This window comes from Nakamurella sp. A5-74 (assembly GCF_040438885.1).
GTDB lineage: Bacteria > Actinomycetota > Actinomycetes > Mycobacteriales > Nakamurellaceae > Nakamurella.
The window spans coordinates 4,636,972-4,748,569 of record NZ_CP159218.1 but is presented as its reverse complement, the minus strand read 5'-3'; the positions used below and the strand labels follow the sequence as shown (position 1 = coordinate 4,748,569).

The 111,598-nt window shown below is 68.9% G+C and carries 98 protein-coding genes and 1 pseudogene (1 of these 99 cut by a window edge); 47 read left to right on the top strand and 52 right to left on the bottom strand.

The window, feature by feature from the left end; genetic code table 11:
• The first annotated feature begins 696 nt into the window (after positions 1-696).
• From rpmH to rsmG, 6 genes are all read left to right on the top strand, one after another.
• Positions 697-834, top strand: a complete 138-nt coding sequence (gene rpmH / locus ABLG96_RS21805; RefSeq protein WP_353649396.1) for a 50S ribosomal protein L34 — start codon at positions 697-699, stop codon at positions 832-834.
• Between the two features lie 26 nt (positions 835-860).
• On the top strand, positions 861-1,250 hold the full coding sequence (gene rnpA / locus ABLG96_RS21800; RefSeq protein ID WP_353649395.1) for a ribonuclease P protein component: 390 nt from the start codon (positions 861-863) through the stop codon (positions 1,248-1,250).
• Positions 1,247-1,636 (top strand): membrane protein insertion efficiency factor YidD, encoded by a 390-nt coding sequence (gene yidD, locus ABLG96_RS21795; protein WP_353649394.1) that lies wholly within the window; start codon positions 1,247-1,249, stop codon positions 1,634-1,636. Before rnpA ends, yidD begins: the two co-directional genes overlap by 4 nt.
• Positions 1,633-2,742, top strand: a complete 1,110-nt coding sequence (yidC, locus tag ABLG96_RS21790) for a membrane protein insertase YidC (protein ID WP_353649393.1) — start codon at positions 1,633-1,635, stop codon at positions 2,740-2,742. Before yidD ends, yidC begins: the two co-directional genes overlap by 4 nt.
• Positions 2,743-2,854: 112 nt before the next feature.
• Positions 2,855-3,445: a R3H domain-containing nucleic acid-binding protein gene (locus ABLG96_RS21785; RefSeq protein ID WP_353649392.1), complete on the top strand. Its 591-nt coding sequence runs from the start codon at positions 2,855-2,857 to the stop codon at positions 3,443-3,445.
• A gap of 17 nt (positions 3,446-3,462) precedes the next feature.
• A complete protein-coding gene (gene rsmG / locus ABLG96_RS21780; RefSeq protein ID WP_353649391.1) occupies positions 3,463-4,215 on the top strand; it encodes a 16S rRNA (guanine(527)-N(7))-methyltransferase RsmG in 753 nt (250 codons plus the stop codon).
• Positions 4,216-4,281: 66 nt separating this feature from the next.
• On the opposite strand, the gene ABLG96_RS21775 is transcribed toward rsmG, so the two are convergent.
• Entirely contained in the window at positions 4,282-5,271 is a 990-nt protein-coding gene (locus ABLG96_RS21775) for an LLM class flavin-dependent oxidoreductase (RefSeq protein WP_353649390.1), read from the bottom strand.
• A 1,098-nt stretch (positions 5,272-6,369) separates the two neighbouring features.
• On the opposite strand from ABLG96_RS21775, the gene ABLG96_RS21770 reads away from it, so the two are divergent.
• A complete protein-coding gene (locus tag ABLG96_RS21770) occupies positions 6,370-7,320 on the top strand; it encodes a ParA family protein (protein ID WP_353651620.1) in 951 nt (316 codons plus the stop codon).
• A complete protein-coding gene (locus tag ABLG96_RS21765) occupies positions 7,317-8,300 on the top strand; it encodes a ParB/RepB/Spo0J family partition protein (RefSeq protein ID WP_353649389.1) in 984 nt (327 codons plus the stop codon). Before ABLG96_RS21770 ends, ABLG96_RS21765 begins: the two co-directional genes overlap by 4 nt.
• Positions 8,301-8,632: 332 nt before the next feature.
• Here ABLG96_RS21765 and ABLG96_RS21760 read toward each other — a convergent pair whose 3' ends face one another.
• Complete coding sequence (locus ABLG96_RS21760; RefSeq protein ID WP_353649388.1) at positions 8,633-9,598, bottom strand: D-alanine--D-alanine ligase; 966 nt, start codon at positions 9,596-9,598, stop codon at positions 8,633-8,635.
• Positions 9,599-9,648: 50 nt separating this feature from the next.
• On the bottom strand, positions 9,649-10,950 hold the full coding sequence (locus ABLG96_RS21755; protein ID WP_353649387.1) for a PLP-dependent aminotransferase family protein: 1,302 nt from the start codon (positions 10,948-10,950) through the stop codon (positions 9,649-9,651).
• Between the two features lie 409 nt (positions 10,951-11,359).
• On the opposite strand from ABLG96_RS21755, the gene ABLG96_RS21750 reads away from it, so the two are divergent.
• Positions 11,360-12,388: an NADPH:quinone reductase gene (locus ABLG96_RS21750; RefSeq protein ID WP_353649386.1), complete on the top strand. Its 1,029-nt coding sequence runs from the start codon at positions 11,360-11,362 to the stop codon at positions 12,386-12,388.
• A 94-nt stretch (positions 12,389-12,482) separates the two neighbouring features.
• On the opposite strand, the gene ABLG96_RS21745 is transcribed toward ABLG96_RS21750, so the two are convergent.
• Both ABLG96_RS21745 and ABLG96_RS21740 read right to left on the bottom strand, forming a co-directional pair.
• Complete coding sequence (locus ABLG96_RS21745) at positions 12,483-13,283, bottom strand: hypothetical protein (protein WP_353649385.1); 801 nt, start codon at positions 13,281-13,283, stop codon at positions 12,483-12,485.
• A 558-nt stretch (positions 13,284-13,841) separates the two neighbouring features.
• The gene (locus ABLG96_RS21740; RefSeq protein ID WP_353649384.1) at positions 13,842-15,263 is read right to left on the bottom strand and encodes a Fis family transcriptional regulator; all 1,422 of its coding nucleotides are present in this window, start codon (positions 15,261-15,263) and stop codon (positions 13,842-13,844) included.
• 178 nt (positions 15,264-15,441) lie between these two features.
• On the opposite strand from ABLG96_RS21740, the gene ABLG96_RS21735 reads away from it, so the two are divergent.
• Genes ABLG96_RS21735 through ABLG96_RS21720 form a run of 4 tightly spaced genes read left to right on the top strand, consistent with a single transcriptional unit; the run spans position 15,442 to position 21,594 of the window.
• On the top strand, positions 15,442-17,688 hold the full coding sequence (locus ABLG96_RS21735) for a hypothetical protein (protein WP_353649383.1): 2,247 nt from the start codon (positions 15,442-15,444) through the stop codon (positions 17,686-17,688).
• A gap of 1 nt (position 17,689) precedes the next feature.
• On the top strand, positions 17,690-19,306 hold the full coding sequence (locus ABLG96_RS21730; protein WP_353649382.1) for a class I SAM-dependent DNA methyltransferase: 1,617 nt from the start codon (positions 17,690-17,692) through the stop codon (positions 19,304-19,306).
• Positions 19,303-20,502, top strand: a complete 1,200-nt coding sequence (locus ABLG96_RS21725; RefSeq protein WP_353649381.1) for a restriction endonuclease subunit S — start codon at positions 19,303-19,305, stop codon at positions 20,500-20,502. The genes ABLG96_RS21730 and ABLG96_RS21725 overlap by 4 nt, the downstream gene beginning before the upstream one ends.
• Entirely contained in the window at positions 20,503-21,594 is a 1,092-nt protein-coding gene (locus ABLG96_RS21720; RefSeq protein ID WP_353649380.1) for a PDDEXK nuclease domain-containing protein, read from the top strand. It begins immediately after the preceding gene.
• A 193-nt stretch (positions 21,595-21,787) separates the two neighbouring features.
• Here ABLG96_RS21720 and ABLG96_RS21715 read toward each other — a convergent pair whose 3' ends face one another.
• Positions 21,788-22,096 (bottom strand): CopG family transcriptional regulator, encoded by a 309-nt coding sequence (locus ABLG96_RS21715; RefSeq protein ID WP_353649379.1) that lies wholly within the window; start codon positions 22,094-22,096, stop codon positions 21,788-21,790.
• Between the two features lie 13 nt (positions 22,097-22,109).
• A complete protein-coding gene (locus ABLG96_RS21710) occupies positions 22,110-22,331 on the bottom strand; it encodes a hypothetical protein (protein ID WP_353649378.1) in 222 nt (73 codons plus the stop codon).
• 296 nt (positions 22,332-22,627) lie between these two features.
• On the opposite strand from ABLG96_RS21710, the gene ABLG96_RS21705 reads away from it, so the two are divergent.
• Complete coding sequence (locus tag ABLG96_RS21705) at positions 22,628-25,804, top strand: type I restriction endonuclease subunit R (RefSeq protein WP_353651619.1); 3,177 nt, start codon at positions 22,628-22,630, stop codon at positions 25,802-25,804.
• A gap of 122 nt (positions 25,805-25,926) precedes the next feature.
• Here the strand turns inward: ABLG96_RS21705 and ABLG96_RS21700 are convergent, their stop codons facing one another.
• From ABLG96_RS21700 to ABLG96_RS21685, 4 genes are all read right to left on the bottom strand, one after another.
• Positions 25,927-26,124 (bottom strand): hypothetical protein, encoded by a 198-nt coding sequence (locus tag ABLG96_RS21700; protein WP_353649377.1) that lies wholly within the window; start codon positions 26,122-26,124, stop codon positions 25,927-25,929.
• A 112-nt stretch (positions 26,125-26,236) separates the two neighbouring features.
• A complete protein-coding gene (locus ABLG96_RS21695) occupies positions 26,237-27,061 on the bottom strand; it encodes a hypothetical protein (RefSeq protein ID WP_353649376.1) in 825 nt (274 codons plus the stop codon).
• 28 nt (positions 27,062-27,089) lie between these two features.
• Positions 27,090-27,962: a type IV toxin-antitoxin system AbiEi family antitoxin gene (locus tag ABLG96_RS21690; RefSeq protein ID WP_353649375.1), complete on the bottom strand. Its 873-nt coding sequence runs from the start codon at positions 27,960-27,962 to the stop codon at positions 27,090-27,092.
• 302 nt (positions 27,963-28,264) lie between these two features.
• Positions 28,265-29,308 (bottom strand): DUF2332 domain-containing protein, encoded by a 1,044-nt coding sequence (locus tag ABLG96_RS21685; RefSeq protein WP_353649374.1) that lies wholly within the window; start codon positions 29,306-29,308, stop codon positions 28,265-28,267.
• Between the two features lie 67 nt (positions 29,309-29,375).
• Here ABLG96_RS21685 and ABLG96_RS21680 point away from each other — a divergent pair, with 67 nt between their 5' ends.
• The 5 genes from ABLG96_RS21680 to ABLG96_RS21660 all read left to right on the top strand — a co-directional run bounded on the left by ABLG96_RS21680 (position 29,376) and on the right by ABLG96_RS21660 (position 33,368).
• A complete protein-coding gene (locus ABLG96_RS21680) occupies positions 29,376-29,774 on the top strand; it encodes a metalloregulator ArsR/SmtB family transcription factor (RefSeq protein WP_353649373.1) in 399 nt (132 codons plus the stop codon).
• The gene (locus ABLG96_RS21675; protein ID WP_353649372.1) at positions 29,771-30,256 is read left to right on the top strand and encodes an SRPBCC domain-containing protein; all 486 of its coding nucleotides are present in this window, start codon (positions 29,771-29,773) and stop codon (positions 30,254-30,256) included. Before ABLG96_RS21680 ends, ABLG96_RS21675 begins: the two co-directional genes overlap by 4 nt.
• A 206-nt stretch (positions 30,257-30,462) precedes the next feature.
• The gene (locus tag ABLG96_RS21670; protein WP_353649371.1) at positions 30,463-31,422 is read left to right on the top strand and encodes a patatin family protein; all 960 of its coding nucleotides are present in this window, start codon (positions 30,463-30,465) and stop codon (positions 31,420-31,422) included.
• A gap of 82 nt (positions 31,423-31,504) precedes the next feature.
• On the top strand, positions 31,505-32,146 hold the full coding sequence (locus ABLG96_RS21665; protein ID WP_353649370.1) for a GNAT family N-acetyltransferase: 642 nt from the start codon (positions 31,505-31,507) through the stop codon (positions 32,144-32,146).
• A 256-nt stretch (positions 32,147-32,402) separates the two neighbouring features.
• Positions 32,403-33,368 (top strand): sensor domain-containing diguanylate cyclase, encoded by a 966-nt coding sequence (locus tag ABLG96_RS21660; protein WP_353649369.1) that lies wholly within the window; start codon positions 32,403-32,405, stop codon positions 33,366-33,368.
• A 192-nt stretch (positions 33,369-33,560) separates the two neighbouring features.
• On the opposite strand, the gene ABLG96_RS21655 is transcribed toward ABLG96_RS21660, so the two are convergent.
• From ABLG96_RS21655 to trxB, 12 genes and pseudogenes are all read right to left on the bottom strand, one after another.
• Complete coding sequence (locus tag ABLG96_RS21655; RefSeq protein WP_353649368.1) at positions 33,561-35,693, bottom strand: alpha-galactosidase; 2,133 nt, start codon at positions 35,691-35,693, stop codon at positions 33,561-33,563.
• A gap of 105 nt (positions 35,694-35,798) precedes the next feature.
• Positions 35,799-36,602, bottom strand: a complete 804-nt coding sequence (locus tag ABLG96_RS21650; protein WP_353649367.1) for a DeoR/GlpR family DNA-binding transcription regulator — start codon at positions 36,600-36,602, stop codon at positions 35,799-35,801.
• Positions 36,599-37,537 (bottom strand): carbohydrate ABC transporter permease, encoded by a 939-nt coding sequence (locus ABLG96_RS21645; RefSeq protein ID WP_353649366.1) that lies wholly within the window; start codon positions 37,535-37,537, stop codon positions 36,599-36,601. Before ABLG96_RS21645 ends, ABLG96_RS21650 begins: the two co-directional genes overlap by 4 nt.
• Complete coding sequence (locus ABLG96_RS21640; RefSeq protein WP_353649365.1) at positions 37,534-38,358, bottom strand: sugar ABC transporter permease; 825 nt, start codon at positions 38,356-38,358, stop codon at positions 37,534-37,536. The genes ABLG96_RS21645 and ABLG96_RS21640 overlap by 4 nt, the downstream gene beginning before the upstream one ends.
• Positions 38,359-38,462: 104 nt before the next feature.
• Positions 38,463-39,881, bottom strand: coding sequence for a carbohydrate ABC transporter substrate-binding protein (locus tag ABLG96_RS21635; RefSeq protein ID WP_353649364.1), 1,419 nt, complete (start codon positions 39,879-39,881; stop codon positions 38,463-38,465).
• Between the two features lie 294 nt (positions 39,882-40,175).
• Positions 40,176-41,123, bottom strand: a complete 948-nt coding sequence (locus ABLG96_RS21630) for an ABC transporter ATP-binding protein (RefSeq protein WP_353649363.1) — start codon at positions 41,121-41,123, stop codon at positions 40,176-40,178.
• The gene (locus tag ABLG96_RS21625; protein ID WP_353649362.1) at positions 41,120-42,187 is read right to left on the bottom strand and encodes an iron ABC transporter permease; all 1,068 of its coding nucleotides are present in this window, start codon (positions 42,185-42,187) and stop codon (positions 41,120-41,122) included. Before ABLG96_RS21625 ends, ABLG96_RS21630 begins: the two co-directional genes overlap by 4 nt.
• Complete coding sequence (locus ABLG96_RS21620; RefSeq protein ID WP_353649361.1) at positions 42,184-43,266, bottom strand: iron ABC transporter permease; 1,083 nt, start codon at positions 43,264-43,266, stop codon at positions 42,184-42,186. The genes ABLG96_RS21625 and ABLG96_RS21620 overlap by 4 nt, the downstream gene beginning before the upstream one ends.
• A gap of 46 nt (positions 43,267-43,312) precedes the next feature.
• Complete coding sequence (locus tag ABLG96_RS21615) at positions 43,313-44,455, bottom strand: ABC transporter substrate-binding protein (RefSeq protein WP_353649360.1); 1,143 nt, start codon at positions 44,453-44,455, stop codon at positions 43,313-43,315.
• A gap of 295 nt (positions 44,456-44,750) precedes the next feature.
• Entirely contained in the window at positions 44,751-45,956 is a 1,206-nt protein-coding gene (locus ABLG96_RS21610) for an N-acetylmuramoyl-L-alanine amidase (RefSeq protein WP_353649359.1), read from the bottom strand.
• Positions 45,957-46,087: 131 nt separating this feature from the next.
• Positions 46,088-46,420 (bottom strand): annotated as a pseudogene (gene trxA / locus ABLG96_RS21605) (thioredoxin); the annotation flags it as partial.
• A 156-nt stretch (positions 46,421-46,576) separates the two neighbouring features.
• Complete coding sequence (gene trxB / locus ABLG96_RS21600; protein ID WP_353649358.1) at positions 46,577-47,638, bottom strand: thioredoxin-disulfide reductase; 1,062 nt, start codon at positions 47,636-47,638, stop codon at positions 46,577-46,579.
• A 161-nt stretch (positions 47,639-47,799) separates the two neighbouring features.
• Here trxB and ABLG96_RS21595 point away from each other — a divergent pair, with 161 nt between their 5' ends.
• Entirely contained in the window at positions 47,800-49,791 is a 1,992-nt protein-coding gene (locus ABLG96_RS21595) for an RNA polymerase sigma factor (protein WP_353649357.1), read from the top strand.
• 236 nt (positions 49,792-50,027) lie between these two features.
• Here ABLG96_RS21595 and ABLG96_RS21590 read toward each other — a convergent pair whose 3' ends face one another.
• The 6 genes from ABLG96_RS21590 to ABLG96_RS21565 form a co-directional block, all read right to left on the bottom strand.
• A complete protein-coding gene (locus ABLG96_RS21590; RefSeq protein WP_353649356.1) occupies positions 50,028-51,131 on the bottom strand; it encodes a hypothetical protein in 1,104 nt (367 codons plus the stop codon).
• A gap of 87 nt (positions 51,132-51,218) precedes the next feature.
• A complete protein-coding gene (sigM, locus tag ABLG96_RS21585; protein WP_353651618.1) occupies positions 51,219-51,854 on the bottom strand; it encodes an RNA polymerase sigma factor SigM in 636 nt (211 codons plus the stop codon).
• Between the two features lie 65 nt (positions 51,855-51,919).
• The gene (locus ABLG96_RS21580; protein ID WP_353649355.1) at positions 51,920-53,686 is read right to left on the bottom strand and encodes a protein kinase family protein; all 1,767 of its coding nucleotides are present in this window, start codon (positions 53,684-53,686) and stop codon (positions 51,920-51,922) included.
• Positions 53,683-56,457, bottom strand: coding sequence for a murein biosynthesis integral membrane protein MurJ (gene murJ / locus ABLG96_RS21575; protein WP_353649354.1), 2,775 nt, complete (start codon positions 56,455-56,457; stop codon positions 53,683-53,685). The genes ABLG96_RS21580 and murJ overlap by 4 nt, the downstream gene beginning before the upstream one ends.
• On the bottom strand, positions 56,454-58,961 hold the full coding sequence (locus ABLG96_RS21570; RefSeq protein ID WP_353649353.1) for a hypothetical protein: 2,508 nt from the start codon (positions 58,959-58,961) through the stop codon (positions 56,454-56,456). The genes murJ and ABLG96_RS21570 overlap by 4 nt, the downstream gene beginning before the upstream one ends.
• Positions 58,958-59,422: an NUDIX hydrolase gene (locus ABLG96_RS21565; protein ID WP_353649352.1), complete on the bottom strand. Its 465-nt coding sequence runs from the start codon at positions 59,420-59,422 to the stop codon at positions 58,958-58,960. The genes ABLG96_RS21570 and ABLG96_RS21565 overlap by 4 nt, the downstream gene beginning before the upstream one ends.
• 206 nt (positions 59,423-59,628) lie before the next feature.
• Between ABLG96_RS21565 and ABLG96_RS21560 the strand changes: the two genes are divergently transcribed.
• From ABLG96_RS21560 to ABLG96_RS21550, 3 genes are all read left to right on the top strand, one after another.
• Positions 59,629-60,099, top strand: a complete 471-nt coding sequence (locus tag ABLG96_RS21560; RefSeq protein WP_353649351.1) for a hypothetical protein — start codon at positions 59,629-59,631, stop codon at positions 60,097-60,099.
• Between the two features lie 167 nt (positions 60,100-60,266).
• A complete protein-coding gene (locus ABLG96_RS21555; RefSeq protein ID WP_353649350.1) occupies positions 60,267-60,689 on the top strand; it encodes a RidA family protein in 423 nt (140 codons plus the stop codon).
• Positions 60,690-60,761: 72 nt separating this feature from the next.
• The gene (locus ABLG96_RS21550) at positions 60,762-61,058 is read left to right on the top strand and encodes a hypothetical protein (protein ID WP_353649349.1); all 297 of its coding nucleotides are present in this window, start codon (positions 60,762-60,764) and stop codon (positions 61,056-61,058) included.
• A 28-nt stretch (positions 61,059-61,086) separates the two neighbouring features.
• Here ABLG96_RS21550 and ABLG96_RS21545 read toward each other — a convergent pair whose 3' ends face one another.
• The 3 genes from ABLG96_RS21545 to ABLG96_RS21535 all read right to left on the bottom strand — a co-directional run bounded on the left by ABLG96_RS21545 (position 61,087) and on the right by ABLG96_RS21535 (position 64,178).
• Positions 61,087-61,659, bottom strand: a complete 573-nt coding sequence (locus ABLG96_RS21545; protein WP_353649348.1) for a 1-acyl-sn-glycerol-3-phosphate acyltransferase — start codon at positions 61,657-61,659, stop codon at positions 61,087-61,089.
• A gap of 127 nt (positions 61,660-61,786) precedes the next feature.
• Complete coding sequence (locus tag ABLG96_RS21540) at positions 61,787-62,944, bottom strand: acyl-CoA dehydrogenase family protein (protein ID WP_353649347.1); 1,158 nt, start codon at positions 62,942-62,944, stop codon at positions 61,787-61,789.
• Between the two features lie 52 nt (positions 62,945-62,996).
• The gene (locus ABLG96_RS21535) at positions 62,997-64,178 is read right to left on the bottom strand and encodes a thiolase family protein (protein ID WP_353649346.1); all 1,182 of its coding nucleotides are present in this window, start codon (positions 64,176-64,178) and stop codon (positions 62,997-62,999) included.
• A 140-nt stretch (positions 64,179-64,318) separates the two neighbouring features.
• On the opposite strand from ABLG96_RS21535, the gene ABLG96_RS21530 reads away from it, so the two are divergent.
• Positions 64,319-65,128 carry an enoyl-CoA hydratase-related protein gene (locus ABLG96_RS21530; protein WP_353649345.1) on the top strand — a complete coding sequence of 270 codons (810 nt, stop codon included), beginning with the start codon at positions 64,319-64,321 and terminating at the stop codon, positions 65,126-65,128.
• 137 nt (positions 65,129-65,265) lie between these two features.
• Here the strand turns inward: ABLG96_RS21530 and ABLG96_RS21525 are convergent, their stop codons facing one another.
• Complete coding sequence (locus ABLG96_RS21525; protein ID WP_353649344.1) at positions 65,266-65,583, bottom strand: hypothetical protein; 318 nt, start codon at positions 65,581-65,583, stop codon at positions 65,266-65,268.
• A gap of 135 nt (positions 65,584-65,718) precedes the next feature.
• Between ABLG96_RS21525 and ABLG96_RS21520 the strand changes: the two genes are divergently transcribed.
• Positions 65,719-66,798, top strand: a complete 1,080-nt coding sequence (locus ABLG96_RS21520) for a LuxR C-terminal-related transcriptional regulator (RefSeq protein ID WP_353649343.1) — start codon at positions 65,719-65,721, stop codon at positions 66,796-66,798.
• A 251-nt stretch (positions 66,799-67,049) separates the two neighbouring features.
• Here the strand turns inward: ABLG96_RS21520 and pyrH are convergent, their stop codons facing one another.
• Together pyrH and ABLG96_RS21510 are read right to left on the bottom strand one after the other, a co-directional pair.
• On the bottom strand, positions 67,050-67,769 hold the full coding sequence (pyrH, locus tag ABLG96_RS21515; RefSeq protein WP_353649342.1) for a UMP kinase: 720 nt from the start codon (positions 67,767-67,769) through the stop codon (positions 67,050-67,052).
• A 103-nt stretch (positions 67,770-67,872) separates the two neighbouring features.
• Positions 67,873-68,748 carry a LysR family transcriptional regulator gene (locus tag ABLG96_RS21510; RefSeq protein WP_353649341.1) on the bottom strand — a complete coding sequence of 292 codons (876 nt, stop codon included), beginning with the start codon at positions 68,746-68,748 and terminating at the stop codon, positions 67,873-67,875.
• A gap of 79 nt (positions 68,749-68,827) precedes the next feature.
• Here ABLG96_RS21510 and ABLG96_RS21505 point away from each other — a divergent pair, with 79 nt between their 5' ends.
• Positions 68,828-69,430, top strand: a complete 603-nt coding sequence (locus ABLG96_RS21505) for a LysE family translocator (RefSeq protein WP_353649340.1) — start codon at positions 68,828-68,830, stop codon at positions 69,428-69,430.
• An 18-nt stretch (positions 69,431-69,448) separates the two neighbouring features.
• Here ABLG96_RS21505 and ABLG96_RS21500 read toward each other — a convergent pair whose 3' ends face one another.
• Positions 69,449-71,011 (bottom strand): fatty acyl-CoA synthetase, encoded by a 1,563-nt coding sequence (locus ABLG96_RS21500; RefSeq protein ID WP_353649339.1) that lies wholly within the window; start codon positions 71,009-71,011, stop codon positions 69,449-69,451.
• A 336-nt stretch (positions 71,012-71,347) separates the two neighbouring features.
• Between ABLG96_RS21500 and ABLG96_RS21495 the strand changes: the two genes are divergently transcribed.
• On the top strand, positions 71,348-72,778 hold the full coding sequence (locus tag ABLG96_RS21495; RefSeq protein WP_353651617.1) for a CCA tRNA nucleotidyltransferase: 1,431 nt from the start codon (positions 71,348-71,350) through the stop codon (positions 72,776-72,778).
• A gap of 414 nt (positions 72,779-73,192) precedes the next feature.
• Here the strand turns inward: ABLG96_RS21495 and ABLG96_RS21490 are convergent, their stop codons facing one another.
• Complete coding sequence (locus ABLG96_RS21490; protein ID WP_353649338.1) at positions 73,193-74,047, bottom strand: MOSC N-terminal beta barrel domain-containing protein; 855 nt, start codon at positions 74,045-74,047, stop codon at positions 73,193-73,195.
• 111 nt (positions 74,048-74,158) lie between these two features.
• Between ABLG96_RS21490 and ABLG96_RS21485 the strand changes: the two genes are divergently transcribed.
• The 5 genes from ABLG96_RS21485 (at position 74,159) to ABLG96_RS21465 (ending at position 81,111) form a co-directional block, all read left to right on the top strand.
• On the top strand, positions 74,159-75,133 hold the full coding sequence (locus ABLG96_RS21485; protein ID WP_353649337.1) for a siderophore-interacting protein: 975 nt from the start codon (positions 74,159-74,161) through the stop codon (positions 75,131-75,133).
• Between the two features lie 124 nt (positions 75,134-75,257).
• Entirely contained in the window at positions 75,258-75,716 is a 459-nt protein-coding gene (locus ABLG96_RS21480; RefSeq protein WP_353649336.1) for a dihydrofolate reductase family protein, read from the top strand.
• A gap of 228 nt (positions 75,717-75,944) precedes the next feature.
• Positions 75,945-76,955: an ABC transporter ATP-binding protein gene (locus tag ABLG96_RS21475; protein WP_353649335.1), complete on the top strand. Its 1,011-nt coding sequence runs from the start codon at positions 75,945-75,947 to the stop codon at positions 76,953-76,955.
• Between the two features lie 38 nt (positions 76,956-76,993).
• The gene (locus ABLG96_RS21470; RefSeq protein WP_353651616.1) at positions 76,994-78,331 is read left to right on the top strand and encodes an ABC transporter permease; all 1,338 of its coding nucleotides are present in this window, start codon (positions 76,994-76,996) and stop codon (positions 78,329-78,331) included.
• A gap of 5 nt (positions 78,332-78,336) precedes the next feature.
• Complete coding sequence (locus ABLG96_RS21465; protein ID WP_353649334.1) at positions 78,337-81,111, top strand: bifunctional YncE family protein/alkaline phosphatase family protein; 2,775 nt, start codon at positions 78,337-78,339, stop codon at positions 81,109-81,111.
• Between the two features lie 91 nt (positions 81,112-81,202).
• On the opposite strand, the gene ABLG96_RS21460 is transcribed toward ABLG96_RS21465, so the two are convergent.
• Positions 81,203-82,399 carry a VOC family protein gene (locus ABLG96_RS21460; protein WP_353649333.1) on the bottom strand — a complete coding sequence of 399 codons (1,197 nt, stop codon included), beginning with the start codon at positions 82,397-82,399 and terminating at the stop codon, positions 81,203-81,205.
• A gap of 738 nt (positions 82,400-83,137) precedes the next feature.
• Here ABLG96_RS21460 and ABLG96_RS21455 point away from each other — a divergent pair.
• The gene (locus ABLG96_RS21455; protein ID WP_353649332.1) at positions 83,138-84,448 is read left to right on the top strand and encodes a multidrug effflux MFS transporter; all 1,311 of its coding nucleotides are present in this window, start codon (positions 83,138-83,140) and stop codon (positions 84,446-84,448) included.
• Positions 84,449-84,454: 6 nt separating this feature from the next.
• Here ABLG96_RS21455 and ABLG96_RS21450 read toward each other — a convergent pair whose 3' ends face one another.
• On the bottom strand, positions 84,455-85,858 hold the full coding sequence (locus tag ABLG96_RS21450; RefSeq protein ID WP_353649331.1) for an MFS transporter: 1,404 nt from the start codon (positions 85,856-85,858) through the stop codon (positions 84,455-84,457).
• A 109-nt stretch (positions 85,859-85,967) separates the two neighbouring features.
• Between ABLG96_RS21450 and ABLG96_RS21445 the strand changes: the two genes are divergently transcribed.
• On the top strand, positions 85,968-86,564 hold the full coding sequence (locus ABLG96_RS21445) for a YqgE/AlgH family protein (RefSeq protein ID WP_353649330.1): 597 nt from the start codon (positions 85,968-85,970) through the stop codon (positions 86,562-86,564).
• Positions 86,565-86,644: 80 nt separating this feature from the next.
• Here ABLG96_RS21445 and ABLG96_RS21440 read toward each other — a convergent pair whose 3' ends face one another.
• From ABLG96_RS21440 to ABLG96_RS21415, 6 genes are all read right to left on the bottom strand, one after another.
• Positions 86,645-86,788 (bottom strand): hypothetical protein, encoded by a 144-nt coding sequence (locus ABLG96_RS21440; RefSeq protein WP_353649329.1) that lies wholly within the window; start codon positions 86,786-86,788, stop codon positions 86,645-86,647.
• Between the two features lie 160 nt (positions 86,789-86,948).
• Positions 86,949-87,695: a hypothetical protein gene (locus ABLG96_RS21435; protein WP_353649328.1), complete on the bottom strand. Its 747-nt coding sequence runs from the start codon at positions 87,693-87,695 to the stop codon at positions 86,949-86,951.
• Between the two features lie 64 nt (positions 87,696-87,759).
• The gene (locus ABLG96_RS21430) at positions 87,760-88,296 is read right to left on the bottom strand and encodes a hypothetical protein (protein ID WP_353649327.1); all 537 of its coding nucleotides are present in this window, start codon (positions 88,294-88,296) and stop codon (positions 87,760-87,762) included.
• Positions 88,297-88,525: 229 nt separating this feature from the next.
• A complete protein-coding gene (locus ABLG96_RS21425) occupies positions 88,526-89,170 on the bottom strand; it encodes a CDP-alcohol phosphatidyltransferase family protein (protein ID WP_353649326.1) in 645 nt (214 codons plus the stop codon).
• Between the two features lie 3 nt (positions 89,171-89,173).
• A complete protein-coding gene (locus ABLG96_RS21420) occupies positions 89,174-90,622 on the bottom strand; it encodes a radical SAM protein (RefSeq protein ID WP_353649325.1) in 1,449 nt (482 codons plus the stop codon).
• Between the two features lie 27 nt (positions 90,623-90,649).
• On the bottom strand, positions 90,650-91,264 hold the full coding sequence (locus tag ABLG96_RS21415; RefSeq protein ID WP_353649324.1) for a methyltransferase domain-containing protein: 615 nt from the start codon (positions 91,262-91,264) through the stop codon (positions 90,650-90,652).
• Positions 91,265-91,362: 98 nt separating this feature from the next.
• Here ABLG96_RS21415 and ABLG96_RS21410 point away from each other — a divergent pair, with 98 nt between their 5' ends.
• Positions 91,363-92,775, top strand: coding sequence for an FAD-dependent oxidoreductase (locus ABLG96_RS21410; protein WP_353649323.1), 1,413 nt, complete (start codon positions 91,363-91,365; stop codon positions 92,773-92,775).
• Between the two features lie 52 nt (positions 92,776-92,827).
• Here the strand turns inward: ABLG96_RS21410 and ABLG96_RS21405 are convergent, their stop codons facing one another.
• Positions 92,828-93,706 (bottom strand): NAD(P)-dependent oxidoreductase, encoded by an 879-nt coding sequence (locus ABLG96_RS21405; protein WP_353649322.1) that lies wholly within the window; start codon positions 93,704-93,706, stop codon positions 92,828-92,830.
• A 301-nt stretch (positions 93,707-94,007) separates the two neighbouring features.
• Between ABLG96_RS21405 and ABLG96_RS21400 the strand changes: the two genes are divergently transcribed.
• From ABLG96_RS21400 to ABLG96_RS21380, 5 genes are all read left to right on the top strand, one after another.
• A complete protein-coding gene (locus ABLG96_RS21400; protein WP_353649321.1) occupies positions 94,008-95,132 on the top strand; it encodes a DNA polymerase IV in 1,125 nt (374 codons plus the stop codon).
• A gap of 265 nt (positions 95,133-95,397) precedes the next feature.
• The gene (locus tag ABLG96_RS21395; RefSeq protein ID WP_353649320.1) at positions 95,398-95,811 is read left to right on the top strand and encodes a GNAT family N-acetyltransferase; all 414 of its coding nucleotides are present in this window, start codon (positions 95,398-95,400) and stop codon (positions 95,809-95,811) included.
• Positions 95,812-95,854: 43 nt separating this feature from the next.
• The gene (locus ABLG96_RS21390; RefSeq protein ID WP_353649319.1) at positions 95,855-96,769 is read left to right on the top strand and encodes an arginase family protein; all 915 of its coding nucleotides are present in this window, start codon (positions 95,855-95,857) and stop codon (positions 96,767-96,769) included.
• Between the two features lie 66 nt (positions 96,770-96,835).
• A complete protein-coding gene (locus tag ABLG96_RS21385) occupies positions 96,836-97,036 on the top strand; it encodes a hypothetical protein (RefSeq protein ID WP_353649318.1) in 201 nt (66 codons plus the stop codon).
• 42 nt (positions 97,037-97,078) lie between these two features.
• Positions 97,079-97,693 carry an alpha/beta family hydrolase gene (locus ABLG96_RS21380; RefSeq protein WP_353649317.1) on the top strand — a complete coding sequence of 205 codons (615 nt, stop codon included), beginning with the start codon at positions 97,079-97,081 and terminating at the stop codon, positions 97,691-97,693.
• 131 nt (positions 97,694-97,824) lie between these two features.
• Here ABLG96_RS21380 and ABLG96_RS21375 read toward each other — a convergent pair whose 3' ends face one another.
• From ABLG96_RS21375 to ABLG96_RS21360, 4 genes are all read right to left on the bottom strand, one after another.
• On the bottom strand, positions 97,825-98,733 hold the full coding sequence (locus tag ABLG96_RS21375; RefSeq protein ID WP_353649316.1) for a hypothetical protein: 909 nt from the start codon (positions 98,731-98,733) through the stop codon (positions 97,825-97,827).
• Entirely contained in the window at positions 98,733-99,785 is a 1,053-nt protein-coding gene (locus ABLG96_RS21370) for a hypothetical protein (protein WP_353649315.1), read from the bottom strand. The genes ABLG96_RS21375 and ABLG96_RS21370 overlap by 1 nt, the downstream gene beginning before the upstream one ends.
• A complete protein-coding gene (locus ABLG96_RS21365; RefSeq protein WP_353649314.1) occupies positions 99,782-100,636 on the bottom strand; it encodes an ABC transporter ATP-binding protein in 855 nt (284 codons plus the stop codon). The genes ABLG96_RS21370 and ABLG96_RS21365 overlap by 4 nt, the downstream gene beginning before the upstream one ends.
• Before the next feature lie 119 nt (positions 100,637-100,755).
• Complete coding sequence (locus tag ABLG96_RS21360) at positions 100,756-101,148, bottom strand: GntR family transcriptional regulator (protein ID WP_353649313.1); 393 nt, start codon at positions 101,146-101,148, stop codon at positions 100,756-100,758.
• 177 nt (positions 101,149-101,325) lie between these two features.
• Here ABLG96_RS21360 and ABLG96_RS21355 point away from each other — a divergent pair, with 177 nt between their 5' ends.
• The 3 genes from ABLG96_RS21355 to ABLG96_RS21345 all read left to right on the top strand — a co-directional run bounded on the left by ABLG96_RS21355 (position 101,326) and on the right by ABLG96_RS21345 (position 105,571).
• Positions 101,326-101,793, top strand: a complete 468-nt coding sequence (locus ABLG96_RS21355; RefSeq protein WP_353649312.1) for a hemerythrin domain-containing protein — start codon at positions 101,326-101,328, stop codon at positions 101,791-101,793.
• Between the two features lie 92 nt (positions 101,794-101,885).
• Entirely contained in the window at positions 101,886-104,021 is a 2,136-nt protein-coding gene (locus ABLG96_RS21350) for a DEAD/DEAH box helicase (RefSeq protein WP_353649311.1), read from the top strand.
• Between the two features lie 107 nt (positions 104,022-104,128).
• Positions 104,129-105,571, top strand: a complete 1,443-nt coding sequence (locus ABLG96_RS21345) for a PQQ-binding-like beta-propeller repeat protein (protein ID WP_353649310.1) — start codon at positions 104,129-104,131, stop codon at positions 105,569-105,571.
• 57 nt (positions 105,572-105,628) lie between these two features.
• Here the strand turns inward: ABLG96_RS21345 and ABLG96_RS21340 are convergent, their stop codons facing one another.
• Entirely contained in the window at positions 105,629-106,216 is a 588-nt protein-coding gene (locus ABLG96_RS21340; protein WP_353649309.1) for a TetR/AcrR family transcriptional regulator, read from the bottom strand.
• Between the two features lie 53 nt (positions 106,217-106,269).
• Here ABLG96_RS21340 and ABLG96_RS21335 point away from each other — a divergent pair, with 53 nt between their 5' ends.
• The 3 genes from ABLG96_RS21335 to ABLG96_RS21325 all read left to right on the top strand — a co-directional run bounded on the left by ABLG96_RS21335 (position 106,270) and on the right by ABLG96_RS21325 (position 108,448).
• Positions 106,270-106,773, top strand: coding sequence for a DUF2867 domain-containing protein (locus tag ABLG96_RS21335; protein WP_353649308.1), 504 nt, complete (start codon positions 106,270-106,272; stop codon positions 106,771-106,773).
• 190 nt (positions 106,774-106,963) lie between these two features.
• Complete coding sequence (locus ABLG96_RS21330; RefSeq protein ID WP_353649307.1) at positions 106,964-107,251, top strand: hypothetical protein; 288 nt, start codon at positions 106,964-106,966, stop codon at positions 107,249-107,251.
• Between the two features lie 87 nt (positions 107,252-107,338).
• On the top strand, positions 107,339-108,448 hold the full coding sequence (locus ABLG96_RS21325) for a substrate-binding domain-containing protein (protein WP_353649306.1): 1,110 nt from the start codon (positions 107,339-107,341) through the stop codon (positions 108,446-108,448).
• A gap of 264 nt (positions 108,449-108,712) precedes the next feature.
• Here ABLG96_RS21325 and ABLG96_RS21320 read toward each other — a convergent pair whose 3' ends face one another.
• Positions 108,713-109,480, bottom strand: coding sequence for an SGNH/GDSL hydrolase family protein (locus tag ABLG96_RS21320; RefSeq protein ID WP_353649305.1), 768 nt, complete (start codon positions 109,478-109,480; stop codon positions 108,713-108,715).
• A 380-nt stretch (positions 109,481-109,860) separates the two neighbouring features.
• Between ABLG96_RS21320 and leuS the strand changes: the two genes are divergently transcribed.
• Positions 109,861-111,598 carry the 5' portion of a leucine--tRNA ligase gene (leuS, locus tag ABLG96_RS21315; RefSeq protein ID WP_353649304.1) on the top strand. Its footprint extends 1,163 nt past the window's final position, so the window shows 1,738 of its 2,901 coding nt (coding positions 1-1,738); its start codon is at positions 109,861-109,863; its stop codon lies off the right edge, out of view.

Sequence of the window (111,598 nt, the reverse complement as noted above, 5' to 3'; positions counted from 1 at the left end):
ACAGTAGTTGTCCACAGAAGTGGACAAGTAGAGGGGTCTACACGTCCTGTCCGTGCGGTGTGTCCCGATCGGGCGGGATCAACCGGACAGCGGGAGGCGGGGACGGGCCGTTCGGGGTGCGCGGGGGACGCTAACAACCATCGAGCCTCCTGCACAAGGTGAGGCTTGAGGCAAGCGTTCGGTGCGGCGTGTCGGAATGCGGTGAAATCCGCATCCGAGCGCCGTGCTGACGAGCGGATGCCCCCGTCTGTCGTAATCACACGTCGGTGATCCGCTCGGTGCGGGGGCGCGCCGATCACACAGGGCAAGGCTCGGGTGGGGGTGAATCATCAATGGAGTGGTCCGGAGCCCCGGCGCGACACCTCGGGTTGCCCGGCGGGCGGACCTCGTCCGCTCGGGTCCTGCCCGGAGACCGCGACCGCACCAACGCCTCGTGACCTGCGTGGGTTTGACCGTTCCCCTGATCCGTCCGTACCCTGAGATCAGTGCCTGGGATCTCCGGGCGGCTGTCTGCTGTCCCCAGTTCGTATCGTGGCGCGATCTTCACTGATCTTCTCCAGAGCCCGGTTCGGACGGCGGGACGGACGGGCACCGGTGTGGCGGCGTCCCTCGTTCGCGTCACCACCTGCAGTGCATGCCAGGAACACGAACTGTCGCTCGCGCGAGTGACAGCCTCAAGTTGAAAGAGAAACGACAGTGAGCAAGCGGACTTTCCAGCCGAACAACCGCCGCCGGGCCAAGACGCACGGCTTCCGTCTGCGGATGCGTACCCGCGCCGGCCGTTCGATCCTCGCGGCGCGTCGTCGCAAGGGCCGCGAAGAACTGTCGGCCTGAGCGCTCCTGCGCTCGCCAGCCCACTCGTGTCTGCGGCCACCTCCCGCCTGCGTCGATCCCAGGACTTCTCCCGGGTGATGCGGACGGGTCGGCGTGCCGGAACGACTTCTCTGGTCGTTCACCTCGCAACCGGTTCCGGTGAGGATGTACCCCGACCTCCCCGGGCCGGTTTCGTCGTGTCCGGGAAGATCGGCAACTCGGTGGTGCGGCACCGGATCACCCGCCGACTTCGTCCGCTCGTCCGGTCCCGGCTGACTGCGCTACCCACCGGGACGGATGTGGTGGTGCGGGCCCTGGCGCCGGCGTCGACCGCGAGCAGCACCGAGTTGGCCGCCGATCTGGACATCGGTCTGCGGGTGGCCGCCAAACGCGCCGGCCTGGTGTTCCGCTGGGAAAACGAGCAGGCCGAACGATGAGCGGCCGGATCGCCCGGATGTTGATCGCCCCCATCCGCTTCTACCAGCGGCAGATCTCGCCGTCGCTCCCCGCCACCTGCCGGTACCACCCGACCTGCAGTGCCTACGCGGTCGAGGCGCTGCAGGTGCACGGAGCCCTGCGAGGTACGTGGCTCACCGTGCGACGCATCGGCCGTTGCCAGCCATACAGTCGACGCGGTCCGATCGATCCGGTGCCCCCATCCCGCCGGGAACCTGAACGGCAGTCGGACAGTTCATCCTCTGGGGTGATCGTGGAGAGTGACAGCAGTCGTCGCCGAGCCGATCGACCTGTACGAGCAGAGTTCAAGAAATTTGCCATCCCCGGCGTCGCCGTCGGAACACCCGGAGAGAGACCGTCCTCGTGACATTCGATTTCTTCAGCCTCGACTACCTGTACTACCCGGTCTCCGGGATCATGTGGGTCTGGCACAAGGTCTGGGGTGCCCTGCTGGGCCCGACCAACGGCTGGGGCTGGGTACTCTCCGTCGTGTTCCTGGTCTTCACCCTGCGACTGCTGCTGTTCAAGCCGTTCATGAAGCAGATGGACAGCCAGCTCAAGATGCAGGCGATCCAACCGCAGATGAAGAAGCTGCGGGAGAAGTACGCCGGCGACCGACAGCGTCTCGCCGAAGAGATGATGAAGCTCAACAAGGAGAACGGCGTCAGCGCGGTGGGCGGCTGTCTGCCCGCGCTGATCCAGGCTCCGGTGTTCATCGGTCTGTTCCACGTGCTGCGGATGTTCCAACCCCAGCAGGACAAGTTGCCCGGTGGTGGCCTCGGACAGCTCTACTTCAAGGGCCAGGTCTACTTCTTCGGGGCGCAGGACGTCCAACACTTCGGTCAAGCGACCCTGTTCGGTGGTGCGCCCCTCGGTGGTTCGATGTCGATGAAGGGCGAGCAGCTCGCCTTCATGGGCGGTGACCACACCACGATCATCTGGGTGGGCGTGCCGCTGACCATCCTCGCCGGCATCATGACTCACCTGACGTCGCGTCGTTCGGTCGCCCGCCAGGCATCGCTCAATCCGGAGGCGGCCGCCAACCCGCAGTCCGCGATCATGAACAAGCTGATGCTGTACGTGTTCCCGGCCTTCGTCGTCATCGGTGGGCCGTTCTTCCCGCTGGCGATCCTGTTCTACTGGCTGGCCAACAACTCGTGGACCTTCGGGCAGCTGTGGTTCGCACACCGTGTCCAGGACAAGCGCAAGGCGCTGCAGGCTGCCGTGGTCGTCGAGGAGAAGCAGGCATTGCGGTTCACCAAGCCGGCGCCGGGAGCCCGCCCCACCACCGTGGTGGTCGACTCCGACGTGAACCTGAGCAAGGGGTCCCAGGTATCGGATGATCCACCGGGGACTGCGAAGCCTGCGACCCGACCCTCGCCGGGAGCGAGGCCGAGCGGCGCGGGTGGTCAGCGGCCCAATCGCCCCGGCAACCGTCCGTCGAGCAACTCCAAGAAGAAGCGCAAACGCTGACGCTGCACCCAGGTGTGTGTCGATCCGCGCGGCGGATGTCCGACCCACCTCCCCGATGCGTTGCGGCACAGGACTTCCCGGCTCGCCGGGCCACACTGAGACAAGGATGATGATGACCGAGAACAGCACGTTGAGCGACGTCCCCGAAGCACCTACGGAAGCAGATGCACTCAACCAGTCAGCGGTCGAATCAGTGGAATCGCTGGAGACCGCCCCGAGGCGCAAGGGACCGGTGCACGAGGAACTGGTGGCCGAGGGCGACGCCGCAGGTGACTATCTGGAGCGACTGCTCGACATCCTCGACTACGACGGCGACATCGATCTGGACGTCGAAGGTGAGCGTGCCGTGGTGTCCGTGATCGGCGACAGCGACGACATCCGCAAGCTGGTCGGCGACCGGGGAGAGGTACTGGATGCGCTGCAGGAGCTCACCCGGCTGGCTGCCACGGCAGAGACCGGTCAGCGTTCGCGGCTGATGCTGGACGTCGGTGGATACCGCGCCGAACGCCGTACTGAGCTGACCGAGCTCGGACGCAGCATCGCCGGCGAGGTCGTGTCCTCGGGTGAGCCGGTGCGACTGGATCCGATGAACCCCTTCGAGCGGAAGATCGTGCACGATGCGGTTGCTCTGGTCGATGGTGCCGAGTCCTCCAGCGAGGGTGAGGAGCCGCGTCGGCGCGTGGTCATCTCCCCCGCCGCCTGATCTTTCTCCGATCGATCATGTCGGACGAATCGGACAGTGCGCCACCCTCGTCGTCTGACGACGACCGGGTGGATGCCTGCCCGCCTGCGGGTGCCGCACTGTTCGGCGACCGGTGGCCACTTGCTCAGCAGTACGTGTCGTCGCTGGCCTCCGACGGGGTCGAGCGCGGACTGATCGGTCCGCGCGAGACACCCCGTCTGTGGTCGAGGCATGTGCTGAACTCGGCAGTGGTCGCCGAGCTGCTGCCACCCGGCGCGACAGTGGTCGACGTCGGATCGGGTGCCGGACTGCCCGGCATCCCGCTGGCGATCGCCCGGCCTGACTGCACCCTCTATCTGGTCGAACCATTGCTGCGCCGCACGCTGTACCTCGCGGAGATCGTGGCGGCCTGGGACCTGGACAACGTGCGGGTGCTGCGCGGGCGGGCCGAGGACGTCGCTGACGACCTGGCGGCAGCCACCGGGGGCGGCGCCGAAGTCGTGACGTCCCGTGCGGTGGCTCCGTTGGCGAAGCTGGCCAGGTGGTCGGTACCGCTGTTGCGGATCGGCGGGATCTTCCTGCCACTCAAGGGGTCGTCAGCCGGCGAGGAGATCGAGCGGGATGCCGCCGAGCTCGAGAAGTGGGGTCTCGGACCGGCCACGGTGATCGAGGTGGGAGCCGGCGTGGTCGACCCGGTCACCTCACTGGTCCATGCCGAGCTGGTTCGTCCGCCACCCAAGGCTGTGCCGTCCTCCGGCCAGCGGTCTCGGCCACGGAAACGGCGCGGCTGACCGACGCGCAGCCCGACCGCGGTGTCGGCCGAGGCTTTGCATGCTGGTGGGACGGTCGGGCGCTGCTCAGCCGCTCGAGGCCACCTGCGCGATCTGTTGGATCTGGCGTCGGCCGGTCGCGGGATCGTCGTCGAGGAAGAACGCCGCGGAACGCAGACCCGCGTCGGCCAGCGAACGGATGTGCTGTGCGGCATCGTCGAGAGTGCCGACGGCTCCCATCGCAGTCCAGTACTCCTGCGGCAGGTCGATCAAGGCCTGCACTCCCCCGGCCTCGGCTGCAGTGACGAGCGCATCGGAGAACGGGAGCGCGCTGATCATCGGCAACCGGTGTATGACGGCGTCCAGCAGACCATCGGCCATGGCCGCCCGTGCATCCCGCGGGTCGCCAGCGACCGACCACCAGGACAACGCGCGGAACTGGAACTCCGGCCCGGCAGCGCACAGCGTACGAGCCTGATCGAGGTAGTAGGGCGAAGTCGGCGCGTCGAGCAGCACACCGTCGCAGACCTGGCCCGCCAGTTGCAGCGACTTGGCCCCACGTACGCCGGCGATGACCGGTGGCGGTGTGGCGGGCGGGAAAACCAGTCCGACGTCCCGGACGGTGACCACTCGACCCGCCTCGTCGAGATGTTCGCCCTGCAGAAGTGAACGCACCGCGCTGAGGGTCTCCCCCAGTGCGGTGAGCGGTGAGGCCGGCTTGACGCCCATCTGCTGCATCCAACTCTGGACACCGTGACCGATACCGGCGACCACCCGGCCGGGACCGATCTGCTCCAGGGTGCTGATCTCCATGGCAGTCACCGCCGCGGTGCGGACGACCGCCGGCAGGATTCCGAGCCCGACGCTGATGTGCTCGGTAGCGGCGAGAGCGACGGCGGCGAGTGGCGGAGCCGTGCTGTAGAAGCAGTCTTCGACGAACCAGATCTCGTCCAGGCCGGCAGCTTCCGTGGCCCTCGCGAACTCAGCAGCAAGGGACGGTGAATAGCTCCGCGGGAAGCCCACCCCGATCGACATACGTTGGCGACTCGAACCGGCGGCGACGGACGTCTGTGTCATGCGTCGAAGGTACGTGGCCGCCCCGACACCTGCTGATCCATGTGCGCCTCCGTTCCACGTGAAACAGGAGATTGGTGACTGGCACTGTTCGCGCCCCGGGGTGGTGTCCGACCGGCCTCCCACCCCTCCGTTCGTTCCTCTCTCCGGGGGGCCAGACCCAACCAACGCCGGCCAGACACCACCCCGGGGAACGCTCCTGAATCGAGCCGCCATGTCCGACCTCCCCACCCAAGACCGCACTCGTCATGAGACACCGTCGGTACTCGGAGGAGCGGGTCGAGATCCAGCTGTCCACACAAGCCTCCAACTCTCCCAATCAGAGAGCCGCGGTCGTGGAACGTGCGACGAAGGATTGAGTGAGACTCCGACCTGCGCTGCTGGACCCTCGCCTGCTTCCCTGGAGCGTCGAGGTTGGCCGTACGGCCCCCGTGCACTCCCCGATCAGAAGCTGCGGTGGTCGAGCGAGCGACGGAGGAGCGAGTCGAGACCCCATCCGAGATTCGCGGCTGCTTGTGTTTCACGTGAATCGACGAGGCAAGGCTTCTGGTAGATGAAGGACCCGAGGCTGTGAGCGATCATGCTTCGAACCTTGCCGTCCATCACGGGACGTGTGCCGGAGGGAGTAGAGCAAGATGAAACCGATGGGCTGACGCAGCCGGTGTCCGGCACTGGCTCCACGGCGGGGCCGCCACTCCTCCATCACTGGATCTCCCAGCCGCTCCGTTTGTTGCTCGATATCAGATGAGACCCAGGGCGGCGGCATTCAAGCCGGGCATGACGGAGCGGCTACCGCAACGCTCTCCATCGCCGGCCTGTCTCGTCACGAGAAGAGCGAGAGGCCCACAGGGGGTTTCACGTGAAACACCGCGCATGGCTCAGTGTGAGCTCCCGCTGTCTCAGATCCACCCCAGCAGGTGACGTAGGGTCGAGCACGACTTCGTTGTGCAGGTGATCGAGAGGATTGGTGTGTCCGAGAACGCAGCTCCAGGATCGTTCAAGGACGATGTTCCACGTGAAACCGGCGAGATCGATCCAGCCGTTCCACGTGAAACACGCCCATCAATCTCGGCCTTCAACAGCCGTGACGTCGATGACGAACTGCCCGCACCCAGTACCCCCGGGGCTTCCGATGCGTTCGTCGATCCCTTCCTGGAGGACACCCCCATCGCCGCCGCCGCCCGACGGGCGATCGAAGTACAGCAGGGCGACCTGTCCCTCCCCCGGCCACGTGAACGTCGGGTGTTCGCGGTCGCCAACCAGAAGGGTGGCGTCGGGAAGACCACGACGACTGTCAACATCGGGGTCGCCCTGGCGCTCGCCGGACTGCATGTGCTCGTCATCGACCTCGACCCGCAGGGCAATACCAGCACTGCTCTCGGCGCCGTCCGGACGCTGGGAACGCCATCGGTGTACGAGGTGTTGCTCGGTGAGATCGAGGCGGCCGAGGCGATCCAGACCTGCCCGGACGCACCCCGACTGGGCGTCATCCCCGCCACCATCGACCTCGCCGGCGCCGAGATCGAGCTCGTGACCATGGTGGCTCGGGAGGGTCGGCTGAAGAAGGCGATCGAAGCGATTCGCGGCGAGTACGACTACGTCTTCATCGACTGCCCGCCCTCGCTGGGACTGCTCACCGTCAACGCAATGGTGGCCACCCAGGAAGTTCTGATCCCGATCCAGTGCGAGTACTACGCACTCGAGGGCCTGGGTCAGCTGATCAACAACATCTCTCTGGTGCAGCAGCACCTGAACCCTTCGTTGGACGTCAGCACGATCCTGCTGACGATGTACGACGGGCGCACCAAACTCGCCGACCAGGTCGCCCAGGAGGTTCGTTCCCACTTCGGGGACAAGGTCCTCACCAGCGTCATCCCGCGTTCGGTGAAGGTATCCGAGGCGCCCGGATACGGGCAGTCGGTGATCACCTACGACCCGGGCTCCCGCGGCGCTCTGAGCTATCTGGATGCCGCCCGGGAGATCGCCCACCGGGGCGCAGCGCCTGCCGTCTCCGCGCACTCTCAGCAGTCGACGACCGAGGAGCGCTCATGAGCAAGCCCAAGGGGGGGCTCGGACGCGGGATCGCGTCCCTGATCCCCACCGGCCCCACCACGTCGACGGTGTCGGATGTCTTCATGGGAGGTCGACCGACGCCTCCGGCCGCGCCCATCGACGCCGACGCACCGCGGTACGAAGAGGTAGATCCGGCGTCGATCCGGCCGAACCCGAAGAACCCCCGCACCGTCTTCGACCAGGATGCGCTCGCAGAACTCGAGCACTCACTGCGTGAATTCGGCATGCTTCAACCGGTCGTGGTCCGTTCCCTGGACCGGCCGGAGGGCGACATCAGGTTCGAACTGGTGATGGGTGAGCGCCGCTGGAGGGCCTCCCAACAAGCTGGTCTGCCGAAGATCCCGGTGATCGTCCGCAAGACCGAAGACGCGGCTCTGCTGCGGGACGCGCTGCTGGAGAACATCCACCGGGCCAATCTGAACCCACTCGAGGAAGCGGCCGCGTACCAGCAGCTGCTGGACGAGTTCGGAGTCACGCACGAGGAGTTGGCCACCCGGTTGGGGCGCAGTCGGCCGGTCATCTCCAACACGATCCGACTGCTCAAGCTGCCGGTTCCGGTGCAGCGTCGAGTCGCTGCCGGTGTGCTGTCGGCCGGTCACGCTCGGGCCCTGCTCGGGCTGGAGGACCCGGAGGCGCAGGAGAATCTCGCGACCCGGATCGTCGCCGAGGGCCTGTCCGTTCGCGGCACCGAGGAGCAGGTGACGTTGTTGGCCGGCGACTCACCCCGCCGACGAGCGCAGCCGCGCAAGAAGATCGTCATGCCGGGACTCGAGAATCTGGCCCGGCTGCTGTCGGACCGCTTCGACACCCGGGCCAAGGTCGACCTCGGACGTCGCAAGGGGAAGATCACCCTCGAGTTCGCGACCGTCGACGACCTCGAGCGGATCGTCCGGATGATGGCCCCCGAGGTCGCCAAGCGCAGTGCCCGGGACGGTGGATTCGGCACCGCCGAGTCCTGATGCCAGATGCTCGCGACGACGCGAGCCCACCGAACTGCTGTCGGATCACCTCGAACCGGGACGCACTGCGCTGAAATCGGTCGCGATCGGGCGGTCGACCGGCCGAGGGTCCCGAGTTCATCTTCGTCCGCGATTTTCCGTGACCGGTCGCCCCGGGCAGTTACGTCACGGTGACGGAAAGCGTCGGAACCTGCCTCGTTGCGTTCGACAGGTCGCCGAAACATACTGCCCTGCAACGGTTCTCGCGGGAAACTCGCGGCTGGGTCCGACCTCGGCTCCCGAGGCACAGCCCCTGGCCGCCACTCCTTCGCGCAGCCGGCTCCAGGTGCCGGTCAGTGACGAATGATTGCCGTTTCGATGAGTCGGGAGTACAGCACGCCGAGATCTTCGCCCGCGGCTTCGGCCGCCATCGGCAGCATCGACGTCTCGGTGAGCCCCGGCGACACGTTGACCTCCAGGAACTGGACCTTGCCGTCGTCGCCGACGACCGCGTCGGTCCGGGACAGGTCCCGGAGACCGAGCGCTCGGTGCGCCGCCACCGCCAGCTCGGCTGCCTGACGGGCCTGTTCGTCGTCGAGCCGCGCGGGGGTGAAGTAGGTCGTCAGGCCGGCGGTGTAGCGGGCTTCGTAGTCGAACACGTCACCCGGGAAGGAGACCTCCACGGCGGGGAGAGCACGTGGCGTCGCGACGCCGTCCACGATGTCTTCGACGACGGTGACGGCGATCTCGGTACCGGTCACGAACTTCTCGACCATCACCACGTCGCCGTAGGCGAAGGACGAGACCAGGGCCGCGGGCAGCTCAGCAGCATCACGGACCGAGTTCGCGCCGAGGGCGGAGCCACCCTGGTGCGGCTTCAGCATGATGGGTATGCCGAGGCTGTCCACCAACAGATCGATCAGGGCATTGGCACCGAGATCACGGAACGTGCTGTGCGAGAGAGTGAACCAATCAGGAGTGTGGAACCCGGCGCGACGCAGGAGGTTTTTTGCGGTCGGCTTGTCCCAGGCGAAGCGGCAGTCGTGGGCGGCGGTGCCGAGGAAGGGTACGCCGGCCATCTCGAGGATTCCCTGGACGGCACCGTTCTCCCCACGTCCGCCGTGCAGCGCGATGACCGCCGCGTCGGGCCGGTGTTCTGCGAGCCAGGGGATGAGGGACAGGTCTGCGTCGCGGATCACCACGTCGTGTCCGGCGCGCCGCAAGGATTCGGCCACCCGTGAGCCGGATCGCAGCGAGACCTCGCGCTCGTGCGTGAGCCCACCGGCCAGCACGAGAACATGACGTTGGTCAGTCGGCACAGTTGAACATCTCCTTGTGCTGCAGGGGTTTCGGGATGACGTGGGCGGGTTCAGGCAGTGTCGGGCGACGGGGACGACGGCGACGGAGCACCGAGTGACCGACGGCGGGTCGAGGACGATCCGAAGGTGCGCATGATGTCCTGCTCGCCATCGAGCACGCCGGCGAGCCGACGGACACCCTCGACGATGCGCTCCGGCGTGGGGTAGCAGTAGGACAGTCGCATCTGTCGGGTTCCGAAACCGTCTGCATAGAAAGCGGTTCCGGGTACGTAGGCGACGCGGGCGGTGACCGCGCGGGGCAGCATGGCCGCCGTGTCGAATCCATCCGGCAGCGTCACCCAGACGTAGAAACCGCCGTCCGGATGCGTCCAGGTGGTGCCCTCCGGCATGTGCGCCTCGAGTGCGCCGAGCATCGCGTCCCGGCGTTCGGCGTACAACTGCCGGTAGGTCTTGATCTGGGACTGCCAGTCGAAGTTCGACAGGTAGCGGGCGATCATCATCTGGTTGAACACGGGTGGGTTCAGCGTCGCGGACTCGTTGGCCAGCACCAACTTCTCGCGCACGGCGTGCGGCGCGAGCACCCAGCCGATGCGCAGACCGGGAGCGAACGTCTTGGAGAAAGAGCCGAGGTAGATGACGTTCTCGGCATCAATCGACCGGATCGCGGGATAGATGGTGTCCGAGAACCCGAGCAGCCCATAAGGATTGTCTTCCAGGACAGTGATCCCGGCGTCCCGACACAGCTCCGCGATCTGCGGACGACGCTCCACGGCAAGCGTGGTCCCGGCCGGGTTGTGGAAGTTGGGGATCGTGTACAGCAACTTGATCCGGCGACCGGAGGCGCGCACCGATTCGATGGCGGCGGCCAGCGCATCGGGCAACAACCCGTCCTCGTCGCTGTCCACGTGCACTACCTGCGCCTGGTACGAGGAGAACGTCCCGAGCGCGCCGACGTAGGAGGGTGCTTCGGCGAGGATGACGTCGCCGGGATCGCAGAAGATCCGGGTCACCAGGTCCAGGGCCATCTGGGAGCCGACGGTCACCACGACGTCATCGGGGTGGGCGGAGATGCCTTCCAGCGCCATGATCTGGCAGATGTGTTCGCGCAGTTCGAGAATGCCCTGACCGGAGCCGTACTGGAGTGCAACCCGTCCGTCCTGGGCGATCATCTGGGCGACGTCCGCAGCCAGCTCTGCCAGCGGCAGCGACTCCAGGTACGGCATCCCGCCGGCGAGCGAGACGACCTCGGGGCGGTTGGCAACCGCGAACAGCGCCCGGATGGCGGAGGCGCGCATCCCGTCCGTCCGGGCGGCATAGCGCGCCAAGTGCGGATCGAGCGAATTTCCGGTCATGCTGCGGTCGCTTTCGGGCTCGGCGGCGTCGACGACGGTGGTTGCGCCGTTCGGGTCATGGTCAGTCTAGAGCGGGGGGTCGGATGGTCGGTTGCCGCCGTCGGTGCAGGTGGGCGAGGGTCGATATCGCCGAAGGTAGGAGGACTCAGCCCGGTCGAGAGGTCGAACACCGACGATGAGGGGTCATCACCAGGCCGACTGAGCGGCCTGAGCACCGTGCTGGAACTGCTCGCGTCCGTATGGGAAGCATTCGGCAGCATGGGGGCGGCGGCGAACCGGTCGAGTTGGGAAACGTCGCGCATGGGCAGTCGGCGCCGGTGGATGGCATCAGCCGGCCGTCACAGCGGCCCGGCCGCCTGGAAGGTCTCGAGCCGGGAATGAGAGGCGCCGCCGCGAGGTTGCCGATTGCATGAAGAGTGTTGTGTACGCCCGGACAGGGGACCCGTCGGTCCTGCAGCTCGTCGACCGTGAGGTCCTCGACCCGGCTCCCGGCGAGGTCCGCGTCCGTGTCGTCGTCTCGGGGGTCAATCCCACCGACTGGAAATCCCGATCCGGTCCCGGTGCGGGTGCGCCGCAGCCTGCTTCGGAGGTGACGCCGAACCAGGACGGGTCCGGTGTGGTGGATGCCGTCGGGGAGGGCGTCGAACACGTCGCGGTCGGCGACCGGGTCTGGCTCTTCCTGGCCCAGCACCAGCGGCCGACCGGTACGGCGCAGGAGTACACCACCGTGCCGGCCGAGCGGGTGGTCAAGCTCCCCGCCGGGGCTGGCTTCGATGTCGGTGCGAGCCTGGGCGTGCCGGCGATGACCGCTCATCGGGCGCTGACCGTCGCCGAGGACGGCCCCGACCGGCTGCAGCCCGGCGCCCTCGACGGCAAGATCGTGCTGGTGTCCGGTGGAGCCGGAGCGGTCGGCCATGCGGCCATCCAGCTCGCGGTCTGGGCCGGCGCCACGGTGATCACCACGATCTCCGGCCCGGAGAAGGCGACACTCGCCCAGGCGGCCGGTGCCCACCACGTCGTCAACTACCGGACCGAGGACGCAGCTGCCGCCATCGCCGCGATCGCTCCCGACGGCGTCGATCTGGTGGTCGAGGTGTCCATCGCGGGCAACGCCGACCTGGACGCGGCGGTGGTCAGGAACCGCGGCTCGGTGGCGATGTACGCCAATGACGGTGGCGACAGTGCGACGCTGCCGATCCTGCCCAACATGGTCAAGAACGTCCGCTACCAGTTCGTCCTGCTCTACACGGTCGGCGGTCCCGCACTGGCGGCTGCGGCCGAGGACATCACCCGCGCGGTCGAGGCCGGCGCGCTGCCGGTCGGCGAGGAGCACGGTCTGCCCCTGCACCGCTACCCGCTCGCGGACACCGCCGCGGCCCACCAGGCCGTCGAGGACGGAGCTGTGGGCAAGGTGCTGATCGACGTCGCATCGGCCTGACCCCGACCGAGCTGGGTTCGGCAACCAGGTCGAAACGGCGATATCCACCCTTCCTCGAACACGAAAGGGTGGATATCGCCGTCTCGAAGGCAGGTCAGCTCACCTTGACCCAATCCGTGCCGCATCGCTTCAACGTCATCGAGTAGGCCTCAGACGGGACGCGTGCGATCGTCGAGAGTCCGTTGTCGATGATCTCGCCGTCCGGGGTGGTGCTCTCCCAGTACGGGTTGTCGCCGTCCGAGCACTGGTAGACACCGGGCGTGATCTGGCTGGGAACCAGGTAGTCGCCGTTGGCGATCGAGGTGGCCGGCGCCCCGTCACTCCCGACGGACACCTTCGCGGTTTCGGTGACCGTCGCCCTGACCACCCTGACCGTTGGGATGGGTGTGCCGTTGGCGTCGCAGGCGGCAGACACGGTGCCCCAGGCAGCGACGAAGTCCTGAGCGGTGCCCTGCAGATTGTCAGTCGGCGCATCGCGAAATGCGACGCCCGCAGTGTTCAGCTCCCGTACCAGAGCGGTCAGACTCGGTCCCTGGGCGGTGATCTCGGAGTAGTCGGAGATGCCGGCGACCAGATCCCCGACCGTCAGATCGTCGGCGCCCCCGGTGAATTTCTGCAGCGGTTCGAGGATGCCCAACGATCCGAGCTCCGCGGCCACCGCAGTGCACGCCTTGCCGTCGGTGGCGTTCGGGCTGCTGGTGACGGTGGCTGTCACGGACGTCGTCACCGTGCTCGTGGTGCTCTTGGTGGTGGTCTTCGTGATCTCGCTGGTGCGGACCACGGTGGTCGGCACCGACTCGGTGACGGTCACTGCCACCGGGGTCTCCGCGGAGCAAGCGGCGCCGAGCAGTGCGACCGCGAGCGCGGCGGCGAGAGTGAGGTGTGTTCTGTTCATGGTGGGTCTCCTTCTGGGGACGGTGATGTGGGCGGGTGACGTGCGTTCAGCGCCGAACGGATCGGGGTGAAGTGGTTCGACGACGGGTCTTGCCGGATGTGAGATGCCAGCCGGGGCACCAGGGGCAGTCGTAGACCTGTCCGTGGGCCTGGCCGGGTCGGCGGCGTCGGCGCCAGGCGGACAGCCCGGCGAGTGCGGCAGTTTCGTTGGGGTAGAACACTTTCGACGAGACGCAGGTGTGTCGATCGACCGGCTCTGGTGGCGGTGTCGGGTGGAGTGGTCGCGGAGGAAATCCGCGGGATCTCGCGTCGACGAGATCGGCAAGCAGTTGGTGGTTGATGGTGCAGCCGCGACACCGGACGAATGGGGATTCGGCCGGTGTGGCCCCGAGGACGAGGACCGCGAAGGCGACCTCGCCGCACCAGCTGCACCGGACGGTCAGCGACCGGACACCGTCGGAAGCACCGCGAACAGCAGGGATGACGCTCATGTCGATCTCCTGGGAGCGGAGAGATTCAGGGCCCCACCGCACCCCTCCCGCGGTGGGACCCTGAAGTCTCAGGCGGCCTGACTGTCCGAGGTCAGTGGGCCGTCGGCGGCACGCGCGAGCGCGGCCTGGGCGTCGGTCAGCCAGCGACGCAGGTCTGTCTCCAGATGGGTCGTCGTGCTGTCGATCGATGCGGCTTTGCGTACGATCTCCGTGGCCGCCTTGCGGACCTCGGAGAACCTGCCGAGCGCAGCGAGCGCGGCGGTGAGCTTCTCGCCTGCTTCGACCACGCCCGCGTTGTCCTGACTGCCGGCGGCGATCGCGGACATCCGCAACAGTTGGATGACGGTGCGCAGCAGTGCGGGATCGTCGGTCTGCGGATCGAAGACCATCACCAGTCGGCGCGGCCCCAGCACCAGGAAGGTGTGACCGTCGAGCGCAGCAGATGACTTCGCCAGCCCCAGTGAGGCAGCGGCCCCCCGGTTGCGCTCGGCCTCGTCGAGGTAGTCGCGCCAGCCGACCCGCACCGCGGTGTCCTTGGCCTCGATCACGATCCGGGCGTCGAATCCCGACACCTCGAACAGCCCGTCGCCCTTCTTGTTGCGCGAGATGAACCCCGTTGTACTGCGGGTGTCGACGTACTCGTCGCCGAGTCCGGCGGCGATCTCGCGCAGCACCACGCCGATCTCGTCCTCGTAGTCGCCGCCCTTCACCGTGGTCCGGCTGCGCAGCGACGCGGTCGCGGCCCGTTCCGCGGTGAAGACCGTGACGGCCGTCGAGAGCGCGCCGACCTGGATGCTGAGCTCGCCGTGCCGCTCGGTGAGCACCTTCTCCAAGCGCTCGTGCTGGGCTACGAGGGTCCGGGCCTGCTGCGCCATCGGCGACGTCGGATCCGCGGTGTCGAACTGCTGCGTGACCTTGGCCAGCAGCTGTTCCGACTGGCTGCGGGCCCGATCGACGAGATCGCCACTGAAACGCGCCAACAACGGCTGCAGACGGGTGGCGAGCTCAGGGTTGTCGCCGCCCAGCAGGCGGTTCAGCTCCTCGGTGAGGGAGGCCCTGGCTGCGTCGACGCCAGTGCGGAAGGCGTCCCGGGTCTGCCGGCTGGACTCATCGATGGCGAGCTTCGCCTGCCGGGTCGCCTCTCCGACGGACTTGGCTGCCTCGGCGGCGGCCGACCCGGTGACTGCGGCAGCGTCGATCCCGGCCTGGGCCGCTCGCGCCTCGACCTCGCTGAGCAGACTCTGCACGTCGACGGCCTGCCGGACGGAGCCGGCGGCACCGATGGCATGTGCGCCGATGGTCAGGGCCTGGGAGACGAACTCGGTGACGTCCGGCGGATCAGCCGATTCGGGCCCGGGGTTCGCCGGGCGTCTGTCGATCCAACGTCGGGCTTCCGCGATCACGGTGCTCTCGGTGACGGTCATCGCGTCGATCACGACTGCCGGCACGGCGGAGTCGAAGCGGGCGGCAGGGGCGGTGGTGCGGGTCATGAGGTCCTCCTGGGTGTGGTGCCGGGACGGGATGCCCTGACACCGAGAACCATGACGCCGCCTTCGGAACAGTGCTTATTCGACTATCTGATAAGTGCGCTTATCAGCATTTTTCACTGCACTCAACGCCTTCTGACGTAGCGTGGCGGCAACACCGGACCACGGGAAGGGGGCACTGATGACCATGACGATGACGAGGTGGGACACGGCTGCGACCCTCTCCCTGGGAGACATCGCACGCCTCGCGGAAGTGCAGCGTCCGGTGGTGAGCATGTGGCGGTCCCGCAGCGCCGGCACTGCTGTCCCCTTCCCCGCACCCTGTGCCGGTTCCGACGTGGCCGGCCCACGCTTCGCGGCTGCTGACGTCGCCGACTGGCTCACCGCCACCGGTCGCGGCAACAACGCCGATGCCGCCCGTGAAGTGTTGCTGCACAGCGACATCCACCTGATCGACGGCCCGGACCGGGAGCCCCTGCAGGCATTGCTGTCGCTGTTGGCGTTGCAGGCCCAGTGTGGTGAGCTCCCCGATGACATCGACGACCTGCTCGATCTGGCCGACCAGTACGACCCGGACGACGATCTGCTCTACTCCGAGCTGACACGCTGCGAAGCTCTGCTGCCGCAACTACTTCCGTTGGCCGGCGCACTGTCGGAGGCGGCATACGGATCCGCGGGCGCAGCCAGGGCCGTGGGGGACCGCCGGGCTCGCACCCTGTCCGCCGCGCGTGAGCCGGCACTGACCGAGACGGGCGCCCGGGTGCTGCGCGCACTGACCGCAGCTCTCGTACGCCGGCGTCCCGGAGCGGTGGTGTGCGACGCCACGGGCGCAGCCTCTGCGTTGCTCCCCGATCTGGACGAGGAGGTGGCGATCGGTGCGATCGGTGGCCCGACCGGCCCGGTGGCGCGAGCTGCCCGACGGGAACTGGTGACTCAAGGAGTCACCTGGCGGAACGACGTGGCACCCACGGTGACCCTCCTGGGCCTGCCGTCCGCCGAGGCTCCGGCCGCGACCTCTGCCGCGCTGCTGCAGGCGATCACGGATCATCGCGCCACGTGCCCGCCGGAGACCGTGACCCTGGTGTGGGGTCCGGCAGCCGCGCTCACCGACAGCATCACCCGGGACGACCGCGGCCGCACCGACGACGACGAGCGGTGCGACGGCCTGCGGCGTCGGTTGCTGAGCTCCGGCAAGGTGCGCGCCATCGTGCGGCTGCCCGCCGGCCTACGACTGCCCAGATCCCGGGAACGGTTGGCGCTGTGGTGTTTCGGTCCCACGGAGGAGGCGAACGAGCCCCGTACGGTGACCGCCGATCTCGCCGATCGAGCGTTCGACGAAGTCGTCCTGAGCGGGTTGGTGTCCGATGTGCTGGCCGGCCTGGACGGATCGCGCGGTCTGCGGGCCCGACAGTTGGAGGTCTGCCAGATCCGGACGAAGTCCTGGCTGGGGGCCGCGAAGAAGTCTCTCGTGCCGCCCGCACGTCGATCGGAGCGGGCGCACCCCACCGTGGTGCTCCTGGACAGGTACGACAAGGCTGTCGCCGCACTGACCGGTTCAGTGGCTGATCCGCCCCTGGTGCCGACGGTTCAGGTGCGCACCACGCCGTATTCCCCGCTGGCCGCGACGATGTCGCAACTGATCAGTGAACGCGCGCTGGGTTACCGTGCTGGTCTGCGGATGACACAGGCGGTGGACACCGATGACGGTGGCGTGCCGGTGCTCGATGCCCGCAGCGGCGCCGAACCGGTCGCGACTCTCGATCGGTTCGACCTGAACCTCACGTATCCGCAGCTGCAGTACACGGACCCGGGCGACGTGGTGTTCTGCACCAGCGGCCGGCCGCGGGCGTTCGTCGATCGGAAGGGGGGCGCTGTGGTGCGTCATCCTTCGCGCGTGCTGCGGAGCACTGACGTGCGGCTGATCCCCGCATCGCTGGCCGCCGCGATCAACGCGCGGGAGCCCGGTGAAACCGCCTGGCGCACCTGGTCGATCCCGCTGATCGATCACCTCACGGCTCCGTCGGTCCGCTCCGGCCTCGCCGCCCTGGACGACGAGCGCCGCCGGCTGGCAGTCCAGCTCGCCGCGGTGGCCGACGCCGAACAAGCCCTCCTCGATCTCGCCGCCGGCGGCGCCGTCGACATCGATTCCCCCGTGCCGGTCGAGCGATCCAGCACTTCGACGGTCGACCGACCTTCAACTAGTCCGATGGTCGAGCGACGAAGGAGTCGAGACCCCGGACCCATCAACCACGCCCGCGACGTCGGCGAGCCCCCCACGGTGGTCGACCGACCTCCCACTTCTTCGCTGGTCGAGCGACCCTCCACGCTGGTCGAGCGACGAAGGAGTCGAGACCCCGATCCCGACAGCCCCGCCCTGCACGACACCGATTGCCCCACACCACCCCGCACCACCTCCGAGGAGATCTGACATGCCACCCCGTGGCCGCACGAAGAGCGACACCCCGACAGCGCCGTCGACGATGAAGGAGCTGAAGGACACGCTCTGGAAGGCGGCCGACAAGCTGCGCGGGTCGATGGACGCCTCGCAGTACAAGGACGTCATCCTCGGGCTGGTGTTCCTCAAGTACGTCTCCGACGCGTTCTCCGAGCGCCGCGCGGCGCTGCAGGAAGAACTCGCGGCCGACGGCCTGAGCGCCGACCAGATCGAGCAGCTCACCGACGACGTCGACGAGTACACCGGCCACGGCGTGTTCTGGATCCCGGCGACCTCCCGTTGGGAGTACCTGGCGCAGCGGGCGAAGGGCGACGACACGACGTCGATCGGACAGCTGATCGACGGGGCGATGGAACACATCGAGGCCAGCAACCCGGCGCTGCGCGCGACGCTGCCGAAGATCTTCAACAAGGACAACGTCGACCAGCGACGCCTGGGTGAGCTGATCGACCTGTTCAACTCGGCTCGTTTCAGCGGGCTCGGTGCCGGACGCGCCCGCGACCTGCTGGGCGAGGTGTACGAGTACTTCCTGGAGAAGTTCGCGGCCGCGGAGGGCAAGCGGGGCGGGGAGTTCTACACGCCGGCGAGCGTGGTGCGAGTGCTTGTCGAGGTGCTGGAGCCGACGAAGGGCCGGATGTACGACCCGTGTTGCGGCAGCGGCGGCATGTTCGTGCAGGCGGAGAAGTTCCTGGAGGCGCACGACCGCGACCGCACCGGCATCTCCGTGTACGGACAGGAGAACAACGAGCGCACCTGGCGGATGGCGAAGATGAACCTCGCCATCCACGGCCTGAATGCCGACCTCGGCCCTGTCTGGGGCGACACCTTCGCCCGCGATCTGCACACCGACCTGGAAAGCCGCGGCGGCGCCGACTATGTGCTGGCCAATCCCCCGTTCAACATCAAGGACTGGGCCCGCAACGAGTCCGACCCGCGCTGGAAGTACGGGGTGCCGCCCGCGAACAACGCCAACTACGCCTGGATCCAGCACATCATCTCGAAGCTGGCGAAGGACGGCAGCGCCGGCGTGGTGATGGCCAACGGCTCGATGTCGACCAACTCCGGTGGCGAGGGTCAGATCCGCGCCAACCTGGTGGAAGCCGACCTGGTCTCGTGCCTGGTGGCGCTACCGACGCAACTGTTCCGCTCCACCGGGATCCCGGTCTGTGTCTGGTTCTTCGCCAAAGACAAGACCGCCGGCAAGCACGGAAGCATCGACCGCTCGGGGCAGGTGCTCTTCATCGACGCCCGCAATCTGGGCTTCATGGTCGACCGCGCCGAGCGCTCGCTGGCCGATACCGACATCGGCCAGATCGCCGGCACCTTCCACGCCTGGCGTGGCAGCGCGTCGGCGGAAGGTGCCGTGTACGAGGATGTTCCGGGTTTTGCCTACTCGTCGACGCTAGCGGAGATCAAGGCGGCGGACTACGTGCTGACTCCGGGCCGCTACGTCGGAGCCGCCGCAGTCGCGGACGACGGCGAGCCGATTGAGGAGAAGGTCGCCCGCCTGCAGACCGAGCTGTTCGCGGCGTTCGATGAGTCGGAGCGGTTGGCGGCGGTCGTGCGGGAGCAGTTGGGGAGGGTGGGATGAGTCAGGTTCTTTTTGGAGATCTCTTGGAGCTGCCTCTGCGCAACGGGATATCCTGCCCATCGAATCGTCGCGGAAGCGGAACGCAGATGATCAACATGCGGGAGATTTTTGCGTACGACCGCATAGCTGAACAGAAGTGTGAACTCGCACCGTTGACCGCTGGAGAGATGGAACACTCCTTGCTCACCGCAGGAGATTTACTGTTTGCTCGTCAGTCGTTGACCTACGAAGGCGCCGGTAAGTGCGCGATCTTCCTTGGCGCGTCCGACACGAGAAGCTGGGAAAGCCACATCATCCGCGCCCGACTCAACAAGAAGGTTGCCAGTCCGGGATTCTATTACTACTATTTTCGATCGCGGGTTGGTCGGTTATCAATCCAGACGATTGTGCAGCAGGTCGCTGCGGCTGGCATCCGCGGGTCAGACCTCAAGCTCCTGCCAGTTCCAAAGCCGCCAATTGCCGAACAGCGGGCGATCGCGGAGGTGCTGGGCGCACTTGACGACAAGATTGCCGCCAATGCATCGACGTCCGCGACGGCCGAAAGCCTGCTGCGTGGACATTTTGATAAGTTGGGGTTAATTGACTTGCTGGGTACTGCTGAAGCCTCACCGCTGTCCGCATTGATCGATTTCAATCCGCCCAATCCGACGGTAACGGGTGAGAACCCCGTCTACCTCGATATGCAAAACCTGCCCACGTCCTCAATGTTGGCGTCCCGTTGGGGCCAACGATCCGCTAGGGGCGGCGCCCGGTTCCAGAACGGCGACACCCTGCTTGCACGCATCACACCCTGTCTGGAGAACCGCAAGACTGGCTTCGTAGATTTCTTGTCCGACGGAGCGGTGGCCATCGGTTCGACTGAGTTCGTGGTAATGCGGACCCGCGTGGGACATCATCCCTCACTGAGTTTTTTTATCGCGACCGACGAAGCATTCCGATCATTCGCTATTCAACAGATGATCGGGACCTCTGGTCGCCAGCGCGTGAGCGCGCGGGATCTCGTCGATTATCCAATTTTTGCGCACGCAGATCTTTCAGCGTTCGACGCGCTCGCGGAAAAGATCGTCCCATTACTGGGGTCTCTCCGTGATGAGTCGAATGTACTTGCCACCCTCCGCGACACCCTCCTCCCCGAGCTGATGTCCGGCCGGCTCCGGGTGAAGGACGCCGAGAAGCAGGTCGAGGACGTGCTGTGAGTGACTGAGCCGCCGGATGCTGAGACGCGGGTGTCCGTGACGACCCCGCTCCCGCTGGGCGCTGCGGTGCCGGAGTGGTACCCGGCGCTGCTGGACAGCGTCAGCGAGCGGGTCGTCCGTGGCCACCGTCGCGCGGTCGCGGCGGCCAACTCCGAACTCATCGCCACCTACTGGTCCATCGGCCGCGACATCCTGGACCGGCAGGCCCAGCAGGGCTGGGGCAGCAAGGTCATCGACCGGCTGTCGGCCGACCTCAAGCACCGCTTCCCGGACGTGCGGGGCTACTCCCCGCGCAACCTCAAATATATGCGCTCCCTGGCCGCGGCCTGGCCCGATTCGGCAATTGTGCAGCGCTGCGCTGCACAATTGCCCTGGCGCCACCACCAGCTGCTGCTCGACAAGCTGGACAGCGCTGACCTGCGGGAATGGTACGCGGCACGAGCTGCCGAGAACGGTTGGAGCCGGGACGTCCTGGCCCTGCAGATCCAATCGCGCTTGCACGATCGCTCCGGGAAGGCTGTCACCAACTTCCAGCAGACCCTGCCCGCCGCCGACTCCGATCTGGCCCAGCAGGCGACCAAGGATCCGTACCTGTTCGACTTTCTGACTACGGGTCAGAAGGTTCGCGAGCGCGACCTCGAGAACGAGCTCGTCGAGCACGTCACCCAGTTCCTGCTGGAGCTCGGACAGGGCTTCGCCTTCGTCGGACGCCAGGTACGGCTAGACATCAACGGGGAAGAGTTCTTCTGCGACCTGCTGTTCTACCACCTCACCCTGCGCCGCTACGTGGTCATCGAGCTCAAGGCGGTGGCGTTCGAACCCGGATTCCTGGGCCAGCTCGGCATGTACATCGCCGCTGTCGACGATCTGCTGGCCACACCCGCGGACGGCCCGACGATTGGTCTGCTGCTGTGCCGCTCCAAAGACAACCTGGTCGCCGAGTACGCCCTCCGCAGCATGGCCGCACCGATCGGGGTGGCGGACTGGCAGGCCGCCATCACCACGTCCTTGCCCGCCGACCTCGCACCTGCGCTGCCCAGCATCGAAGAGCTCGAGGCTGAGCTCGGAACCGTCCCGGGGGACCCTTCATGAGCACGACCGAGAGCGCCTGGCCGCACTTCCCCGCCGACATCCTGGCCGAACTGGGCTGGGAGCCGATGACCGGCGAGCAGATCGCCCCTGGGTCGGGCGAGCGGGAGAACTGGGCCGAGCCCGCATGTGTGCAACGCAGCGTTGCACGATTGCTGTCTGTCACGACAGCGCGGGCAACGAGGGCCGGCCGACGTCAGGCGCTGAGTGAGCGCTCCAGCGCTTCGCGGGCCAACTGCGACAAGGTGATCCCGCGTTCCCGCGCCACCCGGCGGGCAACGTCGTGCAACGCCTCCGGCATCCGGAACGACACCTGCGGCGACTGCTTGCCAGGTTCACCCAGTGCCGGCCTCCCGGCGCCGATCCGCGCCGGCGTCACGCCCACCTGCTCGAGGATCTCGGCACGAACCTCGGGGGTCAGAGTCCGTCCCGAAAGGAGCACGACCTCCTCGTCCTCGACGTCAGGACCGTCAGCCAACGCGTACTTCTTCTGGTGGTTCGTCATCGTCGGTCTCTCCTCACCATTCGAGCGGCATCACGTGGATCACGAGCAGGCAGTCCGGCTTCTCCACCCCGACCACCTCCAGCAACACTCCGCGGTCGTCGCGGCCTTCCCACCGCAGTGCCTGGTCGCCTTCGTTGGCCACCACCGCGATCGGCTCGCAGGAGTTCATCACGTGCAGTGCGTGACCACGCCCGATCCGGTGCTGCCGGGACGAACGGGTGAACCTGACCTGCATTCCACGATTGTGTCCGACACAAAGCAGTGGCGCAAGGTTGGCCTGATCTCTGAACCTTGGTGTTTTGCCACTTCTGCGCTCAACTCGCCAGCAGTGCAGCGCAGCGCTGCACAATTCCGACCGTCACCCGGGTGCACAGCTTCCGGTGCGGCCTTCACCTGGAGATTCTCTTCGATCAACCGTCAATTGCCGAGGTACAACAACATCTTCGGCTCGCCTCCGCGAGTGCGATCCGCACCGCTCCCAGCCAGCACACAGCGTCGAGTCGCCGGCGGAACCGTCCAGGGGGACCCTGCATGAGCACCACCGAGAGTGACTGGTCGCACTTCACCGCCGACATCCTGGCGGAGCTGGGCTGGGAACCGATGAGCGGCGAGCAGATCGCCCCCGGGTCGGGCGAGCGGGAGAACTGGGCCGAGCTCGCGATCCCCGGTCGGCTCGCGGTAGCGCTGCGGGAGCTGAACCCGCAGGTGCCGACCACCCACCTGGACGAGGCTGTCGCCACGGTCCTGGCGGTGAAGTCGAACGACGCGATCACCGAGAACCAGCGCATCCACGACTGGCTGGTCGGCGGCTTCCGGGGCATCACCTATGTCGACGACGACGGGCAGGAGCGGACTCCCACCATCGAGCTGATCAGCTCCGACCCCGATCGCAACCACTGGCTGGTGGCCACGGAGGTGACGATCCGGCGGGCGGAGCACCATCGCCGGTTCGATCTGGTCCTGTACTGCAACGGGCTGCCGGTCTCGATCATCGAGCTGAAGAAGGCCGGCCGCGCCGACGCCGGCCCGGCGGAGGCCCATGCGCAGCTCGTCACGTACCTCGAGGAGTTCCCGACGGCCTTCCGGTTCGCTGTGTTCGACCTGGCCTCGGACGGTCTGGATGCACGGTACGGAACACCTTTCACTCCCTTCCACCACTGGTCTCCGTGGAACGTCGACGACGACGGCGGCGAGGTCGACAGCGCCGCGGTCGACGCCCACGGCGAGACCGTGCTCCCGCTGGAGACTGCGCTGTACGGCCTCTACAACCAGCTCCGATTCCTCCAGCTGCTGCTCTCCTTCACCGCGTTCGACGGCGGCGAGGCGCCGGCCAAACGGATCGCCAAGCCGCACCAGTACTTCGCCGTCACCAAGGCCGTGGCCAGCACCATCCACGCGGTCGAGAGCGACGGCAAGGCCGGCGTCGTCTGGCACACCCAGGGCTCCGGCAAGTCGATGGAGATGGAGCTGTACGCCGCGCGGATCATGCGTCACCCGAAGATGCTCAACCCGACGATCGTGGTGATCACCGACCGCAAGGAACTCGACGGTCAGCTGTACGACGCGTTCCAGCGCAGCCGGCTGCTGCCCGAGCAGCCGGTGAAGATCACGAGCAGAACGCAGCTGCGGCGCGAACTCACCGAGCGGGTGACCGGCGGCATCTTCTTCACCACGCTGCAGAAGTTCGGTCGCAGCACCGCCGAACGTGGCGCGGGTGAGGAACATCCGCTGCTGTCAGACCGACGCAACATCGTGGTGGTGGTCGACGAAGCGCACCGTTCCCACTATGACGACCTCGACGGTTACGCCCGGCATCTCAAGGACGCGCTGCCGCGCGCCACCCTCATCGCCTTCACCGGCACCCCGATCTCGTTCGAGGACCGCAACACCCAGGCGGTGTTCGGGGAGTACATCGACATCTACGACCTCACCCGCGCGGTCGCGGACGGCGCCACCGTGCCGGTGTACTTCGAGCCGCGGCTGATCAAGGTGGCCCTCGCCGAAGGAGTCACCGAGGAGGATCTCGACCGGGCTGCCGATGACGCCACCAGTGCCCTGGACGACGTCGAACGCGCGCAGATCGAGGGCAGCGTTGCCCAGGTGAACGCCGTCTACGGGGCACCGGCCAGGATGGCTGCGCTGGCCGCTGATCTGGTGGCGCACTGGGAATCACGGCGAGCGCTGATGCAGCCGATGATCGAGGCACCGGGCAAGGCGATGATCGTCGGCGCCACCCGGGAGATCTGTGTGCGGCTGTACGACGCGATCGTCGCGCTGCGGCCCGACTGGCACTCCGACGACCTCACCACCGGCAAGATCAAGGTCGTCTTCTCCGGAACCCCCAGCGACCCGCCCCACCTGCGGGCGCACGTACGCCGCGACTCCGAGAACAAGGCGATCAAGGAACGCGTGCGCGATGTCGGCGACGAGCTGGAGCTGGTGATCGTCAAGGACATGATGCTCACCGGTTTCGACTCGCCGCCGCTGCACACGCTCTACCTGGACCGGCCGCTGAAGGGCGCACTGCTGATGCAGACCCTGGCGCGGGTGAACCGGACGTTCCGCGGCAAGGACGCAGGGTTGCTCGTCGGGTATGCGCCGCTGATCGACAACCTGCAGCGAGCGCTGAAGGAGTACTCGCCGCGCGACCAGCAGGAGCGGCCGATCGGGCAGAACATCGAGGAGGCGGCCGCGCTCGCGATGACCCTGATCGGTGAGATCCGCGAGATGCTCAAGGGCGTCGAGTGGCGCAGTCGCGTGATGAACGGCAAGCCGATGACGTTCGCGAAGACCGCGCAGCTCGTCACGAACTACCTGAGGGACCCGCAGACCCCCGGCAACCAGGTCGTCGAGGGTGAGGACCGACTCTCGGACCGGTACCGGACGCGCAGCCGTGCGCTGATGAGCGCCTGGGCACTGGCCTCGGGAAGTGAAGCGCTGCAGGTACTCCGCGGCGAGGTGCAGTTCTATGAAGAGGTCCGGGTTTACATGGCCAAGTACGACGCGGCCGCCGCGCGGGCCGAGGGCCGGCCGGTGCCTGAGGAGATCGAACGGCTGCTGCGGGCGCTGATCGCCGACTCGACCGAGACCGGGGAGGTGATCGACATCTACCAGGCGGCGGGCCTGGAGAAGCCGGCACTCTCGGACCTGACGCCGGCCTATTCCGACAAGGCGCAGCGGGCTGCCAATCCACATCTGGCCATCGAGGCGCTGCGCAAGACGGTGCTGGAGGAGAGCCGCAGTGCGACGCGCTCCAACACGATCCGACAGCGGGCGTTCTCCGAGCGGGTCGCGGAGCTGATGCGCAAGTACACCAACCAGCAACTCACCGCCGCCGAAGTGATCGCCGCGATGATCGAGCTGGCGAAAGAGGTTGCAGCGGAAACCAACCGGGGGAAGAAGTTCGACCCGCCGCTGTCGGAGGACGAGCTCTCCTTCTACGACGCGGTCGCCGAGAACGAGAGCGCAGTGACCGATCTCGGCGGGGATGTGTTGGCCAGGATCGCGCGCGAACTGGTCGCGGTGATGCGCCGCGACGTCCGCACCGACTGGACCGTCCGCGACGACGTACGGGCGAAGCTGCGCTCGTCGATCAAGCGACTGCTGGTGAAGTACGACTACCCCCCCGACAAGCAGCCGGGCGCGACCAGGCTGGTGCTGGAGCAGATGGAACTGATGGCCGGACGCTATGTGGGGGAGCAACGATGATGGCGAAAGCTGAACTCAAGTGAGATCAGCCAGGCCACGGCTCCAGGTCCTGGCGCCCGACGTCCTCGATGTTGTTGGTCCAGGCCCTGGAGTCGCGCGACCACATCGGAGACCTGCATCGATCACCGAAAGCGCTTGTGGTCATCGAGCACAGCGCTGCCGCCTGCCCACCGGGTGCCGCAGGTCGGGCATTCGATGTTCCACTCGTCCGAGCCGGGGATCTCGATCACCCGGCCGACGTTCTCGGTGCTCGATGGGCACCACGCCTTCATGTCCTCCTCCATCTGCAGGAGCGCGGCCTCGAACTGGGGTACGTCCATGGGACCCTCCTGCTTGTCAGTGCTCCTGACCTTACGCACGGACACCGACAGCCTGTCGTCCCGCGACTCTGAAATGGCGGACGGCGTCGAACAGTTCTGAGTCCGCAGCCACTCAGGAATTACCGGGGGCGGCGGCAGGGTCCGGTGGGCCGCTGAACAGTCCGCGCTCGAGTCCGTTCAAGATCTCGCGTCGACGTTCCGGCGAGGAGGTCCAGCTGAGAGCTTGGGGCAGCTTCATCTCCCGCACCAAAGCATCCTGCTGCCGGTCCGGCCACCGTTGCTCGAGTTCAAGCTGTCGTTCGGGTCCGATCACCGTCACCACATCGCTTCCCAGTAGCTGAGCAGATGCGACACCCGGATCCGTCCCGTTGGCGACGAGGATCGAGGCGTCGCGTTCGAAGTCGTAGAGACGCTCGAGCACAGAATCGGACTCCGAGTACCAGCGGAGGACCGCTGCGATGTCCGACGCATCCTTGTACTCGAACCGCGGTACACGGTCGAGCCAAGCGCAGAGCTTGAGTGCGGCATAACCCGGCACGGACGGAAGACGCACGACGATCTCGTCCGTCAGCGGTAGCTCCATGGAGTGCTCGAACACCTCTCGGAACGCCCACACGCTCATGCCCTCGCGCCCTTGGTGTGGCGTCACGACGCCGGCCGGGCTCTCCACGGTCCCGAACGGCACGAGGTCGACCGGTGCTCCGGCGACGTGGAAGCGCATGCCGTCAGTGGTTCCGTCCGTGGGCTTCAGCCTGTTCCTGAGCTCGTGGAAGATCTGCCAATCTGCGAGAGCGAGAGCGACGTCGATGTCCTGCGTCGCTCGAAGGGGCTCTTCGTGACCCAGCGCCGTCTGGAGGAGATCACGACAGCCCGCACCGATGAGCATGACGTCTTGTGCGCGCAGGGTCGGCGCGAGCTCGAGAAGCCGAGTTGTCACACGCCGCATCAGGTCGGTGGGAGCACCTTCACATCTGGTCAGGTCCAACATGACGGTCTCTCCATTCCTGCGCGACCTCGCGTTGTCGAGCATCACCGCTGGACATCAGATCGGCGTACACCAGCGGCCACGGAGCCAGCCGGATCCCGTCGACACGGTGACCGTCGTCGTTGTCGTCTGGAACCGACCAGAACTTCCTGCGGATGAATACGTTCGGCGGTCCATCGGCACGCCATCGGTTGGCGACCGGGAGTGCGGGATCGAGTGACCCCACGTAGAGAGTCGTGGTGACGGGCCTGATCAGCTGCGGAACTGCGGACTCGCCGCTCACCCACAGCTCATTCGCGGCGTCGCCGGTCGGTGGCGCTCCAACTGTGTCGCGGAACGCGGCCAGAGCCAGTCGCGGACCGAGTCCCGTCGGGTAGGCAGCCGTCCAGTTCTCCAGCAGTTCACGAAGCCCGTGCAAGGTTCCGGCATTCTGCAGCAGGTGTCCCGACTCGGTGAGCATGTGCATCGTCTCGTGCGCCTGACCCACGGACACTCCGGCTGCCCGAGCGATCTCCCGCGTGGTCGCCCCGGCAAGCCTTGGCCAGGTCAGCAGTGCCGAGACCACTTGCGCTCTGCGCGGACTGAACGGATTGGTGGCACGCCGGTGCTGCTGTGGCTCGGGTGGGCTGGTCCGTTTGCGTCCTCGCACATCGACCAGAACATCATCGAAGCGGATCGAAGCGTTCCCTGACCGGTCTAGGTACTGGATGCCGGCCGCACGGAGCGAGATCGAGGTCTTCTCCGAGATGTGATCGCTTGCGATCAAGAGCGTCAGCTCCGCGGGGACAGCGACGCCGACGGCCGCTCCGAAGGTCATCCTGGGACCGAATGCCATGAAGTAGGTCTGCTGCATCGATCCTCGACTGAGCTGGATGACGGCACTGCCATGGTCAGTGACCCCGATTCCCTGTACGGGTCCATGTCGTCCCACTGCCTGCTCAACCGCAATCTCGAGGCCGGTGCTTCGGAGCGTCTTTTCGAGGTCGAGCTGGATGCCGTTGTACACCGGTGGTCACCTCCGTTCAGCATTGGGTCATGTTCAGTTTAACTGAACGCAGATCAAAACTGAACAGACAGCACAACTAGGGCCCGCAGGCCCGTCGGACTGGTGAGTGAGCCCTGGCGACGACGCGAACAGCTGAGCCGCAGACACAGTCACTGCCAGTCGACGGGCATCCCGTGTGGACGAGCCCGGGCCAGGAAGCGGGTGTCACCGCCGGGCCACCGGCGCAGCGTCAGCCAGAACTCGTGGTCCTCGCCGGGCGTGCGTCGCCGCGGCTCCAGCGACAGGTGCACGAGCGGCGCGTCGTCGGTGGCGGCGGCACCGAGTGCGTCCAGCCGGGTCAGCACTTCGTGCTGCTCCGACGAGTCCAGGTACTGCCACATCACGCTGTGCCACAGCACCGTCGTCGTTCCGGGGACGAGCACAAGGTTCTCGACGACCTTGCGAGCACTCTGCCGCCGGACGGTGACGGGAGATCCGGCCGCGATCTGCAGGGCACCGCGCAACCGCTCGTGCCGCGCCGTCATGTCCGGCCAGACGTACGCGGTCAGCGTCAGCCGCCCAGCGGTGGTCGCCACGTCCACGGGCAGGACGTCGCTCCCGACCCGCTCGATCACGGTGGGCCACGGGCCGGGCCCCGCCCACGCTCCGGCGAGCTGCACGGGCGAGCCTTCGTCACCGCGCACCCGACCACCGTCGTCGGAGAAGGAGAATCGGTCGGCCAACAGGTTGAGTCCACCCGATGCCCCGATCTCGAAGAGTCGGATCGGCAGGGGTTTCGCACGGCTGACCTCGAGCAGGCCGGCCATCAGGGCGGCGGACCGCCCGACCTCGTTGGTCTGGGGTGGTCGGTCGAGCCATTCGCGCACCGCGTCGGGCTGCTGGATGACCAGCGACCGGAAGGCAGCCCAGCCGCCCTCCGGCTCCCAGCGCCCACCCACGCTGGGGTAGTACGTCGCCAGCAGCCCCGCACGCCGTTCCAGTACCAGTCGGTGCACCGACCCGGCCAGCCGCAGCGCCAGACCTGACGGGCCGGGATCGTTCTCGTGTCCCTGCAGCACCGCTGCGAACGGCGCGGCGTCCTCTCCTCCGGAGGCGAGCGCGTCGGCCACCAGCCCGAGCAGCTCCGCGTACATCGGCGAACCGAGCCCGGCGCAGGCAGCAGCCTGGTGGCGGAACGCGTCGCCGGTGTCCATCGGACCAGCCTGCCAGGATCGGCGACCCCCTTGCGGTTGTCTCCCACTGCGGCTAACGTACAACAACATGGTTGTAAATCAGGCATTCAGTGACGCGGAGGTCGACCGACTCTTCCGCGCCCTCGCCGATGCCACCCGGCGGGACATCCTGCGGGTGGCGATGACCGGCGACCATTCCGTGTCGCAGCTGGCCCAGCGGTACTCGATCTCGTTCGCCGCGGTGCAGAAGCACGTGGCCGTCCTGTCGTCGGTGGGACTGGTCAGCAAGCAGCAGCGCGGCCGGGAACAACTGGTGACCACCGAGATGGCCACGATCCGCGGCGTGCGTGAGCTTCTCGAGCAGTTCGAACAACTCTGGCGGTACCGGATGCATCGCTTCGGCGACGTCCTCGCCGACACCCGCGCAACTCCGATCGAACCTGCCGGAAACGCCGGCAGCGACAGCACCGAAAGGGAAGAACCATGACCGTCATCAGTTGCACACCGAACGAGGAAGAGCTCAGCCTCACTCTGACCGCCGAGTTCCGGGCCTCCGCCCACGACGTCTGGGACCTCTGGAACGACCCCCGCAAGCTGGAGCGCTGGTGGGGACCGCCGACCTACCCGGCGACGTTCACCGAACTCCAGCTGGTCGACGGCGGACGGGCCGCGTACTTCATGACCGGCCCGGACGGCGAGAAGATGGGCGGCCAGTGGGACATCTCCGCCGCCCGGCCCACCTCGACGATCGAGTTCGCGGACTTCTTCGCCGACGAGCAGGGCAACCGCTCGGACTCGATGCCGACCACCCACACCGTGGTGACAATCTCCGAGAACGACGGCGTCACGCAGATGGTGATTCGCGGCCAGTTCGACTCGGTCGACGGCATGCGTCAGCTGATGGAGATGGGCATGGCCCAGGGGCTCTCGATGGCGGTCGAGCAGATCGACGCGATCCTCGCCGAGTGAGCTGAGCCGGGCCTGCATCGATTCGGCAGGATTGCGTGTTTGTGGCGCCCGATCGGCGTAAAAACGCCGAATGGCGCGGGCGGCGGTCCTGGGCCCGCATCGATTCGGCAGGGCGCCCCGGTGGTGATCGCCGCACGCCGCAGCTCGGCCGCAACTGCGTCCGGCAGCGGGGGATCGAGCACCGGCCGGTCAGGCATGCTGGGGTCGTGCCCGCTGTGTCGCAGTCGATCCCGCCCGACCCGTCGCGTGACGACGACGTCATCAGCGCACTGCTGCACCGTCGGGACAGCGGCTCGTGCGAGGACGGCCTGCGGATCGCACTGGTGGTCGGTGGCGGCGGCATGCGCGGCGCGTACAGCGGCGGGATGGCGCACGCACTGGAGCAAGCAGGGCTGGCCCCGACCTTCGACGCGATCTACGGCTCGTCCGCCGGGGCGTTCATCGGCGCCGGACTGCTGATCGGGATGTCCGAGGGATCGTCGCGGATCTTCTTCGAAGACATGGCCGATCCGAAGTTCATCGACCTGCGGCGGCTGCGTACCCGGCGCCCTGTCGTGTCGCTCGACCACCTGCTCGATCACATCCTCGTCCACCCGAAACCCATGCGGTGGACGGAGTTGCACGCCAGTCCGATCCCGCTGCACATCGTGGCCACCGCCGCCGACGACCTCACCGGGCACGTCCTGCGCCCGCAGTCCGTCGACGACTGGAAGCTGGCTTTCCGAGCCACGTCCAGCATTCCGTTCCTCGCCGGTCGACCGGTGGAGCTGCACGGACGGAAATGGATCGACGGCGCCGTCTCCGAGCCGCTCCCGGTCGCCCGGGCCTTCGACGACGGGTCGACCCACGTCCTGGTGCTGGTGAACAGGACGCCCGAGGACCTGCGCGGCGCACCTTCCGAACCGACCCCGTCGCGCTGGGCCCGCGGTGTCGACCGACTCGTCCCGGGCCTCGGGGCGATGGCCGACGAGCGTCGCCGGATGGGACCGGCGTTGGCACTGCTGCGGGACGCCGATCATCCGCGTCGCGGAGGGGCGAAGGTGTTCACCCTCTGGCCCGACACGGATGCCGGGATCAAGGGACTCACCACCCACCGTGCGCGGGTCGAGCGAGCATCGCAGATCGGCTACTCGTCGGTGAACGCGGTGCTGGACCGACACCGCTGAGACGCCCTGGAAGCGGCGTGGATGACGGCACCACAGGACCAGGTCACGCGCACCCGCGGATCGTTTGGAATGCTGGACCCCGATGACACTCGCCCTGATCCCGCTCTCGATGTCCACCATCGGGATGATTCCGTCACCCTGCCGGGGGTGCGTGTTCTGGGAACTCGACTCGGATGCTGCCGACGCAGCCGAGCGTGCCGGACACACCGAGTTCGAGAAGGAAGTGTGGCTCTCGGGCGTCATGCTGACCTGGGGCAGCGCCGGCCTCATCGTGACGGTCGACGACGAACCGGCCGGTTATGCCCTCTTCGCTCCGCCGCCCACCGTTCCCGGCGCGCTGCGCTTTCCCACCGCACCCGTCTCCCCGGACGCCGTGCTGGTGACGACCCTCCGGATCGACGAGAAGTTCGCCGGCCGCGGGATCGGGCGATTCCTGGTGGACGGTGTGGTGAAGGTGCTCACGAAACGCGGGGTGCGGGCGATCGAGGTGTTCGCCCGTGAGGGTCGTCCGCCGCGCTCCTCAGGCACCGGGCGGAAGCACTGCACGGTGCCGGCCGATTTCGCCCGCGCCGTCGGCTTCACCGAGATCCGGCCGCACCGCAGCTATCCGCGCCTGCGCTTCGAGCTGTCCGACGGAGGTCTCCACTGGAAGGCCGAGGTCGAGGCGGCCCTGGAGCACCTGCTCGAGACGATGCCGGCCGGCGCGATGGCCGGCGCACACTGAGGATGCTCGGCCCGTGTCGCAGAGTTGCCCCGCCCTGAGCAACTCCCGCAGGACGTCCTGCGGGCATCTCCGGGGCTGGGCCACTTTCCGTCACTCGCAGACGGTGGGTCGCGCGGGCTCAGCTCCTGCGGTCCCCCACATGCTCGGTTCTGCACGGTGCTCACCAGGGGGTGACCCACTCTCGCCCCTGGTGAGCACCGTCCGGTGTCGAACCGCTGCGGATAAACTGCTGTCTACCTCTCGGAAGGGTGTGCCCGTGCAGTTGCCTGCGATCGCGGCCGGCGGAACCTTCGATGAAGCCTGCGCGAGTGTGCTGTCCTACTTGCAGACCGAGATCCCGATGGGATTCTGGTCCGTCACCCGCCACAGCAACGACCGCCAGCTGTACCTGGCCGTCGACGAGAATGCCTACGGCAGACAGGCGGGCGACGCGCACCGGTGGTCCGACTCCATGTGCCAGTTCATGGTGGCCGGCGAGGGGCCGCAGATCGCACCCGATGTCGAGGCGGTACCTGCGTATGCGACGGCCAGGGTCCGAAACTCGTTGCAGATCGGGGCCTATGTCGGACTGCCGCTGGTGCAGGCGGACGGGGCACTGTTCGGCACCCTGTGCGGGCTGGATCCGGTCGCGCAGCCCGCGGAGCTGGAGCGGCACGCACCGCTGCTGCAGATCCTGGCCCAGCTGCTCTCCAGCGTCCTGCAGGCCGACCTGATGCGGACCGCGGCCGAGCGGTTGGCGGAGCGGTCGGCCGCCGAGGCCGAGACCGATTCCCTCACAGGTCTGTTCAACCGACGCGCCTGGGATCGCTTCCTGGCCGCGGAGGAGGCCAGGTACCGCCGTTTCGGGTATGCCGGTTCCGTGGTGATCCTCGACCTCGACAGCCTCAAGCTGGTGAACGACGAGCACGGCCATGCGGCCGGTGACGAGCACATCCGGCAGGCCGCCCGGACGATCAGGCACGTCACCAAGGGATCGGACGTCGTCGCTCGACTCGGTGGGGACGAGTTCGGGATCCTGGCGGCGGACATGTCTCCCCAGGACGTGGAACAGATGGTCGAGTGGTTGTCCGCGGAGCTCGCCCGGGACGGTACCCCCGGGTCGCTCGGACACGCGTCGTACACCGTCACCGCGGGATTTCCCGGGGCGTGGCGGGATGCCGACGCCGCGATGTACCGGCAGAAACGTGAGCGCAGGAGCGGCGCAGTCCGCCGGCAGATCTGATCGGACGGATGACGCGGATCGGCCCGGCGACGGGCGTGTCCGCACGACGTTCTGCCGGAATGCCGATCGCCGGGCTCCGCTGCGTCACTCGATCCGGACCTCAGCCCTGGCGGGCCTTCAGCCGGGGGGTTCGAGCTGCTGATCAGCGAGAGCCGACCACGGTTGCGGACGAGTGGGGTACCGGGGACGAGCTCAGAGTGCGGTCAGCTCCAGCAGGACGGCCTGCTCGGGGTGCAGCACCGGCAGCGGGAGGCCGAGGGTGCCGAGCACCGTGGCCGGCAGCACGGTCTCGTCGGCGGTCCACCACGGAGGTGGCTGCCGGCCGACCGTCGCGGCGGCGCCGGCCACCTCCAGCCTGCTGATCCGGTAGTGCAGGCCGGGGTCCAGGCCCGGGAACACCAGCGGAGCCGGCGCTTCCCGGATCCCCATGGCGATCTGGTGGTAGGTGAAGACGGCGGATCGTCGGTCCTTCGACACCACACCGACGGCCATCGCTGCCGGATCAGGATGATCGACGTTCACCAGCGATCCGGAGTGCAGCAACGGCCGCAGGCGGCGGTAGAGCGTGATGGCCTCGCGGAGACCGGCCCGGTCTGCGTCGGTCGCGGAGGCGATGTCCCACTCGATCCCGAAGTGCCCGAACAGCGCAGCGGCCACCCGCATCGACAGGTCGTGCGTGCGGTGGCTGGTGTGTGCGGTGGGCGGCCCGACGTGCGCGCCGATCAGCTCCAGGGGGATGAGCTGGGCCGTGCCGCGCTGGATCTGCATCCGTTGCACCGCGTCGTTGCAGTCGCTGGCCCAGACCCGATCGGTGCGCTGCAGGATCCCCAGATCAACCCGGGAGCCGCCACTGGAACAGCTCTCGATCTCGAGTCCTGGGTTCGCGTCCTTCAAGTGGTCGATCAGCCCGTAGACGGCAGTGGTCTGCGCGTGAACACCCGCGCGACCGTGGTGCCGGGCCGCCACCAGATCCCGGTTGTGGTCCCACTTGAGGAACGCGATCCGATACTCCTTGACCAGGGAGTCGATGCAGGAGAACAGGTATGCCGACACTTCGGGTCGAGCGACGTCCAGCACCTGCTGGTGACGCGAGGTGTCCGGAAGTCGGTCGGGATCGGCCAGCACCCAGTCCGGATGGGCCCGGTACAGCTCCGAGTCCTCGTTGATCATCTCCGGCTCGAACCACAGCCCGAACTGCATGCCCAGGTCCTGCACGTGCCGGGCGATCGGACCGAGACCGTCCGGCCAGGCCTCGGTCGAGACCTGCCAGTCACCGAGCGAGGAGAGGTCGTTGCGGCGTCCGCCGAACCAGCCGTCGTCCAGCACGAAGCGCTCGACGCCGAGGTCGGCGGCGACCTCGGCCAGGTGCTGCAGGCGGGCCAGGTCGTGGTCGAAGTACACGGCCTCCCAGGTGTTCAGGACAACGGGTCGCGGTGTCGTCGGATGGTGTGCGCGGGCACGGAGCATGGCGTGCAGCCGGTCGGCGATGCCGTCCGAACCGGCCGCCGAGTGGACGGCGAAAAGTTCGGGTGTCGTGTATTCCTCCCCCGGTGCCAGCACGATCTCGCCGGCCTCCAGCAGTTCGGCGGCGCCGAGCACCCGAGTGCCGTCCGGATGGGATTCGGCCCACACCGACTGGTCGCCGCTCCAGCCGAGGTGTACCGCCCACACCTCGCCGCTGCGGAATCGGAAGCTCTCGGTGCCGACCATTGTCAGTGTGGCGGCGTCGGCACCGGTGCGACCCCGACGGTTCTGGCGGAGCCAGGCTCCCTCACGCAACGGCAGTCGCTGCGGCATCCGCTCGGCGGTCCACCGACCGGTGAAGTCGGCGATCTCGGTGGCGTCCGCCGGGATCGGGACGATCAGCGCCAGCTCGCCGACCTCGAACGCGGTGTCACCCGTGTTGGTCAGGGTGTGGTGCAGATGCAGGACACCGTTGGCGTCCAGCTGCAGGGTGCTGACGACCTGCAGACCGGATCTCTCGTCGACCGCGGTCAGCACGACGGTGTTCGCGTCCGCGGTGAGCTGCGCGGTGCGCAGCAGCGGCGCGAACGCATCTCCCGAGCGATGCCCGACGAGTCCCGGCCGGCCGCGGTATCCCTGGGAGCGCTCGGGGAGCAGCCCGCGGCGGTACGGCCGGTCGAGTGAGTTGTTCGGGACGGATCCCACACTCGCCGTCGCGACCGAGGACAGCTCGGCATCACCGAGCGGGCCCAGATCCGTTCCCCACCAGAGGATCTCGGCCTGACGATCGGTGGGGAGGCGCAACAGCACGCTCACCCCGTCCGCGCGCAGGTGCAGCAGTTCGGGCTGGTCGGTCGGCACGGCTGGAAGCACCTCGGTCTGATCGGGTGACGGTGGGCCGTCTGCGGTGTGCAGCCGACACGGGGACGTGGACGGGTGGGACGGCGGATCAGCGCGCGCTGCGCGTCAGGACAGGACACTCTCCGCGAGGCCACCGGCGCTGGAGACGATGATCAGCTCTCCGACCAGGTCCCCGAGATGCCGTTGTGCCTCGGCAGTCAGCTGGTCGTCGGTGATCAGCACGTCGGCGATCGACAGCGCTCCGAAGTCCGAGAGCCCGACGGTCGCCCACTTCGTGGAGTCCGCGAGCACCACCACCTGCCGGGCGTGCTGGACGAGGACATAGTTCGTCTGTGCCTCGGCCAGGTTCGGGGTGGTGAACCCAGCTCGGGCATCCATCCCGTGGACGCCGAGGAACAAGCGGTCCAGGTGCAGGGAACCGATGGATCGATCGGCGATCGGACCGACCAACGCGGCACTCGGGGTGCGCACCCCACCGGTCAGGATCACGGTCGCCGCGCCACCCCCGGCGGCGGCCATCGGAACGTTGGCGACCGTCGAGGAGTTGGTCACGACGGTCAACGGGCCCGGATGGAACTGCAGGCTGCGCGCCAACATCCAGGTGGTGGTGCCGGCCGAGATACCGATCACCGAGTGCGGCTCGACGAGGGTGGCCGCATGTTCCGCGATGGCGCGCTTGGCCGGTTGCTCGAGCAGGCTCTTGGCCTCGAAGCCCGGTTCGTTGGTGCTGCTCTCGGCCGGGACCGCACCGCCGTGCACCTTGCGCAGCCAGCCGTGCGACTCCAGGATCTCCAGATCCCGCCGGATCGTCATGTCCGAGACACCGAGCTGCTCGGTGAGCTCGCTGACCCGCACCGCTCCGGATTCCAGCGCGGCGAGGATCTGGCGTCGTCGTTCGTGCCCGGTCATCCCTTGTTCGCGCCGAGGGTCAACCCGGCGACGAACTGGCGTTGCAGGACCAGGTAGATGATGAGCACCGGCACGGCCGACAGCAGCGCACCTGCGGAGAGCAGGTTGTAGTTCTGCGCGAACTGCCCGTTGAGGTTGTTCAGACCCGAGGTGATCGGAAGTCGATCTCCCTTCTGCACCAACAACAATGCCCAGAAGAAGTCGTTGTACACCCAGATGAACTCCAGGGTGGCGAGCGCTGCCAGCGGCGGCCGGCACAGCGGCAGGATGATGTTCCAGTACTGCTTCCACAGGCCCGCGCCGTCCACCTGGGCAGCCTCCGTGAGCTCGTGCGGCAACGCCTTCATGTAGTTGCTCATGACGAACGTGCAGAAGCCGAGCTGGAAGGCGACGTTCACGGCGATGACGACGTAGTACGTGTTGATGAACGACCCGGAGTCGCTCACCGACAACGGCAACGGGGTGTGCTTGGCCATCTGGAACAGCGGGGTGGCCAGAACCTGTTGCGGCAGCAGGTTTCCCGCGGTGAACAGGATCAGCAGCGGAATGTTCCACTTCCATGGCACCCTGGACAACTTGAACGCCGCGAGCGAGGAGAGAGCGAGCGTGATGATCACCGCGGGGATGGTGATGATCGCCGAGTTGAGGAAGAACTTGGGCAACTCGGCCTGTTTCCAGGCCTCGCCGTAGTTGTCGAAGTTGTAGGGGCCGCCGATGGAGAAGTAGGAGTGGTCCTTGAAGTAGTCGTAGGGCCGCAGCGACGTGTAGAACGTCCACAGCAACGGGATCATCCAGAGCATCGCAGCGATCACCAGGAAGGTGATGATGGCGATGCGCGACTTCTTCGACCCGCGTCGCAGCGGCGACGGGGTGGCGATCGCTGCCTTCCGGCCGGCCCGGGACGGACGTGCTGGACGGACGTCGGTGGCCGTCATCGGTTCTCCTTGAATGCCTGGGACAGATAGCTGACGATCGGCACGAGCGCGACGACAAGCAGGATCACCGCGAGCGCCGAGGCGTAGCCGACCCGGCCAGCCGCACCGCTGTTGGTGACGATCATCGTGGAGAGCAACTGCAGACCGTTGGTGCCCTTGTTGATGATCCAGACGATGTCGAAGGCCCGCAGTGCCTCGATGACGGTGATCACCACGACGACGACGTTGATGGGCCGCATCGCCGGGAACACCACCCGGAAGAACGTCTGGCTCGCCGTGGCACCGTCCAGGGCGGCGGCCTCGCGGAGCGAGGGATCGACACCCTTCAGGCCGGCCAGGTACAGGATCATGATGTAGCCGATGTGCTTCCAGCTGGCGGCAACCAGTGCAGCCCAGATGTTGATCGACGGATCCCCGAACCAGTCGACGGAGGTCCCGAAGGCGCCGTTGATCAGGCCCTGCTCAGGAGAGAACACCAGCTGCCAGATCACCCCGATGAGGGCGAGGGAGAACATCACCGGCATGAAGAAGATGCTCTGCAGCAACCGACTGCCGGCGAACTCCCGGTCGAGCAGTACTGCGAGCAGGATGCCCAGTGGAGTGGCGATCACCGCCAGGAAGACCAGCCAGATCAGGTTGTGCTGCAGGGCGGGCCAGAAGTTCGGGTCGACCTGGACGACGTTCTCGAAGTTGGTCGCGCCGACCCACTTGATCTTGTCGACCCCGCCGACGCCGTTCCACGACCCGAACGACAGGCCGATCGAGGCGACGGCCGGGAACCAGACCAGTACCAGCTCGATGAGGACCGGGAGGCCGATCATCAGGACCAGGACGAAGCGGTCGGCGGTCGAGTACCGCCGGATCCTGCCCCCGCCGGCGCGGCAGGTGCGACCGGTGCTGCTGTGCTCATGGGAGAGGCGACCCGTCAGCTCGTGAAGATGGTCTTCGCCTGTGATTCCAGGCTGTTCGTCACCTTGTCGACGTCGCCGTCCTTGAGGAACTGCTGGATGGCGGGGATCACGACCGGGCTGGCGAAGTCCGGTCGGGTGTCGCGGTCCAAGAACTGGGAGATGCTCTTGGCGGAGGAGATCAGATCGACCGCCTTCTTCTGCAACGCGGTGTACGTGTCGGTGGAGGCGTTCTTGTTGGCCGCGACCACGCCGGGATCCGACTTCAGGTAGATGAGTTGGGCATCAGCGGAGGCCAGGTACGTCATCAGCGCGCTGCTCTGCTCGTTGAGACCGTTGGTGCTGACCAGGAATCCGTCGATCGGCGCCTCGACCGCGTCGGCGCCGATGGCCTTGTCGATCTCCGGGAACGCGAAGAAGTCCAGGTCGTCGAGATCGGCCGCCGGGAATTGCTGGGACACGAACATCCCCAACAGGTACATGCCCGCTTCCTTCTTGACCAGCGACTGCGCCGCTTCCTGCCAGGTGCGGCCGAGTGCATTGTCCTGGCTCAGGGGCAGCAGGTCGTCCTTCCACGTCTGGAAGACCTTCTTGACCTTGTCGTCGCTCCAGGATGCCTTGTGCGCCATCAGATCCATGTGGAACTGGTAGCCGTTGATGCGCATGTTCAGGTAGTCGAACGTGCCCATGGCGGGCCAGCCGTCCTTGTCGCCGAAGGCCAGCGGCACCAGACCGTCGGTCTTCATCTTGGCGCCGAGGGTCTTGAACTCCTCCCACGTGGTGGGGACGGTGTAGCCCTTGTCCTTGAAGACGCTCTTCCGGTAGAAGACCGCCCACGGGTAGTTGTAGAACGGGATGAAGTACTTCTTGCTGTCGGCACCGGTGGACGACTGTGCGAACGCGTCGGAGTAGTCGGCGGAGAGCTGCGCCCACACGTCGTCGATCGCAGCCACGAGGTTCTGCTCGGCGAAGAACTGCATCCGGTAGCCGGCGAACCAGGTGAATGCCTGGTCGGGGCTGCCCTGCAGGTAGTTGGAGATGTTCTCCTGGAAGCTGTTGTGGTCGACGGTGTTGACGTTGACCGTGGTGCCGGAGACCTTGTTGAAGGCGTCGAAGACCTGCTGGTAGGCCTTCTTCGGGACGGCGTCGGAGGCGTTGGAGCCGAAGGACACCGTGCCGCCGATCTGGGTGGCGGCGGAGGAGGCCGACCCACTGGTAACCGCGGCGCTCGAGGAGCCGCTTGCCGCAGCGCTGGTGGTGGCGCCCGCGCTGGTGGAAGCTCCCGCCGGGGTGGAAGCCGGCGTGCTCGCGGCGCCGGTGCAGGCGGAGAGCAGAGGCAGCGCGGAAACACCCAGCAGGCCGGTCCCCAGCAGACGCAGGGTGTCGCGGCGGGTGAAGCGTGTCGGATCCGGCGTGCCGGTTCCAGGGGTAGTCACCATTGACCTCCGTGTGTGGAGCAGGTCACCACTGACCCGCGAACCAACAGAGTCGGACACGGGTAGTGGTGAAGTCAACAGTTTCTGGTGGTTTTTCTGAAGGTATCGATTCCGCAGGCGCCCGATTGTTCGGCTCCTGTGTGGGATCCAACATGAATCGCCGCAGGCCAGAGGATTTACAACGGTGCACCGTGGGCGGGTCCAGCATCCGATCGGCACGACGTGCTGCCAGCGCCCGTTCGGCGTTCTTACGCCGACGCACGGCTCAGCTGAGGACACCCTGGATCCGATCGGTCAGGCGCCGGGGTGCGACCGCCCCAGCGGGATCACCAGCGGCGTCCCGGCGACCGGATCGGGGATGACGGTGCAGCGCAGGCCGAACACCTCGTACACCAGCTCGGCGGTGACGATCTCGTTCGGCGGCCCGGCGGCGATGATCCGGCCGGCCCGCAACGCCACCAGATGGTCGGCGTACCGGGCGGCCAGGTTCAGGTCGTGCAGCACGATGGCGACCGTCGTGCCGCGGCGGGCGTTCAGTTCGGCGACCGTGTCCAGCACGTCCACCTGGTGGGCGATGTCCAGGAACGTCGTCGGCTCGTCCAGCAGCAGCAGGTCGGTCTGCTGGGCGAGCACCATCGCGATCCAGGCTCGTTGTCGCTGACCGCCGGACAACTCGTCGACCGGGTGATCCGCCAACTCGACACACCCGGTGTGCGCCAGAGCTTCTCGGACGGCGGTGCGATCGGCGTCGGTGAGCCGGCCGAACCATCCCTGATGCGGTGAGCGGCCGCGGCCGACCAGCTCCTCGACGGTGATCCCCTCGGGGGCCAACGGTGCCTGCGGCAGCAGACCGAGCCGTTTCGCCAGTTCCTTCGCGGGCATCCGGTGGATGTCGGTGCCGTCCAACACCACCGAACCGGCAGTCGGTCGCAGCAGCCGCGACAAGCCGCGGAGCAGGGTGGATTTGCCGCAGCCGTTGGCACCGACGATCATCGTCACCTGCCCGGGTGGCAGGGTCAGATCCAGTTCACTGATGACGGGCTTCGCACCGGCGGAGTCGTAGCGAAGACTGATCCCGCGCGCCTCCAGCAGGGCAGGTCTCCGGTGATCGAGCGACGCGGGGGTCGAGATCCCGTCACCCGTGGTCCCGTCACCCGTGGTCCTGTCATCAGAGGTCACCGGCATCGACGCGCTGCGTTCGTTCGCCCGGAGAGCTGGCGAGGGCTTGGGATCCTGCGTCATCGTGAACTCCCTGCTCGGGTCAGCAACACCAACAGCACCGGGGCGCCCAGGATCCCGGTGATCACCCCGGCCGGCATCCGGATGTCGCCGAAAGCCAATGATCCCAACAGTTCTGCCGCGAGTACGAGGACCGCCCCGGACAGGGCGGCCAACGTCGGTGACGGACGGCCGCCTGCCAGGGCCCGGCCGGTCAGACCACCCAGGAAGGCGACGAACACGATCGGGCCGGTGATCGAGGTGGCGGCGGCCGCCAGGCCGGAGGCCACGACGAGTACGAACAGCCGGTTGCGCCGGACGTCGGTACCGAGCGCGGTGGCCAGGTCGTCGCCCAACTCCAGCAGCCGCAGTGATCGGGCGCCGACGGCTCCCAGCGGCAGCAGCACGAGCAGGGCCAGTCCGAGCACCGTCACCCGTTCCCAACTGCTCGCGCTCAACGATCCGGTCAACCACAGCAGCGCATCGGATGCGAGCCGGATGTCGGTGCGGGACAACAGATGATCGACCAACGCTCCGGTCGCGGCGGCGATGGCGATACCGCTGACGATCAACCTGCCGCCGGTGCGCCGTCCAGAGCCGGACAGCAGGAACATCACCACGCCGACGCCGACGGCGCCGGCAAAGGCCAGCAGCGTCATCGACCAACCCTGGGTACCCCAGACGAGCTTGCCGGTGACCGCCGCCGCCGACGCCGCCCCGGTGATCCCGATGACGTCCGGACTGGCCAGCGGATTGCGCAACATGGTCTGGAACAACGACCCCGAGAACCCCAGCGCCGCACCGGCCAGCAGCCCCACCACCGCCCGGGGCAGTCGGTCCTCGAGGATCTGGAACGTCAGTCCCGGAACGCGTTCGCCGGTGAGCACCCGCCAGAACTGCCCGACGGTCGGGACCCGGGTGCCGAAGAAGGCGATCGCCACCACCAGGGCGAGAACCAGCACGGACAACACGAGCACACTGAGCAGCCGGCGTCGACGCCGTTTCGAGCGCCGCGAACGACCGTCCGGCCCGGTCGGTTGCTGCGGAGCGGTGTGGTCGGAGAACGGCAGTGCTGCCGAGGTGCTCACAGCTCCACCTGCCGACCCGTGCGCAGGATGAGAATCAGCAGCGGTGCGCCGATCACCGCCGTCATCACCCCGACCGCCACTTCGGACGGCAGCAGGACGACCCGGCCGATGGTGTCGGCCACCAGCACGATCACCGGCCCGCCCAGCGCCGAGAGCAGCAGGATGCGGTGGTAGTTGCTGCCCACCATGGCCCGGACGGCATGCGGCACCAGCAGTCCGACGAAGGCGATCGGGCCGACGAGCGCTGTCGCCGCCCCGCACAGCAGGACGACGGCGACCGAGGTGACGATCCGGGCGAGCCCGACCGGCAGGCCGAGCGATGCGGCGACGTCATCACCCATCGCGAACAGGTTGAACACCCGGCCGCTGGCCAGCAGCACGACGGCGCCGACCACGATGAACGGCACCACCTGGCCGATCTGGCCGAGGCTCGCCGCCGTGAGGTTGCCGACCTGCCAGTGCCGGAACTCCTCCAGCGTCTGACTCGACAGCAGCAGCAGTCCGCGCATCACTCCGAACAGGGTCACCGACAGCGCGGCCCCGGCGATGGCCAGCTTGACCGGGGTCGCTCCGCCCCGACCGGAGGCGGCGATCGCGTACACGGCGACGGACGCCACCCCGGCGCCGATCAGCGCGCTGACGATCCGGCCACCGGCACCGGAGATGCCGAACACCGCGATGCCCGCGACCACACCGAGCGCAGCACCCGCATTGACGCCGAGGATTCCCGGATCCCCCAACGGGTTCCGAGTGATGCCCTGGATCCCGGCGCCCGCCAATCCGAGTGCGAGGCCGATCAGCAGACCGGTCAGCGTGCGCGGGATGCGGGACTGCACGACGTCGTGGTCGCCGTTGCCCGGCACCGGATGGAACAGGCCGGCCCAGGTGGTTCCCGGGGACAGCGGGCGCGCACCGATCATCAACGACGCAGCCGTCGCGAGCAGCACCAGCAGCGCGAGCAGCAGCACCGCGGCCCACATCGGCAGCCGACCGACGGACCGCCTGGAGTCCCGGGGGTTCCCAGCGGTCCCGGGGAGGGTGTCGTCGACGGCGATTGCCTGGTGGGCACGGGATCTCATGACGTGCGTCGGGCTGCTGTCCGTTGTCCGGAGACGGACGGGCGGCTCAGGAGCCGTCCGCGGTCTCGGCCGCCTTGACGACGAGTGGCACGAACTTCGGCAGCGCCCACTGCAGGCTGAGCGGGCTGGACGCCGAGATCGAAAGCGTCAGTTGTTCGTCGCTGGTGAGCAGCGCTGCGCCGGACTTGATCGCGGGGATCTGGCCGAGCAACTTGTTGTCCTGCAGGACTTTCAAAGTCGTGGTCGCCGCGCCCCAGGAGAAGATGATGTCCGACTTCAGCTCGTTCGCCTTCTCCCCGGAGTACTCGAAGTAGAACGCGCCCGCCTTGGTGTTGGCGGCGACGACCGGGGCCTGGGTGAGGCCCAGTGCGGTGAGGAACCGCGGCCGGGTGTCGCCGGCCGCGTAGATCGAGACGTTCGTCTTGGTCGGATCCAGGCTGGCGGCGATGAAGGTCTTGCCCTTCAGTACCGGGTTGGCGGCTCCGGCGGCGGAGATCTTCCCCTCGACCGTGCTGATCAGTGCCGCTGCCTCGGGTCCCTTGCCGAGCGCGGCGCCGATGACGGTGGTCGCGTCCTGCCAGGAGGTCGTGTAGCCGGCAGCGACCGGCCCGACGACCGGTGCGATCTTGGAGAGCTTGTCGTACTCGTCCTGGGTCAGCCCGGAGTAGGCGGCGAGGATGACGTCCGGCGTCGCGTCGGCGATGGCGTCGAAGTTGATGCCGTTGGCGGCGTCCCACTGCGCCGGCGCCTTGTCGGTGCCGATGGAGGCGCCCAGGCCGGCCAGCGCCTCGTCCTTCCAGTCCGTCGACTTGTCGGCGTTGGCGCCGTAGGCATCGGCGTCCATGCCGACGGGCACGACGCCCAGGGCCAGCGCGATGTCCGGGTTGACCCACGACACAGTGGCCACCCGGGTCGGGGCCTGCTCGATCGTCGTCTCGCCGTAGATGTTCTTGACGGTCACCGGGAACGTGCCCTCGGTGACGCTGCTCGGGGCGGCAACGGAGCTGCCGTCCGCGGAGCTGCCGGCAGCGGAACCGGTCGCGCTCGCGGAGCTGCTCGCGGTGGAAGACGTGGCCACCGGAGCGCTGGAGGAGGGCGAGGTCGCCGTGTCCGAGCCGCAGGCGCTGAGCGCCAGGGCCGAGGCGGTGACGAGGCCGACAGCGGCCAGGATGCGGCGTACTGGATTCATCTGCTTCTCTCGGGTCGAGAGGCGCGCGCGATGCGTCACCTCAGGGCTTCAAGATGAGCCTAGCCTTACCTAACTGGTGTGCCGATCCCCGACGGATGTGACCTTCTGCCCACGGTGATCGGGCAAGCGAGGAACGAGCGTCGAGATCCCGATGTCGCACGCCCGGTGATCGATGATCCGACGGGGTCTCGACTCCTTCGTCCCTCGACCACTGCGGTCCCTCGACCATTGCAGTTGCTCGACCATTGCAGTTGCTCGACCAGTGCAGTTGCTCGACCACCGTCGAGCCGTCGGGTCAGCCGCCGACGGCGCGCTCGTGGTCGAGCAGGTCGCGCATGGTGAAGGTGCCGGTGTGCGGCTCGTCCCGACCGTCCATGTAGAGCCGTTTGACGGCCACGAGCAGTCCCTCGGCGATCCGGTTGCGGAAGTCGGGGTCGATCAGCGCTGCCCGGTCGCTCGGGTTGCTGAGGTACCCGAGCTCGACCTGGATGGCGGGCATCTTCGACATCGTCAGCAGGCCCCAGGCCGCATGGTGGATCCGGCAGTCGGTGAACCGGGTTCTGGCCACCAGCTCACGGTGCACCAGCGCGGCCAGCGTCGCACCGATGGTCGAGGTGCTGCCGGAGTCGGTGCCGAAGTGGAACGTGGCCAGCCCGTTGCCCAGTGGTGAGTCGAGTCCGTCGATGTGCAGGCTCAGCAGCAGATCTGCGCCGACCGCGTTGGCCCGGGCCGCACGCTCCTCGACGCTCGGGTTCTGGTCGGGACCGCGGGTGAGCAGGGTGTCCATCCCGGTCGCCGCCATCCGGCCCTCGAGCCGGCGGGCGATGTCGAAGGCGAGGTCGGCGGCGGAGGTGGTGCTGCCGTCGGGAAGCGTGACGACGGCGCCCTCGTTACCGGCACCGTGGCCGGGATCGATGACGATCCGCTTGCCGCGCAGGCGAGGGCCGGCCGTGCGTACGGCGTCGTGCTCGCGGAGGTAGATCGGCCGACCGCCGCCGGCGCCCATCCGTCGGCTGGTGAGCCGGACGAGTTCGCGGGTGGTCGCCGGGCCGCAGACGCCGTCGGCGGTGATGCCGATGTCGCGCTGGAACTGCCGCACCGCACTGTCGGTGGAGGAGCCGAACAGGCCGTCCGGTCGGCCGGTGTTGTAGCCCAGGCTGGACAGTTTGTGCTGCAGCGCAGCGACGTCGTCGCCGGTGAGCGGGGCCGACAGTGTGTAGGAGAGGGTGCGATCGCCGAGGCGCCAGCGGGCGTTCATCAGCTCGCGGGCCGTTGCCGGCCCCACCATGCCGTCGACGATCAGCTGGCGGCTCTGCTGGAAGGCTCGAACAGCCCGGTCGACGTCGGCGTCGAAGACGGCGTGTGCATCCTCGGCCAGCACCTCGGGGGCCACCAGACCGAGCGAGCCCAGGTCGCGCCGCAGCGCTGCCACCGCCGTCCCCGCGTCACCCAGCCGCACCGCGGTGCCTCCTTCTCCGCCCAGGTCAGGGGCGTTCACCATCCGTCGGAGCGGCGCACGAGGTGCCGCCTTCGATCTGCCTCAGCTGACCAACGGTACGCCCCGACAGCCGGTCTTCGGACACTCCTGACGAGGAGCGCTCGACCGGCCGTCGGTGCGAGGAGTCGGTCAGGTCAGGCCAGGACGTCGCCGAACTCGGCGATCAGCGCAGCCTTCGGCTTCGCTCCGACAACCTGCTTGATGACCTCGCCGTTCTGGAACACGAGCATCGTGGGGATCGAGAGGATCTGGTACTTCGCAGCGATCTGCGGGTTGGAGTCGATGTCGAGCTTCGCGACGGTGACCTTGTCCGCGTTGTTCTCGGCGATCTCCTCGAGCACCGGAGCGATCACCTTGCACGGGGTGCACCATTCGGCCCAGAAATCGACGATCACCGGCTTCTCGGACTGCAGGACGTCGGCGGCAAAGGTGGCATCGCTGGTCTTGATGGTTCCCATGGGGAGTTCCTCTCGTGGTGCTGGGTTTCGGTGGTGCTCTGTGGTGGTGCTCTGTGGTGGTGCTCTGTGGTGGTGCTCTGTGGTGGTGCTCTGTGGTGGTGCTCTGTGGTGGTGCGTTCGGTGATCAGAGGCGCGCGCTGACGCCCGGGATCGGGCGGGAACGGTTCAGACGGATGCGCCGGCTGCCACCGGCGCCGGGGTGGCGTGCTCGTCGATGCTCTTGCCGCCGGGCCCACCCGGATCGGTGACGTCGGCGCCGTGCTCGGCCAACCAGTGCTGGGTGTCCAGCGCGGCGGAGCAACCCGACCCGGCAGCGGTGATCGCCTGCCGGTAGGTGTGGTCGACGAGATCGCCGCAGGCGAAGACGCCGTCGATGCTGGTCGCCGTACCGGCGGCGTCGGCCGCAGCGTCCGAGAGCTCGGAGCCGACCAGCACGTAGCCCTCGTCGTCGACGGTCACCGCGTTGCGGAACAGGTCGGAACGTGGATCGTGACCGATCGCCAGGAACAGGCCGGTGGCCGGCATCGTGCGCTGCTCGCCGGTGATGGTGTCGGTGAGCTGCAGGGCCTCGACCTTGTTCTCGCCCTCGACCCCGGTGATCGCCGCATTGGTCGCCCAGCGGATCTTCGGGTCGTTCTGGGCGCGTTCCAGCATGATCGGCGAGGCGCGGAAATCGTCGCGGCGGTGGACGATGGTCACACTGTCGGCGAACCGGGTGAGGAACGTCGCCTCCTCCATCGCGGAGTCACCGCCGCCGACGACAGCGATGTGCTGGTTCTTGAAGAAGAACCCGTCGCAGGTCGCACACGCGGAGACACCGCGGCCGATGAGCCGCTGCTCGTCGGGCAGGTTGAGGTAGCGCGCCGCCGATCCGGTCGCCAGCACGATCGCGCGGGCCCGGTAGGTGGTGCCGTCGGCGGTGACGCTCTTGATCGGGCCGTCGAGGTCCATCTCCTCGACGTCCTCGGTGAGCAGTTCGGCGCCGAAACGCTCAGCCTGTTCGCGCATCCGCGCCATCAGATCGGGTCCCTGGATGCCCTCGGGGAAGCCGGGGAAGTTCTCCACCTCGGTGGTCGTCATCAGCGCGCCGCCGGAGCTGATGCCCTCGAAGACCAGGGGCCGCAGGTCGGCGCGAGCCAGGTACAGCGCGGCGGTGTAACCGGCGGGACCGGATCCGACGACGATGACGTCGCGGACGGTGGTGTCCTGCTCGGACGGGGTCGTCACGGGTGCCTGCTCCTCGCTGCTGGACCTGCTCCTGGGTGGGCACTTCAAGGCGCGGCCTGTGCTCCCGCGCTTCTGTTCTGCTGAACAACCAGCCTACCCAGCCGCATTCCCCGCTCCCGGGGGCAGGATGGTGGGAGCGGAGACGATCGAGGGGGTCAGGGATGACGCTCGAGCCCCTCATCGTGGCCACCGATGACTTCGCTGCGTTCGTGGAGCCGCACCTGGCAACGCTCAGCTGGCTGGCAGCGCGTCTTGCTCCGGGCGAGCACGAGAGCCTCGTCCAACAGGCCCTGACGCGTGCGTGGTACCAGCGCTCCCGGTTCGACCCGGACGAGAGCACGGAGCGCGCCTGGTTGTGCTCGGTCCTGGCCGACCAGTGCCGCCGGGTGGACGGTCGGGCGCGCTCCGAGCTGCTGACCGCGCTGGCCCCGCAGCAACCCGGCGCTGCTGATCAGACCCCGAATGGTCCCATCGCTGCTGACCCCGCTGACGGTCGGCCCGTCGGTGCCGATCCGCCTGCGGCTGCAGACCCGGTCAAGCTCGCGCGTGCACTCGAACTACTCACCGCACCCCAGCGGCGGGCCGTCGACTGTCATTATCTGGTCGGACTCACCCTGGCCGACACTGGGGCGGTGACGGGCTGCTCCGTCGGTGCGGTCGGATCCGCGCTGTCCGATGCCCGCCTGCGGCTGCATCGTGCACTCACACCCACCTCTGCTCAGAGCGCCGATCCCGATACCGGACCGGACGAGCCGGGACTCGATCCCGTCCGTGATGCCCACCGCTCGATCGACGCGCTGCTCCGGGTGGACGGTGCGCAGTTCCGCGCCGGCATCCCTCCGGCCATGTTCGAGCAGCCGTCATCCCGGATGTCGATGCTGGGGCGACGCGCCAGGCTCTCGCTGATCGGTGGGATCGCGGTTGCCGTCGTCGGCATCGTCGTGGCCGGCGCCGTGATCGTCCGGCAGCCGGCCGCGTCGGTGACCCCGCTGCCTGTGGCCTCCACCAGCGCGGGGGTCCAGTACAGCAAGGGCGCCGATCAGGCGCGGTCGACGACGACCGGGTACTCCCGGAATGCCCTGCCGGTGGACGTCGGTCCGGCCGCGAGCCCGCGCGGGTCGCGGCCGGCGTGGCCCAGCACCGGCCTCATCAGCGCCTTCCCGTCCGCCGCCGGCGCGGCAGGTGGCGTGCGGGTGGCGTGGGAGGTCGCCACCGGCGACCTGCTGGTCGGGATCCCGGAGACGCTGCTCTGCAACGACCGGCAGATCCGGCTGCGGCTGGACAGCACCACAGCGCTGCACCTCGACCTGTACGGCGGGATCGGGCCCGACCAGCGGTGCAAGGGGGATTCGCTGCGGGTGGTCGCCTTCGCGCCGTTGGTCGGACAGAACGATGGTCAGTCGGTGGTCAGGGTCACCGGCAGGTCCGGCACGCTACTGCTGCCCGGTCTCAGTGGCCTGGAGCTGGACCGGTCGGGAACCGGCGCCGGGCTGCCGTCCGTGTCGGGCGTCCGGACCGTCGGGCACTCGCCGGACGTCGACGTGCACTGGCAGCCGGAGACCGGTCGGCTGCTGGTCAGCGCGCGTGGGTGCGGGGCGTTCGCGACCGCTGATCTCGGCAACGGCACTGAGGTGACCGTCGTCATCCGGCCCACCGACGAGCTCTGCCCGGGGTTGCCCGAGACTGCGATCCACGTGATCCAGATCCCGCCGCATCCACCCGGATCGCCGTTCCAGGTGGTGGTGTTCAACAGCACGAGGGATCGATCGGGCACGACGGACGTGTTCACCGTCACGGCGACGAGCTTGAGGCCCAGCCCGACCAGTTCCGTGGAGCCGGCCAAGCTGGTCAGGCTGGAGACCCGCCACCAGAAGCTGCTGGGCATCGATCGGATCGGTCGCTCCGCGGACAACAAGCTGCACCTCGAGGTCTCGCTACCGCCCGGGAACACCGAGGTGCTGGTGCCGTCAGCGACGTTGCTTGCGGACCAGTCGATCGAGATAGCCCAGGACGGCGCAGCGGGATCGTTCGGGAACGACAGTTCCCGGCCCGTCACGATGGTGTACCAGCTGGACATTCCCCCGGTGAGCGACGTGCACCGGCCGCTGCAGATCAGGATCGGAGACGAGGAAATCCTGCTGCCCGCGCTCTGACCGCTGTCCCGGTCTAACATCCCCGCTCGAGCTGGTCAGGGAAGACCCCTGTGCGGCGACCCACCCGGATCGGGCACCCGGGGGGACGCGGGCTGAGGTTTGCGGACCATCAGCACGCGAACTTCGCCGGTAAACGACCGCCAGTACCGCGAACCTGCCCGGTAAACGACCGCCAGTACCGCGAACCTGCCCGGTAAGCGACCGCCAGTACCGCGAACTTGGCTGGTGAACGACCGTCAGCGGGTGACGGTGCGGTCGGCCAGTTGGGCGGTGGCGCCGTCGGTGCCGCAGGTGGTGCCCACGACGACGACCCGCACCTTGCTGCTGTCGGTGGCGTCCTTGACGACGATCGCCACGGCCTGGCCACCGGAGTAGGTGACCTTGGTGGCGCCGGTGACGTCATCGGGGTTGATCGCGTTGAGCTTGAGGCACTCGCCGAACTGGGCGAGTCCGGCCAGGTTGCCGCCGGGGCTCTGGCCCTCGATGGAGGGCAGGGCGGGGGCGAGGTTGTCCAGATCCAGCTGCAGGGCGCCGGATCCGGAGCTGACGTCCCCGGGCACAGTCACGGCAGGGGTGGGGGCGACCGCAGCGGGCGCACCGGCAACCCCGTCGGACGACGAGGGCTGGTTGAGGGCCACCGCGGTGATCACGCCGATCCCGGCGACGGCGGCAGCGGCCAGCACACCGGTGGTCCAGCGGCGACGCTTGCGACGCTGGGCCTCGAGCGAACCGAGCCGGGCGGGACCCGACGGCCCGCTCGCCGCGGGCCGGGATGCGGGGGTGGCAGAGCTGGTGGCGGCCCGCCCCCGTGCCTCGGCCAGGTCGTGGACCGGAGCCGCTGGCGGCGGGGTGGACGGCGGCGGTCCGCCGGGCAGGAAGGCCGGGATCACCGGCTGATGACGGGGTGGCACCGTGGGCGCCTGACGGGTGGCCATCGGCCGCGGAGCCCCGTGCCCGCCGATGGTCTGTGGTCGGGGTGTCGGCAGGTGCGGCACCGGACGCCGCCCGTCCTGGGAGCCGCCTCCGCCGACGCCCGGTGCGAGGAGTGCACCGAGACGCTCGCGGGCGATCGGACGCGTGGCAGCGGCTGTGCGCCGCTCGGCGAACAGGGCGGTCTCCATCCGCAGCACGTACTTCTCGGGCATCAGCAGGGGGGGGAGCAGCGAGAGATCATCGACGGTCGAATCGAGTGCCGTGAGGACGGCCGCGCCGTCCGGATCGGACCGGATCCGGGTGAGGAGGTCGGCCGTCACCTCGGCGGGGAACACGCCGGCATGGACGTCTGCGACGTCGTCGACGTCCCAGGGCGGTCCGTGCGGTGTGCGGAACTCGGTGCTCATCAGTGGTACTCCCTTGCGTGCCCTGCTGGCGGTCCCCCACTCGAACAGGCCCCTGGTCGACCGGCTGTCACCGGTCCACCGACAGGGTCAGGGTGGAGAATCCGCTCTGGCTGATGTGCCTTCGGCTGATCCTCCGACGACGGCGTCCGTCGATCGGTTCCGCAGATGTCCGAGCTGGACGGCAAGTTTCGCGCGGCCACGGGCGCAACGGCTCTTGATGGTTCCCTCGGCGACGCCGAGCATCACCGCTGCGTCCGCCACCGGGTACCCCTCGACGTCCACCAACACGATCGCGGCGCGTTGGTTCTCCGGCAGGGTGCCCATGGCCTCGCCGATGTCCATCCGCAACTCGCGCTCGGCCATGTGGTCGCGTTTGTCGGCAAGCGCCTGCAGGTCGGAGTTGCTGACGTTCTCCCCGCCCTCCTGGGGCATCGCGACCGTCGGTCGAGTCTTGCGGCGACGGATGCGGTCCAGACACGCGTTGACGACGATTCGATGCAGCCACGTGGTGACGGCGGACTCGGCGCGGAAGCGGTCGGCGGCCCTGAACGCGGAGATGAGGGCGTCCTGGACGGCGTCCGCGGCCTCCTCGGGGTCGCGCAGCGTGCGGAGAGCGACCGCCCACATCCGGTCCCGGTGCCGAGCCGTCAGCTCGGCGAACGCCGACGTGTCACCCTGCGCGTGCGCAGCGATCAACTCGGCGTCGGAGCGACCGGAGTCCAGGACAGGCACCGGAGCAGCCTAACCGGGTGAACGGGAGTGGGCTGGGACGCACCGATCGGGCAGCCTCACGAACCCTTCACCACGATCTCGCCGATCCGGCCGCGCCAGGTGCTCTCGGCTCCCGGGATCTGGTTGATGAAGACCAGCAGGTACTGCGACGGCGGCGCACCTGTCACCGGGATCACCACGGGACCACCGGCGACGCCGCCGGTGGCGAGCAGGGTCGTGGAGTCCACCGCACCGAGTTGGAAGCCGACGGCGGTGCGGATCTGCACCGTCATACCGGTGTCGGCGCTGTTGATCTCCACCGACTGCGGGGTGATCGGTCGGTCGAATTGCAGGATGACGCCGACGCCGACCTTGTAGCCGCCGTCGGCCTTGGACCTGAACTGCTGCTTGTAGACCCAGGTCTCCCACTCGGTCTGCGGATCGCCGTCCCACAGTCGGTCGAGGAAGTCGACGTTGTCCTTCTTGCCGGTGCCCTCGGGGTCGAACACCTCGGCCCCGACGATCGTCATCTGCTGCGCGGCCGGCGCGGAGGAGGACGGCGGCGTGGAGCTGGCGGGTGCGGACGTCGAGCTCCCCGAGGTGCTCGGGCGTCCGTTGTTGGCCACCGTCGTCGGTGCGGCGCCGGACGTCGAGGGACGGTCGGCGAGCGGGTCGAGCTGGGTCTGGTTCTGGTCGTTGATGCTGACCAGGGTGTTCCTGGCGAACGTCCCGGCGACGATCAGGATGAGCGCGACGAAGGCCGCGATGAACGCCGACGCGATGCTGACCTTCACCCGACGCTCCTTGCGGAGTCGACGGTCGGCCGGCGACATGGTCGGCGGCGGGACCTCCGGCTCGCTCTGCTCGGGGGCGCGCAGTGATCCGCCACCCGATGCGGACGGGTCCGGCGTCTGCAGGAGCGAGGCGAGGGCGGCGACCGCATGGATCCCGTCGGGATCCTCCGGGTGCAGCGCGCCCGCGGTGAGCTGGGCCAGTGCCTGCGGGATCCCGGGGACAGCGACGTCAGCCAGGAGTTCTCGGCCGCCCCGCTGCGGGGCCGACGGTAGCGAGGTGTCGGTGAGCGGCGCCAGCTGGTCGCTGGCCGGCCAGGTACCCGTGAGCATCAGGTACAGCAGCGCACCGACCGCGCGGATGTCGTCGTCCGGGGTGGCGGTGGCGTGCGCGATGACGTGCGAGAAGCGCGCCTGACCGTCGACGTTGACCCGGACCAGCGACGGATGGATGGACCCGAGGGCCAACCCGTTGCGGTGGGCCTCGGCGACCGCCTCGCTGACCCGACCGGCGATCGCGCTCGCGACGGCAGGCTCCAACGGACCCTTGGCGAGCAGGTCGGTCAGCGTCGCGCCGTCCACCCACTGGCCGACGACGAACGTCTGACCGTTCTCGGAGCCGAGGTCGAGGGTCTGGGGGAGCCCGATGTGCCGCAGCCGGCCGGCGCGCAGGGTGCGGGCGACGGTCGCCGAGGTCCCCGAGGAATCGGGCAGCAGGGTGACCGCCATGTCGCGGGGCAGCACCGTGTCCCTGGCCCGCCAGAACCGGTTGCCGTGCGTGTCGGTGCCGACCAGCGCGGTGAGCCGGTACCGCTCACCGATGGTCGAGCCGGGTGCCAGCTCGGGCGCCGGTGGCTGATCGGCCCCCGACCGGGTCCCTCGTCGGGGGTTCGTCAGGGCGACCGTTTGGTCGGCCGCCGCAGCATCCGGTGCCGCGGGCTGTACCGCAGGCACCATGACCGTCGGCTCGTCGGCCGCCGCAGCATCCGGTGCCGCGGGCTGTACCGCAGGCACCATGACAGTCGGGTCGTCGTCGGCCGAGTGGTCGGTCATGGCTGACGCCTCCGATCCGGTGGGGCCTGGGGTGGCCGTGGTGGTCTGCTGTTCGGGTCGTGCTGCTGTGCGGGCGGTCGTGGTGCAGGGCCTCTCGGCACCGGTGGTGCCTGGCGCGGAACCTGCGGCGGTGTCCTGGGCGGCATCGGTGCCCCCCCGACACCCGGCCCCGGCCGCACGGGCGGCTGCCGGTCCGACGGCCGGAACTGCTGGCCCTGTCCGGCCCCCTGACGTGGATCCATCGCGCCCGGCCGGTGATCGGGAGCCCTGCTCGGCTGTCCCGGTGGTCGTGCACGACCATCCGATGGTGCCAGACTCGCGGGCCGGGCCGCGACCGTCGGGTCGGGCGTTGCCGGCGCGGCGGCCACCGGGACCGGGAATCCGAACAGCGCAGCCAGCTTGCGCCGCGCCGGCTCGAGCTCGGGAAGCCGCAGTGCGAGCAGCAGCGGGACGAGGACCAGCACGCCGGTCAGTGCACCCGCCAGCAGCTGCAGCAGCGAGGCCGGCCAGGTGCGTTCCACCGGGTCGATCAGATCGGCCACCCACCAGGCAGCGCCCGCCGCGACGACGGCCGCGATCAGGGTCTTGCCGCCGGTGACGAGCATCCGTCGACTGCCCATCGAGCCGAACCGGTGGCGGAGCCAGATCTCCCCGACGACAGCGCCGACGACGTAGGAGAGCGTGGTGGCGAGCGCGACACCGAGCACGATCCGGTCGGCCGGCAGCTGGACGCAGAGCAGCACCAGCGGCACTCGGACGCCGACCATGATGAGGTTGATGAAGGTGGGTGTACGGGCGTCGTGCATGGCGTAGAACACGCGCATCTGGATGAGCGTCACTGCCAACGGGACGAGGCCGACCGCCATGGTGGTCAGGGTCAGCCCGATCGAGGTCGCCGCCGCGGGGGTGACGTTCCCGTGCTGGAAGGCCGCCGATGCGATCGGCACGCCGAGGGCCACCATGGCTGCGGCCACCGGCAACAGAGCAATGATTGTCAGGCGTCCGGCCAGGGAGGCGTCGTCCTTGACCGCGGGGAGGTCGCCGTCGGCCGCGTGCCGGCTCATCCGGGGCATGATCGCCGTCAGCAGTGAGACGCCGACGATCCCGTACGGCAGCTGGAACAGCAGCGAGGCGTAGGCGAAGGTACTGATACCGCCGTTGACGTGACCGGTGAGCACTCGGGAGACCACGGCGAACGCGACCGTGGAGCTCAGGGCGTACGCGATCGACCAGACCATCAGCCGGCCCGCCTGCTTCAGCCGTGGATCACCACCCCACCGCCAGCGGAAGCGGAACCCGGACCGCAGCAGGGCCGGGACCATCACGGCGGCCTGGATGACGATGCCGGCGGTAGTGCCGAGCCCCAGCAGCCAGAGTTGGGTGGAGCTGGGCTTCACCATGGCGCCGGCGGGGTTGAAGATGCCACCGGGCAGGCGCGCGATCGTCAGCGCGACGCCGATGACGACCAGGTTGTTGACGACCGGTGCCCAGGCCGGAGCGGCGAACTTCTCCTTCGAGTTGAGGATCGCACCGAACAGCGCGGCCAGCCCGTAGAACAGGATCTGCGGCAACAGCAGCCTCGCGAGATCCGTGGTCAGAGTGGGATCGGCCTTGCTCGAGCGGCCGATGTAGATCGTGGTGAACACCGGGGCAGCCAGCACGGCCAGCACGGTGATCACCAGTAGGCCGACGATGCCGACCGTCATCAGCCGTTGGGTGTACAGCTCTCCGCCGTCGGGGTCCTTGCGGGCCCGCGAGAGCAGCGGGATCGCGATCGACGTCAGCACCCCGCCGATCACCAGCTCGAACACGATGTTGGGCAACGTGTTGGCCACGTTGTAGGAGTCGTTGACGATGTAGATCCCCAGCGCCGCTCCCAGCAGTACCTTCGCGACGAAGCCGGTGAGCCTGCTGACCAGCGTCGCGACCGCGAGCAGGGCACCGGCCTTCGCGATGCCGGCCGCTCGGGCAGTGGGCTGCGCGGCTTCCGGAGTGGCGGTGGCCTCGGTAACCGCGGATTCCGGCGCGAGCCGGATCTTCGGGATCAGCTCGGTGGGCGGGTCGTCCCTGCGGTAGCCCCTCGGTGGCCGCTGCGGAGGGCCGCCGGGCTGCCGGGCGGGTGGTCCGCCGGGCCAGCTCTGACCTGGTTGCCGCCGACCGTCGTGGACGCGCGGTTGGGCATCGCGGCGGGGCGCGATGGGCCGCTCGGCGATCCGCATCGTCTGCTCGACCGCGGGCAGGACGTGCACCTCCGGCGGACCGGCGGCGTCACTGATGCGCTGGATGAGCTGGGTGGCGTCCTCCATGCCGGGATACAGCAGCGGCACCGGCTCGGGTGGCGGCGGCGGGCGCAGTCGGGGGCCGCCGGTGAGTGAGTCGCGCTGCTCCGGGTCGCCGGTCAACGGGCGACGCGCGGGCCAGGCGTCCTGCGGGCGGGGTGGCGGGCGTCGTTCCCAGGGTCCGTCGGCCACCCTGTCCCGGCCACGCGGGTCCGGCGGTGCTGCCCGGCCACGCGGGTCCGGCGGTGCTGCCCGGTCCCGCGGAGCTGCCCGGACCCGCGGTGCCTGCTCGCGTTGTGCCCTCTCCCGCTGTGCGTGCTCACGTTGTGCGTGCTCGCCTTGTGCCTGCTCGCGCTGTGCCTGCTCGCGCTGTGCCTGCTCACGCTGTGCCTGCTCACGTTGTGCCTGCTCACGTTGTGCCTGCTCACGCTGCGCCTGGCGCGGGTCAGGTGGGCGGGGGTCACGCGGGTCGTGACCGAAGGGGCCGGTCACCGGATGCTCTCCTGGGGCTCGGAGGTGCGTGGAGCTCCCGGGTCGGACGGAGCAGGGGAGTCGGCCGCGGAGCCCTGGGCCGCTTCTTCCGCCATCGCCGCGATCGAGTCAGTGGGCGCGACCGGAACCAGGGCCTTGCCCCGCTCGCGGACGCGCTGCACGAGTCGCAGACCCACCATCAGGAACAGCACTCCGCCCGCCGAGATCATCAGGATCAGGGTCAGGGCGCCGTAGGCGTTCGACCGGATCTCGATCTTCTGACCCTCGCCCCACGGCCGAGATGTGGCGCCGGGGTTGGCGAGCTGCACCGTCACCGAGAACGTGCCGGCGCGGGAGACCGACGACGGGATCGAGATCGACCGCGACTGTTTACCGCTCAGCTCGATGCTGGGCGGGAGTTCCAGCTTCAGCCCGGCGTCGAGCCCCGAAGTGACCGTCACCCGCACTGTCACCGGGAAAGGCAGCCGGTTCTGCACGGTCAGCACCAGCGGTGAATCGGCGGATGCCAGGGTGTAGGAACCAGCTCCCGTACGGATGGACACCGCGTTCTGGATGCGGGTCAGGGAATCCTCCGCTGTCAGCAGTACCGCGTCCCCCGGCGCCGTGGCAGACCGCAGCGAGGCGGAGAAGAGGCCGTCCACGCCCTCGTCGAGCGCGCGGATCACCGCGTGGCCGGCCCCGCTGCGGCTCGGGTTCGGGTCGATCACCGACGCCGTCCTGGTGATGGTCGCGCGGGTCGCCACCAGCCGGTCGACGTAGTCCTGCGGCAGCAGCGCGGCATCGGCCGGCAGCGCGGTGCCGAGGTTCGCGATCGCGGAGGCTCCCTTGGTCATGGTCGTCACGTCGACACCGGTGGTGACGCCGTCACCGGACAGCGCAACGACTGCCCTGCCCAGCGATGCGAGGCCGCGCACGTCCACCGTCGTTCCCGGCAATTGCAGCACGGGGAGCGCCGAACCGGTGGTGTGTCGGACGGCCAGCAGCGCTACCGCGGCGTTGAGAGCGCCGGCGCCGGGAACGACGCCCTGTGGGTCGAGTACCTGGGCCAGCTGCGGTTGCAGCGTCTGGTCGCCGACGAAGGTGGGCAACGTCGTCGTGGTGCCGGCGATCCGGCCGACCCCACCGCTCTGCGGAGTGCCGCTGACGCCGCTGCGGGAGACCAGCAGTGACCGGAATCCGATCCGCTGGTAGACGTCGACGGTGTCCGCGTCGAGCACCGCTCCCGGCGGCAGGGCCACGTCGGTGACGAGGTCCGTGCGCTGCAGTACCCGGGCTGCGATCTCCCCGCCCTCGGCGCGCAGGGTGCGCACCAGGGAGCCCTGGCCCGCACCGGTGAGCCGCACGGCGTCGGGATCCGAGTACGGCAGCACCAGCACCTGTGACGATTCGGACAACCCCCGGAGCCGGTCCAGGAACGCAGTCGCGGCGGCGGCATGGGCGCCTGCGACTGTGCCGGTTTCGTCAACCGGCCCGCTGGTGCCGCTGGTGCCGCTGGTGCCGACGGTGGCCGCCGTGGACGCGGCACTCGCACTCGTGACGGAGGACGCCGACGCTGAGGTCTCGCCCTCCGCAGTGGTGGCGGGCTCCTCGACGGAGGTCCCGGTGGCCGGATCGAGCGGGGCCGGTGCGGAGCCGGGGGCCACCACCCGGTAGCCGTGGGCCATCATGTCGAGTTCGTCCAGCAGCATCGGATCGATGACGATCACGACGTTGACGGCGGGCAACTCCGACTGCTGGAGAGCGTCGAGGTTGGCGGCCAGGGCACCACCCTGGGAGATCTCCCCGGCGAGCGCCTCGCTGGTGAACGCGCCGCCGATCGTCCGGTGCGGGATCGATGAGATGGGCCAGGTGATCCCGAACGGGACCGCAGCGGCACCGCTCGGCCTGGGTTTCGGCTGCGGGCCGGTGCCGGACGCACCCTCGGCCAGCGAAGTGACCGTCACCAGCAGGTGCAGTTCGCCGAGCCGGACGGAGCTGGGCACCCCGTCGACCTCGCGGGTGCCGTTGATGTTGGCCATCACCGGGTAGACGCCGGGCCGGGTGATCCCGAGGCCCTGGGTGACGGTGCCGGCGATCGCGGTGCTGAGCCGGAACGGCCTGCTGTCACCGGCGGCGAAGGTGGCGCCCTCGGTCCCGAAGCTCTGCCAGTCGCCGGCGATCACGGCGTCCGGCTGACCGGGATCCGCGAGGTTCTGGCTGACGGCTGCCTCGGTGGTCAGCGCATCACCGCGTTGGAAGCGGACGATCAGGTCGCTCACCGGCACGTCGGCGGTGTTGGTGACGGTCCCGGTCACCAGCAGCTGATCAGGGCTGTCCCGGGTGACGACGGTGGGCGTCACCGACTCGACGACGAAGCCCAGGTCGGCGGCGAACAACCCGAGCGGCGCGGCGGAGGCCGTCGCCTCGAGTGCGGCCGGCAGCAGCACGGCCGGGGCGCCGGCCACGGTGATCAACGCGGCGGCCACCACGGCACCCAGCCGGATCGCGGTACTGCGCACAGTCACGCGCTGTCCGCCAGGATCTCCGTGGCCTTGCGGACCAGGCGCCGTTCACCCGCGTAGGCGAGGCGTCCCGGCAGCTCCTCCAGCGGCACCCAGGCGACCTCCGTCACCTCGACGTCCTCGTCGGAGAGTTCACCGCCGACGGCGACCATCAGGAAGTGGTGCACCCGCTTGTGGATCCGCCGACCTTCCGCGGTGAAGGTGTAGTCGACGGTACCGAGCCGCGCGGTGATCCGGCCGGCGATACCGGTCTCCTCCTCGACCTCGCGGATCGCGGCCTGCTCCTTCGTCTCGCCCGCCTCGAGGTGACCTTTCGGCAACGACCAGCGCAGCCGTCCGCGTCGGTCGAGGCGACCGATCAGAGCGCCGGACCGGATGCCGTCCTCGGTCCGCACCACCAGTCCGCCGGCCGACGTCTCGTCGGCCCGGCGGCGCCGGGGACGGGAGCGGGCGGGGGTGGACATTCTGTCGATGGTAGTGCGGATCGATGAGGCTCCCGGGATGCTGCGAGCCGCCCCGGCCGTGCTGCAGCGGGGCATTCGCTCACGTCCGGTCCGTTCGCTCAACGTCTCATCGTGAGCGGGGGCGTGGAACGTGAGCGAACAACGCGTGAGGCGGACACCGTGGACGTCAATTGCATGACGCCCCCGCACGCCTGAGAGTGGACGACGTGAGCACCGACATCTGCGAACTGTCCGATCTGCCGGTCGACCAGTGTGCTTGTCGGGTGCACGCAGCTCCTGAGTACCGAGCGACTGGTCCCGGGACGGGTGTCTCCCGGGACGGCCACCCGACGGCGGGCGCGGCCCGGTACCTGGACTCGGACGACGTCGGGGAGATCACGACAACCCGATTCCCAGCGATACTCGCGCAGATCCGTGCAGGTTCGGGTCCCCGCGCGGTGCACGAGTTCGCCCAGTTCTGTGCTGATGCCGGTCATTGGCAGGAGCCGTTCCGGCCGGAACGGGCCCGGCTGGTCGCGGCGCTGGCCAGAGCAGTGGCCGCCCGCACGTCGATGGCACCGACGAGCGCTCTGGCGCTGGTGGCCAACGCTGAGCCGGTGCCGTGGGAGGACGTGGAGCGACGCATGTGGGTGTCCGGGATCGACGCCGGCTACGCCCGGCGCCCGGAGTCGCCATGATGGGCGCCGAAGCGGGCCGCCTGACCGTCCCGGTTGACCCTCCGTTGCGCCAGCCGCATCCGCGCACGTCCGGTGCGTTCGCTCAGGTTCGATCGTGAGCGACGGTGCGGAATGTGAGCGAACAACGTCGGACGCACGGGCGCACCGGCGCTGTCTACAGTTACCTGATGCCTTCCGTCCTCGACGGTCCTTTCGAAGCAGGCGATGTGCACGGTTCGCGGCCGCCGGCCGGTCACTACTCCCCCACGTTCGCGGTCGGCGATCTGGTGTTCGTGTCCGGTCAGCTGCCGATCGACCGGAACGGGGTTCCGTTGGCCGACCGGCCCTTCGCCGAGCAGGTGGCACAGGTCCTCGAGAACGTCCGGATCTGTCTCGAGTCCCGGGGGCTCACGCCTCACCACCTCGCCCAGGTCCGGGTGTACGTCAGCGACATCGACCGGTGGCCGGAGTTCGACGCGCTGTACGCACAGTGGATCGGTGACCATCGCCCCGCCCGGGCCGTCGTGCCGGTGCCAGTGCTGCACCACGGACTGGCGCTGGAGATCGAGGCCGTCGCGTCGGGACGGGTGAACCCGGACGGCCCGATGTGAATCCGCGACCCTTCCTCGCCCCTCTGCGAAGCCAGGCAGCGTTCGCCCGACGGCGTCGTCACGGCTGACGGCATGCGCGCAGTGCTGGAGTGGTGGCCCGACCACGGCGGGAGCTTGTTCCATCTGCGGACAGGTAGCGGGGGAACGCCGGTCGCGCTGGAGGAGCTCCCGCTGTCCCCGACAACGATGGAGGCGCTCCGCCGGTGGCTGGACGACTTCACCGAAGAAGTGTTGCCGACCGACGGGGCGGGTGACCCTGTGTGGATCGCCCGCGGTGTCGTCCTACTGCACCGATGTCGGACCGAGCTGTCCCCCGACCACGAAGTGACGGTGACCGAACCCTGGTGGGACGAACCACCGTCGGACTGAGCCCCTTCTCGACCGCGGGGTCTCGCCGTCAGGCCTCGGGTTCCTCGCGCAGGCGCGGCTCACCCGACATGTCGGGGCGCACCCCGATCATCCCGGCGTAGTTGGCGCGGATCCGGTCCATGTCTGCGCGCACGTTCCCCGTGAGGGTGAAGTGTGGGCCGAGCCCACATTCCTTCCGGCGGCTGTCCACGAATCCCATCACGACGGGCAGTTCGGCAGCGCGCGCGATCCGATAGAACCCCGACTTCCAGTACTCGACCCGGCCGCGGGTCGCCTCAGGGGTGACGACCAGCAGGAACTGCTCACCCCGCTCGGCTTTGGCAACGATCTCGCGGACCAGCCCCTGCTCGGCGCTGCGGTCGACCGGGATCCCGCCGAGTGCACGCATCACGGCACCCATCGGCCGCCGGAACAGCGATTTCTTCGCCAGGAAGTGGAACGGTTTCCCGATCCGCCAGCTGATCATCAGCATGAACAGGAGGTCCCAGTTCGAGGTGTGCGGGACGCCCAGCAGCACCCCGCGCTCCGGGATTTCTTCCGTCACCGGGGTCCAGCGGCTGAACCGCCAGAACACCTGGGAGATCCGTCGTCGCAGTCGCACGCGCCCACCGTAGTCGGGCAGTCCGCTCCGGCTCGGATGCACGTCGCACGCACTCCGCGGTCAGCCGCCCACCCCGCGGTCAGCCGCCCACCCCACGGTCCTCTTCCCGGCACCCAGATGCTCACGCTCAGCGGTAGCGGCCGGCGATCCCGCGCCCGATGATCTCTTTCATGATCTCGGTGGTGCCGCCGTAGATGCTCTGCACCCGGCAGTCGGCGTAGGCGCGGCCGATCGGGTACTCCTTCATGAAGCCGTAGCCGCCGTAGAGCTGCAGCAGTCGTGAAGTGTTCCGGACCTGCAGCTCACTCGCCCACCACTTCGCCTTGGACGCTTCCTGGGTGGTCAGCTCGCCCTCGTTCAGCCCCAGCACACAGCGCTCGACGTACGCGCGGGTGATGTCGATCTCGGTCTCGATCTCGGCCAGCACGAACCGGGTGTTCTGGAAGTCGCCGATCCGCTGTCCGAAGGCCTTGCGATCGAAGACGTAGTCGGTGGTCCAGCGGTAGGCCGCCTCGAGGGCGGTCAACGCGGCGGCGGCGATCGAGATCCGCTCCCGCGGCAACCGCTCCATCAGGTAGCGCAGGCCCGCACCCTCCTCACCGAGCAGATTCTCCGCCGGCACCCGGACACCGGCGAAGTTGAGCTCGGCGGTGTCCTGACCTGGCATCCCGACCTTGTCGAGCTTGCGGCCACGGGTGAAGCCCTCGAAGTCGCGCTCGACCAGCAGCAGGCTGTACCCCTTGGACCCGGCGCTCGGGTCGGTGCGGGCGAACACGATGACGACGTCGGCATGGATGCCGTTGGTGATGAACGTCTTCGAACCGTCGAGGATCCAGTCGCTGCCGTCCCGGACGGCCTTGGTGGCGATGCCCTGCAGATCGCTGCCGGCGCCGGGCTCCGTCATCGCAATGGCGCCGATGCTGGTGCCGGCAGTGAGGCCGGGGATCAGCCGCTGCGCCTGCTCCGGGGTGGCCAGGTCGAGCAGATAGGGCAGCACCAGGTCGTCCTGGACGGCGAAACCCGCGGCCATCGACGGCGCGGCGATCGTGGACAGCTCCTCGGCGACGATCATCCGGTAGCGGTAGTCGTGTTCACCGCCGCCGCCCAACGACTCGGGAGCGGCGAGACCGATGATCTGCTGCGCGCCCGCGACCTCCCACACCGCGCGGTCGATGAGGTGGTTCTCCTCCCACTTCTCGTAGTGCGGCACCACCTCGCGCTCGGCGAACGCCCGCACGCTCTCGCGGTAGGCCTCGTGGTCCTCGGTGTAGAAAGAGCTCTTCATCGAGCGCTCCCGTCCTGGTCGTCGGTGGGGTGGGCTCGCGGGGTCCTCGGTGTCACAGCCGTTCGATGATGGTCGCGTTGGCCATCCCGCCGCCCTCGCACATCGTCTGCAGGCCGTAGCGACCGCCGGTGGCCTCGAGCTGGCCGAGCAGGGTCGTCAGCAGCCGGGTGCCCGACGAGCCGAGGGCGTGGCCAAGGGCGATCGCTCCGCCGCGCGGATTGAGCTTGGCCGGATCGGCGCCGAGTTCCTGCGCCCAGGCGAGCGGGACCGGTGCGAATGCCTCGTTGACCTCGTAGGCGTCGAGGTCGTCGATGGTCATACCCGTGCGCTGCAGGATCTTCCGGGTCGCCGGGATCGGGCCGGTGAGCATCAGCAGTGGATCGCTGCCGACCACCGTGGTCGCATGGAAGCGGGCCCGCGGGGTCAGTCCCAGCTCGGTCGCTGCCTTCTCGCTCATGATCAGCACCGCGGAGGCGCCGTCCGTCAGCGGCGAGGAGTTGCCGGGGGTGATGTGCCAGCCGACGTCCGGGAACCGTGCGGCGTACGCATCGGTACGGAAGGATGGTTTCAGGCCGCCGAGCCCCTCGGCGGTGGTCGCCGCCCGGACGGTCTCGTCCGCCGTCAACGGCGCGCCGGACGCACCGGCGATCGGCACGATCTCACGGTCGAAGAAGCCTTCGGCGGTGGCCTGCGCGGCCAGGCGGTGGGAGCGAGCCGCGAACTCGTCGAGCGCGTCGCGGTCGTACTTCCACTGCGCTGCAATGAGTTCCGCGGAGATGCCCTGGTTGACCAGGCCCTCCGGGTAGCGCTTCTCGACCTGCGGGCCGTACGGGTCCTGCCCGATCGGCGAGGTGCCGAGCGGAAGCCTGCTCATCGACTCGACACCGCAGGCGATGACGATGTCGTAGGCGCCGGCGATCACACCCTGCGCGGCGAAGCTCGCGGCCTGCTGGCTGGAGCCGCACTGCCGGTCGATCGTGGTCGCCGGCACCGAGTCCGGGAACCCGGCGGCCAGCACGGCCGACCGGGTGACGTTCATGCTCTGCTCGCCGACCTGCTGCACGCAGCCGCCGATCACGTCGTCCACCCGGGCGGGGTCGAGGCCGGTGCGCTCGAGCAGAGCAGTGAGCACGGTCGTCAGCAGCGTGACGGGATGATGCTCCGACAGCGCACCGCCGGGCTTGCCCTTGCCGGATGCGAGACGAACCGCATCGACGATGATGGCTTCGGCCATGAGGTCCTCCAGTGGACATCCGGGTGACGGGTGCGGTCGGGGTGTCGCGATGTCGGCACCCGAGTCGGGGGTGAACGGTGGTTCACTCGCGAGTGTAGGCAGGCCCGCGACAGTCGGATCGAGAACAACCCTGGAGAGCGATGAACGTGCAGGACGAGCAGGTCCGGGATCGGATCCTGGTGACCGTCGAGGGCCCCGTCGCGCGGATCACCCTCAACCGTCCCCGCCAGCTCAATCCGTTGGACCTGCAGATGTTCGTCCGGCTCGGCGACCTGATCGAGCAGTTCGACGCGGATCCCGACGTCCGGGTGATCGTGCTCGGCGGCGCCGGTGGTGCGTTCTCATCCGGGATCGACCTGCGTTCGGCGGGCGCCGCGATGGCGCACCCGGGAGCCATGCCGGACGGTGCCACCATCGACGCGGCCAACTTCTTCACCGCGGCCGTGCTGCGTGGGTCTACTCCGGTGGTCGCCGTCGTCCGCGGAGTCGCCGCCGGGATCGGTCTGTCGGTGGCGCTCGCCGCTGATCTGGTGATCGCGGCCGAGTCGGCCTACTTCCTGTTGGCGTTCAGCAGGATCGGGCTGATGCCGGACGGCGGGGCGACGGCCCTGGTGACGTCCAGTGTCGGTCGGGCGACGGCGATGAGGATGGCGCTGCTGGCTGACAAGCTCACTGCACCCGACGCGGCGGCCGCCGGGCTGATCGCGATCTGCGTGCCCGACGACGAGATCGACGGATGTGCGGACGGCATCGTCGCCCGGCTGGCCGTCGGCCCGACCGCCGCATACGCCCGCACGAAGCAGGCCATCAACGCGACCGCCATCACCGACCTCGAGGCGGCTCTCGCCCGGGAACGTGAGGGACAACTCGAGTTGCTCGCCTCCAGCGACTTCGCTCACGGCCTGGCGGCGTTCGCGGCGAAGCGGACCCCGACCTTCCGTGGCCGCTGAACCGCCGGGGCTCCCTCGAGCCGCACTCTGGAGCGTCAGCCGCACGTTGGTGCGTCAGCCGCATTCCGGATGGTCGTTCCCGCACCGAATTGCGCCGGTTTCCGACCACTGAGAATGCGGCAGCGGTGGAGGTTCCATCACGCCGGTGCAGCGCTCGGCATGCCGTCGGGAATGTCGGCGCCGCCGGCGCGCTCGGCTCGGGCGACCTGCTCGAACACCTGGACGTTCTCGATGTTCCACGCTCGCTCGTCGTCGTGCTGGGTGGCGCGCGGCCCACGGGCCGCGGCGACGACGTCTGCTTCGGCGTCGAACAGGACCACGCCGAGGCCGTCGACACCGTCGGTCGAGCAGAACCACTGCCCACTGACGAATCCGGGTAGCCCGCAGGCGAAACCGACGACGTCTCGCCGGAGGTGGGCGATCACGTCCGATCGACGATCCGGGTCGAGACTCATTCGCACCACCATTGCGTACATGGCCGGTCCTTTCACATCGGGGATGATGCCCGCGACGCTAGGGATTTCGACTCCGACGAACCATCCCTCATCCTCGGGATGTCGCATCGGCGCATCAGTTGGCACACTCGTGCGATGACGGGCTCATGGAGCCTGGCGCGGAGCGTTGAGCGGATCGAGCGTCTCTGCGCCTCGACACTGGGCGAACGCGACCTCCGGGTCGGCATCGTCGCTGAGCTACGCCGGTCGCTCGGCTTCGACGCCTACGCCTGGCTGCTGACCGACCCCGTCACCTCCGTCGGGAGCAACCCGGTGGCCGAGGTCCCCGCCCTGTCAGCGCTTCCGACCGTGATCAAGCTCAAGTACTCGAGTCCGATCAACCGGTGGACGACCTTCGCCGGCCCACCGCATCCGGTGCGGCTGCTGAGCCGAACCGCCGCCGACCCGCTGGATCCGTGGCGCGCGATGTTGACGGGATACGGCATCGTCGACGTCGCCTCGACGGTGTGCCGGGACCGTCATGGCACCTGGGCGTTCCTCGACCTCTGGCGGGACGGGACGAGCGGGCCGTTCACCGACGACGAGGTGGCTGTCCTCGTCGCCGCCGGCAGCACGATCACGACTGCAGTCCGACGACGCCTGGCGGGAACGTTCCTCGCCCCGGCAGCGTCCGTGCCACGCGACGAGGGTCCCGCCGTTCTCATCCTCGACGATGCGCTGTGCATCACCGGTCAGACCGTCGCGGCCACCGCATGGCTGCAGCGACTGCTGCCGACGACGCCCGGCATGGCGCCGATCCCGGCGGCTGCGTACAACGTCGCCGCCCAGCTGATCGCCGTCGAGGCCGGCGCCGACGACCATCCCGCCTCGGCCCGCACCCACGTGCCGGGCTTCACCTGGGTCACGGTGCGAGCGAGCAGACTGGCCGCGAGCGGGACGTCAGGACCCGGCGCGATTGCCGTGTCGATCGAGGAGACTCCCGGGGCCGAGCGTCGCGACGTGTACGCCCGCAGCCATGCATTCAGTCCCCGCGAGCACCGGCTCGTGCGGCTGCTGGCCCGCGGCCTGGACACTCACGAACTGGCCGAGGCCATGTCGATCAGCGACTACACGGTCGGCGACCACCTCAAGTCGATCTTCGCCAGGACGGGGCTCAACAGCAGGCACGCGGTACTCACTGCCGCCCTCGGTGCATCGACCGAGCCGCCCGCTTGAGCGTCGGGCGATCCTCGACGGTCGGCCGCATGCTGGAACGTCGGCCGCGTCTTCGACGGTCAGCCGGATGCTGGAACGTCGGCCGCATTCTGGTCGGTCAGCCGCATGGTGGAGCGTCAGCCGCATTCCAAATGGTCGTCTTCGCACCGAAATGCGTCTGTTCCTGACCAATGAGAATGCGGCAAGCGGTTGGCGGCCGCGAAGTTCGATCTGCTGGACCTCGAGGGAGATCCCGTCACCCCAGGAACGTGTCAGCGCTGGACGAGCGTGCCGAGATCCTCGCCCCGGCAGATCAGGCTCATCGCTCCTGCGGCGGCCACGTCGAAGACGTGCATGGTGAGGCCCTGTTCGTCCGCGAGTACGAACGCGCCGGTGTCCATCACCTTGACGCCCCGATCGATGGCCTCCCGATAGGTGAGCCTGTCGTAGCGCACCGCGTCAGCATCGATGTTCGGGTCGCTGCTGTAGATCCCGTCGATTCCGCGCTTCGCCACCAGCAGTGCGTCGGCGTCGACCTCCAGCGCCCGCTGCACGGACGGGTAGTCGGTGGTGACGTACGGCTGCCCGATGCCGCCGGCCAGGATCACGATGGCGCCCTTGTCGAGATGACGGATGGCGCGGAGCCGGATGAACGGCTCGGCCACCGACTGGATCGGCATGGCCGTCATGACGCGCACGTCCACCTCGCCCAGACCGGTGAGGGCTCCGCGGAGCATGAGAGCGTTCATCACGGTGCCGAGCATGCCGATGTTGTCCGCCTCGGCCCGGCTGATCCCCCACTGGTCGGCCATCGTCCCGCGGAAGTAGTTGCCACCTCCGACGACCACCGCCACCTGCACGCCCAGTGCGTGCACCGAGGCCACCTCGCGCGCCAGGTGTTGCAGCCGAGCGGGATCCACACTTTCGCCGCTGTCGGATGAGAGGGCCTCGCCGCTCAGCTTCAGCAGTACCCGGCGGTAGCGAAGACTCATGACCACATCCTCTCCCAACGGGGCTTGCTGTCGACGAGTCCATCGGCAACGGGGTTCGAACGTTCGCCGATCGCGACGCGCGCTCACCCGGTGCCTGCGCCCGTCACCGGAACAAGGTCCGGATCCGTCGTGCCAGTTCACGCACTCCGGTGTCCTGCGCACCGACAGCAGACAGGTGTAGATCGATGGCGACCGATCGCAGCGGCGGAAGTCCGTCCGCCCCGGCGCCGGTGGCCAGCACTTCGAGGCCGCTGGGGATGCACGGGGCGAGCGCGGCGGTCACGGCCAGGTCCATCCGGACGGTGGCGAAGGTGGCGTCCAGGTTGCCCTGGTCGAAGACCATCCGCCAGGTGACGTCGGCGGCGCGGAGTCCCTCGAGCACCAGCGGCCGGAACGCGCAGGTGTCCGAGACGAGCGAGACCGGCAGGGGGCGTCGCTGGTGTGCCCGGCCACCGACTGCCCCCACCCAGACCAGCGGTTCGACGGTCAGGCGCTTCGCAGTGCCGTTCGGCAGGCCAGATTCGGCCGGCACCTCGACGACCGCGAGGTCGATGCTGCCGGTCGCCAGTTGGCTCAGCAGTACGGGGGACGATTCGCAGACCAGGGACAGCTCGGTGTCCGGGAAATCGGCGACGAAGGACTGCACGGCCGGCGGCAGCAGCGTCCCGACGAGGTCGAACGGCACTCCGAGGCGCACCTGCCGAGTCACCTTCGCGCCGTTCAACGCCGACCAGGCCCGATCGTTCTGCGTCAGGAGCGACCGGGCGGGCTGGACCAGCCGTTCACCGTCGTCGGTGAGGGTGAGGCCGCGGCGGCCGCGGACGAACAACACGCAGCCGAGCGTTCCCTCCAACCGGGCGATGTGCTGACTCACCGCACCCTGGCTCAGCCGCAGGATCTCGCCGGCCGCCGTCATGCTCCCGTAGTCCGCGGCGGCCAGGAACGACCGGACCTGGTGCAGATCCAGCAGAGGTGTCATCCAGCCATCATGAATGCTGATGACAGAGTTGTCTGCCACTGATTGCTGAAATGTCTGGGAAGCCACTACCACTGTGGTCATGGATGCAGACGTCGTTCTCGGCCTGAGCGGCTTTGCGCTCATCTCGACCATCACCCCGGGTGGCGCAACCGCCATCGCGACAGCCACCGGAGCCCACTTCGGATTGCGCCGTTCGCTGCCCGTGCTCAGCGGCATCTGCGTGGCGCTGGCGATCATGGCCGCGGTGGCAGCTGCCGGTCTGAGCGGGTTGCTGACGGCTGTTCCGATCCTCGCACTGGCGCTCAGGATTGCGGGAACCGCCTACCTGCTGTGGCTGGCCGTGCGCACGGCGCGGAGTGGGTCACCGCACCAGGCGGAACGCTCGAGCGAGCCGATCAGCCTGACCGGTGGCGCTGTGCTGCTGTTGTACAACCCCAAGGGCTGGGCGATGACGACCGCGGCGGCCGCCGCCTTCTCGACGCTCTCTCCGCATCCGGTGACGCTGGCATTGGCCTTCGCCGTCGTGTTCGCCGTCGCTTCGGGCATCTCGCTGACGGTGTGGTGCCTGCTGGGAATGGGGCTGCGCCGCGTTCTGCGCACACCACGGCAATGGGCCGGACTGAATCTCATCCTGGCGGTCCTGCTGGTCGCCTCGATCATCCCGATCTGGTTGGAGGGCTGACCCAGTCCGCCCGCGTCGTCAGTCCGCCCGGGTGCGGAGCTCCCGCTTGAGCAGCTTGCCCGACTGGTTGCGGGGCAGTTCCTCGACGAAGTGCACGGACTTGGGCACCTTGAACGGCGCGAGGGTCGCACGGCTGTGGGTGCGCAGCTCCTCGGCGCTCACGGTGGCGTCCGGCTTGAGCACCACGAACGCGGTGACGGCCTCGATCCACTTCTCGTCCGGAGTGCCGATCACCGCCACCTCCGCCACCGCGGGATGCGTGTACAGCGCATCCTCCACCTCGCGGGAGGCGACCAGCACGCCGCCGGTGTTGATGACGTCCTTGATCCGGTCGACCACGGTGATGAAGCCGCCCTCGTCGATCCGCACCAGATCACCGGAGTGGAACCATCCGCCGGCGAACGCCTCCGCAGTCTCCTCGGGCTTGTTCCAGTAGCCCTCGCACAGCTGCGGCGAGCGGTAGACGACCTCGCCGGTACCGCCGGGCGGCACCTGTTCGCCGGCGGAATCGATCACCCGGAGCTCGACGAACAGCACCGGCCGGCCGCACGAGTCCGGGCGTTCGTCGTGCTCCTCCGGACGCAGAATGGTGGCCAGCGGCCCGATCTCCGACTGCCCGAAACAGTTGTAGAACAACAACTCCGGGAGGGCGCCGCGGAGTCGGTCGAGTACCGGGCCAGGCATGATCGACGCTCCGTAGTACGCCTTCGCGAGCGAATGCAGGTCGCGGGTGGCGAAGTCCGGATGCTGCGACAGCGGGACCCAGACGGTCGGCGCCAGGAACAGCGAGCCGATCGAGCGCTCCTCGATGGTGCGCAGCACCGCGCCGATCTCCGGGACCTCGAGCAGATGGTTGGTGGCACCGATCATCAGGTACGGCATCGTGAAGACGTGCATCCCGGCCGAGTGGTACAGCGGCATCGCCTGCAGCGGTTCGTCATCGGCGCGGAAGTCCAGCCCGTGGATGGACGACAGGTACTCGTGCACCAGGGCGCCGTGGGTCATCATCGCGCCCTTGGGACGTGAGGTCGTGCCGGAGGTGTACAGCAGCTGGACGAGATCGCTTGCGGGAGTGACGATCTGCGGCACCTCGCCGCTCGTGCTCCGTTCGATCAGTGAGCCCTCGGCGTCCCGCAGCGCGATGGTCGGCAGGCTGCCGAGATCGGTCAGGGTGGCCAGCAGCGTCGGCGCCAGCGCCGGGTCGAACAGCACCGCCGAGGCACCGGAGTCGGTGAGCAGGTAGCCGAGTTCGGATCCGGTGAGCGCGAAGTTGACCGGGACGTGCACCAGCCCGGCGCGCGAGCAGGCGAGGAACGCGATCAGGTAGGCGTCGGAGTTCTTGCCGAAGGCGGCGATCCGGGAGCCCGGTGCGAGGGCCAGCTCACCCAGGATGCCGGCGGCACGGCTGACGGCGTCATCCAGTTCCCGGTACGTGAACTCACGGTCGCCGAAGGTGAGCGCGGTCTTCTCCGGCGTGCGCCGGGCCTGTCGGCTGAGTACTGCGTCGACCCGGTCGGGGTGGGTCTGCGACCGCTGGTCGGCCGGTGGCAGGTACGCCGACCGGTGCGGTGACGTGGTCATCTCGGCTCCTCTGCCGGACCTCTGGCGACCGGGTCCGGCGTCGACACGAAGGGGGTTTCGATGAGCGGGACTGTATCCCCCGACACCGGCCGTTGGTGCCGTGAACGCAGGACAGCGCACGCAGCGAGCGTTCGGTCGACCACCAGGCCGATCCGCGCTCTGCGTGCAGTCTCCGGTGAACGCCGGCCGCCAGCTGGTCCGGGACGGAGAAGCGTGCCACCAGAGGTGCGCCGGTCCGTAGAATCGGTCCACGTGTCCACGACTCCCCCTCCCGGTGCAGCGTTGCCTGCTGCTGCCGCTCCGGCCGAGGCTGCTGTCAATGCCCCCGAACCAGCCCTGCAGCGGGCGCTGACCCGCGCCCAGCAGGAGGCGGTCGCCCAGCTGATGAAGATCTCCCCGGTGGCTGACGTCCTCGGAAAGCTGTTCGCGACCAACGGGTTCCAGCTGCACCTGGTCGGCGGGTCGGTTCGGGATGCCCTACTCGGACGGCTCGGGAACGACCTCGACTTCACCACCGACGCCCGGCCGGCGGACATCCAGCGGATCGTCGGGCCGTGGGCCGATTCGATGTGGGACACCGGCATCACGTTCGGGACCGTCGGCGCCACCAAGGACGGCTACGTCCTGGAGATCACCACCTATCGCAGCGATCTGTACGACGGCGACTCGCGCAACCCCGAGGTCACCTTCGGTGATGATCTGGAGCACGACCTGGTTCGCCGCGACTTCACCGTCAACGCGATGGCGGTCTCGGTCCCTGGCCACGTCTTCACGGACCCGCACCACGGGATCGAGGACCTGGCCGCTCGCAGGCTGGACACCCCCGGCACTCCGCAGCAGAGCTTCGGCGACGACCCCCTGCGGATGCTCCGCGCGGTCCGCTTCGTGGCGCAGATCGACCTGGTGCCTACGCCGCGGGTGGTCGAGGCGATCACCGCCATGGCCCCGCAGATCGCCCGGATCACCACCGAGCGCATCCAGGTGGAGCTGGCCAAGTTGATCTGTTCACCGCAGGTGCACGCCGGGCTGGAGCTGCTGACGGCAACGGGCCTCGCCACGCTGATCCTGCCCGAGCTGCCGGCGCTGCAGATGGAGACCGACGAGCACCACCAGCACAAGGACGTCTACCAGCACTCGCTGACGGTGCTCGACCAGGCCATCGCGCAGGAACAGGACGGCCCGGATCTGACCCTGCGGCTCGCTGCTCTGCTGCACGACATCGGCAAGCCGGCCACCCGGCGCTACGAGGACGGCGGCGGCGTCAGCTTCCACCACCACGAGGTGGTCGGCGCCAAGCTGGTGCGCAAGCGGCTCAAGGCGCTCAAGTTCCCGAAGCGGATCATCGAGGACGTCGCCGACCTGACGTTCCTGCACCTGCGGTTCCACGGCTTCGCCGGCGGCCGGTGGACGGATTCGGCGGTGCGTCGCTACGTCACCGATGCCGGAGAGTTGTTGCCCCGCTTGCACAAGCTGGTCCGCGCCGATTCGACGACTCGCAACAAGCGGCGCCGCGTGGCGTTGCAGGAGGCCTACGACGCCCTCGAGGCCCGGATCGAGGAGATCGGTGCGGCCGAGGATCTCGCGAGGGTGCGGCCCGACCTCGACGGCAACGCGATCATGGAGCTGCTCGGTATCCCGGCGGGGCCCGTGGTCGGCAGAGCGTGGACGTACCTCAAGGAGTTGCGCCTGGAGCGCGGCCCGCTCGACCGGGACGTCGCCGAGCAGGAGTTGCTGGCCTGGGCGCGCGCCGAGGGAATCACCGACTGACGCTGGTCGAGCAGCGAGGAACGAGCGTGTCGAGACTGGGGGCGCCCGCGGATGAGGACGCTGCTTCGACAGGCTTCGCTCGGCCGCGCCGGTTCGCAGGCTCCCGGCGCGGCCATCGCTGCAGAGGGCTGCGCAGCGTCCTCATCCGCGGTCCCTCGGTGTCGATGATCAGCGCGCGGGTACACGTGCCCGCCCGCGTGGGTTCGAGGGGGAGAGGAATCGGTGGTCCCCTTCGTCTCGTTCCTCGCTCAGGACAGGGAGCAAGGGAGGGACGACCGAGGCGGGCCGCGTCATCGGATCGGCAGGAATGCTTGCTGGGACGCTCGATTCGGCGTTTTTACGCCGAGCGGATGAGCAGGGCGCGGCCGGATTCGGATGATCGAGGCTCCGACCGCTCGACCAGCGGCGATCAGGTCAGCGGGGCGGGCCGTCGGGGTCGGGCACCGATTCCAGGATTTCGATCTGGTCGCCGAGGCGGATCTGCGTGCCGGGGGTGTCGGGGATCAGGTTCATCCCGAACCAGCTCTTGCCGTCCCAGCGGCGGTGTTTCACCAGCGATGCCAACGGTTCCCGGCCGCGGGCGGCGGTGTCGGGATCGACGGTCGTCATCACGCACCGGTCGCAGCCCTTGGGGGTGCGGAAGATCGCGTCGCCGATCCGGATCCGTCGCCAGCCGTCCTCGGCCCAGGCCGCGGGCATTCCGCTGACGACGACGTTCGGTCGGAACCGGGTCATCGACAGCGGCCACTCGTCCGGGAACCGGCCGGCCGCAACGAGATCGTTGAGCGCGTCCAGCGACTCGGTGCTGGTCAGCAGCAGCGGGAACCCGTCGGCGAGGGACACCCGGTCGTCGGGCTCGGCGTGGTCGGGGCGGACCGGCCTGATGTCGGGGTCACCCAGGTACACCAGCCGCAGCGGGGTGCCCAGCACTTCGCTGAACCAGGCGTCCGCGCCGTTGCCGGCCGAGGACGCCAGCAGCTCGGTCGAGTGCACCTTCACCGGGATGTCGGTGGGTCCGGTCGGGATCGTCACCACCAGATCACTGCGGTCGGCGGCCCGGATCGTCAGCCCGGTCGCGGTCAGCTCGGGCCGGATCAGCATCAGTTCCGGCTGTTCACGCGCCGTCAGCCCCTGCCCGTCAGGGAGCACCAGCATCCAGGTGCGGTCACCCTGCGGCCCACTGCGGTCGATCGTCAACTGCTCGACAGGATGGCCGGCGAGGGATTTGACCGGGTAGCGGTGCAGGGCGGTCACGTGCGGGTGGGTCACGGGTCCCAGTGTGACGGGCGGCCGACGCGCCCTCCACCGGGGCGGTCCGGTGGCGAGCGGTGAGTGATCATGATCTCGCGCAGCCAGGTGAGGACAGGCTAACCTGAACATATGCTCGCTCAGGATGTCCTGCCGTGGACCCTGTTCGGCGCCCGCGCCGCCGTGATCCGCGAGGTGAGTCCGCACCTCGTGCGGGTGACGTTCGTGAGCGCCGATTCCGGCGAGGACACGCTGGTGGACTTCGCCGACGCCGGCGCCGACACCAGGGTCAAGCTGCTGCTCCCGCCCGCGGTCGGAGGCCTCGACCGGATCGTGCCCGGTGGCGACTGGTACCAGCAGTGGCGGGAACTCCCCGACCACCGCCGACCGGCGATGCGCACCTACACCGTGCGCGCCGTCCGACCCGCGACGGTCGACCGCAGAGCGGAGGTCGATGTCGATCTCGTGCTGCACGGCGTCGTCGGTCCGGCCTCGGCCTGGGCGACCGCACTGCTGGCCGGTGAACGCGGGACCGGGCCCGAGATGGACCGGGAGGTGTTGCTGTGCGGCCCGAATGCTGCGCATGGCGGTCCCTACGGGGGACGCGAATGGCTGGCCCCGTCGCCGGCGCGCGACCTGCTGCTGGTCGGTGACGAGACTGCGCTGCCGGCGATCGCCGCCATCCTCGAGGAACTCCCGGCGGACGCCACCGGTACGGCGCTGATCGAGATCCCCTCCGCCGTCGACGAACTCGATCTGCGCACGCCCGCCGAGTTCTCGGTCCGCTGGCTGCCGCGTGACGAGGTACCCGAGGTCGGTCAGGGCGGGTTGATGCTGCGGGCGGCACTCGGATGGGTGCCGTGTGACGCTGCTGCCGCCGAAGCCTTCGTGGCGCAGGACATCCCGGCTGACGAACTGTTGTGGGAGGTCCCCGGGCCGGACGACGTCGTGGGCTCCGTCGCGCAACCCGGTATCCGCGCCTGGGTCGCCGGCGAGGCAGGGGCGGTGCGGGAGATCCGCCGTCATCTGGTCGGCGCCTGTGCGTTGTCCCGCCGCGAGGTGGCCTTCATGGGCTACTGGCGGATGGGGACGTCCGAGGCCAACTGACGCACGTGCCCGATGCCTGGCCGGAGCTCTTCGACCGGTCAGATCCGTAGCGCCCTGGCCAACGCCGCGACGGTCCGGACGTGTTGCTCGGCGCGATGGCGGCTGTTGGCCGGCTAGGGGTGCGGTGCGGCGAGTACGGGCCATCAGCCCGGACGGCTACGCCGGAGGATCGGGTGGCGACCTCGGCGTCATGCCGCTGGACGAAGCGTTCGACATCCACCATGCCCACCTCATCGCAGGCGCTGACCGGCTCGTCCACGGAGACGACCTACCGGGCGATGTGAGTCGCTGGCCCCAGGTCCCGTCCGACCCGGACGCCTCCGACGCCGAACGGGAGATCGCCCAGCGCTGCGCCGACGGCATCCCTGTCATCTTCGGCAGCCGGACTCTCTTCACCCACCTGCTCCGCGAGGGTCTCGTGGACCAGCTGCCGATGATGGTCGGTCCGAAACTGGTCGCGGGGGATCGACCCGTGTTCGACGCTGTTCCGATGACCGAGCTGCGGCTCCGGGACGTCACCCGATTCCCCGATTCGGAGAACGTGGTGCTCGACTACGACGTGCTGCCCCCGTCCTCGGAGTGATGCGATGCGCGACCGTCAGCGTCGACCTTCCCGGGATCGACCACTACGGATCGCACGACCGCCGGCACTCCAGTTCGCCGAGGTAATTGTTCGTCCAGGTAATGATCCGACGCAGATGTGGCCGTCCGTTCATCTGCTGTCCCGCTGGCTGTTCCGTCCCTTTCCCCGAGACCCCTAGCGTCGTCCGGGTCGGTCCCGACATCCGGTGGCCACGTCGAGGAGAGCACCATGCAGACAGTCCCCGCGGTGCGTGCGCGCGGGGTCGTCAAGACCTTCGGCGCCGTCGTCGCACTGGACGGCGTGGACATCGACATCGCCGAGGGCCACGTGCACGGCCTGGTGGGTCCGAACGGTGCCGGCAAGACGACCCTGCTGGGTCTGCTGCTGGGTCTGGCTGTCGCCGACCGCGGAACGCTCGAGGTGCTGGGCAGGCCGATGCGCCGCGCCCTCGCGCTGCCCGACGGCGTTGCAGGGTTCGTCGACGGGCCGGGTCTGTATCCGGAGCTGACCGCCCGGCAGAACCTCGTCGCCCTGGCGTCGTTGCGCGGCGACCGCAGGCCCGGCATCGACGACGCCCTCGACACCGTCGGTCTGACCGACGTCGCCGACGACCGGGTGCGTGGGTTCTCCCTCGGCATGCGCCAGCGATTGGGCCTGGCCACCGCCCTGCTGACGCGCCCGCGCCTGCTCGTGCTCGACGAACCGGCCAACGGCCTGGACGCTGCCGGTACCCGCCACGTCCACCGGGTGCTGGGTCGGCTCGCGGCCGGCGGTGCGTCGGTGGTGATGTCCAGCCACCGGATGGACGATCTCACCGCGCTGTGCACCGAGGTCAGCCTGCTGGTTCGCGGGCGGGTGGTGTTCTCCGGTCCGGTGGGCAAGCTCGCGGCAGAGACCGGCGCGATCGACCACCGGCTCCGCACGTCCGACGCGACAGCGGCCCGACGTCTGGCCGGGATCACCCCCGGGGTACGGGTACTGCCCGACGACGACCTGCTGCAGCGTCAGGACGCCGAGGCCCTGCTCGTGCGGGGGTCGGTGGAGTCGATCGACGACCTCGTCGCCCGACTCGCTCACGCCGGCGTGGCCGTGCGAGAACTCTCCCCGGTCGTGTCACCGCTCGAGGCCGCCTATCTCGCACTGACAGGCACCGAGCAGGGCCGGGCAGACGATGACGCCCTGCGGTCGTCCTCGCACCGGGGAACCCAGGACGCCATCGATGACGGGACGATCCGGTGACGGCATCGACCACTGCCCGGCCCGACCCGGCGGAAGAACTGGAGCGGGGGGACGTCGCGCCCGCACCGCTGTGGCGCGGGTACCGCTTCGAGCTGGTGAAGCTGCTGGCGCAGTGGCGACTGCGCCTCGTGGCTCTGGTCTGCTGGCTGGTGCCCGGACCGGCGGTGGCCGTCATCGGTTCCCAGACCACGCTGCCGACCGACACCGTCTTCGGGCGCTGGATGGGTCAGACCGGGTGGGCCGGATCCCTGGTGGTGCTGGGCTTCGCGTGCAGCTGGGTGCTGCCGCTGGTGACCTCGCTGGTGGCCGGGGACGTGTTCGCTGCGGAGGACCGGCAGGGAACCTGGCGCCACCTGCTCGTGGCGGTGCGCTCCCCGCGGCGGATCTTCCTCGCCAAGGCGCTGGCGAGCCTGACCGTCGTACTGGCGCTGGTCGTGGGTCTGGCGGTGTCCAGCGTCGTCGGTGGACTCGTGGCCGTCGGCAACCGCCCACTGGTCGGGCTCGACGGCCAGCAGATCGGGCCCGGCGACGCCGCGGTGTCGGTGATCCTCGCGTGGGTGGTGGTGCTGGCGCCGACCCTGGCCTTCTCCGCAGTCGGCCTGCTGGGCTCGGTGCTGTTCGGGCGCTCGCCGATGGGTCTGCTGACACCGGTGGTGCTCGCCCTGGTGCTCGCCCTGGCCCAGCTGCTGCCGCTGCCCGTCCTGCTGCGCATCGCCCTGCCCAGCTGGTCGTTCCTGGCCTGGCGCGGGTTGTTCACCGAACCGGCCCAGGTCGGCCCCATCGTCGCCGGAGTGCTCGTCGACCTCCTCTGGGCGCTGCTCGCAGGCGTCCTGGCCTACGTGGTGTTCGTGCGTCGCGACTTCACCGACCCGGCCTTCGACGGTGCGGGGGCCCGGGTGGTCGCGACTGCCCTGGCCCCGCTGGCGGTGGCGGTGGCCGTCACCGCCGTCGTGTTGGCCGTGGTCACCCCGGCGGCGGATTCGGGCATTGATCGGCCCAAGCTGGAACGCTCCGTCGCGACCGCGTACGCCCACCTCTACCGGCTGCAGGCCCGGGAGCTGGCCCGACCCGACGTACCCGAGGCGCAGCTGCGTACCAGCGCCTCCTGCAACAAGGGCGGCGATCTGGTGGAGGACACCGGCGCCGGCAACGACTGGCGCTGCGTCGTCAGCTGGCACATCCCCGGCGCCACCGCGGTGGGTTCGGCGATCTACCAACTCGACGTCGATCCCGACGGGCGCTACGTCGCCGACGGGGACGGTCCCCAGTCGGTCAACGGTTTTTTCCAGGTGCGCACCCCCACGGGTGACGCGCCGAATCCGCTCTGGCAGTTCGACGGCTCCGTCGATCTGTTCTCCGCACTCCAGAAGGGCTGAATCCCATGCAGGTCACACGGGTACGGCGATCATCCACCCGACGCCACCTCGGTCGACGGTCACGGATCATCGCCGCCGGCACCACCGCGACCCTCATCATCGGTGCCGCGGCCGCCTCCGCGTCCACCACACAGTTCGGGCAGCGGGAGGTCGGCACGCAGTACGGGGACGGGCTGCAGATCTCCTCCGACCAGGTCCTCAAGCCGCTCGGCGATCGCCTGTTCACCAAGTTCGGCAAGTTCATGGCCTCCACGGCCAGCCCCGACGGGCGGTTCCTGGCCGTCACCAGCACCGACAAGAACGTGGTGCTGCAGGTGTTCGACCTCAAGGACTACCGGCTCGTCTACACCGTCGGCTCGGCCACCTTCGTCAACCAGAAGCTCAAGGACGGCAGCGTCGGCCAGGGCGGACCGGCCTGGTCGCCCGACGGCAGGACACTGTGGTTGCCGCAGGCCAGCGGGCTCACCCGGTTCCCGGTCCTGGCCGACGGCACGCTGGGGACCGGGACGGCCGTCGCCCTGCCGAAGGTGAACGGTGCCGCACCGCTGCCGGGCAAGGCCGTCTACTCGCCCGACGGCGAGGTCCTCTACGTGCCGGTGAACGGTCAGAACACCGTCGTCGCACTCGACCCGGCGACGGGCGCGGTGCGCAACACCTGGAACGTCGGCATCGCCCCCCGTGAACTGGCCTTCGTCGGCACCAAGCTGTACGTCAGCAACGAGGGCGGCCGGGTCGCCAAGCCCGGCGAGCCGACCATCAACTCCTACGGCACCCAGGTGCCCGCCGATCCCTACTACGGCACCTCCACCACGGGCACCCTCAGCGTCATCGACACCGGGTCGGTCTCCTCCTCCGTCCGGTCGATCGCGGTCGGACTGCACCCCACCGCGCTGTACGTCAGCGGCAGGACGCTGTTCGTCGCCAACACCAACAGCGACACCGTGTCCGTCATCAGTACGGCCAAGGACAAGGTCGTGCAGACCATCACCACGCAGCCGTGGTCCAAGTCGACCGTCGGCTACGAGCCGACCGGCATCGCCGTCACCCAGGGCCACCTGCTCGTGACGTTGGGCCGGGCGAACGCTGTCGCCGTCTACGGCTACTCCGGCAACGCGCAGGAACCGGTGTCCTACCTCGGCCTGCTGCCCACCGACTACTACCCCGCCGACGTCACGGTGAGCGGCGGCCAGGTCGTGGTCACCAACACCCGCGGCATCGACGCCCGCGGGCCGGAGCTGACCTTCACCGCGGGCCCGGGCACCGTGCCGGCCACGGGGCACGGGACGCACAGCACCACCGGATCGCTGACCAAGTTCACGCTGCCGAGCGACCAGCAGATCTCGAAGGACACCGCCACGGTGTTCGCCCAGAACGGCTGGACCAACAAGGACAACGCCCAGGCGAAGGGCAGGGCCAAGACGCCTGTTGCGGTGCCGGTCCGGGTCGGTGATCCTTCCACCATCAAGCACGTGTTCCTGCTGGTGAAGGAGAACCGCACCTACGACCAGGTGTACGGCGACATCGCCAAGGGCAACGGTGACCGTACGCTCGCCCAGTTCGGTGCGACGGTGACGCCCAACCAGCACGCGCTCGCCAACCAGTTCGGGCTCTACGACAACACCTACGACATCGGCACCAACTCCGCCGAGGGCCACAACTGGGTGATGCAGGGCGACAACCCGGAGTACACCGAGTCGTCCGCCGGCGAGTACCTGCGCAGCTACGACACCGAGGACGACGTCCTGGGGCACCAGCGGTCGGGCTTCCTGTGGACGGCCGCCGAGGACGCCGGCGCGAGCGTGCGCAACTTCGGCGAGTTCACCCAGTTCGAGACCAAGCCGGCCACCGCGACCTGGCAGCAGTACTACTGCGCTGCAGCCAGTGTCGACAACGGCGGTGACCCTGCCCAGCTGACCGACCCGTCGATCAAGCAGGACACCGAGTCCCCGATCCCGTCGTTGAACGCGATCACCAACCACGACTACCCCAAGTTCGACACCGACATCCCGGATACGTACCGCTACAACATCTGGAAGCAGGACTTCGAGAAGAACGGTCCGGCCAACCTGAACATGTTCTGGCTTTCCAGCGACCACACCGGCGGTACCCCGGATCCGCGGGCCCAGGTCGCCGACAACGATGTCGCGGTCGGCAAGATCGTCCAGGAGATCTCCCACAGCCCCTACTGGAAGGACTCCGCGATCTTCGTGGTCGAGGACGACAGCCAGGCCGGGGCCGACCACGTCGACGGGCACCGGGCACCGATCCAGATCATCAGCCCCTACGCCAAGCGCGGTGTCGTGGACAGTACGTACTACACGCAGATCACGATGGTGCGCACGATCGAGCAGATCCTCGGTGCCGAACCGCTGAACCAGAAGCTCGCAGCCGCCACGCCCATGTTCGGCGCGTTCACCGACAAGCCGAACAACACCCCCTACCAGGCTGTGCAGAACCAGGTTCCGCTGACCGAAGGCGTCAGCCCGGCACCCGCCTGCGGCGCCGACACCGTCTCCACCACCGGCACGTCAGCGGCGCAGACATCGGCACCGGTCGTCCCGGCGGCACAGCAGGGTGTCGCGGCGCAGTGGGCGCAGTGGGCGAAGAGTCAGCGCTTCGCCGGCGCGAGTGCGATACCGGACCATGCGAACCCGGAGCAGATGAACCGCTACACCTGGTACCGCACCAACGGGTACACCAAGCCCTACCCGGGCGACGTGAAGATCTACTCCCCGGCGCAGGTCCCCGGCGCCTGGATCCCGAGTTCGGACACCGAATGACCTGAACCGCCGAAGGGCGACGATCCGGTCGCTGGATGTCGCGCACGGACCTCGACGGGCCGTGACCGAACTCCGGCGACCGGATCGTTGCCTATCGGGCCACCCGCAGGATCAACTCGTTCCCCTCCGGATCCGCGAGACGGTGCCGGAGACCGGCCGGATCGCGCTCGATGATCCGCCCTCCCGCGGCGACGGCGAGGTCGATCCGCGCGGCCAGCTGATCGGCGGGCACCTGCAGGTCGAGGCGGATCCGGCCGGGCTGCCGCAGCCGCTCGACGTCGGCTGCGTCCATCCGCTGCAGGAACAGCACCGGATTGAGCTGACGCGGATCGAACAGGTCGAAGAAGTCCTGGTTGGGTGCCTGTTCGTACCCCAGGACGACTCGCCAGAACTCCCGGACCACCGGGATGTCGACCGCGTCCAGGGCGAGCTGGACGAACCGCAGCCGCCGGTTGTCCGCGACGAGGCCGGTGTCGCGGGCGGCACGCTGGACGGCCGCGGCGAGGTCCGGAAAGCCGGCGACCTCCTCCCACTGGTCCTTCCCGGAATCGAGCACAACGCCCTCGGGACGCAGGTCGATCATCAGGTCGATCCCCGCCGCGTCGGCCAGCCCGGCCGCGGTGGCGGCGAACGCCGCCGCTGCGCCGGCTGTGTTCGCGGGATAGCAGACCATCGCCCCGAACAGCGTGTGCCAGTCCGCGGTCGACTCGCCCTCCCACGGGCCGCCGGGGACGAGGTCCACCTCGTTGCCGTCCGGATCTGCCAGCGTCGAGTACCACTGCGACGTGAAGGCCTCGCGTCCGCCCGCGGCCAGCGCCGCAGCCACCGCGTCGCCCTGCGGGTCGGGGTGACAGACGTCCAAATGGAACCTGTTGCGCAGCGCGCTCGTCCCGGCGGCCCGCGCGAACGCGAGCGTCGGCCGACGGTGCAGATCGTCCACCAGGGCGCCGTCGCCGGTGTCCGTGAGCTGGGCGGCCGCCTGCCAGAACGGGGTCACGCGATCCGGGTCCTCGCTGTCGATCTGCAGTCCGACCCGCTGCAGCACCTGCGGGTCCGCGGTCAGCCCGAGCGTTCGAGCCGCACCCGACACGGCCTCGCGCAGATCGCGGTCGCGGAGCCCGACCCGGATCCCTGTCCGGCGCACCTCGATGTCCGGCAGCACCGCTCCTGGCGGCAGGAGCGCGGCGATCACCCCTGCAAGGGCGGCAGCGTCCGCGTGGGAAGCCGCACCGAACCAGGCCTCGTGGCCGCGCCCACCCGGCCGCCAGTCGTCGTGTCCGTCCGTCATGTCCGTCTCCCTCTCGATGTCCGGCCTGTTCATCGGTCCTGATGAGGGAGCGTAGGACCGATTGCGGACGAAGCGCTTCCGGAAGCACCTCAGAGTTCGCGGACGAGGCGGGTCTGAGGCTCGACTGCCCAAGTTCCCGCTGATCGAGCGAGCGACGAAGGAGCGAGTCGAGATCCCGTGAGATCAACAGCGGGGTCTCGACTCCTTCGTCGCTCGACCAGCTGATGGGTCTCGACTCCTTCGTCGCTCGACCAGCTGATGGGTCTCGACTCCTTCGTCGCTCGACCAGCTGATGGGTCTCGACTCCTTCGTCGCTCGACCAGCTGATGGGTCTCGACTCCTTCGTCGCTCGACCAGCTGATGGGTCTCGACTCCTTCGTCGCTCGACCAGCTGATGGGTCTCGACTCCTTCGTCGCTCGACCAGCTGATGGGTCTCGACTCCTTCGTCGCTCGACCAGCGCGAACGCCGGGCCGGCGGTGCTGCGGACTGGTGGTGGTGCCGGACTGGCAGCACGGCCGACCGGTGAGGGAAAGCACAGGCGGAATACCCATCGTGTGTGGTGCGGTTGCTGCAGGGGATCAACCAGTCCTGCACGCACCGTCCGCAGGTCTTCACGACGGCCGAAGCTCGATCATCAACGCGCTCCCGATGACGTCAGCGCTCCGCAGTGCCCGAGCCGTAGAACGGCACCGCACCGCCCACGCACGCCTGAACGCCCACCGGAAGAAGCCGCCGTATGTCCCGCGCCACCGACTACGTCACCGAACAAGCCGATCTCCTCGAGGTCGACGCCCGCGCTGACGCTCCCGTCGTGCAGAAGACCACGGTGCCTGCCCATCCGGGTGACGTCTACGTCGGCCGCCGCTACTTCCAGCTGGTGTTGATCCTGGGCGCGATGGCTGTCCTCGGACCGTTGACCATCGACGCCTACCTTCCTGCCTTCCCCCGGATCGCGACCGATCTGGGCGCCTCCACCAGCCAGGTCCAGCTGACCCTGATGGCTTTCCTCGCAGGTCTGGCCATCGGCCAGCTGGTGATCGGTCCGCTGTCGGACTCGCTGGGTCGGCGACGTCCGCTGATGGCCGGGTTGCTCGTGCACATCACGGCGTCCCTCGTCATCGCCTTGTTCCCGACCCTCGAGATCATGACCGCCGCCCGGTTCGTCCAGGGCATCGGCGGCGCCGCCGTCACCGTCGTCTCGCTCGCGATCGTCCGCGACCTGTTCAGCGGCAAGCGCGCAGCGATCGTGCTGTCCCGGCTGATCCTGGTGATGGGCGTCGGCCCGATCATCGCGCCGATCTTCGGCAGCCTGCTCATGCAGTGGACCACCTGGCACGGCATCTTCTACGCCCTCGCGGTGGTCGGAGTGGCGACCGCGGTGCTGGCCTGGCGGCTCGTTCCCGAGACCCTGCCGCCGGCCCGTCGGGCCCCGCTGAAGTTGCGCGGCACCCTGTCGTCCTACCGGATCCTGTTGCGGGACAAGACGTTTCTGGCCACCGCGCTGGCCGGCGGGATGGTCTTCGGCTGCCTGTTCGCCTACGTCGGCGGCTCCAGCACCGCGCTGCAGGAGGTGTACGGCTTCTCACCCGGTCAGTTCGCGCTGGTGCTCGCGGCGATCTCGCTGGGCTTCACCGTGGTCTCGCAGATCAACTCGGTGCTGATCCAGCGCTGGGATCCGGCGCGGGTACTGATCGTGGTGCTCGGCGCCCTCGTGCTCTCGGCCCTCGTCATGACGGTGCTGGTGCGCGCCGACCTCGGGGTGCTCGGGTTCCTGGTCCCGGCGTTCTTCCTGATGGTCAGCTGCGGGCTCGCGATGCCCAACGCATCGGCGGTCTCGTTGCAGGGATACGGCGAGCGGGCCGGCACCGCTGCGGCCGTGCTGGGCGCTCTGCAGTTCACCATCGGTGCGATCACCTCGATCATGGTCGGCGTACTCGCCGACGGCACCGCCAATGGTGTGCCGACGGTGGCCCTGGTGGCAGCGGTGCTCGCCGCCGCGCTGGTGTTCTCGGTGCGCCGGACCCTGCTGGCCCGCAACTACGACTGAGCGCCCTCAGGCCTTCGGCAGGACGGGGTGCCGCACCGCGTGCGCGCTGCCCCACCAGTAGAGGACCGCACCCAGCAGGTAGACGGCGCCGAGGGTGATCGGGGCGGCCAGACCATGCCCGTCGGGCGGGACCAGCAGCACGCCGAGCGCGAAGGCGGCCACATAGAAGACGTTGCTGGCGGTGTCGTAGACGGCGAACACCCGACCGACGTAGGCGTCGTCCGCATCCGCCTGGGCGATCGTGTCGGCGCAGACCTTCGTCGACTGGTAGCCGAAGGCCAGGAAGAATGCCGTCAGCATCGTCATCGGTTCGGTGAACTGACTGCCGGCGGCGAGCACGACGATCCCGCAGACCACCAGCAGCAGCGTGATGTAGCGGCGGATCCCGAACAGCCGGGTGAAGTACGAGGTGGTGACAGCGCCCAGCAGCAGGCCGAAGCCGGAGACGGCGAGCACCTGCCCGATCCCGACGATCCCGGAGGCGAAGATGCCGTTGCCGCGGAAGTAGTTCTGGAACAGCAGCAGCACCAGCAGGGTGGCCATCCCGAAGCCGAACCGGACCAGCACCACCACACAGATGTGCAGACCGATGCTGCGGCGCTTGACCATGTGCCGCAGACCTGAACCGAGACCCTGCAGGACCGCCAGCATCGGCTGCCGGGGCTCGTCCGTCACGTCCGGCCCGAGAGCATGACGATCGAACCGAGCGGCAGTCGCCGCGCTGAGCAGGTAGAAGATCACCACGCTGGCCGTCACGAACGCGATCGGGACGTGGGTGTCGCCGATCAGCGCGCGCAGCCCGAAGGCGATGCCGCTGCCGATCAGGGTCGCGAGCGAGCCGACGGTCGTGCCGAGCGAGTTGGCGCCGGTGAGGGAATCGTCCGGCACGGTGTGCGGCACGCTCGCCGACTGACCCGAACCGACGAACCGCGACGTCCCCATCACGAACAATGCGATGACGAACAGCACGCTGGTCGCCGCATCGAGCGCGATCGCCACCGCGACGACGACGACGATCGCCGAGCGCAGGACGTTGGCCCGGACCAGCACCTGCCGGCGACTCCACCGATCGAGCAGCGCACCGGCGAACGGGCCGACGATCGAGTACGGCAGCAGCAGCACGGCGAAACCGCCGGCGATCGCCGCGGCGTCCGTCTGTCGTTCCGGACTGAACAGCACCGCCCCGGCGAGGGCCCCCTGGAACGCTCCGTCGCCGAGCGCACTGAGCAACCTGATGGTCACCAGCAACCGGAATCCGCGGAGCCCGAGCAGTGCTCTGGGACCCCGGACCGACGGTCGACGGGTGTCGGGATCATGACCGGGTGCCGCGCCGGTGGGGGTACGTGTCACCCGCACGGCTGCACCGGCCGTCGACCCCGACGGGTCATTCGGTGCAGGGCGGGAGGTCACGGACCGACGCTACGTGAAGAGCTCGGGGTGCGGTGCCGGAGTGTCCGAGCTGCCCGGATCTGCGGGACGGGCGACGCGGCAGTCACCGCCGCTTTGGCAGACTTGCGGAATGCCGATCACTCCGGCGACCGGGAGCCTGCTCGTCGCGAAGCCGTCACTGCTCGATCCGTCGTTCCGTCGTGCCGTCGTACTGCTGCTGGCCCACGGCGATGACGGCAGCCTCGGCGTCATCCTCAACCGACCGTCGGAGTCGGCCGTCCAGGAGATCTTCCCGCAGTGGCAGGGTGCGGTGGCCAAGCCGCGGGTGATGTACGAGGGCGGCCCGGTCGAGCGCAACTCCGCGATGTGCGTCGGGGTACGGCGTTCCGGGACAGCAGGAATCGGTGGCGAGGTGGACGCGCTGCTGGATCCGGTCGGTCCGCCGTTCGCGCGGGTCTCGGGCGAGCTGGTGCTCGTCGACCTCGATGCGACTCCGGACAAGGTGATGGCGGAGCTGCGGTCGGCGCGGGTCTTCGCCGGTCATGCCGGGTGGGGTGCGGGTCAGCTGGCCACCGAGATCGACGAGGGTTCGTGGCACGTGGTCGACTCGCAGGGCGAGGACGTGATGGCCGGGCCGCGGGTGGACCTGTGGTTCCGGGTGCTGCGGCGCCAGCCGCGACCGCTGGCGATGGAGGCCTACCGACCGCTGGATGCCACCCTCAACTGAGCTGGGTGATCCGGCTGTGGCGAGGTCGCCGGGGGGATGTCCTCAGCGGTGATCGGTCGGGCGGGACGGCCGAGCTGACGTCAGTGGCCGGTGATGGTGGGCCACTCGAGCCACCCGAGGGTCACCAGGCCCCCCAGCACCAGCCCGATCAGCACCAGCTGGACGATGGCCTTGGCCGTGTTCGGCGCGGCATCGGTGGGTGCGCCGGAGGAATGATCACCCACGGTGATCGCCTCCCGACAGCCGGCCCGGACCGAGTGAACGCACGACGGGATCGAGGCCGTCTGCGGAGACGATAGCAACGCAATCGTGATCCCGCCCCGGCTGATGAGGGTGTGCGCTCCACTTTCCGGTGAAAGTCGAAGCCGGGCGGCCGGTCGGCGATCAGCCCGGCCAGGGCCCGTCCGGAGCCTGTTCGAAGAACAACCCGATCTGGTCGGGACCGGGGGTGAAGCTCTGGGCCGCGACCAACATCAGGACGCCGCCACCACCGAGCGTCTCCGCATCCAGGACTGCCGTCTTGATCGAGCAGCTCAGGTCCTCCTCGACCTGCGCGTCCGACCACGGTCCCTGCAGGAACGGCGGAAAGGCCTCGATCACCGACAACCAGGTCTGCTCGTCCTCGTCGAGCAGGGCGGTGGCCCGGACGCACGGCGGCCGCATCTCGAGTTGGCCGCCCCCGGCGAAGACCACGGATTCGCCCCGTCGGGCGGCCGAGACCAACACCTGTTGCAACCGAGCCTGGAACTCCGAGGGCGGGACCGGAAGCGAGTTCTCGTCGACCAGCTCTCCCGGCCAGGAGTCGCCCTGCACGCCGCGCAGGGTGCTCGCATTCTGGTCGACGACGAGACACTGGGTGCTGCATCCCTCACCGGCCTCGCGGCGCGGCAGTCCCCCGGTCGCCACCCGCGCTGCGAGCTCTGCCGGGACGTGCCAGATGATGCCGTTGCCGGCCGAGTCATAGGTGGTGAGGCGATTGCCGTAGGGCAGCGCGACAGTGGTGAGCACCAACACCGGATCCTGCTGGGGCTCCTCGGCTGGTGCCCGCTCGTCAGCCGAGCTCTTGGCGGGGTCGACGGGCTCCCCGTCAGCGGGTAACTCGGTCGACTCGGAGTGCTCGTCTCTGGCCACCCGGTCACGGTACCGGCGCGCTCAGTGCGGCGCGGACGCCTCGACAGCGGTGGTCTTGGTGTTGTCAGCCGGCGTGCTCCCGACTGTGGGGCTCGACAGTGGTGCTCCCGGCTGGCGTGCTCCCGGCTGGCGTGCTCCCGACTGGCGTGCTCTCGACTGTGGTGCTCCCGTCGGCGGCACCGCTTCCGCAGCCCCCGGCCCCACACGCGCACCCGCTGCAGCCGACGGGCTTGGTCGCGGGCCGCGGCACCGTCATCGCTGCACGTTCACCGACGGAACCGGCCACCACCAGCAGCGCGACACCACCGACCAGGGCGACGACGAAGACGACGATCGTGGCTGCGGTCGGGAGCCGCAGGGCAACGGTCAGCAGCCCGCCGATCGACAGCACAGCGCCGGCCGCCGCGATCACCGGGGCAGCGATGCGGTTGGCCACCGCAGCCGACTGCGGCGACACCTCGGCTGCCGGGCCGCGCACGCCGAGCGCACTGGCCGGGTCGAGCGTCCCGCGCCAGCCGCGATGACCGGTGAGCAGGGCTGCGACGCCCGGGACGAGCAGGATCACGGCCAGGGGGATGCTGAGCAGCAGGGATGCGGGCACTCATCGATGGTAGGCGCTGCCGCGTCCCCAGGGGAGTGACGCCGATCCCGGCGCATGCCCGTCTGCGCGGCGCATGCCCGTGTGCGCGGCGCATGCCCGTGTGCGCGGCGCATGCCCATCTGTCGGGAAGTGGCGCTCGCGGCCGCTGGGACGACCATCCGGAATGCGCGGCGGTGACCTGGCGGCCCCGGCGCAGACCGGGCTCGGCCGGCGGGAGGAAGGATGCGGCTCAGTCGACGGGGCGCAGACCGCGGAGCAGTCGGATCCCGATTCCCACCCGCTGCAGCGCGGTCACCGCCACTGCCGCGGCGAAGATCCAGGCGATCGTCGCCGCTGCTCCCGGGAACAGACAGAACAGCACGTAGACCACTATCGTCTCGAGGCCCTCGGCCAACCCGCCGACGAAACGCAGCGAGCGTTCGTCGGCGTAGGGGGTGCCGGTCAGCTGTCCGGTGCCACCGGATCCGTACCGCTCGATCAGCGACGACAGGGTGAGGAACGCAGTTCCGGAGACGTAGTAGGCGCCGATCAGCACCGCGCAGGCCAGTCGGGCTTCCGGGACGGCGACGGCCACTGCGATCACGAAGGCCGCGTAGATCACGAAATCTGCGACGACGTCCAGGAAACCGCCCAGCGCCGTTGCCCCGCCACCGACACGTGCCACCGCTCCGTCGAGCCCGTCCAACGCCCTGTTGATCAGCCAGAGCACGAGTGCAACGATCCAGTGCTCGGTCGCGGCGGCCCAGCAGGCCGCTGCGCCGGCGAGGAATCCCGTCGCGGTGAGCGCCGTCGGCGACACGTGCAGTCGGACCAGCACCCCGGCGACGCCGTTGACGGCGGGCGCGACGGTGCGGCGGAGTGCGGCGTCGAACATCGCTCAGGCCGTGCCGTGGGGGGTGGTTTCCGGTGCGGCGCGTGCCTTCCGGACGGTGAGGGGCAACAACGTGCGCAGTGCGGCGTTCTCAGCCGGATCGAGCACGCTGTGCTGCACGCAGGCCGGCACCAGCTCGCCGGTCTCCGGGTGGGCCATCGCATAGGAGCAGGCGCGCAGCCGTTCCTGACTCGCCGCCACCGCGGGGTCATCGCTGATCTCGTTGCGCTGCATCGCTTCCCAGGCGGGGACGACGACGGCAGCATCCATGAACGAGTGCATCACGAACGTCACCGGTCGGATCATGCGTTCGCGCAGCAGTCTGCGCACACCGACCCTGCGCAACATCCGGGCCACCCAGCCGGCGAACACCGCCACCACCTCCGGATGACGGACCGCCACCCGCACGACCTTGATCAGCAACGCCGTGGTCGGTGTGCCGGAGAAGTTGACTCCGCCGAATCGTCGGAAGAAGGCATCACGGACCCGGATGTCGTCCGGGTCCAGATCGTCGAGGATCGGGAAGTACTGCTCCCCCACGTAGAAGCCGTAGGTCGTGCGGTTGCACCGCTCGTCACCGATCTGCAGAGCGCGGAACGGAAGTCGGGTACCGGCACCGGCCTCGATGCGCGACCAGATCTCGTCGTCCGTGCTGTCCCGGTAGTCCTCGTGCCAGCGACGGTCGTCCCCGATGAAGGCGGCAGGCTGGAAGGAGAAAAGCCCGTAGCCGTACGTCCGGCAGTCCCGCACCACATCGGCGATCTGATCGATGTTGCGCGGCGTGACGGTCATGTTGTGCGCCAGGAAGTATCGGACGCCGTGCTGCTGTCGCAGTCGGGCGAACATCTCCGCGAACCGGAGGCGGTACGGGTTCAACGAGGCCTCGTCGGTCGGCCGCTCGATCCCGCGACGACCGAACATCAGCATGTCGAAGTGCGCGGCGAAGGACAGCCTGTCGAACCGGCGTCGCCCGTCCGGACCGAGGGCCAGCGCGCGCAGGTACTCCTCGTCGAAGTCGCCGTGCGTCATGCTCATCGGCTCGCGGCCGTGGGAGCGCATCGTCGCGAGCGCAGCCGCGTGGTCGTCCGGCGGGAGCAGCGAGACCTCGCCGCCGATCAGCTGGGCGTGGGCAGCGGGACCCCGCTGCTCCCGGAGCAGGGTGAACTGGCGGTCGATCTGGTCGAGGGTGTGCCTTCCGTCGACGCGCACCCGGTTCGCATCGCGCGAGTGATAGCAGGGTGTGCACGCCAGATCGCAGCGCGGGAAGACGCCGTGGGTGCCTTCGCAGCCGACAGCGTGTCGGCCCAGCGCCTGCGCAGGCGTGCGCACCTGGTCGGGCAACGCGGACCATCTGCGCTGCAGGGCGTCCGCCGTCTCCGGATGGACCGGGCGGGTGGCGACCTCCAGCCGACGCCATCGATCTCGGAGCATGGTCACGAGTTCGGCGGGGCGCATCGCCCCACGGTAGGCGCAGGAGGCGCTTCAGGGGCGCAGCGAGCCGGTGCGGACCTGCACGTGACCACCGCGCAGGCTGCGGGCGATGACGTCCCGCGCAGTCCTGTCCACGACGGTGAACGGTCGGGCGGTGATGTCGGATCCGCCGACCCGGCAGGCGAGCCGTGCCAGCGGCGAGAAGATCCTGGCCCGACCGGTCGGCAGCTGCATGTCGACCACGCTGACCCGGCCGCCCTGCCGGACCAGTGAGGTGGCCGCCCGCCAGACGTCCGGCCAGGCGGGAATCAGCGACAGCACGTACGAGCTGATCAGTGCGTCGAACGGTGGCTCGTTCCCGAGTGCCCGATCCACGACGGCAGCGTCACCGACCACCAGATGCACGTTCTGCCAACGGTTCCGGGCGATCTTGGCGGTGGCGACCGCGATCATCGATGCCGACCGATCGACACCGACGACCGTGCCGGTGTCGCCGACCGCGGCCTGCAGCAGCGGCAGGTTCAGGCCGGTTCCGCAGCCGAGATCCAGGACCCGCATCCCGGATGACAGCCCGAGGTCGGCGATCGCTGCTCGTCGTCCGGCGCGGTAGACCGGTTCCGCGGACAACAGGTCGTAGAGCGGTGCGATGACGGTGTAGCGCGCCACGATCGGACTCCCTCCGGCTCACGGATGATGCTGTCACCGTACGGTCGCAGCTACGGGTGCGATCTGCGTACCGACCCGCACGCCCGAGAGGACAGTCGATGGTGGCTTCTGCAGACCGAATCTGGGATCTGGCCGTGATCGGCGGCGGAACTGCGGGTCTGCTTGCCGCGAAGACCGCCGCCGGCCTCGGTGCGCGGGTGGTGTTGATCGAGAGTGCGCGGACCGGCGGTGACTGTCTCTGGACGGGATGCGTGCCGTCGAAAGCGTTGCAGTCGGCGGCGGCCTCCGTGGCCGAGGCGCGGGCTGCCGTCCGGTTCGGTGTCGACGTCGGGTCGATCAGGGTCGACTTCCCTCGGGTGATGGCCCATGTCCGCTCCGCCATCGAGACGATCGCGCCGGACGACTCGGCCGAGGCGTTGGAAGCTGTGGGGGTGACGGTGCTCCCGGGACGGGCACGCTTCACCGGACCGGGTCGGTTGACGGTCGGCGGCGCCGGGGTGCGGTTCCGGCAGGCGTTGGTCGCGACCGGATCGGAGCCGGCGGTGCCGGCCGTCCCGGGCCTGGCCGAGGTCTCGCCGCTCACCACCGACACCGTGTGGGATCTCGAGGAGCTACCGGAGCGGCTGGTGGTGATCGGCGCCGGCAGCAGCGGATGCGAACTGGGCCAGGCGTTCGCCCGGTTGGGGTCGCGAGTGACGCTGTTGGAGACCGCCGACCGGGTGCTGCCCGCGGAGGATCCCGACGCCTCGGCAGTGATCCGGGACGTGCTGCGAGCCGACGGTGTCCAGGTGATCACGAGCGCCCGTATCGAGCGCGTGCGCCCCGGCGTCGTCGCTCATACCGGTGGAGGGGTCGAGTTCGACCGGCTGCTGGTGCTGGCCGGCCGGCGACCACGGACGGTGGGCCTCGGACTCGAGGCGATCGGTGTCGAGGTCGACGGTGCCGGCTGGATTCGGGTGGACGGTCATCTGCGGACCACCGCGCCGCGCGTCTGGGCGGCCGGCGACGTCACCGGTACCCCGTTGTTCACCCACACCGCCGGGGTGCACGGCACGATCGCGGCGGTCAACGCGCTGCTCGGACCACTGCGGTCGGTGCGGACCGACGGAGAGCCGCGGGTGACGTTCACCCGGCCCGAGGTGGCCGCCGTCGGCGTGCCGACCGCGGGAGCCAGCACCGTCCAGGTACGCCATGACGAACTGGACAGGGCGGTCGCTGAGGCCGAGGTGATCGGCTTCAGCCGACTGGCGATCGGCCGACGGGGTCGGATCATCGGCGCGACCGTCGTCGGTCCGCGCGCCGGCGAGACGATCGGCGAACTCGCCGTTGCGGTGTCCCAGCGGCTCACCACCGGCGACCTCGCCGGCGTGACACACCCGTATCCGACCTTTTCGGACGGCGCCTGGAACGCGGCCGTCGCCGACTACCGCTCCCGGCTGGGGGTGCCACCCGCACGCCGCCTCACCGGGCTGCTGCTCCGGCTGCGGCGCCGGTGGGTGTCCCGGCAGTGATGCTGATCGAGCGAGCGCAGCGAGTCGAGATCCCGCCCTGTGTCGACTGCCGTCAGCGCGGGTTGCCCTGCTCGTCCAGGTAGTCGCGCCAGGACCGCTTCGGGGCCCAGCCGAGCATCCGCATCGCCTTGCGGCTGGTGATGCCCGAGGAGTCCGGGCGGTCCAGCTCGCGCAACTCGATCTTGTCGCCGTAGTACTGGTGCAGGATCTCGGCGAAGTCGCGACCGCCGACGTTGTCCGGCGAGGCGATGTAGAACACCTCGTGGCCGGGCAACTCGCTCTCGGCGGCGAGCACGATCGCATCGGCCAGGTCGAGGGCGTCGATGTAGCTCCACAAATTGGGGCTGAGCACCGAGGCGTCGCGGACCTGCGGGCCGAGGTTCTGCGCGTAGTTGTCCTCCGTCTGCACCCAGCACGGACGGATGGAGATCGCCCGGATGTCGGATCGCTGGACGGCGGCGTCCATCAACTCCTCGCCGAACCGCTTGGTCAGCGCATACGGATCCTGCGGACGGATCGGATGCTCCTCGTCGACCGGGGCGTACTCGGGCAGGAACGGCCGCTCGGGGAAGAAGAAGCCGGGCACCGTCTCGCTGGAGATGTTGACGAACCGCTTCACCCCGAACCGGACCGCAGCCTCCAGCACGTTGAAGGTGGCCATGATGTTGGTCCGGAACACCACGTGCGGCGGATTCTGGGTGGGTTCCGGGATCGCCGCAGCGTGCACGACAGCATCCATCCCGCGGACCACCGCATAGGCCTCGCCGGCATCGGTGAGGTCGGCCTGCACGTAGTCCGGGGCACCGTCGGGCTTCCGGTCGAAGCTGGGCCTGCCCAGATCGGTGGCGATCACTTCGTGACCGGCGGCCTGGAGTGCCTGGGTGGTCGCGCGTCCGACCTTGCCGTGCGCGCCGGTGACGAGAATCTTCATGAACCATCCTTGTTCGGGGGTTGCGAGCCTATCGACGGGTACCCACGGACCCGGACCGGCAAGCCTGAAGGTGCCAGGGCGATTCTCCGGTGATCGAGGCAAGCGACGAAGGACCTTGATTCTGCGGTGGTCTCGCAAGCGACGAAGGAGCGCGATTCTGCGGTGATCGAGCAAGCGACGAAGGAGCGCGACGAGATCCCATCCGAACCCGACTCCGGTCCAGATCTGGTCACCTTCCTCCGTCAGTGACTCGGTCAGCGGCAAGCCGACCACTGTCACAGCCATCGTGCACACTGTCCTCATGGCAGTCGAACAAATGATCGAATCACCGCTTCTCGAGGCGGAGACCGTGCGGCGGATCCTGCATGCCGACGTCGATGCCTTCTTCGCCTCCGTCGAGCTGCGCGACCATCCGCAGTTCGCCGATGCGCCGTTCGCCGTCGTCACCGACCCGACGACGGGCGTGATCGCCAGCGCGAACTATCCGGCCAGGGCGTACGGGATCCACGGTGCGATGCGGGTGGCCGAGGCGAGGCGGCTGTGCTCACACCTGCACATCGTCCCGATGCGGGCGCAGGAGTACCACCGGGCGTCCGCGCAGGTCTTCACGCTCTTCCGCGACTATGCGACCGCGATCCAGCCGGGTTCGCTGGAGGAGGCGTTCCTGGACGTCGGCGACCGCGATCCGCTGGCCACCGCCCGGGAGCTCCGGCGCCGGGCCCGGAGCGAACTCGGCCTCCCGTTGAGCATCGGCATCGGCCGCACCAAGCTGATCGCGAAGCTCGCCAGTCGCCGGGCGAAACCGGACGGGGTGCTCCTCGTCGACGCCGGGGCAGAGCAGTCGATGCGCGACGCCCTGCACCTGGCGGACGTCTGGGGTGTCGGGCCCGTCACCCGGGAACGGTTGTGCGCCATCGGGATCCACCGGGTGCGCGATCTCGACGACCGGGGGGTCGACGAGCTGGCCACCGTCGTCGGGCTGGCGATGGCCAGACGCCTGGTGTCGATCGCGCTCGGTACCGACGACGCCGCCGTCACCACGCCCACCCCCGGCCGGCAGATCAGCGGTGAGCGCACCGTGGTGCCGGTCTCCGGCGACCCGGCGGTGGTCCGGGAGTTCCTGCGGGCCGCCGGATCGTCCGCGCTGGCCCGGATCGACGAGCGGGGTCGCGATGTCTCCCGCGTCGAGGTGCTGCTGACCGATCCCGACCGCGGCACGGACGGCTCCCGGGTCCAGTTGCCCGCCCCGACCGCCGACCACGAACAGCTGCTCGATGCCGCCGAGCTGCTGCTGTCCGGTCTGCTCGACGGGCGCCGGGAACCGGTGCTGCGGGCCAGGGTCACCTTCACCCTCGCGGCGCGGCAGGCGCCGTCCCGCCGCGCGTCCGCCCTCGTCAGCGACGACCAGCTGCCGCTGTTCGCCTGACCAACGCACGTTCGCGGTCGTGACGGTCGTTTGCGCTTGACGTTCGCGGTCGTGACGGTCGTTTGGGGTTGATCTTCGCAGTCGTGATGGTCGTTTGCGGTTGACGTTCGCGGTCATGACGCTGGCGGCAAATGCCGGTCAGCTGTTGCGCAGCCTCGCTACTTTGAGCTCGTGACGATCACCCTGAGACCGTTGACGCACGCAGACATCGACGACCACATCGCCGGTGAGGACGAGCAGTCGGTCCGCTGGTTCACCGGGGGCCGTGGCACGGTCGACACCGCGATCCGCCACTTCGACGAGCTGGCGGAGAACGCCCGGATCGGCACCGGCAAACGGGGTTTCGGCGTGGCGGGGCGATCGGCTGGTCGGCTACGTCGACGCCGATCCGGACAACGACGACGGCCTGCAGCCCGACGACGTCAACATCGGCTACGCCGTACACCCATGGGCGCGCGGTAGCGGTGTTGCCGTCGAAGCAGTCGCGCTGATCTGCGGGTTCATCCGCGATCACGCTCTGGGCAGCCGCGCGGCCATTCGCGTCGAGCCGGAGAACGAGGCGTCGATCCGGGTCGCGGAGAAGGCCGGGTTCTCCCGTCTCGACGACTTCGTCTCCGCCACCGACACCAATCGAGACGGGAGCGCCGTCGTGCTCAGGCTGTACGTCCGGGAGCTGTGACCCGCCCCGTCCGCTCCCGTGCTGGTCGTGGGAGTCTGTGGCGATGGGCGATCGGACAGTCAACATCCTCGGGGTTCCGACCAGCGCGGGCGCCTACTGCGTCGGGGTCGAGCAGGCGCCGGCCGCGCTCCGGGACGCGGGACTCGTCGAAACCCTGATCGCCGCCGGGTGCGACGTGAACGACCACGGCGACCTCACCAGGCGGCTCTGGGCTCCGGATCTGACCAACAGGTACGCGCAGAACCTGGGCGAGGTGGTGGCGTCGACACAGGAGCTGGCCGCAGCCGCATCCCAGGTCCTGTCCGGCAGCGAGAAGCTCCTCGTGATCGGCGGCAGCTGCGCCGTCGCGATCGGTATGTGTGCCGCCCTGGACCGCCTCGACCAGCGCCCGCGGGTGATCTATGTGGACCGGCACCTCGACCTGAACACACCGCACTCCACTGCCGAGGGATCGTTGAGCTGGATGGGCATGGCCCACGTCCTCGATCTCGAGGGATCGGCACCCGAACTGGCCGGCGTGAGCGGTCGGACTCCGTTGCTGCGGAGTTCGGATCTGGTGTACCTCGGGGTCGACCGCACCCAGGCCACCGACTGGGAGCGAGCCCAGGTGGACACGCTCGGCGTGACGGTGGTCGAGCAACGGACCCTCTGCGACGATCCGCGGCGGGCCGCTCGTGCGGCACGCGACGCTCTGCCGCCCGGACCGTTCTTCGTCCACCTCGACGTCGACGTGTTGGATTTCCTGGATGCTCCGATCGCCGAGAACGTCAACGGGCGCAACAGTGGTCCGACCATCGCGCAGCTCGCACCAGCTCTCGCTGAACTGGTGCCGCATCCCGACTGCTGGGGAATCACCATCGGCCAACTGGATCCGGCACACGCCGCATCGGACCCGACCGCGGTGCCCAGACTCGTCGACGCCCTTGCGGCGGCGTTCGCCGCGCCACGCCCCGCCTAGTTCCGAATACGCCTGGCGATCCGCGGAGCCCGCGCGGTCTTCAGCGTCCTACCTCGGCTGGAGATCGTGGAAGGGAAGCGCCCCCGACTGCGGATCGTGCCCACCGCGGGCGGCACGCTGCGCTGCGGTCTCGATCCGGACCGGTTGGACGAGGCGCGGGACTGCGCACGCAGGCTGGCGGCGCTCGAGCGCAGCGGTCATGCGTCGGCCGCGACCGCAGGCTCCCGCCGTGAGCGTCCAGCGGTGCGGACAGCGGCGGTGAATTGATCAGGTCTGGCCGGGCTGCCGGCCGGCTGGTTGACTGACCCGATGAACGGCACCCGGGTCGAGGTCGAAGAGCTCGACACTGCGCACGGTCCGGCCCGGATCCATCTGCGTCGTCCGGCCGACGACGTGCGCGGCCTGATGGTGCTGGGGCCCGGGGCCTCGGGATCGATCCGGGCCGCCGATCTCGAACTGGCGGTGCGGATCGCCGGCGAGTCAGGTCTCGTCGCGGCGCTGGTCGAACCGCCGTATGTCGTTGCGGGACGGCGGGTCCCACCCCGTGGAAGTGCTCCCGACGAGTCGTTCGTCACGGTGGTGGAGCACCTGAGCGCTCGGTTCCCCGGCGCGCTGATCACCGGTGGGCGCTCGTACGGCAGTCGGGTCGCCTGCCGGACCGCGGCGGTGCTCGTGCCAACCGGAGTGCTGTGCCTGGCCTTCCCGGAGCACCCGCCGGGCAAGCCCGAACGCAGCCGGCAACCCGAGCTCGATCCGGTCACCGTGCCGGTGCTGGTGGTCCAGGGCGCGAGTGATCCGTTCGGCTGCCCCAGCGAGACGGCTAGCGCGAGAGTGTTGGTGGTTCCGGGTGACCACTCGCTCAAGAAGGGACTGCCGGAGGCCGCGGATGCGATCCGGAACTGGTTGACCGCGCGACTCGGGTGACCGGTCCGCCGCCAGGGTCGCGGTCGGGGCCCGTGCGGCATCCTGACTGCTGGGGGCGCAGACACGGCGCCGAGATCGGCGCTTTCTCGTGTGAGATCCGCAGAAGGGCCACCCTGCCGGGTGCGGCACGCTCAGCGAAACCATCTGCGCAGCAACAGGAATCCGCCCAACAGCCCCGCGATACCGACGGCGGTCAATGAGATCGCCCAGATCGGTGTGGCGCGAACCGCTGTGTCGGCGAACAGCGCCCGGAATTGGAACACCACCAGGCTGATCCGTCCGCACAACTCACCGTCGTCGCTGGGGCACGTCAGCGCGTCCGACTGCGACGAGCTTGCGGTGGAACCGGTCAACAGGTTCAGGACGATTCCTCCGACGACGAGGAACCCCAGGCCACCCCAGAAACCACCGGACGAACCACCACTCACGATGCTCAGCGCGAAGGCGAGGCAGATCATGGCCACGATGAGCAGCGGTCGCGGCCACAGGCTGGTGGTGCCGGAGCCGTCGACGAGGGGGTTCCCGTCCACGAAGGTGCGGATGATCCCGTCCAGCACCACTACACCCGTGACACACGTGGCCACGATCACGCCGAGTTGCGTTGCTGCCCAACGGATCGGCGAGATCGACTGGGTGAAGCTGAACGTGCCGAGACCCCGTTCAAGCTCGTGACCGACGGCGGCGGCACCCAGGCCGAGCCCGAACAGCACACAGATCACGGCGGGTGCGCTGTTGATCTGGCTGTCCATCGTCGACCACGAATCCCGGGCGGTCAGCCATCGCTCGCAGGAGCCGAGCGCGGTGGTCGTCATCCCCGGGTCGGTGCACGTCGCGAGGTCGACCACGCCGGCGGACGCGAGGTCCCGGGCCCGGAGCAGACTCCGCACGACGATCGTGACCGCGGTCGCTGCGTACAGACTCAGCGTGATGAGGATCAGCGAGCGGCGCAGCCGCCACGCCACCCAGAGCATGCCGGCGGGAGCGAGGCCGTCGGTGGTCTCGACGCTGCCGGAGCCTCGGGCCGAACGAATTGTCGTCATCACGATGCTCGTCGTCGCAGGAGGGCGTAGCCGATCGCCAGGAACATCGCCGACAGCGCTGCCGAGATCCCGGACACCGTCCAGGTGAGTGGTGCGCGTGCGGACAACGGGAGGTAGTCGACGAACTTCTGGGTCACCCCCTGGCCGCTGAAGCACCCGGTGAAATGGCGATCATATTCTGCTGCAGACACCTCACCTCCGTACGAGCCGCACTCGTAGGTGACGGTCAGTTCCCGGCCAGAAGCGTCCAGGAAGCCGGATTCGATGAACACCGATCGGTTGGGGGGAACGAACATCGACTCTGTGATCGCTGTGGTGGTGTGACGCTCGGCCGGTCCCAGGTACTGATAGCCGAACACCAGCACCCACAACAAGCCCAGCGCTGCGACGAGCGACACGAGGACGGCTCCCAGAGACTGCCGCAGCAGGGTGCTGACGGCCACGCCGAAGGCGAAGGAAACCATCAGCACCGCACCCGGTACGAAGCCGAAGTCGGAGAAGAACGGCGCTTCGAGGGGTGTCCAGCTCGCGGCACCGTAGGCGTTGGCAGTCAGCTCGAAGAGGAACCCAACTCCGATGCTCGCCGCCAGCATCGGAACGAAACCGACGACAACCTTGGTGCCGAGCCACCGCAGCATGCCGATCGACTGGGTCAGCGCGAACACTTGACTGCGTCGTTCGAACTCGCGGGAGAAGAGCGCGGCGCCGGTTGCCGCGCCGATGAGCCCCGGTAGCAGCAGCCAGACGGCCCTGAGCTGCTCCCAGCGCGCGGTGAGTTCCGACTGCAGTTGTACCAGGGCCACGCATTCGGTCGACATCGTCCGTTCCATGCCGTTGGGGGCTCGGCAGGCGGTGGGATCGACAATCCCGTTGGTGGCGTAGAGGCTCATCACGGCAGACCGATGCCACAGCACCAGACCGGCCATCACTGCCATCACCCCGAGGCCGATCAGCAACGTGTTGCGCTGCAGACGGAATGCCAGCCACCAGGCACCGCGCGGTGCCCGCCCGTCGATGCCCGACGGTGCGATCACGGCTGTCGGCGCACTCATCGGACTGTCCCCGACCGCGCATCGCGCAGGTGCGCGATGACGACCTCCTCGAGCGTCGGCCGATCGGTGGTCCAGCCCTGCGGCACGTGGGTCGGCTGTCCGTCGATCAGGACGGTGATCTGCCGTGGCGTGCGGCGGATCTCGACGATGTCGGCGCTGGGCAGCAGACCCAACCCCGTTTCGTCGTCGCCCGGTCCGGTGAGCAGGAGATGTCGATCGACGGTGTCCTCGATGGATCCCTGCAGCGTCACCGCTCCGCCGGTCAACAGCACCAGGTGGTCACAGGCGTCCTCGATCTCACTGACGATGTGCGACGACAACAGCACGGTGAGTCCGGTATCGACGGTCTCGGCCAACAAGGTCTGCTGGACCTCTTTGCGCGCCAACGGATCCAGGTCGGCCAGCGGCTCGTCCAGCAGCACGAGCGACGGTCTCCGCGCCAGCACCAGGGCGAGAGCCAGTCGGGTCCGTTGACCGCCGGACAGCGTGCGCACCTTCGCCTTCGGGGGAAGGGCGGCGTCCTCGCAGAGTCGGTGCGCCAGTGCAGAGTCCCAGCGCACGTTCAGATGTCGACCGATCTCGAGCATGTCGGCCACCGAGTACTGCCGGTAGAGCGGCTTGTCCTGCGCGAGGTAGCCGAGATCCGGATGCGCCGGTGCCGATCGCACCACCTCACCCTGGACGGCGATCTCGCCCTCGGTCAGTCGGAGCAGTCCCGCAGCGGCCGCGAGCAGGGTGCTCTTCCCCGCACCGTTGGGTCCGACCAGTGCGGTGATCGAGCCGGGCTGCAGGTCGAACGAGCAGTGCCGCAGCGCCCAACCGCGCCGGTACTTCTTACCCGCTCCGGTCACCCGCAGGATCGGCTCCCGACCGCTCGATCCCGCACCCCCGTCCCCCGCGCGGTCCCCCGCTGAACTGCTACCCGGTCCCGCTGTTTCGCCCGCTGTCCGCTCGTGTTGCACGGTTCCCATCACGACCTCCCCGATTCGAAGTGCCTGTCCAACAGTGCTTTCGAGAGTGCTTCGACCTCGTGCCGGGCCAGCCCGCCGAGCTTGGCCCGTCCGATCCACCGGTCGAGCTCGGTGCCCAGCGGCGAGTCGACGTCGACTTCGGACCGGGCAAGCCCGCGGGTGACGAACGTGCCAGCACCGACCCGTCCCTGCACCAGGCCCTCACGTTCCAGTTCCCGGTAGGCCTTCAGGACCGTGTTGGGGTTGATGGCCGTACTGGCCACCACCTCGCGGGCGGTGGGCAGCTGATCACCCACCGTCAACCGACCGAGCAGCAAGGCCTGACGCGTCTGTTCCACGATCTGCAGGTAGGCGGGAGTGCCTGCTCGCCGGTCGATCCGGAACTCGATCACGCGGATTACACTACACAACTAGTGAAATAGTGCAATGTGAGGCGAAAGTGCCCACGTGGACCGTCTGCGTCGGGTCCGTTACGGTTCGAGGGTCGCGTGCCGGTGGCAGACCGTGTCAGGCATGGAGGCACCGATGTTCGGAGGACGACGTGATGACGTCGAATCCCCTGCCGCCCAGTGAGTGAGCGGGAGAAGGCCAGGCTCGTCGCCTGGGGTCATGAGATGTACCGGGTCCATCAGCATCTCCGGGACGCCCTGGCCGATGCCCAGGATGCACTGTCGGGTGCGGGACCGCCCGAGCTCGTGCGGGATCTGCTGGTGCACTGCCGCGGCTTCTGCAGTGCCCTCGACCGGCACCACCGGGGCGAGGACGCAGTGCTGTTCCCGGCGATCCGATCGGCCCATCCCCACCTGGCACCAACCCTCGACAGGCTGACCCAGGACCATTCGATGATCGCCCACCTGATCGGCGGTCTGGAGCAGGCGCTGGGCAGCGGCGATCCGGCGCCGGTGCTGGATCGGCATCTGGAGGGGCTCGCCGCGATCATGGAGAGTCACTTCCGCTACGAGGAACGTCAGCTGCGCGGGATCCTGGCGGAGCTGGAACTCGACGCGCCGGTGGAGAGTGCGCTCGGGCGGCCGTGACCGCAGTGTCGGCAGTTGTCCACAGGTCCCCAGTGATCCACAACCGTTCCGCGGGTCACGCCGGTGTCGGCCCGCCGCTCTACGGTGACCAGATGAGCACCCCCACCGCGACGCCTGCCACGACGCTCACCGACGACCAGCAGGTGGTCGCCGATCGCGTCATCGGCGCGCTCGCGGGTCCTGACGCGCGACTGCGCGACGACCAGCTGATCGCCATCACCGGACTGCTGCACCCCGGCGCGCGGGTACTCGTGGTGCAGGCGACCGGGTGGGGCAAGTCGGCGGTCTACTGGACCGCCACCGCGCTGATCCGGGCCGCCGGCGGCGGCCCGACCCTCGTCATCTCCCCACTGCTGTCGTTGATGCGCGACCAGGTGGTCGCAGCCGAGCGGGCCGGACTCCGCGCGGCCACCCTCAACTCGTCGAACAACGGCGACTGGGAAGCCATCGAGAGCGCATTGATCGGCGGTGATCTGGACGTCGTGCTGGTCTCCCCCGAGCGGCTGGCCAACCCGCGCTTCGGTCGCCGGGTGCTCGATTCGCTCGTCGGGAATCTAGGCATGCTGGTGATCGACGAGGCGCACGCCGTCTCCGACTGGGGGCACGACTTCCGGCCCGACTACCGCAGGGTCTCCGACACCGTCCGCGGGCTCAGCCCGCACACCCCGGTGCTGGCGACCACAGCGACCGCCAACGCGCGGGTGACGACGGACGTTGCCACCCAGCTCGGCGACCAGACCCTCGTCCTGCGCGGGCCGCTGGCGCGGACGTCCCTGCAGCTCGCGGTCATCGACGGGCTCACTCCGATCCAGCGCTACGGCTGGGTCGTCGAGCAGCTGCCGAACCTGCCAGGCTCCGGCATCGTCTACGCGCTCACCGTGGCCGATGCCGAACGGCTCGCGGAGGCGATCACCGCCCAGCACGGAGGTGCATACCCGGTCGCCGCCTATACCGGCCAGTTGCCCGGCGAGGAACGCGAACGGCTGGAAGAGGCGTTGCGGCGCAACGAGTTGAAGGCACTCATCGCCACCTCTGCCCTCGGCATGGGCTACGACAAACCGGATCTCGGCTTCTGTGTGCACGTCGGATCGCCGCCGTCGCCGGTGTCCTACTACCAGCAGGTCGGGCGTGCCGGTCGGGCCATCGACCGGGCAGTGGTGGTGCTGCTCAGTGCCCACGAGGACGCCGCCATCTGGGACTACTTCGTCACCGCCTCCATCCCGGACGAGCGCGAGGTGCAGCGATTGCTCGCCGTCACCCCGGTCGCGCCCGCAGAACCGGCCAGCGTCCCTGCGCTGGAGGCCGAATCGGGTCTGCGCCGGACGAAGGTCGAACTGATGCTCAAGCAGTTGGCCGTCGACGGCGTGGTCGATCGCACCGAGAGCGGCTGGGTGCGGACCGGCCGGGCGTGGAACTACGACGCCGCGCACTACGAAGGCGTGATCGCAGTCCGCCGCCGCGAGGCCGACATCATGCGCGACTACTCCCGCGGTCGACGCTGCCTGATGCAGCTGCTGCAGGAATCCCTCGACGATCCGACGGCCACCCCGTGCGGTCGCTGCAGCGTCTGCACCGGCGAGCTGCCGGACGATCTTCCACGTGCGCCCGACAAGAGCGTCACCGCCGGGGTCGCGGGTGCACTGCGCACCCGATCCCACGTCGTCGAACCGCGGAAGATGTGGCCTGGTGGGGCTTTCGGATCGAAGGGCCGGATCGCCCCCGGCGAGATGGCTGCCGAAGGACGGGCCCTGGTGCACGCCGACGCGCCCGAATGGCGTGAGGTGATCAGGGCTGTGTTCGCTGCGGACGCGCCGCCGCCTGAGGAGCTCGTCACCGACGTGGTCGGGGCGCTGAGCAGTTGGCGTCGGGACTGGCCGGCTCGCCCGGAGGTGGTGGTCGCACTACCGGTCGCGGGATACAGCGCTCTCACCGAGGGCCTCACCGCGCAGATCGCCGCGATCGGCCGGATGGATCTGGGGCACCTGCAGATCGACGACGCGGCGGTCGCACCGGCGCGCACGAGTACCGGACTGACCTCTGCCGAGGAGGCCGCCGTTTGGAAGGACGCGATCTCCGTGCCCGTACCTGCCGAGGTCGCGGGACGGCCGGTACTGCTCGTGGTCGATGCCACCTCGTCGCTGTGGCCGGTGACGATCGCCGCTGCCGTCCTGCGCCGTGCCGGGGCCACGCTGGTGTTGCCACTGCTGGTGCACCGCCGGGTCGGCTGACCGGACAGCGCGGTCGGAGCTGGGCGGAGCTGGGCGGAGGCACGCTGACCGGCACCGATGTGTCCGATCGCCCGCGCCGATCGAACGCGACACCGATACTCGGATCCGTGCTCTCGCTCATCCGTCGCCCGCCGGCGATCCTCGCTCTGGCGGCGCTGCTCGTCGCCGGGGCCTGCACGACGTCACCGAGCGCCGAGACCTCGCGATCGTTGACATCCAGGCCCACCGGCGTCACCACGACGCGAACCTCGGTGCCGGATCCACCACCGATGCCGACTCGGAGCCCGCCGGGAACCGAGGCCACCGAACTGCTCCAGTTCGCGCTCGACCCGGGCAGGGGCTCCACACAAGGGATGCAGGTCGAACGCGCCGGCGACATCACGCTGATCAATGCGGTGGGGCGGCTGGTGGCTCTGGATGCCGACGGCGACGAGCTGTGGAAGATCGTCGAGCGGTACACCGACATCCCGACCTTGGAGGTCCGGGTGTTCGGCTCGGTCGCAGTGGTGAGCAGGGACGCGTTCGGGATCGACGTGTTCCCGAACAGGCTGCTCATCACCGGTATCGACGTGGCCACCGGCCGGGTCCTGTGGAAGAACACCACCAGTGCCTTCGTCAGCTTCGTCGGCGGGAGGATGATCACGTCGGAGTGCGCGCCGAAGCAGACCGGCAGGCTCGGCGAATGCACCGTCACGGCCCGCGATCCGCTGACCGGTGCCGGGCAGTGGCAGCAGCGGTCATACGCGAGTGCTCGGATCACGGACCCGCTGGAACGGCTGGAGGGTGCGTCGTCCCCGGAGCTCTGGGTGACGAGCTATCCGACGGGCGCCGACAGTGAACGGACCGACGCCTTCCGGCTCGTCACGGGAAAGCCTCTGGGCGAAGGTCGGACCGGGGACGGCCTGGCCGGGAACCGCCTGCTGGTCGCACCGGGTCTCGGCGTCCATTTCCGTGACGACAACGATCCGAAGGAAGGCTGCACACCGAGCCTGGCGGCGATCGAACCGGGTGGCGCCTCGGCCTGGACCCGAGACTTCGATCCGGGCAGCTACCGGTCGTCGGACGGCAAGACACTGCGCTGCAGCAACCTGGATCTGCGGCAGCAGGATGCGGAGACTGCCTCGTTCGTCCTGCAGGGCAGACCGCAGCTGATCGATCTGTCGACCGGTCGCACCACCTGGGATCACGCGACGCGCGAGGAGACGTTGCAGGCAGTGACCGACGATGCGGTGCTCACCACCGACTCGGCCGCCGGCGTTCGGCTGACCGCCCGGGCCCGGAACGACGGCCGGAAGCTGTGGACCCAGGACCGCGCCGTGCTGTCGGTGACGGCCGGCGGATCCGGTCGCACCGCTCCGCTCCTCGTCGACGCAGACGTCGAGCTGGCATCCCGGACCCTGGTGCTGAGTTCGACGACGGGCGAGCTCCAGGTTGCTGGTCTCGGAGAACTGGTGGGTCACGGCGACGGCTGGTTCGCCACCTTCGCCGCCGACTTCGAGGCTGAGCGCTATGGCAAGTCCGGCGGAGTGCGGGTGTTCCGGCTGCCCTGACAGCTCGGGTGGCCGGTCGCGTCGGGGCCCCGACCCGGGTCGCGGCCTCGCCCCGCGTCAGGACCTCTCGGGGCCGAGCACCATCTCCAGCATCTCGCGGTGGGCGTGGCGTCGCGCCTGCGGCGATTTCGGGAGCACCGCAGGAACCGTGGCCGCGAGCACGGCATGACCGGAGAAGGTGGCGTATGCCAGCACCGCTCGGGACCGGGCGGCGCCGCGCGCCAGTCCACCCTGTTCCAGCAGTGCCGTCAGGTAGTTGATCCGTCGTCCGACGGCGACCTGCATCCGTTGTCGGACAACAGGATCGGTGCTCGACAGGATCGCTGACTCACCGATGGCGCGCTCGACCCCGGTGCCCACGATGACCAGCAGTCGACCGAGCCGATCTCGGGCGGAACCACCGTCCTGTTCCACCCGGCTGATGATCTCGTCGGTGCGGAGCCGGAGCCACTCGTCCATGGTGGCCTCGACGAGGGCGGCACGGTTGGCGAAGTGCCAGTAGCCGGACCCCTTGGTGGCGCCGAGCGCACTCGCGATGGGTTCGATGGCCACCGCGTCCGGGCCGCGGTCGGTGAGCGCCTGCAGGGCGGCATCGACCCAGTCCTGCCGGCCCAGACGACGACGGGCGGGGCTGACATCAGGCATGTCCATACGCTACCGTATGGCATCCGAACGTACGCCACCGTATGGAGAGCGCCATGTCGATCGTGACCGAGCCCCTGACCGCCGAGCCTGCTTTTGTTTCCTACGCCCTCGACGGGCCGCGTCCAGCTGACTGGGCAACCGTCACGCTGGTCGCCGTCCCCACCGACCCCTCGATCGGAGCCGAAGCATGGGCCGCTGCGGTGTTCTCGCCGCGATCCGCCCCTCTGTTCGTGAAGGTGTTGTTCGGGTTGCGGCAGGTGCTGGTGCGCCTGATCGGGATTCCGCCGGCCACCGACGACGTGTTCGCGGTCGACACTGTTGTCGATGGTGAAGCCGTGATCGTCACCGAGGATGCCCACCTGGACTTCCGCGCCGGCATCGCCTTCGACGCAGATCGATTGCTGCTGCGGGTGACGACGGCGGTCTGGTTCAAGGGTCTGCGTGGGCGGATCTACTTCGTCCCGGTGGCGTTCGCCCATGACGTGATCACCCGGGCCATGATGCGGCGGGCGATCCGCGGGGTCATTGCTCGACAGGGACTGCCGGCGTCGCGTTGATCGAGTGACTTATCCCGACGGTGATCGAGCGACGCAGGAGTCGAGATCCTGCGGAAACCACTCTCCCACCTGGCCGGGCGGCCTGGAGACGAATGACCTTGACCGGTACAGCCAGCCCAGCTACTGTAGCGGTACAGGGATGCAGAGGTGCTGGTCAGCAGCGCCGGTCGCTGTGGAAGGAGGCATCATCATGCAGTTCCAGCCCACCGCCCTGATCCTCTCGGCCTCCGCGCAACGGGAGCTCTTCGACAGTGTTCGTCTCGACACCGTTCGACTCGACACTGCCCGGGGCGACACCGCCCGATCCGACACCGCCCGCTGGGACGTCGCCCGCTTCGCTGCAGTGCGTCGAGCCCGCCCCGCCACGTCGGTCACGATCCGGGACCACCGCGTCCGGCGCGCTCTCGCCCGCCTGCTGGTGCGCACAGCCGGAGCGATCGAACCACGCCCGAACCAGCAGTTCGCCACCCACGGCTGAGTGCCTTCGGCATCGGTGATGCCCCCGCTCGCGATACCGTCGATCATCGGGATCTTCCCGGGTGGCGACAGGACGGGAGTGCACACCATGGCTCGGGTCACCCTGCAGACGATCGCCGACAAGGTCGGAGTCTCGCGGATGACCGTCTCCAACGCCTTCTCGCGCCCCGACCAACTCTCGGCCACCCTGCGCACGACGATCCTGGCCGCGGCTGACGAGCTCGGTTACGCCGGCCCGGATCCGGCGGCCAGGGCCCTGGCCAGGGGTAGTACCGGCGCCGTGGGGATCGTGCTCACGGACTCGGCGGTCACCGCTTTCACCGACGAGGTCGCGTCCCGGTTCTTCGGCGCCATCGCGAGCGAGCTCGCCCCGACCGGTCTCGCCCTCACCCTCGTGCCGGCCGTGGAGCTCGAGGGTCGGGTTCCGGCACGAGACGTCGCGATGGACGCCGCGCTGGTCTACCACTGCGACCCCGACTCACCCGCCCTGTCCTGGCTGCAGAAGCGCGGGCTCCCCACGGTGCTGGTCGACCAGTTCCCGGTCGACGGCATCGCCTCCGTCAACGTCGCCGACCGCGACGGGGCGCGCGCCGCGGCCCAGCATCTGGTGGACCTGGGTCACCGGCACGTCGGGCTCGTGACCTTCACCGTCCACGAGCCGCACGGCATCACCGAATCGACCCCGCTCGGGACGGAGGGCTACGGCGCCCGCGAGCGGATGATCGGATGGCTGGACGCACTGAACGCCGCGGAGGTCTCCACGACGGCCTTCCGCACCCGCGATTCCGTCGTCGACGGCGGCGACGACGCGCTGGTCGCCCTGCTGCGGGCCGATCCGTTGATCACCGCAGTGCTGTGCTTCTCCGACGTGATGGCCGCGAACGTGCTGTTCGCCGCTCAGGACCGCGGAATCGTTGTACCGGATCAACTCTCGGTGGTCGGCTTCGACGACACCCCGTTCGCCTCCCGGGTCCGCCCAGCCCTCACCACCGTCCGCCAGGACGTCCCGGAGAAGGGGCGACTGGCCGCCGCCGCGGTGATCGCCCTGCTCGAGCGTGGCTCGACCGACGAGGTGTTGCCCGCCGAACGCACAGTGCTGCCCACCGAGCTGATCGTGCGCGACTCCACCGCCGGGCCGCGATCCGATCCGCAGCAGCTGATCGTCTTCTCCCGGGCGGCGGGCGTCGACGGTCGGTAGGTCCGGAGTCGGGTGTGCCGGCCGACCTCCGTGGACGACCCATTGGGAGTGGAGACCGAACTGCTCTCGTCGGCCGTCACGGTGGTGACCATCTCGGCGGTCGACGCGCGGGGAGCCGAGGTTCTCCGCGGGAGCAGACCCGTGATCCCGACGGTGAGCTGTCCGAACGGCCAGGGCTGCGATCCGACCGTCTGAACCGCGACCGTCACTCTCTGACTGCAGGACTGTCGAGTGGAGCGCACGATCCCCCGCCCCGAGCAACGGTCACGATCGTTGCTCGGTGACCGGAACCGCTCGATCCGCCTCAGGAGACGGGGGCCCAGAACGACCCGCGCCAGGGAACAGGGCCTCGTCGAAGATGTCGGCGATGCCGCGGTAGCCGGCATCGTTGGGGTGGAAGTGGTCTGCAGCAAGCGTCGATCTCCCCCACGACCGGGCGCGCGGATCGCGCAGATCAGCCAGTCGCACCCGACCGCTCGCCACCGCGGCATCGATCACCGTGTTCAGTGCGATGGCCGCCCCGTAGGTGCCCGGCTGGTTCCCGACGACCGTCCCCACCGGAACCTCCTCGAGCAGTCGGGCCAGCTCACCGGCCGCGACCGCACGCAGACCGGGCTTCATCAGGTCGTTGCTGCCGACCAGCATGCTCACCTTGTCCGGAGTGGGGAGCGAAGCGAGCGCGGGCATCGCACGGTCCCGGAGATCCGCGATCCGCCCGCCGTAGATCGCGAGGTTGATGCACGCCCATCCGGGATGGCGCGCCAGGATCTGGCCGACGAATCCGCTGAGCGGCTCCGACGCACCGGACCCCAGGGTCATCGAGTCGCCGAGCGCCACCCACAGTTTCGCGCCCTGCTCGGCCGCGTCCAGGGCGTGTTCGTTCGACTCGATCCACCACCGGGCGAACGGCTCCACCTGGCGCTGGACCCTGCGGACGCCGGGCATCACCAGAGAGGCAGCGGTCATGAAGGGCCCGGGGCGGCGGCCACTGAGGTGGTTGAACTCCGACAGTCGGAAAGGGATGGGCGGCACCTGAGCTGTTCGCAGCGCGGCGGCCGGCAGATCGGTCCGCGGTCGGCAGATTCTGCGCACTTCGTCACGGTACGCAACTGCCCGCCCGGGTGCGCTTGTCCGTCGCGCCGCCGCCGACAGACCGGATCCACCACAGCGCCGACCGAGCTGGGCGGGTCAGGCCGTTCCGGAACGACCACCGGCTCGGTGCAGGTGGGGGGTACCGGGGTAGCATCGACGCATGGCAGGCACCCAGCTCCTTCCCGGGCCGCGCTGAACGACCGTCAGGTCACCCAGCGCGGCGATCCCTCCTGTGAGCCCGACCAGGGCCTTCCGGAGGGATTTTTGCTGTCCGGCCAACACCGCGAACACAGACACCCGGGAATCGACGAGGAGATCCGATGAGTACCGACACCGCAGCCACTGACGACACGAGCGCTGCCGACGTCCCGAGGGAGGATGCGCCCCCGTTCCGGTACACCGCGCGGTTGGCCGGCGAGATCGAGGCCCGGTGGCAGGACGTCTGGCAGCAGCAGGGCACCTTCCACACGCCGAATCCGGTGGGTGAGCTGTCGATCCCCGGCCGACAGGTGCGACCGGACAAGACGTTCGTGATGGACATGTTCCCGTACCCGTCGGGTGCCGGGCTGCACGTCGGGCATCCGTTGGGCTACATCGGCACCGACGTCTGGGGCCGCTTCCTGCGGATGACGGGACACAACGTCCTGCACACGATCGGGTTCGACTCCTTCGGCCTGCCCGCCGAGCAGTACGCGATCCGCACCGGAACCCACCCGGCGGTGACGACCGCGCAGAACATCGACCGCTACCGGGAACAGTTGCGGCGGTTGGGTTTCGGGCACGATGATCGGCGCAGCATCGCCACCACCGATCCGGCGTTCGTCCGCTGGACGCAGTGGATCTTCACGCAGCTGTTCGAGGCGTTCTTCGACGCCGGAGCGAACCGCGCGCGGCCGATCGCCGAGCTGGTGCGGGAGTTCGAATCGGGCTCCCGCAGTGTCCCCGACGGCCGCGACTGGTCGGGCATGACCAGGGTCGAGCGCGCCGCCGTCGTCGACGGTCATCGGTTGGTCTACATCGCCGAGGCGCCGGTCAACTGGTGCCCGGGCCTGGGCACCGTGCTGTCGAACGAGGAGGTCACGGCCGACGGTCGGAGCGCGATCGGCAACTTCCCGGTGTTCAAGCGCAGTATGCGCCAGTGGATGATGCGGATCACCGCCTATGCCGACCGCTTGATCGACGATCTGGACCGACTGGACTGGCCCGAGTCGATCAAGAGCATGCAGCGCAACTGGATCGGCCGGTCGCACGGCGCGCAGGTGGCGTTCCCGGTGACCGATGCGTCCGGCCGCGAGCGGGTGATCGAGGTCTACACGACCCGCCCGGACACGCTGTTCGGTGCCACCTACATGGTGCTGGCACCCGAGCATCCGTTGGTCGACGAGATCGCCGCCGCACAGTGGGCAACCGGCACCGATCCCCGCTGGACGGGTGGTACCGCCACTCCTGCCGAGGCCATCGCCGCCTATCGGTCGGCGGCCTCCCGCAAGACCGAGCTCGACCGCCAGGAGAACAGAGAGAAGACCGGCGTCTTCACCGGTGCACACGCGATCAATCCGGTGACGGGACAGCAGATTCCGGTGTTCATCGCCGACTACGTGTTGATGGGCTATGGCACCGGCGCGATCATGGCAGTTCCCGCCCACGACGGCCGCGACTTCGAGTTCGCGACGGCGTTCGCGCTGCCGATCGTCCGCACCATCCAGGCGCCGGCCGATCACCCGGACGATGCGGTGTTCGTTGGCGAGGGGCCGGCGATCAACTCCGCGAACGGGGAGATCTCGTTGAACGGGTTGGATGTCGCCGCTGCGAAGTCCGCCATCGCCACCTGGTTGCAGGACAAGGGGTTCGGTCGGAACCAGCAGCAGTACAAGCTGCGCGACTGGCTGTTCTCCCGGCAGCGGTACTGGGGTGAACCGTTCCCGATCGTCTACGACGCCGACGGCGTCGCGCATTCCATCCCGGACGACCAACTGCCGTTGACGCTGCCCGAGATGGAGGACTTCTCACCGGCGAAGCTGGACCCGGACGATCCGAACACCGAGCCGCTGCCGCCGC

Bases quoted from the DNA above. Each gene is read 5' to 3' on its own strand.
- ABLG96_RS21340 (WP_353649309.1), bottom strand. From the start codon at position 106,216: ATGCCTGATGTCAGCCCCGCCCGTCGTCGTCTGGGCCGGCAGGACTGG.
- rsmG (WP_353649391.1), top strand. From the start codon at position 3,463: ATGTCGGACGAATCGGACAGTGCGCCACCCTCGTCGTCTGACGACGAC.
- ABLG96_RS21785 (WP_353649392.1), top strand. From the start codon at position 2,855: ATGACCGAGAACAGCACGTTGAGCGACGTCCCCGAAGCACCTACGGAA.
- ABLG96_RS21610 (WP_353649359.1), bottom strand. From the start codon at position 45,956: ATGGTGAACGCCCCTGACCTGGGCGGAGAAGGAGGCACCGCGGTGCGG.
- ABLG96_RS21510 (WP_353649341.1), bottom strand. From the start codon at position 68,748: ATGACACCTCTGCTGGATCTGCACCAGGTCCGGTCGTTCCTGGCCGCC.
- ABLG96_RS21455 (WP_353649332.1), top strand. From the start codon at position 83,138: ATGTCCCGCGCCACCGACTACGTCACCGAACAAGCCGATCTCCTCGAG.
- ABLG96_RS21685 (WP_353649374.1), bottom strand. From the start codon at position 29,308: ATGGACACCGGCGACGCGTTCCGCCACCAGGCTGCTGCCTGCGCCGGG.
- ABLG96_RS21500 (WP_353649339.1), bottom strand. From the start codon at position 71,011: ATGACCACGTCACCGCACCGGTCGGCGTACCTGCCACCGGCCGACCAG.
- ABLG96_RS21640 (WP_353649365.1), bottom strand. From the start codon at position 38,358: ATGATCGGCCTCCCGGTCCTCATCGAGCTGGTACTGGTCTGGTTCCCG.
- ABLG96_RS21750 (WP_353649386.1), top strand. From the start codon at position 11,360: ATGAAGAGTGTTGTGTACGCCCGGACAGGGGACCCGTCGGTCCTGCAG.
- ABLG96_RS21400 (WP_353649321.1), top strand. From the start codon at position 94,008: ATGGCAGTCGAACAAATGATCGAATCACCGCTTCTCGAGGCGGAGACC.
- ABLG96_RS21715 (WP_353649379.1), bottom strand. From the start codon at position 22,096: ATGACGAACCACCAGAAGAAGTACGCGTTGGCTGACGGTCCTGACGTC.
- ABLG96_RS21445 (WP_353649330.1), top strand. From the start codon at position 85,968: ATGCCGATCACTCCGGCGACCGGGAGCCTGCTCGTCGCGAAGCCGTCA.
- ABLG96_RS21710 (WP_353649378.1), bottom strand. From the start codon at position 22,331: ATGCAGGTCAGGTTCACCCGTTCGTCCCGGCAGCACCGGATCGGGCGT.
- ABLG96_RS21650 (WP_353649367.1), bottom strand. From the start codon at position 36,602: ATGACCGGGCACGAACGACGACGCCAGATCCTCGCCGCGCTGGAATCC.
- ABLG96_RS21390 (WP_353649319.1), top strand. From the start codon at position 95,855: ATGGGCGATCGGACAGTCAACATCCTCGGGGTTCCGACCAGCGCGGGC.
- ABLG96_RS21530 (WP_353649345.1), top strand. From the start codon at position 64,319: ATGAACGTGCAGGACGAGCAGGTCCGGGATCGGATCCTGGTGACCGTC.
- pyrH (WP_353649342.1), bottom strand. From the start codon at position 67,769: ATGAGTCTTCGCTACCGCCGGGTACTGCTGAAGCTGAGCGGCGAGGCC.
- ABLG96_RS21405 (WP_353649322.1), bottom strand. From the start codon at position 93,706: ATGAAGATTCTCGTCACCGGCGCGCACGGCAAGGTCGGACGCGCGACC.
- ABLG96_RS21580 (WP_353649355.1), bottom strand. From the start codon at position 53,686: ATGACCGACCACTCGGCCGACGACGACCCGACTGTCATGGTGCCTGCG.
- ABLG96_RS21680 (WP_353649373.1), top strand. From the start codon at position 29,376: ATGGTTGTAAATCAGGCATTCAGTGACGCGGAGGTCGACCGACTCTTC.
- ABLG96_RS21730 (WP_353649382.1), top strand. From the start codon at position 17,690: ATGCCACCCCGTGGCCGCACGAAGAGCGACACCCCGACAGCGCCGTCG.
- ABLG96_RS21505 (WP_353649340.1), top strand. From the start codon at position 68,828: ATGGATGCAGACGTCGTTCTCGGCCTGAGCGGCTTTGCGCTCATCTCG.
- ABLG96_RS21630 (WP_353649363.1), bottom strand. From the start codon at position 41,123: ATGACGCAGGATCCCAAGCCCTCGCCAGCTCTCCGGGCGAACGAACGC.
- ABLG96_RS21465 (WP_353649334.1), top strand. From the start codon at position 78,337: ATGCAGGTCACACGGGTACGGCGATCATCCACCCGACGCCACCTCGGT.
- ABLG96_RS21335 (WP_353649308.1), top strand. From the start codon at position 106,270: ATGTCGATCGTGACCGAGCCCCTGACCGCCGAGCCTGCTTTTGTTTCC.
- ABLG96_RS21615 (WP_353649360.1), bottom strand. From the start codon at position 44,455: ATGAATCCAGTACGCCGCATCCTGGCCGCTGTCGGCCTCGTCACCGCC.
- ABLG96_RS21555 (WP_353649350.1), top strand. From the start codon at position 60,267: ATGCCTTCCGTCCTCGACGGTCCTTTCGAAGCAGGCGATGTGCACGGT.
- yidD (WP_353649394.1), top strand. From the start codon at position 1,247: ATGAGCGGCCGGATCGCCCGGATGTTGATCGCCCCCATCCGCTTCTAC.
- ABLG96_RS21665 (WP_353649370.1), top strand. From the start codon at position 31,505: ATGACACTCGCCCTGATCCCGCTCTCGATGTCCACCATCGGGATGATT.
- ABLG96_RS21425 (WP_353649326.1), bottom strand. From the start codon at position 89,170: ATGTTCGACGCCGCACTCCGCCGCACCGTCGCGCCCGCCGTCAACGGC.
- ABLG96_RS21380 (WP_353649317.1), top strand. From the start codon at position 97,079: ATGAACGGCACCCGGGTCGAGGTCGAAGAGCTCGACACTGCGCACGGT.
- ABLG96_RS21475 (WP_353649335.1), top strand. From the start codon at position 75,945: ATGCAGACAGTCCCCGCGGTGCGTGCGCGCGGGGTCGTCAAGACCTTC.
- ABLG96_RS21550 (WP_353649349.1), top strand. From the start codon at position 60,762: ATGCGCGCAGTGCTGGAGTGGTGGCCCGACCACGGCGGGAGCTTGTTC.
- ABLG96_RS21735 (WP_353649383.1), top strand. From the start codon at position 15,442: ATGACCATGACGATGACGAGGTGGGACACGGCTGCGACCCTCTCCCTG.
- ABLG96_RS21590 (WP_353649356.1), bottom strand. From the start codon at position 51,131: ATGAGCACCGAGTTCCGCACACCGCACGGACCGCCCTGGGACGTCGAC.
- ABLG96_RS21350 (WP_353649311.1), top strand. From the start codon at position 101,886: ATGAGCACCCCCACCGCGACGCCTGCCACGACGCTCACCGACGACCAG.
- ABLG96_RS21460 (WP_353649333.1), bottom strand. From the start codon at position 82,399: ATGACGGACGGACACGACGACTGGCGGCCGGGTGGGCGCGGCCACGAG.
- ABLG96_RS21565 (WP_353649352.1), bottom strand. From the start codon at position 59,422: ATGTCCACCCCCGCCCGCTCCCGTCCCCGGCGCCGCCGGGCCGACGAG.
- ABLG96_RS21410 (WP_353649323.1), top strand. From the start codon at position 91,363: ATGGTGGCTTCTGCAGACCGAATCTGGGATCTGGCCGTGATCGGCGGC.
- ABLG96_RS21755 (WP_353649387.1), bottom strand. From the start codon at position 10,950: ATGACCGGAAATTCGCTCGATCCGCACTTGGCGCGCTATGCCGCCCGG.
- ABLG96_RS21775 (WP_353649390.1), bottom strand. From the start codon at position 5,271: ATGACACAGACGTCCGTCGCCGCCGGTTCGAGTCGCCAACGTATGTCG.
- ABLG96_RS21690 (WP_353649375.1), bottom strand. From the start codon at position 27,962: ATGCAGCAGACCTACTTCATGGCATTCGGTCCCAGGATGACCTTCGGA.
- ABLG96_RS21765 (WP_353649389.1), top strand. From the start codon at position 7,317: ATGAGCAAGCCCAAGGGGGGGCTCGGACGCGGGATCGCGTCCCTGATC.
- ABLG96_RS21705 (WP_353651619.1), top strand. From the start codon at position 22,628: ATGAGCACCACCGAGAGTGACTGGTCGCACTTCACCGCCGACATCCTG.
- ABLG96_RS21740 (WP_353649384.1), bottom strand. From the start codon at position 15,263: ATGACCCGCACCACCGCCCCTGCCGCCCGCTTCGACTCCGCCGTGCCG.
- ABLG96_RS21645 (WP_353649366.1), bottom strand. From the start codon at position 37,537: ATGACGGCCACCGACGTCCGTCCAGCACGTCCGTCCCGGGCCGGCCGG.
- ABLG96_RS21325 (WP_353649306.1), top strand. From the start codon at position 107,339: ATGGCTCGGGTCACCCTGCAGACGATCGCCGACAAGGTCGGAGTCTCG.
- ABLG96_RS21420 (WP_353649325.1), bottom strand. From the start codon at position 90,622: ATGCGCCCCGCCGAACTCGTGACCATGCTCCGAGATCGATGGCGTCGG.
- ABLG96_RS21535 (WP_353649346.1), bottom strand. From the start codon at position 64,178: ATGGCCGAAGCCATCATCGTCGATGCGGTTCGTCTCGCATCCGGCAAG.
- ABLG96_RS21725 (WP_353649381.1), top strand. From the start codon at position 19,303: ATGAGTCAGGTTCTTTTTGGAGATCTCTTGGAGCTGCCTCTGCGCAAC.
- ABLG96_RS21675 (WP_353649372.1), top strand. From the start codon at position 29,771: ATGACCGTCATCAGTTGCACACCGAACGAGGAAGAGCTCAGCCTCACT.
- ABLG96_RS21370 (WP_353649315.1), bottom strand. From the start codon at position 99,785: ATGAGTGCGCCGACAGCCGTGATCGCACCGTCGGGCATCGACGGGCGG.
- ABLG96_RS21595 (WP_353649357.1), top strand. From the start codon at position 47,800: ATGACGCTCGAGCCCCTCATCGTGGCCACCGATGACTTCGCTGCGTTC.
- ABLG96_RS21700 (WP_353649377.1), bottom strand. From the start codon at position 26,124: ATGGACGTACCCCAGTTCGAGGCCGCGCTCCTGCAGATGGAGGAGGAC.
- ABLG96_RS21525 (WP_353649344.1), bottom strand. From the start codon at position 65,583: ATGAGTCTCGACCCGGATCGTCGATCGGACGTGATCGCCCACCTCCGG.
- ABLG96_RS21745 (WP_353649385.1), bottom strand. From the start codon at position 13,283: ATGAACAGAACACACCTCACTCTCGCCGCCGCGCTCGCGGTCGCACTG.
- ABLG96_RS21540 (WP_353649347.1), bottom strand. From the start codon at position 62,944: ATGAAGAGCTCTTTCTACACCGAGGACCACGAGGCCTACCGCGAGAGC.
- ABLG96_RS21375 (WP_353649316.1), bottom strand. From the start codon at position 98,733: ATGACGACAATTCGTTCGGCCCGAGGCTCCGGCAGCGTCGAGACCACC.
- ABLG96_RS21520 (WP_353649343.1), top strand. From the start codon at position 65,719: ATGACGGGCTCATGGAGCCTGGCGCGGAGCGTTGAGCGGATCGAGCGT.
- ABLG96_RS21330 (WP_353649307.1), top strand. From the start codon at position 106,964: ATGCAGTTCCAGCCCACCGCCCTGATCCTCTCGGCCTCCGCGCAACGG.
- ABLG96_RS21485 (WP_353649337.1), top strand. From the start codon at position 74,159: ATGCTCGCTCAGGATGTCCTGCCGTGGACCCTGTTCGGCGCCCGCGCC.
- ABLG96_RS21620 (WP_353649361.1), bottom strand. From the start codon at position 43,266: ATGAGATCCCGTGCCCACCAGGCAATCGCCGTCGACGACACCCTCCCC.